The following is a 112,601-nucleotide window of genomic DNA, read 5'->3' on the forward strand; positions in this document are numbered from 1 at the left end:
CCCCATGGCCTGAACGGCTTGGGGGGACCCCCATGGCGGGACGCGTCGTAAGAGGGAACCCGGTGGGAATCCGGGACTGCCCCGCAGCGGTGAGTGGGAACGACCGCCGTCATACGCACTGGGACCGGAACCGGTCCTGGGAAGCGACGGCCAGTAGGTGCCGCCTCGTGAAGAGGTCGGTGTGCCCGCGAGTCCGAAGACCTGCCCGTTGCCCGTGCGCGAACGACCGCGCACGGTTTCCCGGTGACCTCGTGGGCGGGTCGGCGTGCACATCGGGCGGATCTCCCGTCGCGTACCCAGGCGTACGCGATCCGGCGGTCCGCCCGTTCCGGCACCCCTTCGCGCCCTCGGCCCTCACCGGGTCCATGGAGACACGCTCGCGAAGGAGAGTTCCGTGACAGACAAGTCCGCAGCCGCGGCAGTACAGCCCACCGTGTACGGCTACCCGCGGCAGGGGCAGAACCGCGAACTGAAGAAGGCCGTCGAGGGCTACTGGAAGGGCCGCGTCACCGCCGAGGCCCTCCACCGCACCGCCGGACCTGCGCCGCTCGAACTGGCGCCAGCTCGCCGAGGCCGGCATCACGGAGGTGCCGACCGGCGACTTCTCGTACTACGACCACGTACTGGACACCAGCGTGATGGTCGGCGCCGTCCCCGCCCGACACCGGGCGGCGCTCGCCTCCGACGCCCTCGACGGCTACTTCGCGATGGCCCGCGGCACCCAGGACGTGGCTCCGCTGGAGATGACCAAGTGGTTCGACACCAACTACCACTATCTGGTCCCCGAACTCGGCCCCGACACCGCCTTCACCGCCGACTCCGCCAAGCAGGTCGCGGAGCTGCGCGAGGCCCTGGCCCTCGGGCTGACCGCCCGGCCCGTGCTCGTCGGCCCGATCACCTACCTGCTGCTGGCCAAGCCGGCCCCGGGCGTCGCCCCCGGCTTCCAGCCGCTGACCCTGCTCGACCGGCTGCTGCCCGTCTACGCGCGGGTCCTCTCCGACCTGCGGGCCGCCGGCGCCGAGTGGGTGCAACTGGACGAGCCCGCCCTCGTCCAGGACCGGACCCCGGCCGACCTGGGCGCCGCGGCCCGCGCCTACCGCGAGCTCGGCGCGCTCACCGACCGGCCCAAGCTGCTGGTCGCCTCCTACTTCGACCGGCTGGGCGAGGCCCTGCCGGTGCTCGCCAAGGCGCCCGTCGAGGGCCTGGCCCTGGACTTCACCGAGCGGGCCGCCGGCAACCTCGCCGATCTCGCAGCCGCGGGCGGCCTGCCCGGCAAGCGCCTGGTCGCGGGCGTGGTCAACGGCCGCAACATCTGGATCAACGATTACGCGAAGTCCCTCGCCACGCTGGGCACGCTGCTGGGCCTCGCCGACCGGGTCGACGTGGCCGCGTCCTGCTCCCTGCTGCACGTCCCACTGGACGCCGCCGCCGAACGCGACATCGACCCGCAGGTCCGCCGCTGGCTGGCCTTCGCCCGGCAGAAGACCGCCGAGATCACCACGCTGGCCCGCGGCCTGGCCCAGGGCACCGACGCCATCGCGGCCGAACTCGCCGCCAACCGGGCCGACCTGGCCTCCCGCGCCAGCTCGGCGATCACCCGCGATCCCGCCGTACGGGCCCGCGCCGACGCGACCACCGCGGCCGATGCCCGCCGTCCGCAGCCCTACGCCGACCGGGCCACCGCCCAGCGGGCCCATCTGCGCCTGCCTCCGCTGCCCACCACCACGATCGGCTCCTTCCCGCAGACCCCGGACCTGCGCACCGCCCGCGCCGACCTGCGCGCCGGCCGCATCGACAGGGACGGCTACGAGGAGCGCATCAAGGCTGAGATCCGCGAGGTCCTCGCCTTCCAGGAGAAGGCCGGCATCGACGTCCTCGTGCACGGGGAGCCCGAACGCAACGACATGGTCCAGTACTTCGCCGAGCAGCTCACCGGCTACCTGGCGACCCAGCACGGCTGGGTCCAGTCGTACGGGACGCGCTACGTCCGCCCGCCGGTCCTCGCCGGCGACATCTCCCGGCCCGACCCGATGACCGTCCGCTGGACCTCGTACGCCCAGGCGCAGACGGGCCGTCCCGTCAAGGGGATGCTGACCGGCCCGGTCACCATGCTCGCCTGGTCCTTCGTACGCGACGACCAGCCGCTCGGCGACACCGCGCGCCAGATCGCGCTGGCCCTGCGGGACGAGGTGAACGACCTGGAAGCGGCGGGGACTTCGGTGATCCAGGTGGACGAGCCCGCCCTGCGCGAGACGCTGCCGCTGCGGGCCGACGGGCACACGGAGTACCTGGCCTGGGCCACCGAGTCGTTCCGGCTCACCACGAGCGGGGTCCGGCCGGAGACCCAGATCCACACCCACATGTGCTACGCCGAGTTCGGCGACATCCTGCGGGCCATCGACGACCTCGACGCCGACGTCATCAGCCTGGAGGCCGCCCGCTCCCACATGCAGGTGGCGGACGAACTCGCGGGCGCGGGCTACCCGCGCGAGGTCGGCCCCGGCGTATGGGACATCCACTCGCCGCGCGTCCCCTCGGCCGACGAGGCGGCGGCCCTGCTGCGCAAGGGGCTTGAGGCGATCCCGGCCGAGCGGCTGTGGGTCAATCCCGACTGCGGCCTGAAGACCCGCGGCTGGCCCGAGACCCGGGCCTCCCTGGAGCACCTGGTCGCCGCGGCCCACACGGTCCGGTCGGAGCTGACCTCCGGCTGAACCGGCCCCCGCGGAGGCGGCCGAGCCCTCGGTGTACGCCCGCCGGCCGGGCCACCGCTCCGCGCGGGACCGGCGGGGTCCGGGAGCCGCCGGCGGGCGGGAGCACGTCCGCGGCACCGAAGCCGATCGGTTCCCGGCCCCGTGTGTGCGTCCTGTGCGCCACACGGGGCCTGCGATCCAGGAGGGACGCACGGCCGGCTCCCGAGCGGGCACCGGCCTCCACGCCGCGCCTCGGGCATCGGCCATGCCCAGCCCCCGGCCAGGGCGGTTACGGATTCCCGGCCGCGCGGCGGCCCATGGCACTGCTCGGCTGACCCGGGCAGAACGACACGGGAGGGACTGACACTTGACCTGCCGTCAGCCCCCTTCCCCCTATGCTGCGGGGATGATCAAGCCGATTGAACTCGTGATATTCGACTGCGACGGCGTGCTGGTCGACAGCGAACGCATCGCCGTGCGCGTCCAGGTCGCCCTGGGCGCCGAGTTGGGGTGGCCGCTCACGGAGGAGGAGGTGATCGACCGCTTCATCGGGCGATCGAGCACCTCCATCCGCGAGCAGGTGTCCGCCCGGCTCGGCGACGAAACCTCCGCCCTGTGGTGGGACCGGTTCGAACAGCTCCACGCCGAAGCCGTGGACGCCGGCTTGGCCCCCGTCGAGGGACTGCCCGAGGCGCTCGACGCGATCACCCTGCCGACCTGCGTCGCCTCCAGCGGCTCCCACGAGAAGATGCGCCACACCCTCGGCCGCACCGGCCTCTACGCACGTTTCGCGGGCCGCATCCACAGCGCCGCCGAAGTCGCCCGCGGCAAGCCGGCCCCGGACCTCTTCCTGCACGCCGCACGGCGGATGGGCGTCGACCCGGCCGCCTGTGCGGTGGTCGAGGACAGCCGGCCCGGCGTCGAGGCCGCCCGCGCCGCGGGCATGCGGGCCTTCGGCTACGCCGGCGGGCTGACCCCGGCCGAGCGCCTCGAAGGCGCCGGCACCGTCGTCTTCCACGACATGCGCGAGCTGCCGCCCCTCCTCGCCGCGGCCGCCTGACCGGAAGGACCGGCCTAGCCCCGGTACGTCTCCAGCAGGCGCAGCCAGATCTCGCTGATCGTGGGGAAGGCGGGGACCGCGTGCCACAGCCGGTCGATCGGGACCTCCGCCGCGACCGCGATCGTCGCCGAGTGCAGCAGCTCGGCGGCGCCCGGGCCGACGAAGGTGGCGCCGAGGAGGACCTCGCGGTCCAGGTCGACGACCATCCGGGCACTGCCCCGGTAGCCGTCGGCGTACAGGCCGGCGCCCGACACCTTGGACAGGTCGTAGTCGACCGCGCGCACCCGGTGGCCCGCCCGTTCGGCCTCGGCCAGGCTCAGGCCGACGGCCGCGGCCTCGGGGTCGGTGAAGACCACCTGCGGGAGGGCCAGGGTGTCGGCGGTCGCCGCGTGCGCGCCCCAGCGTCCGGTGCCGGCCCCGGTGCCGGCCTCGGTGTCCGCCGAGGCTCCGGCGGCCGCGCGGGCGGCGATGGCGGCGCCCGCGATCCGGGCCTGATACTTCCCCTGATGGGTGAGGAGCGCGCGGTGGTTGACGTCCCCGACGGCGTACAGCCAGTCGTGTCCGGGCACCCGGCAGCTCTCGTCGACCCCGATCCACTCGCCCGGGGCCAGCCCCACCGTGTCCAGCCCGATGTCATCGGTCCGCGGCGACCGGCCCGTCGCCATCAGCAGCTCGTCGCCCACCAGGGTCTCGCCGCCCTCCAGCACCACCGTGACGGGCCCGGTCGAACCGTCCCGTACGACCGCCTCGACGGTGACGCCCGTACGGACCACCGCGCCCGCCTCGCGGAGCGCGTCGGCGACCAGCTCTCCCGCGAAGGGCTCCATGCGGGGCAGCAGCCGGGGGCCGCGGACGAGGACGGTGACCTGCGATCCGAGGCCCTGCCAGGCGGTGGCCATCTCGGCGGCCACCACCGAACCGCCCACGATCAGCAGCCTGCCGGGGACCTCCTGGGCGGAGGTCGCCTCCCGGCTGGTCCAGGGTCGGGCCCCGGCGATGCCGGGCAGGTCGGGGACCACGGCACGGGAGCCGGTGGCGACCACCACCGCGTGCCGGGCCGACAGCACGTGGTGCTCGCCCTCGGGGCTGGTGACGGCGACCTTCCGGATCCCGTAGAGCCGCCCGTGGCCGCGGTACAGGTGGGCGCCGATCGAGTCCAGCCAGTCGATCTGGCCGTCGTCCTTCCAGCTGCCGGTCCAGTAGTCGCGGTGCGCGAACACCGCCGCCGTGTCCAGCGGCCCCCGGGCGGCGTCCGCCAGGCCCGGCGCCCGGCGCGCATCGGCCCTGGCCAGTACGGGGCGCAAGAGGGCCTTGCTGGGGACGCAGGCCCAGTACGAGCACTCCCCGCCCACGAGTTCGCTCTCCACCAGGGCCGTACTCAGCCCGGCGGCGCGGGTCCGGTCGACGATGTTCTCGCCGGCCGGTCCCCCACCGAGCACCACGACGTCGTACTCCACGGCTTCGGTCATACGGGCCAGTGTCACCGCCCGCCCGCGGCCGCGTCACGCACTCAGGCCTCCGGCGTGCCGGACCCCGTACCGGACTCGGCGGCGATCTTCGCGCGCACCTCGTCCATGTCGAGGGCCCGGGCCTGGCCGATGAGGTCGGTCAGCGCCGCCTCCGGCAGCGCGCCGGGCTGGGCGAAGATGGCCACCCGGTCCCGGACGATCATCAGGGTCGGGATCGAGGTGATCTGGAAGGCCCCGGCCAGCTCCTGCTGCGCCTCGGTGTCGACCTTCGCGAAGACCAGGTCAGGGTGGGCCTCCGAGGCCTTCTCGAAGACCGGGGCGAACTGCAGGCACGGTCGGCACCAGCCCGCCCAGAAGTCGATCAGCACGAACGGGTTCTCGCTGACCGTCTGGTCGAAGTTTTCCTTGGTGAGCTCGACTGTAGCCACGGTGTCCAGACCTCCTGATTGAGCCGTCTGCTCCTTGAACGAACGACCGGCCCGCATCATTCCGCGGGCTAGAACGGGTGGCCGGCGGGGGTGGTGCGGGCCGTGGTCCAGCGCAGCTCCGTGAAGGCGTCCAGGTTCGCCTCGCCGCCGAAGCGGGCGCCCGTGCCGGAGGCGCCGACCCCGCCGAAGGGGGCGACGGCCTCGTCGTTGACCGTCTGGTCGTTGACGTGCGCGATCCCGGTCGGGATCCGCGCGGCCAGTTCCAGCCCGCGCCCCGCGTCCCTGGTCACGATCCCGAGGGAGAGGCCGTACGGACCCGCCGAAGCCAGCTCCACCGCCTCGTCCTCCGTCGCGAAGGACCGTACGGGCGCCACCGGACCGAAGACCTCCTCGGCGTAGGCAGGGGTGTCGTCGGCGACTCCCGCCAGCACGGTGGGACGGTAGAAGAGGTGCTCATGAGTACCGCCCGCGACGAGTTTGGCGCCCTGCTCGGTGCTCGCCTCCACCAGGGCGTGTACGCGCTCCAGCTGGCCGCGGTCGATCAGCGGGCCCAGGTGGACCTGCTCGCGGTACGGGTCCCCCACCGCCAGGGCCTCGGCCCGCGCGGCGAGCCGCTCCACGTACTCGTCGTACAGCGAGGCGTGCACGAGGTGGCGACCGGCGGTCATGCAGATCTGGCCCTGGTGGAAGAAGGACCCCCAGGAGGCCTGGGCGACGGCGGCCTCGACATCGGCGTCACGGAGCACGACGAGGGCGGAATTTCCGCCCAACTCCAGGTGCGCACGCGTAAGGTGACGGCCAGCCAGCTCACCAACGACCCGGCCGGTGGCGGTGGATCCCGTGAAGGACACCACCCGGACCCGGGGGTCGGCGACCACCGCGGCACCCGTCTCGGCGCCCCCCGGCAGGACGTGCAGCAGCCCGCTCGGCAGGCCCGCGGCGGCGAAGACCGCGGCGAGGGCGAGGCCGCCGCAGACGGCGGTCCGGCGGTCCGGCTTGAGCAGTACCGCGTTGCCGAGCGCCAGCGCCGGCGCGACCGAGCGGATCGACAGGATCAGCGGGGCGTTGAAGGGGGCGACGACCCCGACCACCCCGGCCGGCACCCGGCGCGTGAACGACAGCCTGGGCGCCTCGCTGGGCAGCACCTGACCGGTCGGGCGCGAGGCCAGCGCGGCCGCCTCGTAGCACTCCTGCGCGGCGACGTGCAGCTCGAAGCCGGCCTTCCCGGGTATCGACCCGGACTCCCGGACCAGCCATTCACCGAGCTCCTCGGCGTGCGTGGCGAACAGGTCACCGGCACGGCGCAGCACCGCCGCCCGCTCCAGGTGGGTGACGCCCGCCCAGTCACGCTGAGCAGCCTGGGCCCGTACGGCGGCCTCCGCCACGTCGGCGGGCGCGGCGAGGTCGATGGTGGCGAGGGTACGGCCGGTGGCAGGTTCGACGACCGGGGCGGCGCCGCCGGTGAGGGTGGGTCCGTCCTGCCAGAGCGTCGGATCGAGGAGCGGCATGGCGCGGGGCCTCCGGGTGGGGATGGGCGGGGCGGGGGGCGGCAGCACGCGCCATCGTGCCAGACCGAGGCCTCCACTTCTGTTCAGTTATTGGGCAGTTGAAAGCAAAGCTGACCGGAAACGATCGACGCCCCCACCCCCCCAGGAACCCGCCGTCGGGGCCGGGGGCGGGGTGGGGTGTCGGCCGGGACTAAAACGAGATGAATTCGGCGCACGCCACCGCCCGGCAGAACAGACCCCGAACAGGCGCCGAACATCGAAGCCCGTCCCGGGCGACACCCCCCCCCGCCCCCGGCCCCGACCCACCCGCCCCGGGGGGGTCAGCGCTCCAGCACGAGCGCGATCCCCTGCCCCACCCCGATGCACAGCGCCGCCACACCGGTACCCGAACCCGCCGCGGCCAACTGGTGCGCCACCGCCCCGGCCAGCCGCGCCCCGGAGGCGCCCAGCGGGTGCCCGATCGCGATGGCGCCGCCGCGCGGGTTGACCACGGCCGGGTCGAGCTCCGGCCAGGCACCCAGACAGCCCAACGCCTGTGCGGCGAAAGCCTCGTTGAGCTCGAAGGCGCCCACATCACCAAACGACCGCCCTGCCTTCGCCAGCGCCCGCTGGACCGCGTCCACCGGCCCCAGACCGAAGAGCTGCGGCTCGATGCCGGTGACGGCCGAGGCGCTGATCCGGGCGAGCGGCTCCCGCCCGGTGGCCGCCAGCCCCTCCTCGTCGGTCAACAACAACGCCGCGGCACCGTCGTTGAGCGGCGAGGCGTTGCCCGCCGTCACCGTGCCACTGCCGTCCGTCCGGAAGGCGGGCTTGAGGCGCGCCAGGGCCTCGGACGTGGATTCGCGGATGCACTCGTCACGCCCCAGGTCCACCCCGGGGTACGCCACGACCTCGCCGTCGTACAGTCCGGCGGTCCAGGCGGCGGCCGCCTTGCGGTGGCTCTCCAACGCGAAAGCGTCCTGCGCCTCCCGCGTGATCCCGTGCTTCTCGGCGATGAGTTCGGCGCCCTCGCCGAGCGAGCCGGTCCACTCCGCGGGCATCCGCGGGTTGGTCATCCGCCAGCCCAGGGTGGTGGACCACATCTGCTGATGGCCCGCGGGGAAGGCCCGTTCGGGCTTCTGCACCACCCACGGGGCGCGGCTCATCGACTCGACGCCGCCCGCGATGGCCACGGAGGCGTCGCCGAGGGCGATGGCGCGGGCCGCCTGGATCACGGCTTCCAGGCCGGAGCCGCAGAGCCGGTTGACGGTGGCGCCCGGGACGCTCACCGGAAGCCCGGCCAGCAGCACGGCCATCCGCGCGACGTCGCGGTTGTCCTCGCCGGCGCCGTTCGCGTCGCCGAAGACGACGTCGTCGATCCGCGCCGGGTCCAGGTCGGGCGTACGGTCCACCAGTGCGCGCACCACGTGCGCGGCGAGGTCGTCCGGCCGTACTCCGGCGAAGGCACCGCCGAACTTGCCGATCGGGGTGCGGACGGCGTCGACGACGTAGACGTCGCGGACGGTGCGGATGCTCATGGGGTCTCTCCTGGGCGGATCCGTACGGGCGGTGGCGCATCGGTGCCGGTGTGTGCACCGGGAGACGCCGCCGGGCGCGCCCGGTGGGGCGCGCCCGCAGTCTCCGTCCGCACGTCACCGCCTGTCAACGGCCCACGGGCGGCGACGGCCGGGGATCCGGTCAGGTCGACTCGCGCCGGATGGCCCGGGCCGCCATCAGGTCGTGCCGCTCCGCGACCTCGGAGGGCTCGCGCACCGCGTGGTCCACCAGCGAGGCGAGGTGTTCGCCGGTCGGCAGCTCGATCTGCACCGTGCTCAGGCGGGGCCGCAGCAGCCGTCCGAGGAGCAGGTCGTCGGCGCCGATGACGGCCACGTCCTCGGGAATCCGCAGCCCCTCCTCCTGGAAGGCCCGCATCAGCAGCATCGCGTACTCGTCGTTGTACGCGAAGGCCGCGTCCAGCCCGAGCCCGCGCCAGCGGGCCGCGAGCGCCCCGGCCGACTCCTCGGAGAAGGCCATCGGGAGGGCCTCGACCTCGGCTCCGGCCACCGAGCGGGCACCCGCCAGCCGGGGCGCGGAGAACAGCTCCAGCCCCTCCTCCTCGGGGACGACCACCCCGATCCGCCGCCGACCGCGCTCCACCAGATGGGCGGCGGCCCGTACGCCGACCTCCTCCTGGTTCATGACCAGCGCGTGGGCGCCCGGCACGCCGACCGGGCCCATCGTGATCACCGCGCGGGCCCCGGCCCGCTTGAGGGTGGCGACGTTCTGCGCGGAGAGGGTGACCCAGCCGAGGGAGATCACCGCCACCGGGCGCAGCTCCGCCCAGGCGCGGGCGGCCTCGTCACCGGTGAGGCCGAGGCTCCCGTACTGGACCACCGTGTAGTCGAGGCGGCGCAGGGCGCGTTCGAGTTCGTTGAGGAAGGTGCCGTACAGCGGCCCGATCGGCACGTGCGAGGTGGGCAGCAGCACGATCCGGGTGTGCCCGGCGCGCAGGCTGCGGGCGGCCGCGTGCGGGACGTACCCGAGCTCCTCGGCGGCTTCGCGGACCTTGCGGCGGGTCGGCTCGCTGATGCGGACGGCTTCCGCGTTGTTCAGCACGTACGAGACCGTGGCGCGCGAAACGCCCGCGAGCCGGGCCACGTCGGCGCTGGTGGGCACCGGGGGCGGCGGCTGCGGTGGCTGCGGGGATTTCGATGACTGGGACATTGCCGTGGCATCTTTCCAGACCGGTTGCGCCCGGGGGCTAGCGGATGGCCGGAAACGAATGCTACACAGTGGTTACACGATTCATTGACACGTGTAACCACTGGTGTCACATCCCCCGCACCGGGTGTGTCTCCGCACGTGTCCCGCCGTGCCGTCGCCCTGTCGCGCTCCGTCGCACCCCCGCCGTCGCGACAGGGCGGCGCGCACTCCTCCACCCCTCCGCCACTCCCCCTGCGACCCCGTAGGCACCCCTCATCCGCACGCACCTGCCCAGGAGGGCACCGTGGCCCTTTCCTCCCCCGGCACCGGCAACGCCACCGCCGCCACCTCCGACGCCTTCGCGCCCTCCGGCCCCGGACGCGGGCTGCTCCCGCTGCTGCTGGTCGGAAATTCCGCGATGTACGCCCTGTACGTGGGCGTGGCGGGCGTCCTGCTCGCGCTCCAGGTGGAAGACATCGACCCGGCGAACAAGGTCTCGAACTTCGGCCTGATCGCAGGGGTCTCGGCGATCTTCGCGACCGTCTTCAACCCCGTCGCGGGCGCCCTGTCCGACCGCAGCGGACGGCGCAACCCCTGGATCCTCGGCGGCGGCCTCGCGGCCGTCCCGGCGATGTTCCTGCTCGGCTTCGCCGACACGATCCTGCTGATCACGATCGCCTGGTGCCTCGGCCAGGCCGTCATGAACGTCTACCAGGCCGCCATCACCTCCGTGGTCCCCGACCGGGTGCCGATGGGCGCCCGCGGCAAGGCCTCCGCGGCCGTGGGCCTCGGCCTGCCGTTCGGCTCCACCCTCGGCGCGCTGGTCGGCGCGGCCTTCTCCGAGGACTACCGGACCGGCTACCTCGTCTTCGGCGCCCTCGTGGCCGCAGCCGCGGTCCTCTTCACCGCCTGCACCCGCGAGCAGCGGCTCCCGGCCCGCGCGCCCCTGCCGGCCAGGGCCCAGCTCGCCGCCTTCGCGAGCGCGCTGCGCAACCACGACTTCCGCTGGGCCTTCATCGGGCGGGCGCTGCTGATCCTCGGCTACTTCGCCGTGACCGGCTACCAGCTGTACATCCTCCAGGACCACACCGTGCTGCCCGACGGCATGGAGCCGGAGGCCGCGGTCGCGGTGATGATGCCGCTGAACAGCGTGGCGATGGTCGTCTCCACCGTCGTGGGCGGCTACCTCTCCGACCGGTTCGACCGCCGCAAGCTCTTCGTCGGCGCCTCCGCCCTGCTGTCCGCGGTCGCGCTGGTGATCCCGGCCGTGTCGACGAGCTGGAGCGCGATGCTGGCCTTCTCGGTCGTCAACGGGCTCGCGTTCGGCTGCTACATGGCCGTGGACACGGCGCTCGTGACGATGGTGCTCCCCAAGGCCGAGGACGCGGCCCGGGACATGGGCGTGCTCAACATCGCCAACGCGGGCCCCCAGATCATCGCGCCGTTCATCGCCTCGGTCATCGTCTCGCTCAGCGGCGGGTACACGGCCCTGTTCGTCGTCGCGGCCGTACTGGCGGTGGCGGGGGCACTGGCCGTGAAGCCGATCCGCAGCGTGCGGTGACGCGCGCCCCATCAATCCCCACACATCCGTAGAACGCAGAACGTAAAACAGGAAGGGCACCACCGTGCAGCTGCACACCCACACCTGGGGCGAGGGCGACCGCATCGCCCTCCTCGTGCACGGCATCATGGCCGACCACCGGACCTGGCGCCGGGTCGGCCCCGCCCTCGCCGACCGCGGCTACCGCGTCATCGCCGTGGACCTGCGGGGCCACGGGGCGAGCGGCCGCGGCGAGTACAGCCCGGAGCTCTACGCCGACGACGTGGTGGAGACGCTGCCCGCCGGGGCCGAACTCGCCATCGGCCACTCCCTGGGCGGTCTGACGCTGTCGCTCGCGGTGGACCGGCTGAAGCCGAAGCGGGCGGTGTTCTCCGACCCGGGCTGGTACCTGGCCGCTCCCGTCGAGGGCTTCGGGCCGGAGATGCTGGCGCAGTTCAAGTCGGCGCCCAAGGAGCAGGTCCGGGCGATGAACCCGCGCTGGGAGGAGGCCGACGTCGACATCGAACTGGAGACCCTGGCGGTGTGGGACGAGGCCACCGCGCTGAGCCTCGGCCCGCTGATGGGCGCGGACCTGATGCCGGCCGCGCCGGTGGTCCCCTCGCTCGTACAGCTCGCCGATCCGAGCCACCTGATCTCGGAGGAGCGGGCGGAGATCCTCAAGAGCCGCGGCTTCGAGGTGCGTTCGGTCACCGGGGCCGGACACACCATCCACCGCGACGACTTCGACGGGTTCATGTCCTCTCTGGAGGGCTGGATCTAGTCACCGCGGCCACTCCCCCTACGGTCGCCACGCCGAGGCGGACGTGGCCGACCGCCTACGGTGAACCCGCAATCCGTGGAACCCCGCCGACTCCGCCGCCGCGGATCGGCGTGGGGGCCGGGCTGGGGGGCGCCGGCCTTGGATCGAGCGGTGATCGCCGCCTGCCCGTACGGACTACCCCTGGGCGCCCGGCTGTTGGGCCCGGCCGAGCCGGAGCCGACGCTGCCGGCGCCGGTCCGCGGGCGTCGCCACCGCCGACTACGCCGACTCATCGGCCGATCATGCGTACCGGGTCCCCGAGCCCGACCCGGCCCGGACGGCGCGCGCGACCCCGCCGAACCAGTCGTCCTCCACGAACGGCCACGCCCGGCACGGCGGCACGGCGGCACGGACCCAGTCGAGGGTGGCGGTGGTGAGCAGGCTCAGCGGTAGCTGGTCGAAGTGCGAGACCGTGCCCTCGCGGGCCACCTCGACGTCCTCGCGCCCCAGGTGGCACCGCAGGCAGGCGGTGGGATCCGGCACCGGCACGTCGTCCGGCCCAGCAGCTCGGGCCCCTCCCCTGCCCCCGGGTATCGGGAGGGGTACCGGGAAGCCGGCCGCAGCAGCCCCGGCATCCGGCGGAACCGGCGGGTGTTCTTCCCCGACCCGAGCCTGCCCTCGGCGTCGCGCACCGCGTAGAGCCGGTCGCCGACGAGACCCCGGGCGTCGACGTCCGCCGTGGCCAGCCGCTCCCCGCCCGTGGACTTGATGAGGTACCGCCAGATCCGCTCGACGGTGCCCAGCACCGGCACGGCGCCCATGTCCGTCAGTCCGTGACGAGGGCCATGACGAGGCCGTCGTATCCCTTGCTGCCCACGGTCTGCAGGGCGGTGGCGGTCAGGCGGGGGTGTTCGGCGATCAGCTCGGTGAAGCGGCGGACGCCCTGCACCCGGGGGTCGGGGCTGGCGCCGTCGACCACGGCGCCGTCGCGGACGACGTTGTCGCCGATGATGACGCTGCCGGGCCGGGTGAGCTTGAGGGCCCACTCCAGGTACTCGGGATTGGACGGCTTGTCCGCGTCGATGAAGACGACGTCGAACGGAGCGGTGTCCGTGAGCTGCGGCAGGACGTCGACGGCGCGGCCGCGGCGGATGTCGACGGCCCGGTCCAGCCCGGCGCGGGCGATGTTGGCGGCGGCGACGTCCGCGCACCGGTCGTCGACCTCCAGCGTGACCAGCCGCCCGCCCTCGGGCAGCGCCCGGGCGAGCCAGATCGTGCTGTAGCCGCCCAGCGTCCCGACCTCCAGGATGCGGCGGGCCCCGCGGATGCGTGCCAAGAGGTGCAGCAGCTTGCCCTGGTTCGGGGCGACCTGATGGGGCGGCAGGCCGGCGGCCTCGCTGTCCCGCGCGGCGGCCGTCAAGGCCTCGTCCTCCTCGACGAGCAGCCCGTCGAAGTACGCGTCGACGGCCGTCCAGGTCTGCTGACCCATGAGTGGTCCCCTCCCACTGGCTAAGTTTTCAAAAGGAACTTACAACAGATCGCGCCACTCCGGCAGACCACCCCGCGCCCACCGGGCCGGGATCCCGCCCGGCCGGGTCCCGAGCCAGTAACCTCACGCGGATGACGGCACTTTCCCACCACAGCAACGGCCACCTCGACCAGCCCGGCCGCGACGGGGCCACCGCCACCACCGAGGCCGATCCGCGCGCCATCGGACCGGTACGGACCGAGTACGCCCCCGATCCCGACGGGGATCCCGACCCCGGGGAGATCGTCTGGACCTGGGTCCCGTACGAGGAGAACGACGGCCGCGGCAAGGACCGCCCGGTCCTGGTGGTGGCGCGGGAGGCCGGCGGGAGCACGCTGCTCGCCGTCCAGCTGTCGAGCAAGCGCCACGACGCCGACCGGGAGTGGGTGCCGATCGGCTCCGGCCCCTGGGACTCGGCGGGACGGGAGTCCTGGGTGGACGTGGACCGGGTGCTGCGCGTGCACGAGTCGGGCATGCGCCGCGAGGCGTGCGCGCTGGACCGCGCCCGCTTCCGCCTGGTGACGGACCGCCTCCGGGAGCGCTACGGCTGGCACTGACCCGCCCGCACCGCCGGGGACGGGGCACCGCGGTCAGCCGGATGCGACCGAGCCGGGTCGCCGCACCGGGACGCGACCGGGCCGGATCGCCGGGCCGGGGTCGGCCGGGGTCGGCCGGGGTCGGCCGGGGTCGGCCGGGGTCGGCCGGGCCCGGTGGTCGGGGGTTAGGACGGGAAGGCGCGGTCGAAGGGCTCGCGGGTACGCGGGTCGCGGTCCAGGATGCCGAAAACGACCCGCTCGAAGACCCCGGCGAAGCGGCCCGCGAGCAGCGCGCGGAAGGCCTCCGCCACCTCGGCCGGGTCGTTCATGAACACCCCGCACCCCCAGGCGCCCAGCACCAGCCGCTCGTACCCGCCCAGCGCCGCCACCTCCAGGACGAGCTCGGCGCGCCGCGCCAGCGCCCCCGGGATCTCGGCCACCCGCTCCGGCTCCTGCCGCCGGATCGTGCCCGCGTTCGGCGCCGGGGAGGTGAGGAAGCCCGCCCGGAAGGGGGTCTCCAGCAGCTCGCCCCGGTCGTCCCGGAAAACGGGGACCGCAGGCGAGTGAATCACCCGGTCGGTGTAGAAGGTGCTGCGCTCCGCGCGGTGGACCTCGTAGTACTCCGGAGCCTCCAGCAGGGTCTCGTACAGGGCCGAGGCGCGGCACAGGGCCTCCTCCTGGGCCTTGGCCCCGCGGACGTAGCCGCCCCCGGGATTCCGGGCCGACGCGAAGTTCAGCACCGCCACCCGGGCCGTCCCCGCCGGCTGCTCCAGGCCCTCGGCCGCGAGCCTGCGCGCGGCGACCGTGCTGCTCTCCCCCGTGACCTCGACGACCGTCCGGGCGTGTGCATGCACGATTTTCTCGTCTGGAATGACCCGGTTTGGTCCATATATTCTGGTTCCTGCCTTGGCCTCCGCCAGGGCGGCGGCCAGGGACACCTGCCGCCCCGACCGCGTCCGGTAGCCCCCGGCCGCCAGGATGTCCGCATTCTCCCGCGCGATCTCGCGCAATCTGCTGCTCACGCCGCCATCCTCCACAGTCCGATCCCCCGGCGGCAAAGGCATTGTTGCCCGAGAGACGGGTAGGCACGGTTGATGTCATGGCCGACGACGGGAGACGAGGACCCGCTCATGTCACAGGCACAGGACCCACCCGAACACTCCATCACCGAGACCCAGGCCGAGGATCTGATCCACGGCATCTGTTTCAAGACCGGCCCGCCCCGCTTCCTCGGAGCGGAGCTCGAATGGCTGGTCGTCGACGCCGAACGACCCGGGGAACCCCTCTCCCCCGAGCGGCTGCGCGCCGCGCACGCCGCCGCCCGCGCCCTGCCCCTGACCTCCCGGGTGACGGTGGAGCCCGGCGGCCAGCTGGAACTCAGCTCGGCCCCCGCCGGCTCCCTCACCGACTGCGTGGACGGGCTCCGGGCCGATCTCACCGCCGTACGGGCCGCCCTCGCCGACCAGGGCCTGGTCCTGCGCGGCGACGCCCAGGATCCGCGCCGCCCGTACCGCCGGCTGCTGGCCAGCCCGCGCTACGACGCGATGGAGGCCTACTTCGACCGCACCGGCCCTGCCGGGCGCGCCATGATGTGCGGTTCCGCCTCCGTGCAGGTGTGCGTGGACGCCGGGCACGAGGAGCCCGGGGCGCTCGGCCACGGCCGGCGCTGGCGGCTGGCGCACCTGGTGGGGGCTGTTCTGGTCGCCGCCTTCGCCAACTCCCCCGCCCGCGGGGGCCCTTACGCCGGCTGGCGCAGTGCCCGCCAGGGGAACTGGGCCGACATCGACAGCCGGCGGGCGCTCGCGCCGCCGCTGGACGCTCCGCCGCGCGACGCCTGGACCAGGCAGGCGCTGGACACCGAGGTGATGTGCGTACGGTCGTACGACGGCGGGCCGTGGGCGACCCCCCGGGGGATGACCTTCCGCGACTGGCTGCGCGCGAACGACACGAACGACGCGAACGCTGTGGGCCGGCTTCGGCCCCCCACCGCCGGGGACCTCGACTACCACCTGACCACGCTGTTCCCGCCGGTCCGGCCGCGCGGCCACCTGGAGCTCCGGATGATCGACGCGCAGCCCGGCGACGACGGCTGGCTGGTCCCGGTCGCCGTCGTGCACGCGCTGTTCGACGATCCGGAGGCCGCCGAGACCGCCTACCGCGTCGCCAAGGCGCTGGCCGACACCTACGGGACCCGGCCCGCGCCCCGCAATCCGCTCTGGCGGTCGGCGGCCCGCGACGGCCTGGCCGATCCGGAGCTGCGGGCGGCCGCGACGGCCTGCTTCCGGGCCGCGGGCGAGGCGCTGCCCCGGCTCGGCGCGAGCGCGCACGTCCGGGACACGGTCGGCGCCTTCACCGAGCGGTTCGTCCTGCGCGGCCGCTGCCCGGCCGACGACCCGCCCGACCCCCGGCCCGATCGGCGGCCCGGCCAACGCCCCGACCAGCGCCCCGATCGCCGCGCCCGCCACCGCTCCCACCGCCCCGCCACCGGGAAGGAGGCCCGCCCGTGACCACCGAATCCCACCCCGGCCTGCGGGAACGGGCGGCCGCCGCCCTGACCGCAGCGCGCGCCCGCACCGCCGCGCTCACCGACCCCGTGACCGACGAGGACCTCACCGCACAGCACTCCCCCCTCATGTCCCCGCTGGTCTGGGACCTCGCGCACATCGGGAACCAGGAGGAGCTCTGGCTGCTGAGCCGCGTCGCCGGACGCGCCTTCCTGCACCCGGAGATCAACTCCCTCTACGACGCCTTCCAGCACCCCCGCTCCGAACGGCCGAAGCTGCCGCTGCTCGGGCCCGCCGAGGCCCGCCGGTACGCGGCCGAGGTGCGCGGCCGGGTCTTCGACCTGCTGGAGCGCACCCCGCTGGAGGGCAGTGCCCTGCTCGACGGCGGTTTCGCCTTCGGCATGATCGCCCAGCACGAACAGCAGCACGACGAGACCATGTTGATCACCCATCAGCTGCGGCGGGGCGCTGCCGTACTGGACGCCCCCGACCCGGACGCCCCGTACGACCCGCCGCTCGCGGCCGAAGTCCTGGTCCCCGGCGGCCCGTTCACGATGGGCACCTCGGCCGAGCCGTGGTCCCTGGACAACGAGCGGCCGGCCCACACCCGGAAGACCGCGCCCTTCTGGATCGACACCGTGCCGGTGACGAACGCCGCGTACCAGGCCTTCATCGCCGACGGCGGCTACCGCGACGTGCGCTGGTGGGCGCCGGCCGGCTGGGACCAGATCCGCGAACACGGCATCGAGGCACCGCTGTTCTGGCACCGGGAGGCCGGCCAGTGGCTGCGCCGCCGCTTCGGGGTGACCGAGCCGGTGCCCGCTGAGGAACCGGTTCTGCACGTCAGCTGGTACGAGGCCGACGCCTACGCCCGCTGGGCGGGACGCCGGCTGCCCACGGAGGCGGAGTGGGAGAAGGCGGCCCGGCACGATCCGGCGAGCGGCCGCTCCACCCGCTACCCGTGGGGCGACGCCGACCCGACCCCCGCGCACGCCAATCTGGGCCAGCGCCACCTGCGTCCGGCCCGCGCGGGCAGCTATCCGGCCGGGGCCTCCCCGCTGGGCGTGCGCCAGCTCATCGGGGACGTGTGGGAGTGGACTGCCTCCGACTTCCTGCCGTACCCGGGGTTCCGGGCCTTCCCGTACCGCGAGTACTCGGAGGTGTTCTTCGGTCCGGAGCACAAGGTGCTGCGCGGCGGTTCGTTCGCGGTGGACCCGGTGGCCTGCCGGGGCACCTTCCGTAACTGGGACCTGCCGGTCCGGCGGCAGATCTTCTCCGGCTTCCGGACCGCGAGGGACGTCTGATGTGCCGTCATCTCGCCTATCTGGGGCCGGTGATACCCCTGGGGCGGCTGCTGAGCGAGCCCGAGCACTCGCTGGTGCGCCAGTCCTGGGAGCCGCGCCGCCAGCGCAGCGGCACGGTCAACGCCGACGGCTTCGGGGTCGGCTGGTACGCGGAGGGGGACCCGGTCCCGGCGCGCTACCGCCGGTCCGGGCCGGTCTGGTCGGACCTGACCTTCGCCGATCTCGCCCGCGTGGTGCGCAGCGGGGCCGCGCTGGCCGCCGTACGCGATGCCACGCGCCCGGGAGCCGACGGGGAGGCCGCGGCGGCTCCGTTCGCGGACGGGCCCTGGCTGTTCAGCCACAACGGCTCGATACGGGACTGGCCGGACGCGGCGGCTCCGCTCGCGCTCGGCCTGCCGCCCGAGGAACTGCTCCAGCTGGCCGCGCGCACGGATTCGGCGCTGGTCTGGGCGCTGGTCCTGCACCGGCTGCGCACCGGGGACGACCTCGGCACGGCGCTCGCCGAGGCGGTCCGGGAGGTGGCCGAGGCCTCCCCCGGCTCCCGGCTGAACCTGCTGCTGACGGACGGGGTCACGATCGCCGCGACGGCCTGGGGCGATTCGCTCTGGTACCTGGCCGACGCCGGCGCGCAGCGCGTGGTGGTGGCTTCCGAGCCCTACGACGAGGACCCCCGCTGGTTCGAAGTACCCGACCTGACCCTGCTGACCGCCACCCGTGCCCGGGTCGACCTGACCCCGCTCAAGGAGACCCCGCCGATGGAGAAGGAGCGCCCGTGAACGACTTCCAGTTGACCCGGACCCTCGACGAGCACGCCGCCGAGGCCGCGCTGCGCGCGGACGTGCTGCACGGGATGACGCACACCCCGAAGGTGCTGCCCCCGAAGTGGTTCTACGACGCGCGGGGCAGTGAACTCTTCGAGGAGATCACCCGGTTGCCCGAGTACTACCCCACGCGCGCGGAGCGGGAGATCCTGCTGGAGCGGGCGCGGGAGATCGCCGCGGCGAGCGGGGCGCGGACCCTGGTGGAGCTGGGGTCCGGTTCCTCGGAGAAGACCCGGCACCTGATCGAGGCGCTGCCCGCGTTGGACACGTACATTCCGGTGGACGTCAGCGAGAGCGCCCTGCGCGGTGCGGCGCAGACCCTGCTGGAGGCGCATCCGGGGCTGCGGGTGCACGCGCTGCTGGCCGATTTCACGGGGGCCCTGCACCTCCCGGAGTCCCCGGGGCCCCGGCTGGTGGTGTTCCTGGGCGGCACGATCGGGAACCTGCTCCCGCCGGAGCGGGCGGTGTTCCTGGCGTCCGTACGGGCGATGCTGTCGCCCGGGGACGCGCTGCTGATCGGGACGGACCTGGTCAAGGACGAGGCCGTGCTGGTCGCGGCGTACGACGACGCCCAGGGCGTGACGGCCGAGTTCAACAAGAACGTGCTGGCCGTCATCGACCGCGAACTGGGCGCGGACTTCCACACCGCCGACTTCACGCACGTGGCGGTGTGGAACCGGGAGCAGGAGTGGATCGAGATGCGGCTGCGAGCCCGGTCGGAGGTGCTGGTGAAGATCCGGGCGCTGGATCTGGTGGTGCCGTTCGAGGCGGGTGAGGAGATCTTGACGGAGGTCTCCGCGAAGTTCCGTCAGGAGGGCTTGCGCAGGGAACTGGCCGCCGCGGGGCTCGATTTGACCCAGTGGTGGACTGACGCGGCGGGCCGCTTCGCCCTGTCGCTCTCGGTCGCCGACGGGGACGCCGAGACCGGGGCCGACTTGGTGCTTTGAGCGGGGATACCGGGCAGCGGCGGTGAGGTGACGGCGCCAGCCACCGCCTCCTGGGCCGCGGCCGCGAGGTCCCGCCGGTTCGCGTACCGGCCCGGCGGGATCCGCGGCAGCAGCCTGACCTCGGCCCGCACGCCGCGGGCCCGGGCGATCCGCCACAGTGAGGCCGTCAGCGGGTCGTCCCCGACGAAGGCGGGCTCGCCGGCGGTGTCCCCCTCGCCGCGCAGGTAGGTGAGGCGCACGGGCTGTACGGGCACCCGCGCGTCCAGGGCCGACTGGAAGGCGGCCCTGCGGAAGGGGCCCTGGGCGCGCCCGCACCATGTGGAGCCCTCGGGGAAGACGGTGACCCGGTCGCCGGCCCGCAGTGCGCGGGTGACGGTCGCGACGGTGTCGGGCAGGGCCCGGATCCGGTCGCGTTCGATGAACAGGGTCCCGGCCTGTCCGGCGAGCCGGCCGAGGACCGGCCAGGCCCGGATGTCGCTCTTGGCCAGCATCCGGCAGGGCAGGACGGCGGCGACGAGCGGGATGTCCAGCCAGGAGATGTGGTTGGGGACGACGAGGCGGCCGCCGTCGGGGCCGGGGCTTCCGTGCACGGTGATCCGTATCCCGAAGGCCCGCACCAGCGCGGCCGACCAGGCCCGTACCACCGCGTGGCGGGGGCGGGCCGGCAGCAGCCGGACCGGTGGGGCGCCCAGGATGCCCACGAGGATCAGGGCGACGGCGGCGGTGATCCGGAGTACCGCGTGCGGGACGCTCGCGGTGCCCCCCTCGTGGCCGGCGCAGGCCTCGGGGGTGCAGGGCGAGGTGGGCAGCCAGACGCTCATGCGCCCGGGGCGAGCGAGAGGAAGTGCTTGAGGTAGCGCGGGTTCGTGCGGCGCAGGGAGAGCAGCACGTACAGGTCGGCGCAGCCGAACTCGGCGTCGAGGGCGGGCTCGCCGCAGACCCAGGCGCCCAGGCGCAGGTAGCCGCGCAGCAGCGGCGGCAGCTCCATGCGGGCGGGGAAGGCGATGCCCTCGGGATCCCAGGGCAGGAGCGGGGTGACCCGGTACTCCTGCGGGGCGAGGGCGCGGCGCAGTGCGGCCTCGCGGGTGGCGGCGGCCACCACGCCGCCGTCGGCGAGCGGTATCGAGCAGCAGCCGGCGAGCCAGTTGTGCCCGGAGCGGTCCATGTAGCGGGCGAGGCCGGCCCAGATCAGGGCGATGACGGCGCCGTTGCGGTGGTCGGGGTGGACGCAGGAGCGGCCGACCTCGACGAGGTCGGGGCGGATGGGGGCGAGGGCGGAGAGGTCGAACTCGCCCTCGGAGTAGAGGCGTCCGGCGACGGCGGCGCGCTCGGGGGGCAGCAGCCGGTAGGTGCCGACGACCTGCTCGGTCTCCTCCTCGACGACGAGGAGGTGGTCGCAGTACGCGTCGAAGGCGTCGATGTCGAGGCCCGGCTCGGGGCTGTGCAGGCGGGCGCCGAGCTCGCCGGCGAAGACCTGGTGGCGCAGGCGCTGCGCGGCGCGCACCTCGGCCTCGTCGCGGGCGAGGCGGACGGCGTAGCGGGGGCCCTCGGCGGGGACGGGGGCCGCGGCCGGGGTGACGACCGGGGCGGTGGGGGGAAGGGGGGAGGGGGACAGGGGTGCGATGGTCATGGCGGCTCCTGAACCGGGCACGGTGGGCCAGGCCGGCAGGTGTGTGGCCTGGCTCCTTTACTTCTTCCGTGACCGGCTGGATTCGACATGACCGCTCAGCGGCCCTCGGATGTGCGGACGCTGAACAAGACGCCCCCGCCGTCCCGCCGGGTCAGCGGTCGGAGCTGAGCACCTTGCTGATCGTCTCGGAGGCCGCGCGGGCCGCCTGCTTGGGGTCCTGGCCCGTGAGGACGGCCGTCATGTAGGGCTTGATCGGGTTCTTGGCCTCGATCTCGGCCCAGCGGGCGGAATTCGGGGTGGCCCGGCCCTGCGCGGCTCCGGGGGCCATGGCGGCGGCGCCCTCGTTGCCCACGACGACGTGGGCGAGGCTGGTCTTGTTCGGTACGTAGCTCATCGTGCGGGCGAGTTCGGTCTGCCACTTCTCGCTGACCAGGGCGGTGATCACGTCGACCGCGTGCTTACGCTGCTTCGTGCGCTCGGGGATGATCAGGTCGGAGCCGCCGGTCAGCACGGAACCGACCTTGTCGGCGGTCTTGCCGGGGATCGGGAAGAAGCCGAGCTTGCCCTTGAGGGCGGGGTTGGCCTCCTCGATCGCGGCGGCCTGGCCGGGCGGGGCGATGATCTGGGCGACCTGGCCGCGGGCGAAGACCTCGGACTGCGGGGGCGTCTCCTCGTCGGCGTCCTTGGGGCCGTCGCCCAGGGCCTGGAGCTGTCTGTAGAAGTCCATGCCGGCCAGGGCCTTCTCGTCGTCGAGGGTGCCGAGCCACTGGCCGCTGGTCTCCAGGGCGAGTTCGCCGCCCTCGTCCCAGACGAAGCCGGCGAGGACGTACCAGTTCTGGCCGGCGAGGTAGATGCCCTGCTGGTCGCCCTTGTCGAGCTTCTGGGTGGCCTGGATCCACTCGGCGCGGTTCTTGGGCGGGGACTTGATCCCGGCGTTCGCGAAGAGGTCCTTGTTGTAGATCACGACCCGGTTGGCGGCGTACCAGGGCACGCCGTACTGGGCGCCGTTGACGCTTCCCGGATCGGCGAGGCCCTTGAGCCAGTCCTTGCTGCCCCACGTGCGCAGGCCTTCGAGGGTGACTTCGGAGAGGCCGCCGGTCTCGATGTACTGGGCGACCTGGGTGTTGCCCACCTCGATGACGTCGGCGCTCTCCTTGCCGGTGCCCTTGAGGACCGCGTTCACCTTGTCGCCGATGCCCGTCCACTCCTGGATCCTGACGTCCAGGTCGACGCCGGGGTGTTCCTTCTCGAAGGTCGCGGTGAACCGGTCGATGAAGTCCTCCGAGGCGCTGCCCTTCATGAGCCAGAGGGTCACCTTCTGCGTGCCTCCGGCCGAGTCGGCCAACTGGCTGCATCCCGTCAGGGCGGTCGCGGCCGCGAGGGCGGTGCACACGGCGAGGAAGCGCGTTTTCATGGCTTGAAATTGGCATAGACCAATGGGTGGGTCAAGGGACTTTCACCCCGGATTGTTCACTCAAAGTTCGCGGAGCCGGACTTACTGGGGCACCGTAGAACCAGGCCATAGCCACCCACCGTCGGGAGACCCCCATGTCCAATCACACGTACCGGGTGACCGAGATCGTCGGCACCTCCCACGAGGGCATCGATCAGGCCATCCGCAACGGGATCGCCCGGGCGGGACAGACCGTGCGGAACCTGGACTGGTTCGAGGTCACGCAGGTGCGCGGGCACATCGAGAACGGCGCCATCGCCCACTACCAGGTGGGGCTCAAGGTCGGCTTCCGCCTCGAGGGCGAGGACTGACCCGCAGGGCCCTGCTCAGGTGCGGCCCTCACCCTCCTGGGCGTCCTTGAGCTCGGGTGCCTCCGCCGCCCAGTCCGCGAGGACCACCCGGAAGCCCGCCGCGCGCGCCGCCTGGACGACCAGTTCGTCGTCGTCCACGAGCACGCGCACGTCCTGGCCCCGGGCGATCCGCTGGAGCGTCTCCAGCTTGGTCGTCCGGGCCGGCCGCCGGTCCTGGTTCCCGCGCATCCACACGCGGCCCTCGGGCAGGCCATGCCGGGCGAGCCAGTCCACCGTGTCCGCGCGGCACCGCTCCGGGCGGCCGGTCAGGTACGCCACCTCGCAGTCGGCCGCGCTCTCCACCGCCAGCGCCACTCCTCGCCCGAGCGGCGGATCGGCGGGGGCCGCGCCGAAGAATCCGGCCCAGTCGCGGGGGCGGCGTTCCAGGAAGTGCTGGCGGTGACCGGTGTCCGCGAGGGTGTTGTCGATGTCGAAGACGGCCAGCGGCCGGTGCGTGTTCTCGCTCATCGGGCCACCTTAGGCGCGGGCCCGGGAATCCTGACGGGCCCCGGACGTTGAGACCTGTGTGATCCGTACACTCTCGATACTCGACCGGTCCCGCACCCGCGAGGGGTACGAGGCCGCGCAGGCCCTGCGCGACACCGTGGAGCTGGCCCACGCGGCCGAGGAGCTCGGCTACCACCGGTTCTGGGTGTCGGAGCACCACAGCGTGCCCGGGGTCGCCGGCTCGGCGCCGACCGTGCTCGCCGCCGCCGTCGCGGGCGCGACCCGGCGGATCCGGGTCGGCACGGGCGGGGTCATGCTGCCCAACCACCAGCCGCTGGTGGTCGCGGAGCAGTTCGGGGTCCTGGAGGCGCTGTTCCCCGGCCGGATCGACATGGGGCTCGGCCGTTCGGTCGGTTTCACCAACGGGATCCGGCGGGCGCTCGGCCGCGACACGGTGGACGCGGACCGGTTCGAGGAGCAGCTGGCCGAGCTGCTGGGCTGGCTCGACGGGACCCAGCAGGCCCATCCGGAGGTGCACGCCCGGCCCGCCGAAGGGCTGCGGATACCGGCCTACGTGCTGGCCACCGGCGAAGGGGCCGGGATCGCCGCCCGGGCCGGGCTGCCGCTGGTGGTGGGGGACCTGCGGGCCCGCGGCAAGGTCACCGAGGTCGTCGGGGCCTACCGCAAGGAGTTCCGGCCCTCGGCGTGGGGCGCGGAGCCGTACGTCGTGGTCTCCGGGACGGTGGCGGTCGCGGCCACCCCGGAGGAGGCCCGGCGGATCCTGGTGCCGGAGGCCTGGTCCCTCGCCCAGGCGCGCACCCGCGGCAGCTTCCCGCCGCTGCGCCCGGCGGAGCAGGTCGAGGCGCTGGCCATGACCCCGAAGGAGCGGGAGCTGTACGAGGGCGCGCTGGCCGGGCACGTCCACGGCACCGAGGAGCAGGTCGCGGCCGAGCTGACCGAGGTCGCGGGCCTCACCGGCGCGGACGAGCTGCTCGTCACCACCTCCACCCACGACCGGACGGCTCTGCTGGACTCCTACCGCAGGCTGGCGCGGATCACCGGCCTCTAAACTGGGACGAATGCACCACTCCCCCGAACGCCACGATGACGCCTCCTCCCCCGCCCACGACCCGTACGTACGGGTCCGGGGCGCCCGGGAGCACAACCTGCGCGGGGTCGACGTGGACATCCCGCGCGACGCGCTGACCGTGTTCACCGGCGTCTCCGGCTCCGGGAAGAGCTCGCTCGCCTTCGGAACGCTCTACGCCGAGGCCCAGCGCCGGTACTTCGAGTCCGTGGCCCCGTACGCCCGCCGCCTCATCCACCAGATCGGCGCGCCGAAGGTGGACTCCGTGACCGGACTGCCGCCGGCGGTCTCGCTGGAGCAGCGCCGCTCCTCCCCCGGCTCGCGCTCCTCCGTCGGCACGGTGACCCTGCTGTCCAACTCCCTGCGCATGCTGTACTCCCGGGCCGGCACCTACCCTCCCGGCGCGGAGCGGCTCGACTCAGACGCCTTCTCCCCCAACACCGCGGCCGGGGCCTGCCCTTCCTGCCACGGACTGGGCCGGATCCACCGCACCAGCGAGGAACTCCTCGTACCGGACCCCGCGCTGTCGATCCGTCAGGGAGCCATCGCCGCCTGGCCGGGGGCCTGGCAGGGCAAGAACCTGCGGGACATCCTGGAGGCGCTGGGCCATGACGTGGACCGGCCGTGGCGGGAGCTGCCGGCGGAGGACCGCGCGTGGATCCTGTTCACCGAGGAGCAGCCGGTGGTCACCGTGCACCCGGTGCGGGAGGCCGAGCGGATCCAACGGCCGTACCAGGGCACGTACATGAGCGCCCACCGCTATGTCATGCGGACCTTCGCGGACAGCAAGAGCGCCACCCTGCGGGCCCGCGCCGAGAAGTTCCTGGCCGATTCGCCGTGTCCGGCGTGCGAGGGGCGGCGGCTGCGGCCCGAGGCGCTGGCCGTGACCTTCGCTGGGCGCGGCATCGCCGAGCTGGCGGCGCTGGCGCTGACCGACCTGGACGGCGTACTGGCCTCCGCGCACGCGGAGGGGGAGGCCGCCCGGGTGCTCGCCGAGGACCTGCGCTCCCGGATCGGGCCCGTCGCCGAGCTCGGGCTCGGCTACCTGAGCCTGGACCGGACCGCGCCCACCCTGTCCGCGGGCGAGCTCCAGCGGCTGCGGCTGGCCACGCAGTTGCGGTCGGGGCTGTTCGGGGTGGTGTACGTCCTGGACGAGCCGTCGGCGGGGCTGCACCCGGCCGACACCGAGGCGCTGCTCGGCGTACTGGACCGGTTGAAGGCAGCCGGGAACACGGTCTTCGTGGTGGAACACCACCTGGACGTGGTGCGGCACGCGGACTGGCTGGTGGACGTGGGGCCGCGGGCCGGGGAGCACGGCGGGCGGGTGCTGTACAGCGGGCCGCCGCGGGAGCTGGCCGGCGTACCGGAGTCGGCGACGGCGCGGCACCTCTTCGGGGCGGGCGGGGCGCTGCCGCATGAGCGGGCGGTGCGGAAGGCGTCCGGCGAGGTGCGGCTGAGCGGTGTCGACCGGCACAACCTGCGGAAGGTGGACGCCGAGTTCCCGCTCGGGGTGTTCACGGCGGTGACCGGGGTGTCGGGGTCGGGGAAGTCGACGCTGGTGGGGCAGGTGCTGGCGCGGGAGGTCGGCTCGCGGCTCGCGGAGCCGGACTTTCCCGTACGGCGGCTGGTGGAGGTGGACCAGAAGCCAATCGGCCGGACCCCGCGGTCCAATCTGGCCACGTACACGGGGCTGTTCGACGTCGTCCGCAGGCTCTTCACGGCGGCGCCGGAGTCGAAGGCCCGCGGCTGGAAGGCGGGCCGGTTCTCCTTCAACGTGGCGGGCGGCCGGTGCGAGACCTGCCAGGGCGAGGGCTTCGTCTCGGTGGAGCTGCTCTTCCTGCCCAGTACGTACGCCCCGTGCCCGGAGTGCGGGGGTGCCCGCTACAACGCCGAGACCCTGGAGGTCCGGTACGCGGGGCTGAACATCGCGGAGGTGCTGGGCCTGACGGTGGAGTCCGCGGCCGGCTTCTTCGCGGAGGTCCCGGCGGCGGCGCGGAGCCTGCGGGCGCTGGAGGAGATCGGACTGGGCTATCTGCGGCTGGGCCAGCCGGCGACCGAGCTGTCGGGCGGCGAGGCGCAGCGGATCAAGCTGGCCACGGAGCTCCAGCGGCTGCGCCGGGACCACACGCTGTACGTACTGGACGAGCCGACGACCGGGTTGCACCCCGCCGATGTGCGGGTGCTGCTCCGGCAGTTGCACGGACTGGTGGACGCCGGGCACTCGGTGGTGGTCGTGGAGCACGACATGGAGGTGGTGGCGGGCGCGGACTGGGTCCTGGACCTGGGGCCGGGCGGCGGCACCGAGGGCGGCCGGATCGTCGCGGAGGGCACCCCCGTGGAGGTGGCCCGCACCCCGGGCAGCCGCACGGCCCCGTATCTGGCCCGGGCGCTCGGAGGGGGCGTCGCGGTGGCCGGGTAGGCCCGTACGGGCGCCCGGGCGGCGGATCGGGCAGCCGGTCGGCCCAGGAGGCAGCGGGGCCGGGGGGCGCCCGTACGGGGGTTCGGGTGGCGGGTCCGGGCGGGGGTCAGCCCTTGCGGACCGCCCGGAGCCACTCCTTGTTCATGGCGGCTATGGACGGGAGTGGGATCCCCTTGGGGCAGGCCGTGGCGCATTCGCCGGTCAGGGTGCAGCCGCCGAAGCCCTCCTCGTCCATCCGGGCCACCATGTCCAGGACGCGGGTCTCGCGCTCCGGCGAGCCCTGCGGCAGGACGTTGAGGTGGTTGATCTTGGCGGAGGTGAAGAGCATCGCCGAGCCGTTGGGGCAGGCCGCCACGCACGCGCCGCAGCCGATGCACTCGGCGTGCTCGAAGGCGTGGTCCGCGTCGGCCTTGGGCACGGCGGTGGCGTGCGCCTCGGGCGCCGAGCCGGTCGGCGCGGTGATGTAGCCGCCGGCCTGGATGATGCGGTCGAAGGCGCCGCGGTCGACGACGAGGTCCTTGACCACCGGGAAGGCCGAGGCACGCCACGGCTCGACGTCGATGGTGTCGCCGTCGGCGAAGGACCGCATGTGGAGCTGGCAGGTGGTGGTGCGCTCCGGGCCGTGGGCGTCGCCGTTGATGACGAGGCTGCACGCGCCGCAGATGCCTTCGCGGCAGTCGTGATCGAAGGCGACCGGGTCCTCGCCGCGCAGGATGAGGTCCTCGTTGAGGGTGTCGAGCATCTCCAGGAAGGACATGTCCTTCGAGATTCCGTCGACCTCGTAGGTGGCCATGGCGCCGGGGGCGTCGGGGTTCTGCTGGCGCCAGACGCGCAGGGTGAGCTTCATGCGTAGCTCCGCTGGGTGGGGTGGACGTACTCGAAGACGAGGTCTTCCTTGTGCAGGACGGGGGCGGCGCCGGTGCCGCCGAACTCCCAGGCCGCGGCGTACGAGAACTCCTCGTCGCGCCGCTCGGCCTCGCCGTCCGGGGTCTGGGACTCCTCGCGGAAGTGGCCGCCGCAGGACTCGGCGCGGGCTAGCGCGTCGAGGCACATCAGCTCGGCGAGTTCCAGGTAGTCGACGATGCGGTTGGCCTTCTCCAGCGACTGGTTGAACTCCTCGCCGCTGCCCGGGACCTTGATGCGGCGCCAGAACTCCTCGCGGATCTGCGGGATCCGGTCGAGCGCCTTGCGCAGGCCCTCCTCCGTGCGGGCCATCCCGCAGTACTCCCACATGAGTTCGCCGATCTCGCGGTGGAAGGAGTCCGGGGTGCGGTCGCCGTCGACGGCGAGCAGCTTCGCGAGCCGCTCGCGGGTCTCGCGTACGGCGGCCACGGCCTCGGGGTGGCTGTCGTCCACGTCGGCGTGGTGCGGGTGGCGGGCCAGGTAGTCGTTGATCGTGGACGGGAGGACGAAGTACCCGTCGGCGAGGCCCTGCATCAGCGCGGAGGCGCCGAGGCGGTTGGCCCCGTGGTCGGAGAAGTTGGCCTCGCCGATCGCGAACAGGCCGGGGACGGTGGTCTGGAGGTCGTAGTCGACCCACAGGCCGCCCATCGTGTAGTGCACGGCGGGGTAGATCCGCATGGGGACCTCGTACGGGTTCTCCGCGGTGATCCGCTCGTACATCTCGAAGAGGTTGCCGTACTTCTCGGCGACCTTGTCCCGGCCCATGCGGCGGATGGCGTCGGCGAAGTCGAGGTACACGCCCTGGCCGCCGGGGCCGACGCCGCGGCCCTCGTCGCAGACGTTCTTGGCGGCGCGGGAGGCGATGTCGCGGGGCACGAGGTTGCCGAAGGAGGGGTAGATCCGCTCCAGGTAGTAGTCGCGCTCCGCCTCGGGGATCTCGGCCGCGGGGCGGTTGTCGCCCTTGGCCTTGGGGACCCAGATGCGGCCGTCGTTGCGCAGGGACTCGCTCATCAGGGTGAGCTTGGACTGGTGGTCGCCGGTGCGCGGGATGCAGGTGGGGTGGATCTGGGTGAAGCAGGGGTTGGCGAAGTACGCGCCGCGCCGGTGCGCCCGCCAGACGGCGGTCGCGTTGGAGTTCATGGCGTTGGTGGAGAGGTAGAAGACGTTGCCGTAGCCGCCGCTCGCCAGCACCACCGCGTCGGCGTAGTGGGTGGAGATCTCGCCGCTGATCAGGTCGCGGGCCACGATGCCGCGGGCCACTCCGTCGACCACGATCAGGTCGAGCATCTCGGTGCGGGCGTGCATCTCCACGTTGCCGGCGGCGATCTGCCGGGACAGGGCCTGGTAGGCACCGAGCAGCAGCTGCTGGCCCGTCTGGCCGCGGGCGTAGAAGGTGCGGGAGACCTGGACCCCGCCGAAGGAGCGGGTGTCGAGGAGGCCGCCGTACTCGCGGGCGAAGGGGACGCCCTGGGCCACGCACTGGTCGATGATCTCGACGGAGATCTGGGCGAGGCGGTGGACGTTGGACTCGCGGGCGCGGAAGTCTCCGCCCTTGACGGTGTCGTAGAAGAGGCGGTGTACCGAGTCTCCGTCGTTGCGGTAGTTCTTGGCGGCGTTGATGCCGCCCTGGGCGGCGATGGAGTGGGCGCGGCGCGGCGAATCGCTGAAGCAGAACTGGACCACGTGGTAGCCCTGCTCGGCGAGGGTCGCGCCGGCGGCACCGCCCGCCAGGCCGGTGCCGACGACGATGATGGTGTGCTTCCGGCGGTTGGCCGGATTCACGAGCTTGGCCTCGAAGCGGCGGCGGTCCCAGCGGTCCGCGATCGGTCCTTCGGGGGCCTTGGTGTCGGCGACGGGCTCGCCGGTGGCGTAGTTCGCGTAGTCGCTCATGGTCAGTTCACCACTCCGGTCATCACGGCGACGGGGACGGACACGAAGCCCGCGAAGAGGACGAGAGCGAGGGCGTTGGCCAGGAACTTCAGCGTGCGCTCGCGCCGGGCGCTGCCTGCGCCGAGGGTCTGGGCGGCGCTCCAGAAGCCGTGCCGGATGTGCAGGCCGAGGGCGGCCATCGCCACGATGTAGATGGTGTTCCCGTACCAGGTGGAGAAGGTGGCGAGGACGTTCTCGTACGGGTGGCCCGCCCAGGCGCGCTCGTTGACGGTGAGCGTGGTGAGGTCGAGCAGGTGCCAGACGATGAAGAGGGCGAGGATGATGCCGCCCCAGCGCATGGTGCGGGTGGCGTAGCTCGCGCGACGGCGCTTGTGGGCGTACTTGACCGGGCGGGCGAGCCGGCCGCGGCGGCTGAGCTGGTACGCGGACACGGCGTGGGCGACGACCGCGGCGAGGAGCACGACGCGGACGATCCACAGGGCCCACTCGTGGTGGAGGAAGGGCGAGCCGAGGGTGCGCAGCCAGTGGGCGTAGCCGTTGAACTCGTCCGCCCCGAAGAAGATCTTCAGGTTGCCGAGCATGTGCACGACGAGGTAGCCGAGCATGATCAGGCCGGAGACGGCCATCACGGACTTCTTGCCGACGGAGGAGTCCCAGAGCGTGCGCGTGGTGGACGGCCGTCGACCCGTCCGCGTTGCCAAAGCCATGACATCGACGGTAGGGACCAACGTCCCGAAAGGTCCAAGACATGATGGAGCTGATCTCGATAGGGCATGTCTATGAAGGCATATCCTGGGCGGATGCAGTTCCAACAACTCCTGTACTTCGTGGCGGTCGCCGAGACCCGGCACTTCACCCGGGCCGCGGAGCGGGTGCACGTGGCCCAGCCCTCGCTCTCCCAGCAGATCAAGGCGCTCGAGCGGGAGCTGGGAGCCGAGCTCTTCAGCCGGGCACGGGGCAACATCGCGCTGACGGACGCGGGCGAGGCCCTGCTTCCGCTGGCCCGGCGGATCCTGGCGGACGCGGACACGGCGCGGCTGGAGGTGCAGGAGCTGGCGCAGCTGCGGCGCGGGCGGGTCCGGCTGGGGGCCACGCCGAGCGTGTGCACGGGCCTGCTGCCGGACGCGCTGCGGGCCTTCCACGCCGCGCACCCGGGGATCGAGCTGCTGATCGAGGAGAGCGGTTCGCTCGACCTCGTACGGGAGTTGGCGCGCGGGGCGCTGGACCTGGCCCTGATCGCGCTGCCGCTGCCGCCCTCGGCTCCGGCGCTGACCACGGTGGAGCTGCTGACGGAAGACCTGGTGGTGGTCTCCTCGGCGGACCGGCCGGCGCCCGGCGGGGGCGGTGAGCTGACCATCTCCGGGCTGCGCGACGAGCCGATGGTGATGTTCCGGCACGGATACGACCTGCGGGAGCTGACCGTGACGGCCTGCCGCGCGGAGGGCTTCGAGCCGGTGTTCACGGTGGAGGGCGGCGAGATGGACGCGGTCCTCGGCTTCGTCCGGGCGGGGCTGGGTGTCGCGGTGGTCCCGGCGATGGTGGTCGACCGGGCCGGACCCGGCCTGCGGGCCACCCCGCTCGCCGGCTCCCCGCTGCGCCGCACGATCGCCCTGGCCCACCGTACGGACGTCGCTCCCCCGCGCGCGGCGCGCGAGCTGAAGCGGATGCTGGTGGGCTGACCGGGCCGGCGGGGCCGGGCCGGTCGGGTCAGGCGGCCGCGCGTATGGGCAACCCCCGGTCGAGCCCGCCCGCGAGCATCCCGAACGCGGTGTCCGCGTCGGCCACGGCCCCCGGGTGGACCTCGTCGGCGCTCCGGCCGGAATCGATCCGGCGGTAGTTCTCCCGGCCGAGCTCATGGCGGACGGTCACCAGGTGCAGCGCCGCGAGGCGTGCGGTGAGCGGCGGCACCGACTCGGCCTCCAGCGCGGCGGCGAGCAGTTCCACCTCGCGGGCGGTGTAGCGGGCGAGGCGGCTCTCCAGGCTGGCGGTGGAGTAGAGCAGCCGCTGGAAGGCGAGGACATCGGGGTGGTCGCAGAGCCCGGTGATCGGGTCCCGCCGGCCGAGGGCCTCCACGAAGTGCTCGTGCACGGCGCCGACCGGGCCCTGCCCCTCGGGCCGGTCCCGCACGATCCGCGCCGCTTCGTCCTGATGGTCGGCGAAGCGGTCCAGCACCAGGTCCTCCTTGCTGGGGAAGTACCGGAACAGCGTGGGTTTGGAGACCTCGGCCGCGGCGGCGACGTCCGCCACCGACACGGCGTCGAAGCCTCGTTCCAGGAAGAGTTCCAGCGCCGTGGCCGCCAGCAGGCGACGCGTACGGAGCTTCTTGTTCTCGCGCAGACCCGTCGTGTTGTCCATGCCTCACACCCTACCACAGATTCGTGACCGAGTTATTTTTTTAACCGAGTTGCTTTTTCTTGGCGGAGCCGCTTTCCTTGAGCGAGGGCCGGGCCTTCCTCGCCGGGGACGCGGCGCACGTCCACCCCATCGCCGGCGGGCTGGGCATGAACACCGGGATCCGGGACGCGGCAGCCCTCGGCCGGACCCTGGCCGCGGCCCTCTCCGGACCCGCGGGGGAGGACGCACTCGACGCGTACGGGGCGGAGCGCCTGCCGGTGGCCTCCGAGCTGCTGGCCGACACCTCCCGGCGGATGGAGCGGGTCATGGCGGCCGTCCGCGAGCCGGGCGTCGGGACGGAGGCCGGGCTGGAGTGAGCGGCGGGCCGCCCGCCGCCTGTGCGGCGACCGCGGGCGGCGGGCGGGCGGTGGTCGGGGTCCGCCCTCAGGAGGCGGTGGGAACCGCGTCCGAGAGGGAGAGGGTGTGGATCCGGTCGGGGGCGCCGGGGCGGGCGTAGTACCAGCCCTGGGCGGTGTCGCAGCCGAGGTCGCGCAGCTGGGCGGCCTGGGCGCCGGTCTCCACGCCTTCGACGGTGACGGCGAGTTCGAGGCTGTGGGCCAGGGCCACGATCCCCTCCACGATCTTGACGTCGACCGGGTCGGCCGGGCTCTGCTGCATGCCCTGCGTGAAGGAGCGGTCCAGCTTCAGGACGCTGACCGGAAGGCGGCGCAGGTTGGCCAGGTTCGAGTAGCCGGTGCCGAAGTCGTCGAGCGCGATGTCCACGCCCAGGGCGGCGAGCCTGCGCAGCGGTTCGAGGAGCTCGTCGTCGGCGCCTATCAAGGCCGATTCGGTGACCTCCAGGCACAGGGCGCCCGGGGCGAGGCCCGACTTCTCCAGCACGGCGACCGTGTCGGCGACCAGGCCGGGGTGGTGCAGCTGGGTCGGCGAGAGGTTGACGTTGATCCGGAGGGAGGAACCACCGTGCTGGCGCTGCCAGTTGCGGGCCTGGCGGACCGCCTCCTCCAGGACCCAGCGGCCGAGCGGCACGATCAGCCCGGTGCGCTCCGCGAGCGGAATGAAACGGTCCGGTCCGAGGACCCCGTACTGCGGGTGCGACCAGCGCACCAGCGCCTCGGCGCCGTGCACGCTGCCGTCGTGCATGTGGACCAGCGGCTGGTATTCGATGAAGAACTCGCCGCGCTCCAGCGCCGCCGGCAGGGCGTTGGTCAGTCCGTGCCGGGTGATGGCCCGGGCGTCGGCCTCGGCGTCGGCGAATTCGAAGCGGTTGCCGCCGGCCGCCTTGGCCCGGTACATGGTGATGTCGGCACTTCGGAGCACCTCCGCCGGGGTGCGTTCGCGGGCCGGGCCCTCGACGATGCCGATGCTGCCCCGGACCGAGAGCTCGCGGCCCTCCAGCCGGATCGGCGTGGACAGGGCGGACAGGATGCGGACCGCGAGGTCGGCCGCCTTCTGCTCGGTGTCGGGGCCGGTGGTCAGGGCGACGAACTCGTCGCCGCCGAGCCGGGCGACCACCTCGCCGGGGCCGGTCGCGCAGCTCTGCAGCCGGTCGGCGACCTCCACCAGCAGCCGGTCCCCCGCCGAGTGGCCGAGGCTGTCGTTGACCGTCTTGAAGCCGTCGAGGTCCAGGTAGCACAGGCCGAAGCGGCTGCCCCCGGCCCCGCTCAGGGCCTTCTCCAGCCGTTCGAAGAAGAGCGTCCGGTTGGGCAGTCCGGTCAGCGCGTCGTGGGTGGCCTCGTAGCGCAGGCGCAGGTTCAGCAGCCGGCGTTCGGTGGTGTCCTCCATCAGGGCCAGCTGGTACTGCGGCTTGCCCTCGGCGTCGCGCAGCAGCGACACCGTCAGGTTGGTCCACAGCACGGTGCCGTCGTGGCGGTAGTACGGCTTCTCCACGCGGTAGCTCTCCCGCTCGCCGCGCACCAGTTCGCCGTACATGCGCCAGACGTGCGGGGTGTCGTCGGGGTGCCCCCACTCGCTGACCTTGCGGCCGCGGACGTGCCCCTCCAGCCCGCCGAACATCTGCAGCAGCGCGTCGTTGACCTCCAGGATGTTGCCTTCGAGGTCGGCGATGCCGATGCCGACGGCCGCCCCCTCGAAGACCGCCCGGAAGCGCTCCTCGCTCGCGTGCAGGGCCTGCTGGGCGTCGCTGCGGGCGGTGAGCGTGGAGCGGGCGATGGCCTCCTGCTCGCTGAGGGTGCGCTCGCGCAGGGCCCGGGCGAACCCCGCGGCGATCCCGTGCTGGAGCCGGGCGCAGCGGGCCCGGTACTCCTCGGTGCCCTGCGCGCCGGAGCCGCAGTAGAGCACCAGGTACGACTCGATCACGCCGAGGGTGCCCGCCAGGGCCTCGGGGTCGGTGCAGTGCACGGCGACGAGCTCGGCGCCGACCTGCTGGCCGACGGCGGCGTCGAACGGCCGGGCGTGGAGGGCCTCGGCGAGGGTCCGGGTGAGCGGCACCAGGTGCCGCTCGAACTCGGTCCGCGTCAGCGAGGTCGCCGTGAAGGGGAAGATCGCCCGCCCCCAGATGGTCGCGAACCTGGCGATCCGGTCCTCCAGCCCGCCCTGCGGGGCCGCCGCGGGATCGGCTGCCGACGGCCCGCACGGAGCCGCCGCCGATTCGGGTTCGGGCGCGTCGGAGGGGGCCTCGGCGGCGTCCGGGGCGCCCGCCGTCTGTGCCGGGAGTCTCACGCCTTGCGTCCCACTCCCCCGAAGCCCGAGAAGGCGTACGGGTCCTCCTGCGCCTCGGCGTCCTCCGCGCCCTCGGCAAGGTCCGGGCGCCAGTCGGGCATGGACACGAGCCCGGGCTCCACCATCTCGAACCCGTCGAAGAAGCCGCGGATCTGCTCCCCGGTCCGCATGACGAGCGGGTTGCGGATGTCCCGGTAGACGCCGACGGCCCCGCCCGCGACCTCCTCCGAGAGCGGAATTCCCTCGTACGAGGCGTGCGTGAGGATCAGCAGGCTGCCGGGGGCCAGCGCATCGCGCAGCTCGGCCACGGCGGCGTACGGCTGGTCCGTGTCCTCCAGGAAGTGCAGGACGGCGACGAGCAGCAGCGCGACCGGGCGGTCGAAGTCGAGCAGCCGGCCGATCTCGGGCGCGGTCAGGATGTCCTTCGGCTTGCGCAGGTCGGCGGCGACGACGCCGGTGCGATCGCCGTCCGCGAGGACGGCCCGGCTGTGCGCGACGGCCACCGGGTCGTGGTCGACGTAGACCACGCGCGCCTCGGGGCTGGCGGCCTGGGCGACCTCGTGGACGTTGCCGAAGGTGGGGATGCCGGAGCCGATGTCCAGGAACTGGGTGACGCCCTCGGCGACGGCGTGCCGGACGGTGCGGCGCATGAATGCCCGGTTGGCCTGCATGATCTTGGGCAGGCCCGGCATGAATTCCATGGCACGGCGGGCCGCCTGGCGGTCGACCTCGAAATTGTGGGAGCCGCCCAGGTAGTAATCGTAGATGCGGGACACGCTCGGCACCGATATGTCGATACCTGGCGGGGCCCAGGCGGGGCGCTCCATCGAGGTCTCCAAGCCTTGATCCTACGGTGGTCCGTGCGGGGTCGGACTCCTGTCCGAGCCGAATGTACTGATCATTGCCCAACGGGGCGAGCAAAAGCGGAAATTGCCGATCCGTTCTTCGTCACACACCAAACGCGCCGGGCCCGCCCGCCAGGGCGATTGATCGATACCGACAAATCCCTTTTGGGAATTGCCCGGTGAGCGATCGGAGTCGTCGCACGACCGACCCTCGACTGGCTCAAACCTCCTGGGTTGGCACTCCACCCGTTCAGGCGAACCACGGCCGTCCCTCGCGTGCGCGGGCGCACGCGAGCCCATGATCCCCGGGTGAACAAAGCCTGTGCCAGGCGCCTGATGGTGCTTCCGGTCCTCTTGTGGGCAGCCCTGTCCGCCACCCCGGCCGTGGCTGATAGCTGCGCCTACGCGACGACCGGCTCCGGCGACGGCGCGGCCGCCGCCGCAGCGGTCGCGGTGGCCGGCGGCGGGGGCCGCGGAGGCGGTCCGGGTGGCGGACATCACGGCGACGACCACGCCGGCGGCCACGGAAGAGGGCACGGAGGAGGGCACGGAGGGGGCCGTCACGGCGGCCACCACTGCCCGCCCCCGCCTCCCCCGCCGTGCCCGCCGAAGCCGAAGCCGACCCCACCCCCGAAGCCCACGCCACCACCGCCGAAGCCCACCCCACCGCCCAAGCCCACCCCGCCACCACCGCCGCCACCCGAGCCGGCTCCGAAACCCGCACCGAAGCCCGTCCCCAAGCCCGCCCCGCCCGCTCCGGCCCCGCCGAAGCCGGCGCCCGCGCCGCCCCGGGTGTTCGAGGCACCCGCACCACCACCCGCGCCCGCCCCCGCGGCGGCGGCGCCGAAACCGGTGGCACGTCCGGCGTACCACGCCCCGGCCCGCAAGCCGGTCGAGCACCACGTCTCACCGGTGACCTTCACCCTGCTCACCGCGGCTCCGGCGGTGCTCGCGATCGTCGCGCTGCGCCCCCGCTAGTTCTTCGCTGGTTCTTCCGCCCCACCTGTGACCGATTTGGGAGTCATCTTGTCGGAATGGCTCGTCCTGTCCCTCGCGATGGCCGCGGCCTGTGCCGTGGTGCTGTCCATCGCCTTCTTCAACCACCGCAGGATCGGCGAGGACGACGATCCGAACGAAACCCCGGACGTCATCGAGTACATGACGATGATGATCGGCGTGATCTACGCGATCGTGCTGGGCCTGGCGATCGCCGGCGTCTGGGAGGGCCGCGGCGCGGCCCAGGAGTACGTGCGCCAGGAAGCGCAGGCCCTGCACGAGATCAGCACCCGCTCCGAGGTCTACCCGGTCGAGGTGCGCCGGAAGATCCGGTCCGATGTCGACGCGTACGTGACGTACGTGGTGGACACGGAGTGGAGGGTGATGGCCGACCACGGCGACCTGACGGACCGCAGCGGAGAGTTGCTGGAACGTATCCGCCGGGACGTCACCGACTACGTGCCGCAGACCGACCACGAGGGCCAGGCCTACCAGCCGCTGGTCGACCAGGTCGCGGCGGTCGACGACGCCCGCAGTGCGCGCGGCGAGAGCGCCGGGGCCACCATGCCCGGGGTGGTGTGGTTCGGGCTGATCACCGGCGCCCTGGTGACGGTGGGCCTGATCTTCACCCTCCAGATCCGGCGGTCGTTCCGGGAGATGCTGCTGGCGGGACTGTTCAGCGCGCTGATCGCCTTCCTGCTGTTCCTCATCTGGGACTTCGACGCGCCCTTCGGGCGCGGGATCGCGGCCACCGCGGAACCCTTCTTCGCCCAGTTCCCGCATCTGGGCCTGGACGACTGACGGCGCGGCCGTGCAGCCGGCCGGACCGGGCAAACCGGGGGCGGGCCTCCCGTCCCCGGTTCGGCCTACGGCCATGCCCCATTCGCCCGGTCCTGATCGCGGGTCGCCCCACCCGCACCTAGCGTGTCGGACATCGAGGCGCACGACCCCCCACGTGCGGAAACCGTTCCGCGGCTGCTCCTCGGGGATCCGGAGAATCAACCATGGGTGCGATACGTTCCTCCGCCACGGCCCTGCTGGGCGCCGGCGCCACGGGCGCCGTCCTCGCGCTCGGCGTCCTCGCCGCGCCCGCCGCGACCGCCGCCGAGGCCCAGGTCACCTCGTTCGGTTTCACCGTCACCCCGTCGACGGTCGCTCCCGGCGGCCAGACGGTGCTGTCCGTCACCGGCTGCAACGCGGCCTACGCCACCGCCTCCTCCGGGGTCTTCGACACCGTGAGCATCGCCCGCGGCCAGAGCGTACGGGTCACCATCGACCGGGACGCCCGGCGCGGGGCGGTGTACTCCGTCTCCTTCACCTGCAACGGGGAGACCGGCTCGGCCGACCTGACGATCGCCGGCGGCACGACCCGGCCGACCACGAGTTCCACCCGGGGGGCCACCGCTCCCCCGCGGAGCACCCCCACCAACGCCACTGCCCGGGGCGTCCAGGGCGGCCTCGGGGGCAGTGTGGCGGGAACGAACCCCGTCCAACTCGGTGCGGGCGCGGTCCTCCTCCTCACGGCCGTGGGCAGTACGGCGTACGTGGTGTGCCGCCGCGGAAGCGGCCGCCGTGGCCATTGAGCCGCCGTCCCGTCCCCCCACCCGACCACCTCGCCTTCCCCCCTCCCCAACCGCCGGGGGGGGGGGGGGGGGGCGGGGCGGCGGGGGGGGGGGCGCGGGGGGCGGGGGGGGGGGGCCGGCCCCCCCGCGGCCGCGGACCGGACGGCGGCGGCGCATCACGTGGGCGCCCGCGCCGAGGGCGGCGGCGCCGACGAGGCCGGCGCCGAGGGCGGTCTCGGTGGTGGACGGGCCGAAGGAACCGCCGATTCCACCCTGTGCGGGGTTGCCCTCCAGGATCGTGAAACGGTGCGTGGCGACCAGGCTGTTGTCGTTGCACTTGACCGACAGCGTGTGGTGACCGGGCGAGGCGTGGTTGAAGATCCGGACGGTGGCGAAACCGATCGACCCGGCGGAGAGATTGGCCGGCGGAAAGTTGCCCGGCGAGGTGACGGTACCGCCGTGCCCACAGCCCGACGCGCTCACCTGCATCACGGCTCCCTGGTGCACGGCGTACGGGTTGACCGAGATGTTGCTGGGACCGCCGCCCCCGCCCAACGGGGCGTTCGCGGAGGCGAAGGGGACACTGAGGCCGATCGCGGCGCAGGCTGCCGCCGTCACGGTAAGAGCGCGGAAAACACGCATGGTGGAACCTCCAGCGGGAAGCGCCCCGGAGCGTCGGCCCCGGATGATCGACGAGAACGCCTCCCACGTCGAACCCTCGGGTCGGCCCGCAAGCTCCGCATTTCCGCCTTTGGGCCGCCCGGTTGAGCGACACGCCGAAGCGCGGAACGCTGGGCTGACGGATCCGCAGGTCACGACCCGTCAGGCATTTATGTGACGATTACCTGGATGGGCGCACCTCTTCCGGCCCCTTCCGGGCCCCGCCACCCGTTCGCCCCTCCCCTCTCGCCGTCCTGCCGACGCAGCCTTAGCGTGCGTGAAGTAGGGCGTACAGGGGTGGGATGGAACGCGGGTCGGGACCCCCGCGTCGGGAAGGGAGAACGATGGGCGAGGACGAGACAGGGCAGTCGCGCAAACGCTCACCGTGGGGCGTACTCGCCCTGGTCATGCTCACGGGCCTCGCTATGGTGCGGAACGGTGTGGACATCGACGGCGGGCCGCCCCAGCCCACCGCGGCCTCGCGCGTCGCGGTGACGGCCGACCAGCTGCCGGCGGATCCGCCTACGCCGGCCGCGGACATGGACGTGCTGGAGCACTCGTCGGTGCAGCGCATCCGGATTCCCAACATCAACGTGGACGCGCCGGTGATGACGGTCGGGCTGGACGCGGAGGGCTGGATCGACGCCCCGCCGCCGCAGGACCGCAATCTGGCCGGCTGGTACCTCAACGGCATCTCGCCGGGCCAGCGCGGCTCGGCGGTGATCGTGGGCCACGTGGACAACGCGCAGGGCCCGGCGGTCTTCTACGGCCTGGGCTCGGTGAAGCCGGGCAATCACATCGAGGTGGAGCGGTACGACGGGCGCACAGCGGTGTTCGAGGTGTACGGCGTGGAGGTGTTCGCCAAGGACGCCTTCCCCGGAGCCCGGGTGTACGGGGACACCGGGCACGCCGAACTCCGGGTGATCACGTGCGGCGGCGGCTACTCGAAGGCCCGGGGCTACGACGGCAACGTGGTGGTCTTCGCCCGGATGGTGGAGACCCGCTGACGCTAGGGCATGTCCACGTGGTCGGCGGCGGAGTAGATCCAGGGTGTGGCGTCGGTTCCGTTGTGGGCCAGCCACCAGATGCCGTCCGCGCGGGGCGGGGTGGTGGTCGCGACGGTGCCGCCGCGGCCGGTGGTGAGGTCGGCGACGTACTCGTACCGGCTGCTGTCGTCGGCCTTGTGGACCAGTTGCAGCGGCAGCCCGGCGGGCGCGCCGGTGTAGCCGCCGTTGTCCCAGTCGGCGAGGGTCAGCCGGCCGACGATGCCCAACGGGTGGCCGGGGCGGGGTGGTTCGGGGAAGGCGTCGAAGGTGAGCTGGGCCTTGCGCTTGATCCGGATCCGGTCCAGGTCGAAGCGGGTGGTGATGCCTTCCCCGGTCTCGACGTTCCAGTCGTTCCCGGCGACCAGGGCCCACAACTTGTAGAGCCCGGCACGGCTGTTGGTGAGGCCCCCCGGGGCGGTCCGGACGGTGAAGGTGAACCGGCAGGTGGAGCGGTTCGGGTTCGCGGTGTGCGGCGTGCAGACGGTGGTGCCGGGCGGCGGGTCCACGTCGTCCAGCTGGGGTCCGGACTCGGGGACCAGGATCACCTCGGCGTCGGTGCGGCTGATGCCGGAGTCGTCCTCGGCGTCGAAGGTGACGAAGAAGGTACGGCTGTCGTCCGGGCCGAGGACGAGGTCGGAGGCGTGGATGGTGCCGCTCAGGATCCGCGGCGGGCTGGCGATGTCGGCCCGGGCGGCGGCCGCCGGGCCGAGGAGCAGGGCGAGGGTGGCGAGGACGGTGGCTGTGGCGACGGGCTTGCGCATGGGCCCTCCTGGCGGGTCCGGGTGCTGCGTTCCGGGACGTGGCACACCGTAGGGGTCCCCGGCCGAGCTGGGCAGGGGCCTGACCGGCGCCGGTGCGGAGTCCTGACGTTCGCAGCGGAATCGTTACGCCGCACCTACGACGCCCGGCACACCGGCGCCCCCGCGGACCGCGCTCAGCGCGGCGGCAGGATCATCCGGTAGCCCCGCGCGAGCAGTTGGGGCAGGTAGGAGGAGATCGCCTGGACACTCTGCGACCGGTTGCCGCCCGCGTCGTGCGACAGCACGATCACGCCCGACCCGGCGCCCTCCAGGACCCGGGAGACGATCGTGCCGGTCCCCGGCTCCTTCCAGTCCAGGGTGTCCACGGTCCAGGCGAGCGGCTCCATGCCCAGCTCCGCCCCGATCTCGAAGGCGGCCCGGTTCCAGGCCCCGTACGGCGCCCGGAACCACTCCGGCGCCTCCCCCACGGTCTGCTGTACGACCTCGCTCGTGCGGCCGATCTCGGAGGCGAGGCCGGGCCGGCTGAGCGTGGGGATCAGCGGATGGGTCCAGGTGTGGTTGCCGATGACGTGGCCCTCGGCGACCATCCGGCGCAGCAGGTCGCGGTTCTCGGAGGCCATCTCCCCGCAGACGAAGAACATGGCGCGCACCCCGTAGCGGGCGAGGGTGTCGAGGATCCCGGGGGTGTAGCGGGGGTCGGGGCCGTCGTCGAAGGTCAGGACCATGGCGCCGGCCGCGGACCCGTCGGCCGGGAGTTCCAGGATGGGGCGGGTCCGCACGGCCGGCTTCGCGGCACGCTGTCGGCCGGGGGCCTCGGCGGTCATCGGCCGTAGCCGGTACGACTTCTCGGCGGCCAACTCGTGGATCCTGCCGGGCGGTCCCGCCGCGGGGTTCGGGCCGGGAGCGCCGCCGGGGGCGCCCGGCGCGCCGGGGCGGCCCGCCACCCCGCCCTCGTCGCCCGCGTTGATCAGTCCGGCGGCGGCCGCGACCCCGAGGAAGACGGCGGCACGCAGGAGCACGCGTCGCCCTACTGTCGGCTCGTCATTTTTCATTATTACTACGTATCAACGACATCGCCGGAGATGTCGAGAGGCGCGGACGCGCCTCCTGCCCGTCACCCGCTCGGACCAGCCACGGAACGGATCAGCCGCGTCGCACCAGGGGGAACGGGAGCGTCTCGCGGATCGTCAGGCCCGTGAGGAACATGACGAGGCGGTCCACGCCGATGCCCAGGCCGCCCGTCGGCGGCATCGCGTACTCCAGCGCGTCCAGGAAGTCGTTGTCGAGTTCCATCGCCTCCGGGTCGCCGCCCGCCGCGAGCAGCGACTGCGCGGTCAGCCGGCGCCGCTGCTCGACCGGGTCGGTCAGCTCCGAGTAGGCGGTGCCCAGTTCGGTGCCGAAGGCGACCAGGTCCCAGCGCTCGGCGAGCCGCGGGTCCTCGCGGTGCTGCCGGGTGAGCGGGGAGACGTCGGTCGGGAAGTCCTTGTAGAAGGTGGGCAGCTTGGTGCGCTCCTCGACGAGGCGCTCGTACATCTCCAGGACCACGTCGCCGCGGGTGTCCTCGGGGGCGTGCGGGACCGAGGCCCGGTCGCACAGCCGCCGCAGCACGTGCTCCTCGGTGTCGGCGTCGACCTCCTCGCCGAGGGCCTCGCTGATCGCCCCGTACAGCGTCTTGACCGGCCAGGGCCCGGAGATGTCGTGGACGACGAGCTTCCCGTCCGGGCCCGCCTTGTGCGCGATCGGCGTGCCGAAGGCGGCCGTCGCCGCGCCCTGGATCAGCTCGCGGGTGAGGTCGAGCATCACGTCGTAGTCGGCGAAGGCCTGGTAGGCCTCCAGCATCGTGAACTCGGGGTTGTGCTTGTAGGAGACGCCCTCGTTGCGGAAGGTGCGGCCCATCTCGAAGACCTTCTCCATGCCGCCGACGCACAGCCGCTTGAGGTACAGCTCGGGCGCGATGCGCAGGTACAGGTCGAGGTCGTAGGCGTTGATGTGGGTGCGGAACGGCCGGGCGTTGGCGCCGCCGTGGATCTGCTGGAGCATCGGGGTCTCGACCTCCAGGTAGCCGCGGTCCAGCAGCCCCTGGCGCAGGGCCTGCACCGCGCTGGAGCGGGCCCGTACGACCTCCCGGGCCTCGGGGCTCGCGACGAGGTCGAGGTAGCGGCGCCGGACGCGGGCCTCCGGGTCAGCGAGACCCTTGCGCTTGTCGGGGAGGGGGCGCAGGCATTTGCCGGTGAGCTGCCAGTCCCGTACGACCAGGGACAGCTCGCCGCTCTTGCTGGCGCCGACCTCCCCGCTCGCGACGACGTGGTCGCCGAAGTCGACCTGGGAGGTGAAGGAGTCCATGACCGCGGCGCCGGTCTCGTCGCGGGTGAGCATCAGCTGTATGTCCCCGGACCAGTCGCGCAGGACGGCGAAGAGCACGCCGCCGAGGTCGCGCACGAGCATCACGCGCCCGGCCAGGGTGGCCTCCTCGCCGGAGCGGGAGCCGGCCGGGTGGTCGGGGTGCGCGGCCTTCAGCCGGGCCACGGTGTGGGTGCGCTGCCGGATGCCGACCGGGTACGGGTCGGTGCCGCCGGCCCGGATGCGGTCCAGCTTGTCGTGGCGGACGCGGACCTGTTCGGGCAGCCGTTCGGCCCGGGAGACGGCCTCGGCCTCCTCGCCGACGGCGTCCAGGCCCAGGGAGTCGATGGAGGGCAGTCCCTCGGTGGTGGCGGGAGCGGTGAGGCCCTTGGGGTGGCCGTTGCCCCACAGGGTGCGCAGGCTGGGTACGGAGACGAAGCCCTCGGCGATGCCGGAGGCGAGGCTGACCCGGGCGAGCGAGCCGGCGTCCTGGTAGCAGAGGAACCTCGGGTACCACTCGGGGCCGTACTTGACGTTCGAGCGGTACAGCGCCTCCAGCTGCCACCAGCGGGAGAAGAAGAGCAGCAGCTTGCGCCACAGCTTGAGGACGGGGCCGGCGCCGATCCGGCCGCCCTCCTCGAAGGCGGAGCGGAACACGGCGAAGTTGAGGGAGATCCGGCGGACGCCCAGCCCCGGGGAGGCGGCGCACAGCTGGGCGACCATGAACTCCATGACCCCGTTGGGGGCGGCGCGGTCGCGGCGCATCAGGTCGAGGGAGATGCCGTCCTTGCCCCAGGGGACGAAGGAGAGCAGGGCGATCAGCTCGCCCCGGTCGTCGAAGGCCTCGACGAGCAGGCAGTCCCCGTCGGCGCGGTCGCCGAGCCGGTCCAGGGCCATGGAGAAGCCGCGTTCGGTCTCGGTGTCGCGCCACCTGTCGGCCCGGTCCACGATCATCTGCATCTCGTCCTCGGAGAGGGCGGAGTGGCGGCGGATGACGGTGGTGGCTCCGGTGCGCTTGACCCGGTTGACGGCCTGGCGGGTGACGCGCATGTCGCGGCCGTCGAGGTCGAAGTGGGCCACGTGCAGGATGGCCTCGTCGCCGAGTTGGAGGGCGCTGAGTCCGGAGCGGGCGTAGGCGGTGGCGCCCTCCTCGGAGGCGCCCATGACGGCGGGCTGCCAGCCGTAGCGGCGGGCGACGGTCAGCCAGGCGTCGATGGCGGGGGTCCAGGCGGCGGGGTCGCCGACCGGGTCGCCGCTGGCGAGGCAGACGCCGGCTTCGACGCGGTAGGTGACGGCCGCCTTGCCGTTGGGGGCGAAGATGACGGCCTTGTCGCGGCGGGTGGCGAAGTAGCCGAGGGAGTCGTTGCGTCCGTAGGCGCCGAGGAGGGCCCGGATGCGGGGCTCCTCGTCCCCGTGCAGGGCGGCGGTCAGGCGCTGGGAGCGGAAGAGGGTGGCGGCGGCGTTCAGCAGGGCAAGGGCGCCGAAGAGGCCGAGCAGGAAGTACAGGAAGCGGGGCGGGCGGCCGTCGAACTGCCGGGCGGAGAAGAGGCCGCCGAACACCTGCTTGGCGGCCCAGTCCAGCCACTGGCCCCTGGGCAGGGTGCCGGGGAAGAGCGCGACGAGGCCCCAGCCGAGGAGGACGGCCGCGAGCAGGCCGGTGCCTAGCACGATCATGGCCCGCCAGAGGGCGCCGGGCCGGGAGGCCGCGTAGAACTCCGTGCGGGCGGCGATCAGTACGGCCATGGCGGCGACGGCGACGGCCATGGAGGGGACGCCGACCCAGTAGTCGCCGTCGGCCATGGTCAGGACGTCGACGAGGATCAGCAGGGCCAAATAGGTGACGACGATCCACCAGGCGACCTTCTTGCGGGTGCCGAGGGCGGCGGCGAGGAGGAAGAGGAAGACGGCGTAGGCGAGGTTGGCGCTGACCGGGACGACGATGAGGTCCAGGAAGCGCACGACGGGCCGCAACAGCCTGCGCAGGGTCGGGGAGAGCGCCAGCAGAGCGCAGAGCAGGCCGAGCGTTCCGAAGAACGCGCCGAATCCGTCGGGAACCCGGTTCAGGAAGCGGTTACGGGTTCCGCGCGTCTCCTCCACGGTGGCACTCATGGTTCGCACTGTAGGGAGGGCGGCGACCGTCCGCGCGCCGAGCGGGATAGCCTCGGAAGGGTGACGGAGCACGTGAACACGGGATTCGAACGCGGTACCGACGGCCCGAAGGTGATCCTGGCCGGAGTGGACGGATCGGAGTCCTCGCTACGGGCCGCGGCCTACGCGGCGGGGCTGGCCCGGCGGCAGAACGCGCTGCTGGCGCTGGTGTACGTCCAGCCGGTGATGCCAGCCGGGGCCTCGCTGGGCGCGCCGGTGGCCGACACCACCGGGGAGATCGCGGAGGGGCTGGTGGCCGAGATCCGCGAGTCGGCGGAGCGGCTCAAGGGCATCTACGAGGTCCGCTGGCAGTTCCACACCTTCCGCGGCGACCCGTACGCGGGCCTGGTGAGCGCGGCGGAGGAACTGACGGCGGACGCCGTGGTCGTCGGCGCCTCCGAACAGGCCGGACACCGCATCGTGGGCTCGGTGGCGATCCGTCTGGTCAAGGCGGGCCGCTGGCCGGTCACCGTCGTGCCGTAGGCAGCCGGCAGGCCGGCGCGGGGTTCATTCCCGGAGGATGCCGCGCACCAGGGTGTGCAGGGCTTCGGCGTCGGTGCGGGCGAGGTCCGCGATCAGAGCCGCGTCGAACGACAGGGCCAGCGCTTCCACGAGGAAGCCGCTGCTGCCGGTGGCACGGGATATCCCCGCGAGGGCGCGTGCCCGGTGCCCGGGGTCGGCGAGGGTGCGGGCGAGGTCGACGGCCCGGGCCGGGTCGCCCGACGCGGCGAGTGCCACGGCGACGGCGCCGCGTGCCGCCTGCCGCTGCTTTGGGGCGAGGATTTCGGCGAGTTCGAGCGCGGCGTCGTGGTTCCCGGCCCGCGCCGCGGCCGCGGCGATGACCGCGAGCGCCTCGGCCCGGTAGTCGTCGTCGGCGATGGTGCCGGCCAGCTCCAGCGATGCGCCGTGTTCTCCGGCCCCGGCCAGCACGCCGGCGATGCCCGCGAGGGCCTCGGCCATCAGCTCGGCGGAGGGGATGGTCCCGGCGAGCTCGACCGCCGCGTCGAGGTCCCCGGCTTCCGCCATGGCCCGGGCGATGTCCCCGAGCGTCCGCGCCTGGAGGACCGGGAAGGTGAGGTTCCGGGCGTACGTGATCGCCGTGTCGTGGTCGCCTCTCTCCGCGAGCGCCACGGCGATGCCCGCGGCCGCCTCCTGCTGCTGCACGGGAGGGGCGAGCCTGTCGGCGAGTGCGAGCGCCCCGTCATGGTTCCCGGCCCGCGCCGTCTCGGCTGCGATGCGGGCGATGGTGCGGCCCTGCCACGAGGGGATGGTGATCAGGCGGGCGAGTTCGACGGCCGCGGGCTGCTTCCCGGCCTCGGCCAGGGACCGGGCGATGTCCTCGAACGCCCAGTCCCGGGGGTCCGGATGGGTGATCGCGCGGGCGAGCCCGATCGCCGCGTCGTGCCCTCCGGCTTCCGCCAGCGCCCTGGCGATCTCCGAGAGGGCCCAGGCCCGTTCCTCCTCGTGCGCGATGGTACGGGCCAGGGCGGCGGCGGAGGCGACCAGTTCGGCGGCATCCAGCGCCACGTCCGCCGCCGCGGCCGCAGTGATGGCGACCGACAGGACGTGCAGCTGGTGGGCGGCGGCGCTGCTGTGGGCGAGGCGGGCGGTGGTTTCGGCGAGGTGTTCGGCGTCCGCCGCGTTTCCCGCTTCGGCGATCGTCTCGGCGAGGCTTCCGAGCACGTCGAGGTCGGTGATCTCGCGGGCGAGCCGGACGGCCGGACCGGGGTGGCCCGCTCGCGCCGTGGCCATGGCGACCTGGGCGAACGCCCGGGCCCGCTCGTCGGCGTCCGTGAGGGTGCGGGCGAGTTCCGTCGCCCCTTCGTGGTCCCCGGCTTCCGCCATCGCCCTGGCGATCGCGGTGAGGGCCCGGCCCTGCTGTTCGCGGTGGCCGATGGCACGGGCGAGCTCCACCGCCCCGCCGAAGTCCCCGGTGCCCGCCATGGCCCGGGCGATGTCCGCGTACGCCCAGGCCTGCTGCTCGGGAGGGCCGATCGTACGGGCGAGCCCGACCGCCGCGTCGAAATCCCCCGCCGCCGCCAGCGCCCAGACGATGTCCGCGAGCGCCCAGGCCTGCTGCTCGGGAGGGCCGATCGTACGGGCGAGCCCGACCGCCCCGTCGAAATGGCCCGCCCCCGCCAGCGCCGCGGCGATGCCGGTGAGGGCCTGCGCCTGCTGATCGGGAGGGGTGAGGGTACGGGCGAGCGCGACGGCCGCGCCGTGATCCCCGGCTTCCGCCATGGCCACGGCGATGCCGCCGAGCGCCCGGGCCTGCTGCCCGGGGTCGATGACGGTGCGGGCCAGGTCGACCGCCCCGCCGTGGTCCCCCTCCCCCGCCATGGTCCAGGCGATACCGGTGAGTGCCACGGCCTGCTGTCCGGGATCGCTGACGGTGCGGGCCAGCGTGACCGCGCCGCCGCAATCCCCGCCCGCCGCCATCGCGTTGGCGATGCTCGTGAGCGCCCGGGCCTGCTGCTCGGGATCGGCGACGCTCCCGGCGACCTCGACGGCGGCGGCGTACTCCCCTGCCGCCCCCATGGCCACGGCGATGCCGGTGAGGGCCTGCGCCCGCTGCTCGGCATCGGTGAGGGAGTGGGCGATCCGGTTCGCGTGGGCCCATTGGGAATCGGCGGCCAGCGCCTGGGCGATCTCCGCCAGCGCCCTCGACCGCCGTTCGGGGGCGGTGAGGGCATGGGCCGCGTCGATGACCAACCCGGTGGCCTCGGCCGTGGTTCCGGCCGCGGTCAGCAGGGAGCCGAGCAGGGTCTGCCCCGGTGTCTGCGGCGGGTGACTGCGCTGGGTGGCGGCGATGACGGCCCGGCGCAGGTGCCCCAGGCGGGCCCAGGTGGTGATGACGCCGGTGGGAAGGACGTCGGCGGTGTGCTGCAGGCTGTCGCGGCGGTAGGCGAGCTGGGCGCAGCGGGTGAGGTCCGGGTCGGGTGTGGCGAGGTGCAGGCGGAAGGCGTCGGCGATCTCGATGAAGGCCTGGCTGTCGGTGCCGGTCGTCTGCCACAGGCGTTCGTGGCGGGTGCGGTCGGTGGCCAGTTCGGTGAGGCGTGCGGTGTCCGCGAGCTCGCCCAGCATCTGGGGGTAGCCGGTCAGGAGGTACTCGGCGGTGTCCGGCGGCCAGTCGCTGCGGCGGGCACGGTCGGCCCAGGCGTGCAGGCGGGCCCGGTATCCGTCCAGCTCGGCGGGGTCGAGCAGGCTGCGCGCGCCGGTGAGGAGGTCCTGGTGGGCGAAGGAGTAGAGGGTGTGCGGCCTGCCGTCGGTGTCGGCGGCCCATTGGGCGGGACGGTGCTGGAAGGCCCGTCCGGTGCTGCCGCCGAGGACGAGTTCGATGCGGCGCCGGGCCGTGGCGCTGAGGTGGGCGAGGTCGGCGGGGCTGAGGCCGCCGCCGGCGGCGGCGGTCAGGCCGACGAGTTCGAGACTGAGTCCGCCCGAGGCGATGAGGGCTTCGAGGTTGCGTTCGGCGTCGGCGCGCACCGCCTGGGCCGCGGGTGAGACGGCGAGGGGGTGGTCGATGGCGGTCGTCAGCAGCGGGCCGGCCAGGACGTCGGCGGGGACGGGCGGGTGGGGGCGGCCGGCGACGATGATCCGCAGGCCGGCGGGTGGCGTGTGGGGCAGGCAGGCGGCGATGCTGTGGCCGCCGACGGCGGTGGGGATGCCCGTGTCCTCGTCCATGCCGTCCACGACGAGCACGAGGCGGCGCCCGGCCGCGCGGGATTGGGCGGCGGCCCGTTCGAGGGCGTCGAGGAATCCGCCGGGGGCGGTGCAGTCGACGTCGTCGTCCTGGAGGCAGGCGCGGAGCTGCCCTTCCAGGGTGGTGAGGAAGGCGGTGCGGTCGGCGCGGCCGGCCATGCGGGCGGTGATGAAGAAGGCGAGGACGTCGACGCCGTCGGGCGGGTGCAGGACGAACTGGGCCATCAGCGCGGTCTTCCCAGCCCAGGCGGGCCCGAGCCACCGCCAGTACCCACCGTGGCCGCCATGGCCGCTGTGCCCATCGTGCCCGCCTTGACCGCCGTCACCGCCGTCACCGCCGTCACCGCCGTCACCGCCGTGGCCATCGTGCCCGCCATGGCCGCTGTGCCCATCGTGCCCGCCATGGCCGCCGTGCCCGCCTTGACCGCCGTCACCGCCGTGGCCATCGTGCCCGCCTTGACCGCCGTCGCCGCAATGGCCGCCATGGCCGCCATGGCCGCCATGGCCGCCGTGCTCGCCATGCCCGCCGTGCTCGCCATGGCCGCCGTCGCCGCCGCGACCGCCGTCGCCGCCGTGGCCATCGTGGCCGCCGTGGCCGCCGTGGCCGCCGTGGCCGCCGTGGCCATCGTGCCCGCCATGCCCGCCATGCCCGCCGTGCCCATCGTGCCCGCCATGGCCGCCGTGGCCACCGTGCCCGCCATGCCCGCCGTCGCCGCCGTCGCCGCCGTGGCCGCCGTGCCCGCCATGCCCGCCATGCCCGCCATGCCCGCCATGGCCTGTATACCCGTCGGGCTCGGCACACCCGCCGGGCTCGGCATGCCCGCCGGGCTCGGCATGCCCGCCGGGCTCGGCGCACCCGTCAGGCTCGGTACACCCGTAGGGTTCGGTATCGGGGGCCGTCGCGAAGGCGGCCATGGCGGCCAGTTCCTCCTCGCGGCCCTCGAAGCGGGACGTGGCCGCGAGGTGGCGGACTTCCCGCCAGTAGGCCGACCGCGGGGGCCGGGCCGGGCGGCCGAGGACGACATCGCCGTCGATGCGGATGCGGTTGCCGTCGCCGCTGACGCCCAGTGCGATCGAGCCGCCGGCCGCGATCGAGTGTTCGCCGCCGGCCAAGGGCGTGGGCGTGGCCGTGGGCCCCTCCGGCGGGAGCGGGGGCTTCTGCGGGCCGCGCGGCTCCGGCGGGAATGCGCCGGGCCACCACCTGCGGGGCGACCACCGGGTCACCGCTGTTCGTTCCCGTCGCCGGTGACCGCCTCACCGATCCCCCCGGCCGCCGCCACGCCCCGCTCACCCGGTACGGGCGGGGCGGGCGCCGGGGAGGGCGCGGGAGCGGGCACCGCGGGGGCCGGCCCGTGGAGGCGGTTGTTGTCGCCGGTGACGGCGCGCCCGATGCCCTGACCGGCCTGCACGGAACGGTCCCCCGCGGCCGGCGCGGGGCGGGTCAGGCCGTGCACCGCCAGGGCCACGCCGCCCACGCCCGCCACCGCGCCCACCACACTGGCCACGCGGTTCCCGGTGTCCAGGTCCACCAGGACGGATACGAGCACCAGGGCGACGGCCACGGCCGCCGACAGCAGCAGGACCGCCCGCCAGACCCACCGTCCGCCTTCCGAACCCGCCATCCCCCTGCACCCCTCCCGGCACACCCTCACCAGCCCAACCCGCTGAGCGTCCAGGCTACTTGGCCTACTTGACCTACTTGGCCATGGTGAGGCCGTCCTTGGCGGCGCCGCGGCCGAGGACCGCCTCGCTGATGGCGTCCTGGGCGCTCTCGTAGTCGCTCCGGTCGGGGTTCTTCGCGAGGGTGTCGGGGAGGTTGACGACCCTGCCGATGGACAGGTCCATCATCTGGGGGACGAACTCGGCCTTGGTGACCTGCCAGCGCTGCCCGGGCGCGGTCGGCGGGGCGAAGGTGAAGCGGCCGATCGAGCCGTAGTTGCCGCGCATGTCCCGCGCGCCCGTGTAGTTGAACATCTCGCCGGCCACCTGGTCGCCCATGCCGTAGATGATCCAGGTCCCGTTGACCTTCTCGTAGGGCTGGGGGATGTGCGCGTGCGTGCCCAGGATCATGTCGATGTCGGGGCGTCCGCCGGTCTGGGAGGCGGTCAGGGCCCTACCGAGGGAGAGCTGCGTCTCGTCCGGCTCGGTCTGCCACTCCGTGCCCCAGTGCACGCTGACCAGGACCACGTCCGCGCCCGCCTTCCGGGCGGCCCGGGCATCCGCGATGATCTTGTCCTGCTTCATCAGGTTGACCGCCCACGGCTGGCCCTCGGGCAGCGGATAGCCGTTGGTGTCGTAGGTGTAGGCGAGGTGCGCGACCTTGGCGGTGCCCGCCGTGTAGGTGGCCACCGTGGCCGCCTCGGCCGCCGTGCGTGCCGAACCGGCGTGCTTCAGGCCGACCTTGTCGAACCGGTCGAGCGTGCGGCGCAGGCCCGCGGCTCCGTCGTCGAGGGTGTGGTTCGAGGCGGTGGAGCAGCCGTCGTATCCGGCGTCCTTGAGCCCCTCGGCCACCTCCGGCGGGGACTTGAAGGCCGGGTAGCCGGAGAAGGGTCCGCCCTCCTCCCCGTAGATGGTCTCCATGTGGCAGATGGCCAGGTCGGCGGCGGAGACCAGGGGTTTGACACCGGAGAACATCGGCTTGAAGTCGTACCCGTCGCCGCCCGCGTCGTCCGCCGCCCGCTGGATGACCGAGGTGTGCGGAAGGACGTCGCCGCTCGCGACCAGGGTGAATCCCCTGGCCGCCGGGGAGCCCGCGGCGCTGGTGGGGGTGGGCTTGCCGGATTCGGCGAGGCGCGCCGGGGCCGGTCCCGCTCCCGAGCTCCCCGCGGCCGAACAGCCGGCGGCTGCCGACAGCAGGAGGGCCGAGAGGAGGGTGACGGCCTGTCGGGTGCGCTTGGTCATCTGTCCCGGCTCTCATTAGTACGACTATCAGATCACCTGCAATCCACAGAAAGAGACGCCCCAAGTCAAGGAACGGATCCGGCCACGGGTCACCGGTTCACCCGGACGGCAGCAGCCGGGGCCGCCCCGCGGTCACCACCGGAACCACGGCCGGAACCGGTGCCGTTCGCCGCGCCGTTCGACCGTTCACCGTCCGGCCCGGCCGCCCACCGGATGACCCGGGTGCTTGGGCGCACCACCCGGACCGGACGGTTCCCGGGCGGCTCCGTGCAGGTCAGGGTTGATCCGTCGCCCTCGGTCACGGACCCCCACGCACCCCGGAAGGAGCCCCTCGTGCCGCTCTCCCCCACCCTCACCCGTACGGATCCGCAGGCGCTGGCCGAACTCCAGCGCGACCACGGGCGGGCCCTGTTCGGCTTCCTGGTCGGGCTCACCGCCGGGGACGCGCAGCGCGCGGAGGACCTCGTACAGGAGACCCTCGTACGGGTCTGGCAGCACCCGGAAGTCCTGTCGAGCGGTCACGAGTCCATGCGGCCCTGGCTGTTCACCGTGGCCCGACGCCTCGCGATCGACGCGCGGCGGGCGCGCATGTCCCGGCCGCAGGAGGTGGACCCGGAGGGGCTGGAGCAGGCGCCGGCCCCCGAGGACGCGGTGGCCGGCTCGGTCACGGCGATCGACGTCCGGCGGGCCGTGGGCTCCCTGGGGCCGGAGCACCGCGAGGTGCTGATGCAGGTCTACTTCCAGGACCGCTCGGTGGCCGAGGCCGCCGCCGAGCTCGGGATACCCGCCGGGACCGTCAAATCCCGTACGTACTATGCTCTGCGTGCCCTGAAGAAGGGCCTCCAGGGGTACGGGTACGGCCTCGGCGCCTGAGCCCCGGCTCACGGCAAGGGGTCGAAGAACGCCTCGAACGCATGCGGACCGGACACAAACCGCATGGAATGAGGCATCAGACCGTTCAAGTTGAGTAAACATCCCCCGCTCCGCGAGCCGGTCGGTGAAGGCTCGTGGCTGACGACGGGACGCTTGACGCGCGGGAGAAGGTGGAACGGTGCAGCCCGAGGGTACGAACGGCACCAGTGACGGCGGGCTCGCGGTGCCCATGGCCTGGCTCTACGCCGAGTACATCGCAGACGAACTGCTGCGCACGGGCCGGCTGATCCCGGTCAGCACCCTGGAGTTCCGGGCCGGGCGCGACACGCTCGCGCTGACGATCTACCTCTCGGACGCGGCCGGGGAGCTCTCCGGGATCCGGGTGGTCTCCCAGCTCGACGAGTGGCTCTCGTTGACGGCGTACGGGCACCCCTGGCGCGACTGGGTGCACACCCGGTTCCTCGCGCTGGGCGAGGAGGCCCGCGAGCGCGGCCCCGCCGAGGAGCCGGACCTGGAGCTGGCCCGGGCGGCATGGCGCTGGCTGGACCGCACCGAGCTGTTCGCCACCAACCTCGACCCCGGCCGGCACGGCCACGCCGACACCCCGCCGGGGCTGGACGAGAACGCGCGGGTGTGGACACCGGCCTGGCAACTCGGCCTGCCGCTCGGCCATTTGGCGATGCACCTCTTCTGAGAGCGGCGTTCCTACGCGGGGCGGCGGGGACCCGGGCCCGGCGCCTCGGCCGGGTCCATCACCAGGCCGGTGAAATCGGCCTCGTTGCGCTCGGCCCGGGTGACGTACCAGCGGGCGATCAGCCACATCACCGGATACACCAGCACGCCCAGCGCCACCCACACCAGCGGCCCCGACCCGGTGCGCGGCAGCACCAACACCAGCGGCAGCGTCCCGACCAGCAGCGCGAGCACGGCCAGCGCCCCGAGCGCGGCGCGCAGTTGGCTGCGCATGAGGGCCCGTACGTAGGTGGCGCCGAGGGTGGTCTGTTCGGAGATCTCGGAGCGTGCCGGGGTGTGCGCGGGCGGCCGGCGGCGGGCGCCTCGAGGGACCCCGGTGACGACCTCGCGCCGGGGCGGCGACTGCTGCTGCTCCTCGGCCATGGTGCCGGAGTCTATGCGGCGCCCCGCTACTTGAGGAGGCGGGAGAGCCGCCGGTCGGCGAGCGGCTTGCCCCCGGTCTGGCAGGTGGGGCAGTACTCCAGGGAGGAGTCGGCGAAGGAGACCGAGCGGACGGTGTCCCCGCACACCGGGCACGGCTCCCCGGCCCGGCCGTGCACCCGCAGGCCGCTCTTCTTCTGGGCCTTGAGCTCCCCAGCGGCCACCCCGTGCGCCCGCTCGACGGCCTCGCGCAGGGTGTCGCGGACGGCCTCGTGGAGCCGGGTGGTCTGCTCCTCGTCGAAGGATGCGGCCAGTTTGAAGGGGGAGACCTTGGCCCGGTGCAGGATCTCGTCGCTGTACGCGTTGCCGATCCCGGCGATGACGCTCTGGTCGCGCAGGACGCCCTTGATCTGGCGCCGCTCCCCCGCGAGCAGCGCCGCGAAGGCGTCCCGGTCGAAGCCCTCGGCCAGCGGGTCGGGGCCGAGGCGGGCGATGCCGGGCACCTCCGCCGGGTCGTGGACCACGTAGACGGCGAGGCGCTTCTGGGTCCCGGCCTCGGTGAGGTCGAAGCCGCCGCCGCCTTCGAGTACGACGCGCAGGGCGAGCGGGCCCTTGCCGGGTCGCGGCGGCTGCGCGGGCAGGGTCTCCTGCCAGCGCAGCCAGCCCGCCCGGGCCAGGTGGGTGACGAGGTGGAGCTCGCCGATCCGCAGGGCCAGGAATTTCCCGTACCGGGTGGTGGTCCCGGCGGTCCGCCCCTCCAGCGCGGTCAGCGGCGGATCGTAGGTCTTGAGCACGCTGACGGCCAGCGGGAGGACGCGCTCGACCACCCGCCCGGTGAGGTGGGCGTCGAGGTACTCCCGCAGGGCCTCGACCTCGGGCAGCTCCGGCATGGTCCCAGCCTGCCGCCGCCCCGCGCGAAGCGCGAGCCGGCGCCGGTCAGAGCACTGGTCAGAGCACTAGGTCATCACGAACTCGCACCACACGCACTTGCCGCCGCCCCGCGACTCCACGCCCCACACGTCCGCCAGCCGGTCCACCAGCATCAGGCCCCGCCCCGAGACCCCCGACTCGCCCGCCTCGCGGCGCCGCGGGAGCGCGCTGGAGCGGTCCTCGACCTCCACGCGGAGGCGGCGTTCGGGGCCGGACAGGACCCGCAGGGTGACGATCGCCGGGCCGTCCGTGTGCATCAGGGCGTTCACGATCAGCTCGTCGGCGACCAGCTCGATCTCGTCGGCCCGGTCGCGCGCGCCCCACGCGCGCACCGCCGCCCCGATCATGTGGCGGGCCGCCACCAGGGCCTCCGGGTCGCCCGGCGCCACGTGCTGCTGGAGCCGGCCACCGCCCTGGGGCGCGGCCTGGACCTGGCGGCGCAGCAGGAGCAGCGCCATGTCGTCGTCCCCGCCGCGCTCGTCGACGACGCCGCAGAGGCGGTCCGCCAGGTCCTGGAGGTCGGCCGGTCCGCTGCGGATCAGCGAGGTGAGGATCCCGATGCCGTCGTCGAGGTCGGCGCCGGGCTGTTCGACGAGGCCGTCCGTGCACAGCAGGACCGTTTCCCCCGGGTCCAGTTCCACCGTGGTCACCGGGTATTCGAGGCGGCCGAACTCCGCGGAGAGGCCCAGGGGCATCCCGCCCGCCACCGGGATCCTGCGGCAGTTCCCGTCTCTGGTGCGCAGCAGCGGGTCGATGTGGCCCGCGCGGACCAGCTGGAGCACCCCCGTCGTCAGGTCGGCCTCCACGTAGGTGCAAGTCGCGAAGCGGTCGGTGTCCAGCTCGTGCAGGAACACCGAGGCGCGGGCCATGACGGTGCCCGGCGAGTGGCCCTCGGCGGCGTAGGCGCGCAGCACGATCCGCAGCTGGCCCATGACCGCCGCCGCGTGGGTGTCGTGGCCCTGGACGTCGCCGATGACCGCGCCGACCCGGCCGCCGGGCAGCGGGATGACGTCGTACCAGTCGCCGCCGATGTCCTGGCCCATCCGGGCGGAGCGGTACCGTACGGCGATCTCCGCCCCGGGCACGGACGGGATCCGCCGCGGCAGCATCGCCTGCTGGAGGCCCTCCGCGAGATCGTGCTCCTGCTCCAGCAGCATGGCCCGCTGGAGGCTCTGGGCGATGCTGCTGCCGAGTGCGACGAGGAGGTTGCGCTCGTCCTGGGTGAAGCCGTCCTTGTCCTGGTAGAGCAGGCCGATCGCGCCGATGGGGCGGGCCTGTGCGATCAGCGGCAGGTAGGCGGCCGCCGAGATCTTCATGTACGAGATCTTCGCCCAGAGCCCGGGATAGTCCGCGGCGAACTCCTGGGCCGAGTCCAGGAAACGCGGCTGGAGCGAGCGGACGACCTCGCTCATGGGGTACTGCTCGTCGATGCGCGTGTAGCGGGTGCCGGGGACGAAGCTGCCCTCGGGTCCCTCGGCGACGAGGTGGATCCGGCCGGCCTCGACGAGGCCCATCACCATGCCCATGGAGCCGAGCCGCTCCAGCCCGTGGGCGTCGCCGAGCGCGTCGATGACGTCCTGCACGGTCCGGGCGTGCGCGAGGGCCGCGGTCGTGCTCTCGACCACCGAGGTCTGGCGGCGCCGTTCCTCGTCGAGGCCGAGACGCTCCGCCGAGTGGCTGAGCTCCTCGGTCGCGTCGCGGACGATGCCGATGATCCTGTACGGGCGCCCGTCCGGGCCGCGCATGACGCGGCCCTGGGTGTGGGTCCAGCGCAGCCTTCCGTCGTGGCAGCGGATGCGGAAGTAGGCGCCGTAGCTGTCCTCGCGGCTCTTGAGGGCGCTGGAGACGAGGGCGTCGAGCCGGGCGCCCTCGGCGGGCGGGACCCTCGGGGCGAGGGATTCCGGCCGCCCGTCGTATTCGTCGGGGGTGGTGTCGAAGACGTCGAGGGCCGCCGAGTCCATGTGCATGAGACCGGTGACCAGGTCCCAGTCGAAACTGCCCATGCGGTTCAGCGCGAGCGACCGGTCCGGGTGCGCGGGCCAGTCGTCCGGCAGCGATACGGCGGTCGGCACCGATCCACCATGACACACGGGCCGGTCAGGCGCTCTCCAGTGAGTAGCCCGGATCGGAGGGGTCGGTCAGCTGGTCCGGCACGGCGTACGGGTTGTTGGGGTCGTTCGGGTCGGAGGGGCCGTACGGGTCGTTGGGGTCCAGGGGGATCCCCGGGCCGCTCGGGTACGGCGACGGCAGGTCGGACGGAATGTCGGAGGGCAGATCGGTCGGGAAGTCGGTGGGGAGGTCGGACGACGGCGGCCGCTGGGGCGGTGTGGCGGGATTCGGGGGCACGCCGGGGCTCTGCTGCGTGGTGGAATCCGGCGGGGCCGGCGTGGCCCGCGCATCCTGCGGGCAGTCCGTCACGCCGGGGGCCGGGGTGGTCGGGGCGACCTCGGCGCCCGGGGTGGCGGAGGCGCCCGGGGTGGCGGAGGCGCCCGGGGTGGCGGAGGCGCCCGGGCCGGTGCCGGAGGGTGCGGGCGTGGGCGGCGCGGTGCGGGCCAGGCTGTTGCTCTCGGGGGTCGGGCAGGGCTCCCCGGGGGTGGTCCCGGGCGGGGTGGCGGGGCCGTTGGGGATACCGTCGGCCGGGTCGTAGGGGGGCGGCACCTGCGGGGTCCGGTCCTGGGCGCCGTCGTCGCCCCGCTTGCGCTCGATCCAGGTGTTGTCCGCGATGTTGACGATCACCAGGTTGTTGATCACCTGGGTGGTGGGTTCGATGACGACGACCTGGTTGGGCTGGTAGCCGTTCCACGGGTCGCCCTTGGTCACCGGGGAGCCCTTGGGCGCGCGCGGGGAGAGCAGCGGGTTGCCGCACGCACAGCGGACCCGGGGCATCCCGTGTTCGTCGACGAGGACGGCGGTACCCGCCTGGAGTACGGCCTGGAAGCTGTCGGCGGCGCCGTCGCGGAAGCCGTGGCTGGTGACGCGGGTGTCGGCGCGGAGCACCACGGGCGTCAGGCCGCGCAGGAATTCGGGGATCTTCGCCTGTTCGATGTCGGAGGCCTCGGCGAAGGCGCGGGCCTTGGCGTCGTCGGTGGTCAGGAAGCGGACCTGCTGTTCCACGTCGCAGCTGCCGAGCCGCTGGGTTCCGCCGTAGAGGCCGGGGGTGGCCGCGTTGACGGTACGGATGCCCTGGCCGGTCGGGTTGGGCAGCGGGGGCTGTACGGGGGCGGACTCGGCGGTGGCCGAGGAGGCGGTGAAGGGGTCGGGGCCCGCGGTGGCCACGGGCTGGAGGTAGACCTCCTGGCTCTCGGCTCCCGCGGTGCCCCGGGGTTCCTCGGAGCCGCCGCAGGCCGCGGCGAACAGGCCGAGGACGGCGAAGAGGGCGGCGCCGGCCGGTGCATGACGGCGCGGCGCCTGACGAGGTGTCGGAGGTGTCGGTCCGTGCACGTGGATCTCCCTTTTCGCCCCGGTTGCTCCCTCCTGTCTGCCCCATCCGCGCGCAGGCCGCAACCGGAACACTTCTTGAACATGTTCAAGGAACCTCGTAGAGTCGCCACCGTGAGTTGAACGCGTTCAAAGCGTTCGGCCGCGACGTGGAGGGGAGTCCGCCGTGACGGTACTGGTGAACGTGATCGTCACCCTGGGCATGCTCTGGGTGGTCCCCGCCGGCCTGCGCCTGATCGACCCCGCCGGGCTCCGCCGGGCCGCCCGCCTCTGGCCGCTGCCCGCCGCCCTCGGGGCGGTCTGCCTGTGGCTGCCGCGCGGCCCCCTCGCCACCACGCTCGCCGCACTCTACGCGGCCGCCTGCCTGGCCCTCGCGGCGCGGGCCCCCGCCGTACTGCTCCGGGGCCGCCCGCCCGGTCCCGCCGACATCGCGGTCGCCACCGCGCTGGTCGCGCCGTCGATCGCCGGGACGGCCCTGGTCGCCGAGCGCGCCGGATACCGGCTCTTCGGCTTCGACCTCGACATCCTGGCGCTCACGGTGCCCCACTTCCACTTCGCCGGATTCACCGCCGCCCTGGTCGCCGGGCTGGTGTGCCGGGCCGCCGCGCCCGGACCCGGAGCGCGCCTGGCCGCGTACAGCGTCCCCGCGGGCACCCTGCTCGTACTCCTCGGCTACTTCGTCGGCGACTGGGCCGAGCTGGTGGGCGCGGTGGTCCTGACCGGCGGGATGTGGGCGGTGGCCCTGACGACCTGGCGCGAGATCCGGCCGGCCGGCCGCGACCGCACCACGCGGGCGCTGCTCGCCGGCTCGGCGGCGGTCCTGGTCGCCACCATGCTGCTCGCCCTGTGGTGGGCGGCCGGCGAGGCCACCGGGATCGTCCACCCGACCCTGACCTGGATGGCCGCGACCCACGGCCTCGGCAACGCCCTCGGATTCGCCCTGTGCTCGGTGCTGGCCTGGCGCCGACTGACCGCTGACGCCCCCGGCACCGCTGCCGCCGCCCGACAGGAGATCACGCCATGACCCGCCTCATCAGCACCGGCCGGGACACCCTCAGCTACCGCGACCGGGGCGCGACGGCCCGGCAGCCGCTGCCCGCCGGCTACAACCACCTGCGCCACCGCACCCGGATCGGCCGGGGCCGGGAGGTCTTCGAAGCCGCCGGGGTCGCGGTGACCACCTTCCACGCCCACCGCGCCTCGGGGATGCGCGTACGGGCCGGTTCCGGGGCCGTACGCGCCGGCGACCGCGTCGAGGTGGGCATCGGCTTGGGCCCGCTGCGGATCACCGCTCCCTGCCGGATCATCTGGACGGCGTACGAGCCCACCCGCGTCGGCTTCGCGTACGGGACGCTGACCGGCCACCCCGAATCGGGGGAGGAGTCCTTCCTCGTGGACCTGGACCCGGACGGCACCGTGTGGTTCACGGTGACCGCCTTCAGCCGTCCGGCGAGCTGGTACACCCGGCTCGCGGGCCCGGTGGTCCCCTTCCTCCAGCTGAACTACGCCCGCCTGCTGGGCCGCCGCCTGCGCAGGCTGGCCGTCGCCGCCTGACCGGTCCGATACTGGAGTCGATGGACTGGTTCACGGCGCCCGGCTACTGGCTGGCCCGACTGGTCTTCCAGCGGGCCCTCGCCGGTGTCTACCTGTTCGCCTTCGTCGGGGCCGCCCTGCAGTTCCGGGCCCTGATCGGGGCGAACGGCATGCTGCCCGTGCCGCGCTACGTGCGGTACGTGCCCTTCCGACGCGCCCCGAGCCTGTTCCAACTGCACTACTCCGACCGGCTCTTCGCCGGGTGCGCCTGGGCCGGCGCGGCCCTGGCCGCCGCACTGGCCGCCGGGGCCGGGGACGTGGTGCCGCTGGGCGCCGCCATGGGGATGTGGGCGCTGTTGTGGCTGCTCTACCTCTCCATCGTGAACGTCGGGCAGACCTGGTACTCCTTCGGCTGGGAGTCCCTGCTGCTGGAGATCGGCTTCCTGGCCGTCTTCCTCGGCAACGCGCGGGCCGGGCCGCCGGTGCTGGTGCTGTGGCTGCTGCGCTGGGTGCTCTTCCGCGTGGAGTTCGGGGCCGGGCTGATCAAGATCCGCGGGGACTCCTGCTGGCGCGAGCTCACCTGCCTCTACTACCACCACGAGACCCAGCCGATGCCCGGGCCGCTGAGCTGGTTCTTCCACCATCTGCCCAAGCCGCTGCACCGGGTGGAGTGCGCCGCCAACCACGTGACGCAACTGGGCGTGCCCGTCCTGCTGTTCACTCCGCAGCCGGTGGCCTCGTACGCCGCGGGGATCATCGTGGCCACGCAGCTGTGGCTGGTGCTGTCGGGGAACTTCGCCTGGCTGAACTGGGTGACGATCACGGTGGCCCTGTCGTCGGTGGACTTCACCGGGCTCGCGGGCGCTCCCCCGGCCGCCGCCTCGAGGGCGTCGCCGGTGTGGTTCGTGGTCCTGGTCTGCGCGGTGACCGTGCTGGTGCTGGTGCTGAGCCGGCATCCGGTACGGAACATGATCTCGCGGCGCCAGGTGATGAACCGCTCCTTCGACTCGCTGCACCTGGTCAACACTTACGGGGCGTTCGGCTCGGTGGGCCGGATCCGCGACGAGGTGGTGGTGGAGGGGACCTCCGATCCGCGACCGCACGCCGACGGGGACTGGCGGGAGTACGGCTTCAAGGGAAAGCCCGGTGAACCGCGCCGGATCCCGCGCCAGTTCGCCCCGTACCATCTGCGGCTGGACTGGCTGATGTGGTTCGCCGCGCTCTCCCCCGGCTACGCGCGGGACTGGTTCGGCCCGTTCGTGGAGCGGCTGCTGGCGGGCGACCGGGACACGCTGCGGCTGATCCGCCACAACCCCTTCCCGGACGCCCCGCCCCGCTACGTCCGCGCCCGGCTGTACCGCTACCGGTTCACCACCTGGCGGGAGCTGCGCGAGACGGGCGCCTGGTGGCACCGCAGGCTGGTCGGCGAGTACCTCCCGCCCACCCGCCTCGCGGAGGCCGCCTGGTCAGAGCCCGAGTAGGGCGGCCTCCCGCTCCGGGGAGAGGCCCTTGGCCGAGCGGTCCGGGCGCAGCGGGGCGGTTCCGCCGAGGGAGCGGAGCCAGGCCCAGGTGTCGGCCACGGTCTCGTCGACGGGACGGCACTTCAGTCCCGCCGCCAGGGCCTTGGACACGTTGCCGCCGTGCATGTAGTCGTGCGCCTCGCCCGCGGGGATCCAGACCGGGAGCTCGGTCCAGGGCTCGATCCCGGCCTCCTCGATCACGGCCGCGTCGGTCCAGCGCAGGTCGGCGCCGCCGCCGGTGACCGCGGCGCAGGCCTCCAGCAGGCTGCCCATGGTGGCGTGCCCGGCCGCGGAGACCACGTCGTACGCTCCGGCCCGCCCGGCCTCGGCCGCGTCCAGGGTCCAGTGCGCCAGGTCGCGTACGTCGATGTACTGGATCGGGAGGTCGCGCGGGCCGGGGGCGAGCACCGGGCCGCCGCGGGCGGTGCGGTTCAGCCACCAAGGGAGCCGGCCGGTGTTCTCGTACGGTCCGATGATCAGCCCGGCGCGCACCAGCAGGGCGCGGTCGCCGAAGGCGTCGAGTGCGGCGAGTTCGGCGCCCCGCTTGTCCTCGGCGTAGGCGACGGGTCCGGCGTCGGGAGAGCCCTCCACCACGGGGGTGTCCTCCCCGCGGCCAGGCGGGGCGGGGTAGGCGTACACCGAGCGGCTGGAGATGTAGACGTAGCGCCCGGCGCGGGCGCTCAGCAGGCGGGCCGTGTCGCGCACGGCCGTGGGGGCGGCGCTCCAGGTGTCGACGACGAGGTCCCACTCCCCCTCGGCGAGGGCGTCCAGTCCGCCAGGGGCGGTGCGGTCCCCGTGCAGGGCCGTGGTGCCCGGCGGCGGCGCGTGGTGGCCGCGGTGGAAGACGGTCACCTCCCAGCCCCGGTCGAGGGCGTCCTCGGTGATCGCGCGTCCGACGAATTCGGTTCCACCCAGCATCAGCAGCTTCATGCGGGTCAGCCTGCCCGGGAGGAGGGGGCTCCGGAACCCGTGATCGCCGACAGCGATGACGCTCAGGGCGTAGGCGGGGCGGGAACTTCGTGTCCGCCCGCAAGGGCCAGGCCCGGGCGGTCATGCCGGCGCCCCCGGTGCGTTCGGCACGTGGGGGCGCTCTGCACCACTCTGTCCGCTGGTTGATCAGTCGATTCCGGGCAGGATGTGGGACTCCGCCAGGTCTTCCTCGTACCCGGCCAGCCGGATCGGGGCGGATCGGGCCCAGACTTCGAGGCTGCCGAGCTCGTCGGTCCGCGGCTTGGACCGCGATCCCGGTCGCTCCAGCAACGTCGGTTCGGGCTGCGTCTTTTCAGTCACCGCGCACTCCTTTGTGTCGCGTAACCCGGCAGGCGGACCGCGCGCCGGGCAGGGATGTAAAGGGTTTCCGGACGCGGTGGCGCCTTGGTGGAGCGAGGCCCGGATGGGGCCGTCTGATGCCCCAGAGTACACATATGAGCGGGCCTCCGCTCGATAGAAAGGCAAAATCCACGTCGCCCTCTTCTTTTCGCCGCGAGTTCAGGAAGTCGTCGGCCCGCGGGTGCGACAAGCATGGTCCGCTCGACGCCGAATGCGCGCGGGGACGACGGAGGGAGCGGCGGTGGCGAGGTCCGGGATTCCGGGGTCCGAAGTGCCGTACATCTCAAGCGTTTCGGAGCTGATGGATCTGCTCCACGCCTGCCGCGAAGGCTGCGGATTGCAGGCAGCGGCCCTGTTGCGCCGCTCGCGGCCCTTCGATAAAGAGCTCCAGATCGCCGGTCTGGTGCAGGACCTCGGCGAGCTGCTCCGTCCGGGTGACGCGGCGGAGGCGGTGCGTCCGCTGCTGGGCGAGCGGGTGTCCCGGCTGCTACGGATGCACGCGCGGGCCGGGGACGAGGCCGGGCTCCGCGCCCTCGCCGCGGCCGGCCCCGACGGGGAGGCGGCGGCAGCGCTGCGGCAGGCGCACGACGCGGCGGGGGCGGCCGGCCTGGACGCGGGTGTGCTGGAGGACTGGCGGCCGCTGCTGGAACTGGTCGCGGTGGCCGTCGGCCGGGCTGCTCGTGCCCGGAACGGGAACGACCCCCTCGGGTCGCCGAGGGGGTCGATCGCGGGGATCCCGTAGGGCCCAGGAGCCCCGTGTCCTACCAGTTCGCGGGGGCGTAGTCCTTGAGGAAGACCCCGAACAGGTCCTCGCCCGCCTCGCCGCGCACGATCGGGTCGTAGACGCGGGCCGCGCCGTCGACCAGGTCGAGCGGGGCGTGGAAGCCCTCCTCGGCCAGGCGCAGCTTGTCGAAGTGCGGGCGCTCGTCGGTGATCCAGCCGGTGTCGATCGAGGTCATGAGGATGCGGTCCGTCTCGAACATCTCCTGGCCGCTGGTCCGCGTCACCATGTTCATGGCGGCCTTGGCGGCGTTGGTGTTCGGGTGCCCGGCGCCCTTGTAGCCGCGGCTGAAGACGCCCTCCATCGCCGAGACGTTCACGACGTACGCACGCCCGCTGGACGCCTTCCGGGCGGCCTCGGCCATGGCCGGCCGGAGCGCGCTGATCAGGATGAACGGCGACGTGTAGTTGCACAGCTGGGTCTCGAGCAGCTCCACCGGGGAGATCTGGTCGATGGTCTGCACCCAGGTGTTGGACTCGACGACGTCGGGCAGCAGGCCGCCCGCGTCGATGGCGGTTCCGGCGAGGTGCCGCTCCAGGCTGGCGTTGCCCGCGACCAGGGCGAGGTCTGCGACCTTCTGCGCCTCCAGCCCGCTCACGCCGACGGGCAGCGCCGCCAGCCCGTCGACCGCACCGGAGTTGAAGGCGCCGATGACGTGGTGGGCGGGGAGCTCGCCGGCGGGGAGCGGGGCGCTCTCTCCCTCGACGAGTGCGGCGTACGCGGTGGGCAGGCGGCGCACGGTCTGCGTCGCGTTGTTGATCAGGATGTCCAGCGGGCCGGCCTCGGACACCTGGTCGGCGAGCGCCACGGCCTGGGCCGGGTCGCGCAGGTCGATGCCGACGACCTCCAGGCGGTGCATCCAGTCCGCCGAGTCCTCCATCGCCTTGAAGCGGCGGATGGCGTCCTTGGGGAAGCGGGTGGTGATCGTGGTGTGGGCGCCGTCGCGCAGCAGCCGCAGCGCGATGTACATGCCGATCTTGGCCCGGCCGCCGGTGAGCAGCGCGCGCTTGCCGGCGAGGTCGGCGCGGGCCTCGCGCTTGGCGCGGTTCTCGCCGGCGCAGTCCGGGCAGAGCTGGTGGTAGAAGTAGTCGACCTCGACGTACCGCGTCTTGCAGACGTAGCAGGAACGCGGGCGCTGGAGTATCCCGGCGATCCGGCCGACCTCGGTGACGGAGGAGGGCAGGATGCCCTCGGTCTCGTCGTCGATGCGCTCGGCGGACCCGGTCGCGGTCGCCTCGGTGACGGCCTTGTCGTTGGCGGTCTTGGCGGCGCGGCGCTCCTGGCGGCGGCGCTGCTTGACCGTGCGGTAGATACCGGCGGTGGCGCGTCGTACGGTGACGGCGTCGGGGTGGTCGACGTCGAGCTGGTCCAGCTCGTCGAGCACGCTGAGGCAGACGGCCATGCGCTCGGGGTCGATGCCCGGCCCGTATGCCTGGTTGTCTTCGGTCTCGGTCGCCGTCATGGCCGCTGCCGTTCCTTGATCAATCGTCCGCATCCGCCTGCTGCGGAAGTCCCCAAAAGGGAAACTGTACGGATCCGACGCGCCGGGAACCAAACCCGTGGCCGGGGCCCTCACGGACCGGGAGCGTCCGGTCACGGTGCGCTCGCAGTCGCGCGCCGGTCGCGTACCCGTCCTGTACTCCCGTACTACGCCCGGAGTATGAGGCGTGACCCCCTGTGGGCGGAGGAATAGCGTAGATCGTTCGGGCATTGTGGACTTCATGAGTGCACTGGCGCTGTCGGTCCTGCTCTGTCTGGCGTCCGCCGTGGCGTACGCGGGCGGCGCGATCATCCAGGAACGGGTCGCGGCGAGCACGCCGGACCGGCCCTACGCCCCGCTGCGCCGGGGCGGCTGGTGGGTCGCGGTCGGGCTGAACGGCCTGGGCGCGCTGCTGCACGTACTGGCCCTCGCGTACGGGCCGCTCAGCCTGGTCCAGCCGCTCGGCGCCCTCACCATCGTCTTCGCCCTGCCGATGGCGGCCGTGTTCGTGGGCCGCCGGGCGGGCGCGGCGGCCTGGCGCGGGGCGCTGCTGGCCACGGTGGGTCTGGCGGGGCTGCTGGCCCTGGCCGGCGGTGACGGGCGGGCCGCGCAGTCCCTGGCGGGCGGTGAGCGCGGCCTGCTGCTGACGGCGACCGGGGCCGGGGTGGCGGTGCTGTTCGTGGCGGCGCACCGGATGCGCCGGGCGGTGCTGCGCAGCGTGCTGCTGGCCGCAGCGGCCGGTACGGCCTTCGGCATGGCCTCGGTGTTCACCAAGTCGGTGGCCGAGAGCTTCTCCCCGGGCGCTCTGGCCGGGCTGTGGCCCGACCTCGTGGCGATCGCGGTCCTGGCGGCCTGCGGGCTGCTGCTCTCGCAGGCCGCCTACCGGGGCGCGGGGCTGACCGCGCCGCTGGCCACGGTGACCGTGGTCAATCCCGTGGTCGCGGCGGCGGTCGGCATCTCGCTGTTCGACGAGGGCTTCCGGTACGGGACGGCGGGCACGGCGGCGGCGCTGGTCAGCGCGGTGCTGGCGGCGACCGGCCTGGTCCTGCTCATGGCCGTGCCGTCGCACGTGCGCGGGTCAGATGCCCACGCCGTGGGCCCGGAGGTACTTCAGCGGGTCGATGTCGGAGCCGTAGCCGGGTCCCGTACGGATCTCGAAGTGCAGGTGCGGACCGGTGGTGTTGCCGGTCGAACCGGAGCGGCCGATGCGCTGGCCGCCGGAGACCTGCTGGCCGGCCTTGACGGAGAGCGCCGACAGGTGGGCGTACTGGGAGTACCGGCCGTCGGTGTGCCGGATGACGACCTGGTATCCGTACGCACCGGCCCAGCCCGCCGAGACCACTGAACCGGGGCCGACGGACTTGACGGAGGTCCCGGTGGCCACCGGGAAGTCGACGCCCGTGTGGTAGCCGCTGGACCAGGAGGAACCGGCGACGTGGTAGGCGGTGCCGAGGCGGGCGTCGACGGGGGCGGTGTACCCGCCCGCGGCCGGCTCCTCCTGCGCCGAGGCGGACTGCGCCGCGGGCTTCTCGGCGGGCTTCTCGGCGGGCTTTTCGGCCGGCTTCTCGGCCGGTTCCGGTGCCGGTTTGTCGGCGGCCTTCTCGGCGGGCTTCTCCGCCGCCGGTTCCACGGGTTTCACCGGCTCCGCCGTCCGCGGCGGCTTCTCGGGGTTCTGCGCGGGCGGCGCGGCCGTGACGCGTAAGGTGAGCCGCTGCCCGGGGAAGATCAGGTTCGGATTGGCGCCCACGGTGGCCCGGTTGGTCTCGTACAGCGCCTGCCAGCCGCCCTCGACGTGCTGCTCGGTGGCTATCGCCGAGAGCGAGTCGCCGGGTGCGACCACGTAGGGGTTCGGCAGGACGGTCGTCCCGGTCGGGCGGGGCGTGGTGCCCTGCTGCCCGGTGGCGGCGGGGGTGGTGGCGGCTTTGGTCTGCTGCGCCGTCGGCGTGACGGCGGGGGTCGCGGCGGCGCGGCTGAGTCCGGCCTGCTTGCCGCAGTTCGGCCAGGCCTGCGGTCCCTGGCCCTTCAGTACCTTCTCCGCGACCGCGATCTGCTGGTCCTTGGTGGCCAGGTCGGCGCGGGCGGCGTAGGCGGTGCCGCCGAAGGCCCGCCAGGTGCTCTGGCTGAACTGGAGCCCGCCGTAATAGCCGTTGCCGGTGTTGATGTGCCAGTTGTTCGTCGACTCGCAGGCTGCGACCTTGTTCCAGGTGTCCACGGAGGCGGCGTGCGCGGTTCCGGCTCCCATGAGCGGGAGCGCGATCCCGGCGCCACCGGCGGTGACGGCGAGCGAGGCCCGGTTGATGCTGCTCGGCTGATACCGGCGGTGCCGGCCCCGTACACCCATGGGAGCCCCCATCGAAGACATCAGGAACCGCAAACCTAATCGTCTCGACCGGGACACGACAAGGGGCGCAACGGGGCGCTCTCCAGCGGAACTTGACATTCTATCGACAGGGCCGGGATCCGAGGGCGCGGCGTCCGATGTAGCGTCGGTGTTCCCGCACACCGAAGCACGCAGGAGCGCACGCATGAGCACCAGCACAGCCCAGATCGGCGTCACCGGGCTCGCGGTGATGGGCAGCAACCTCGCCCGGAACTTCGCCCGCAACGGTTTCTCCGTGGCCGTCCACAACCGCACCGCCGCCAAGACCGAGGCGCTCGTCGCGGAGTTCGGACACGAGGGTGCCTTCGTGGCGGCCACGTCCGCCAAGGAGTTCGTGGATGCGCTGGAGCGCCCCCGGCGCCTCGTCATCATGGTGAAGGCCGGGGAGCCGACCGATGCCGTGATCCGCGAGTTCGCCCCGCTGCTGGAAGAGGGCGACGTCATCATCGACGGCGGCAACGCGCACTTCGAGGACACCCGGCGCCGCGAGAAGGAACTGCGGGCGCAGGGCATCCACTTCGTGGGCGTGGGCATCTCGGGCGGCGAGGAGGGCGCGCTGCTCGGCCCGAGCATCATGCCCGGCGGCTCGAAGGAGTCGTACGAGTCCCTCGGCCCGCTGCTGGAGAAGATCTCCGCGAAGGCCTCCGACGGCACGCCGTGCACCTCGCACATGGGCCCGGACGGCGCCGGGCACTTCGTCAAGATGGTGCACAACGGCATCGAGTACGCCGACATGCAGCTCATCGCGGAGGCCTACCACCTGCTGCGCGAGGTCGCCGGCTACTCCCCCTCGAAGATCGCGGAGACCTTCCGGACCTGGAACCGGGGGCGCCTGGACTCGTACCTCATCGAGATCACGGCGGAGGTGCTCGCGCACACGGACGCCGCGACCGGGCGTCCGTACGTGGACATCGTGACCGACGCCGCCGAGCAGAAGGGCACCGGGCGCTGGACCGTGCAGATCGCCCTGGACCTGGGCGTTCCGGTGTCGGGCATCGCGGAGGCGGTCTTCGCCCGCGCGGTGTCGGGCCACGGGGACCTGCGGGCGGCCTCGCGCGGGCTCGCGGGCCCCACGGCCTCGCCGCTCGCCCCGGAGCAGGCGGACGCGTTTGCCGCGCAGGTGGAGCAGGCGCTGTACGCCTCGAAGATCGTCTCGTACACGCAGGGCTTCCACCAGATCCGGGCCGGCAGCGAGGAGTACGGCTGGGGCGTGGACCTGGGCGCGGTGGCCTCGCTGTGGCGCGGCGGCTGCATCATCCGGGCGGCGTTCCTGGACCGGATCCGGGCGGCGTACGACGCACAGCCCGGGCTGCCCAGCCTGCTGGCGGACGCCGGGTTCGCGGGTGAGATCGGCGCGGCCCAGGAGGACTGGCGGGCCGTTCTGGTGGCGGCGGTGGGGCACGGCATCCCGGTGCCCGCCTTCTCCGCCTCACTGGCGTACTACGACGCGCTGCGCGCGGAGCGGCTCCCCGCCGCCCTCACGCAGGGGCAGCGGGACTTCTTCGGGGCGCACACCTACCGGCGCACCGACCGCGAGGGTTCGTTCCACACCCTCTGGAGCGGCGACCGCTCCGAGGTCCGGACGGGCTGACCGGCGGGTCGGCGGGCCCGGGTGTCGCTGCCCGGGCCCTGCCGGTGCCGGGCTCAGGTCAGCGGGCCGGGCGGCGGGAGCGGCGGCGGCAGGGGCTCGGGCGTCGGTGGCACGGGCCGCGGAATGGGCTCCGGGTCGGGGAACGGGTTGGGCCCGGGGGTCGGCCCGGGTCCGGGAGTGGGCGGCGGCTCGGGGACGGGCGGCACGGTCGGCTCTGCTTTTCGTACCATGACTCCCATTTTGCCGCGCTCAGCCCTCGCTGTGCAGTCTCAGTCCGGCGGCCAGGCCCCGGGCCGGGCTGGACAGTACCGGGATCCCGCTCGCGGTCAGCTCCGCGGCGCCGGCCATGGAGACCTGGGCCAGCAGGATGACGTCCGCTTCGGTGACGGCGTCAGCTGCCGTGGCCACCAGGTCGCGGCAGCCGGCGCCGTCCCCCGCCTCGAAGCGCTCCCAGGCCCCTGCGACCAGGTGCGGGGTGATCGACACCGGCCGCTCGCCGGCCTCCTCGGCCAGCAGCTCGCAGGTCGGGAGGAGCGTGGACTCCACGGTGGCCAGCACGGCGATCCGAGGGCCGGCGGCCACGGCGGCGGCCGCCATCGGCCGGTCCACGCGCAGCACCGGCAGCCCGAGCGCCGGCGCCAGGGACTCCGCGGTCCCGCCGATCGTCGAGCAGGTGACCAGCACGGGCCCGCCGGATCCCCGCAGGAGTTCCCGCAGCGCCGGAGCGACCGCCTCCGGCCCTTCGGCGCGGGCCCGGGCCAGCAGTTCCGGAACGACCAGGTGCCGCAGCGCGGCCCCCGGGTGGTTCCGGTCCCGCAGCGCGTCGAAAACCGCGACGTGCACGTCCGAGGTGTGGAGCAGGGTCAGCGGCGTCACCACAGCGCGGGGTCACCGTCCAGCTGCGCCTTGGCCGCGGCGACGACCTCGGCCGGGGCCTCGGGCGCCTGGTCGGGATGTTTGGCGGCCCAGCTCGCGGCGTACGGGCAGAGCGGTACCACGGGCACGCCCTCGCCGGCGGCGATCCCGTAGAAGGTCTTCACCAGCGCCCCGGCGATGCCCCGGCCCTCGTGCCCCGGCTCGACGACCGTGTGCACGGCCACCAGGGCGTGGGGCTCGGCGGCGAGCACGAAGTACGCGATGAACCCGACCACCGCCCCGCCTTCGACGGCCAGCAGCCGCCCACGCTCACGCGCGTCCTCGAACTCGACCGCCATGCTCCCCCACTCCCCTCAGACAGCCACGGCGTGCGGGCTGCGCTCCTGGTCCGTCCCCGGCACCGGCGCGGAGGGGTCCGCGCCCAGTTCGACGATCCGGTTGTCCCCGTCGACGTGCACGACGCGCGGCCTCAGCACCCGGGCCTCGGCGTCCTCGACCTGCGCGTAGCTGATGAGGATGACCAGGTCCCCGGGGTGCACCAGATGTGCGGCGGCCCCGTTGATCCCGATGACCCCCGACCCCCGCTCCCCCTCGATGACGTAGGTCTCCAGCCGCGCCCCGTTGGTGATGTCCACGATGTGGACCAACTCCCCGGGCAGCAGATCGGCCGCGTCGAGCAGATCCGCGTCGATGGTCACGGACCCGACGTAGTGCAGATCGGCCTGCGTGACGGTGGCCCGGTGGATCTTGGACTTGAACATGGTGCGAAGCATGTGAAAACTCCCGGTGTGTCTGCTCCCTGCCCGCTTCTCGCAGGTCAAGGGCGTTCCGCCGGAGCCTACAACGATTCGCGTGTCCGGTCAGCTTTCAGCACGGGTTCTCACCGCACCAGGAAAGTGATCCGCAGCGGCGTCAGGCCCGGCCGGCCGGGGACGTGCAGCACCGCCTTCCCTGGTCCGGCGGCGTGGACGTCCCAGGCACGGAATCCCGGGTCGGTCTCGAAGTCGACCGGGACGAGGACGATCGCCGTGCCGTCGACGGTCGGGGTGGCTTCCTGCCAACGGCCGGAGAGGCGCAGCTGGGTGGCTGCGCCGAGGGGGAGGACGACTGTGCGGCCGTTGTCGGCCTGGGTGAGGACCGCCGGGGCGGGCGGGACGGGTACGGCACTCGTCGCCGCCGGCGTGGGCGGGACAGGTACGGCAGTCGTCGCCGCCGGGGTGGGTGTGGTGGTACGGGCGGGCGGGTCCGGGCGGGGCGGCGGGGGGTGGTCGGTGCAGGCGGCCGCCGCCGCCCCGAGGAGCAGGGCGGCGGCGGCGCGCGGCAGGAGCCTCATCCGTGTCATACGAGCGGGATGTTGACGCAGGTGAGGATGGCCGCCTGGGCGGAGAGCTGCTGCTTGGTCGCGTTGGGGTCGAGGCGTACCCTCTCGGCGTTCTGCAGGGCCTGCAGGAAGGGGGTGTCCGCCTTCAGGTCGCTGTCGGTGTCGACGAGTTCGTTCGGCTCGAAGGCGCCGTTGGCGAAGTTGAGCCAGGCTGCGAGCAGTTGGCGGTCGAGGGAGCGCTTCGGGTCCAGGAGGAGGTTGAGGAAGAGGACGTCCGCCGCCTTGCCCTGGGTGGATACGTCCACCTTCTCGGAGAACACCGCGCTCGCGTGCTGGACGATCTTCAGATAGCAGTCCAGCGTCTCCTTGCCGAGCCGGGTGAGGTCACCGGTCAGGTATTTGACGTACCAGACGTCGGCGAGCAGCGACAGCGGGGCATTGCCCTGGACTATGACCGGCATGCCGTCGGTCCGCGTCCCCCCGTCGTCGTCGCGGGCCGTGAAGGACAGGTCGTACAGGCAGGGCTTGGTGTAGGTGTGGGCCTGGGCGTCCGTCAGGTCGCGCGGCTGGACGCTGGGGCTGCGGGCGGGATCGGGGTCCGGCGGGTTGACGAGCGAGGTGGTCGTGGTGGCCGGGGTCCGGTCACCCCACGCCCAGGTCAGGGTCTCGTCGTCGCTTCCGGGGTCGGTGACCCGGGCGGTGTACCGCTTCTCCTCGCCCGCGTGGACGACGAGTGTCCGCCCACCCGCGAGGGTCACGGCCGAGGTCTTGTCGATGGCGGCGGCCGGGTCGACGTTGGCGACGGTGATCTCGGCCTCCCGGCAGGTGGTGGTGTCGTCGTCGCCGCCGCAGACCTTCACGGTGAAGGTGCCGTTGTCGCCGAAGACGAGCTCGCGGCTGAAGGTGAGGGTGGCGTCGGGGCGGTTGTTCTCCAGCTGCCCGGGCAGGGGGACGGGCTCGCCGTCGCCGGGGTCGATGGTGGCGGTGAGCGGGTCGAGCCAGCCCGGGTCGGTGACCGTACCGGTGACGGTGAGCTTGCCGCCCTCTTCACGCGGGCCCTGGACGGTGAAGGCCACCGCGGGCGCCACGTTGGTGACGGTCACGGTCGCCGTGTCGGTGGCGGCCCCGGCGGCGTTGCCGACGCGCAGGCCCACGGTGTACGTGCCGTCCTGGCCTACGCGGTCGAAGAGCGGGCTGACGCCGGTCGCGTCGTCGTAGGCGCCGTCGCCGTCGAAGTCCCAGCTGTAGCTGCCGCCGCCACCGGGGACGGTGGAGCCGCTCGCGTCGAGCCGTACGTCGGTGCCCTCCTTGGTGGTGTACGGCCCGCCCGCGTCGGCGGTAGGCCGGCAGCTCGCGGGGTAGTCGGTCGCCGGGTTGGCCTGGCTCTGGCTCGGCGAGGTGGCGCTCGCGCCCATGCCGCGACGGGCGAACACCCCCCACAGCAGGCACTGGTTGGCGCCGCCGTTGTCGGCGCGGTCGGCGGCGAGGATGCCGTCGCGGGCGTCCAGGAAGTCGGGCGAGGACGGGGTCAGTTTCATGCCGTCGACCATCAGCTGCTCGTGCCGCTGCTTTCCGGTGGCGTTGCCGTACACGCCGACGAGGGCGGTGCGCATGTCCCACATGGCGGTGGCCCAGATCTCGCCGTCGTCGTGCACCTCGCAGCTGCCGCCGTCGCAGAGGTCGGCGTAGGTGAGTCGGCTGTTGTTGTACGCGACCCGGCGTACGCCGGTGGCTGAGCCGTTGTTGTACTCGCCGTACACCGGGTCGTTCCACATCGAGGTGGCGATCGCGTCGCCCCAGCCCTCGCCGAGCGCGCCGGTCTGCTCACCGTTGCCCAGGTCGCCGCCGCCGACGAGCCGGTGGGACAGGCCGTGGCTGTACTCATGGGCGATGGTGTCGCCGTTCATGGCCCGGTGCACGTTGTGGTTGCCGCAGGAGGTGCGCCCGACGAAGAGCCGCATGGTCGGGTTCTGGCCGTCGGCGGGGGTGCCGAAGTTGGCGTTGCAAGCGGAGTCCCCGCCGGCGTCGAAGTCGACGTAGACCTGGACGCGGTCGCTGCCCGCGCCGCCGTTGCCGAGGTTGTCCTCCTGGAAGTTGCCCGACGCCTCGTCGAAGCCGAGCCCGTAGAGGTGGTCGTGCATGTGGTTGGTGTAGTAGAAGGCCTGGGTGACGACCGCGTCCCGGTCGGTGGTGAGGTCGGTGCCGCCGCTGGTGCGGAAGGCGTCCGTGAAGGTGTAGTTGAAGTGCTGGTACGCCGGGTCTCCGGCGGCCGGGGTCTGCGGCTGGTGGCCGAGCGTCTCTTTGCCGTCGACGTCCTGGGAGACCTCGCCGTTGTTGCCGGTGGTGACCCGGCCGGTGACCCAGGAACGGCCGAGGCCGCTGAAGGGGACGGTCGTCGCGCTGCCGAGGGTGGGGTTCTGGTCGGTGAAGACCCGGCCCTCCGGGCCCTCGTTGCTGGTGAGGTCGGTGCGCAGGAGGACGGTGCCGTTCCCCGCGTCCACGACTGTGTCGTACAGGTGGTGGTTGTCGGCGGTGAGCGTGGTCCGCCAGGCCGGGCGGGCAGTGCCGTCGGCGAGCGGGAAGGCGACCCTCGTGGCGGTGGCGGCGGCGGGCGGGGCGTGTGTGCCGACGGAGGCCGCGGCCCGGTCCAGCGCGGCGCCCTTGTCGAGGGCGGCCGTCCCGGTGGCGCGGGCGTTCGGGACGAGGCTGCCCGCGACGGTGAGGATGCGGCCGGCCGCGTCGACGGCGACCGAGAGACCGGCGCCGTGGACAGGGACTCCCTGGTCGCTCTGGCCGATGAAGACGTGCTGTAACCCGTTGTGCGCTGTGTTGTACGACTTGACGACGACGAGGGAGTCAAGTCCGTTGGCGGAGAGGCCGTAGAGGGCCGCGTGTCCGCGTATGTGGTCCAGCGCGAGGGTGCGCGGGTCGGTAGTGCTGGGGGCGGTGAGGGCGCCCCGGCCCTGCGGGGTGAGCAGCCTCGGCGTGCCGAACCGGCTCCAGCGGATCGCCGTGCCGTCGAGTTCCTGTGCGGCGTGCAACTGTGCGGCCGTGGGCGGGACGCGCTTGTCACCGCGTACGTCGATGTTCGGGTACGGCAGATCCGGCTTCTCCCCGGCCGTTCCCTGCCGCACCCCGGGATGTTCGCCGGCAGCGGCTGAGGGCGTGACCGTGACCGCCGGCAGTGTGAGCAGGACCGCTCCGATGAGCAGTAATCGGGCGCGTGTCGATGAGCGTGTCGATAAGCGGATGCGTGGCATCCCTCTCCCCCGTCCGTTGACTCCCTGACTGCGGACGGGGGACACCGTATGCGCGCATGACAAGCCGGCGAAAGGGCGCGTGGCCGGGCGGCGTTCCGGTCACACGGCCTCTCCGCACGGTCTCCGCACGACCTCCCCACGGCAGCGACCCCGCCGGTCGCGGTCCGGTCGACGAATCCCGGCGGGGCGCGGAGTCGGCTCGGGCGGAGGCCGTGCAGGACGGGATTCAGGTCGTACTTGTCCGGCCCCCGTTCTCAATCCGTCCGAGTCCTCGCGCGTGTTGGCCCCACCGAGTTCCGGCACGATGTCGGTGAGGTCGATGCGCACGGCGTCGTCCAGGGCGCGGCCGGCCGCGTGGCCCAGTGCGGCTGTGATCAACCAGGAGCCGGTGTTCAGGGCGAGCGGTATGCCGTGGGGCACGTGGAGCGCGGGCACCCCGTAGCGGATGCCGCCTCTCTCATTCCCTTCGCCGGCCGCATGCGGAAGGTGAACGTCGACGCCGTCGTGCGGGTGTGCGCATCGACCGCGTGGAGATCAAGGACGTACAGCTCCCGGAGTCGCCGAAGCGCTCGATGTCCCGCCAGGCCGAGGCCGAGCGGGAGCGGGTCCCCTCCCGGGCCGAGTCCGACCCGCGCGCCTGAGGCGACGGGCGAGACCCGTGATCATTTATCCCAGATGTCCATCAGTTGATCGGCGGCGTGGAAATTGTCGGGCGAGTCCGCGTTGCACGCGACGGTGACGGCCGTGTCGCGGTCCGGGCTCACCTTGAAGGTGCTGTGGAATCCCTCCCGGTCACCCCGGTGCACCAGGCTCTCGTCGGGCAGGAGGAGGATTCCGGCCCCGTACCGCCCTTGTTCGACACCGCGCTTGCGCAAGACGTCGCCCACGTCCACCACTCCCTCCGTGACTCCCGTGAGGAGTTCCGTCCCGCCTATGCGACCGGTGCGGTAGTTGTCCGCCCAGCGGACGAATTCTCCCGTGGCGACGTGCGCCAGGAGGACGTAGTTGGAGTTGGAGTAGGAGAAGCGCTTGCCCGGCGGATCCTCCGGCCGCGAGGCGAGGATGGCCTCGATCGCCCCCTTCTGGCCCGCCGGATCCGTCAGCTCGACGCCCTTGGCCTCCAGCAAGTCCTGGTAGTCGGTGATGCCGCTGGTGTGACGCATCAGGTCGCCCAGCGTGACGTCCCTCGTCCAGACGGGCGGATCGTCGAGGAATTCGGACAGGGGGTCGTCCAGCGCCAGTCGGTGCCGGCCGGCCAGCAGCAGGACGGCGTCCGCGGTGAACTGCTTGGAGTTGGAGGCCATGTCGAAGACCGTCTTCGAGGTGATGGCGTGCCCAGTGGCCAGGTCCGCCTTCACGGACTCCACCTCCCTTCTCTCCTCAAGGGGCGATCTCGAACTCCGGGGGCTTGACGTCCTTGAGACAGCCGGTGTCCGGGGCCGCGGGGTCGTCGAAGAAGGAACGTGCGATGGACTGGGCGCACTTCGACGTGGCGAAGACCACGTGGGGTACGTAGGGGACCGTGACGACGGTGGCACGCGGCAGCGTGCGGGCCACGTACGCGCCGCTCTCGGCGCCGGTCTGGGAGTCGAATCCGCCCGACATGACGAGGGTGGGAATGTCACTGCGGGTGACGTCGCGGATCGAGCGCGGGAGGGCGGGAACGTCCCAGACCGCGCAGTCCGGGCGTACGAAGGTCAGCTGCGGGGCCTGGGCCAGTACCGAGGGGGGCAGCTTGGGGAAGGCCTCCCGCGCACCCTTCATGGCTTCCGCCTCGGTCTCGTACGGCACCCACTCGCCGCAGAAGACGCCGTATTCCAGGCCGTGGGAGATCCGGCCGAAGAGCTCCGGGGTGACCCTGCTGGCCGCCCACTGTTCGGCGATCCGCTGCGGTTTGCCGTGGGCCAGCTCGTCCAGGGACCGGGGGACGCCGGGGGCTACGTGGGTGGCGGTGGTCATCCAGTTCATCAGGGCCCCGCCGTCCAGGACGACCTTGACCGGGTCCGCACTGCCGGGGGTCCTGACGGTGGTGGTGACCGGCTCGGCGTCGAGCTGACGGACCAGTCTCTCGAAGGTGCCGGGCAGGTTCGGGTAGCGCCGGTCGCATTCCGGCTGGTCCGCGCAGGCCTTGAACAGGCTGTCGATGCCCTGCCGGGCGCTGCTCCAGGCCAGCGCGTATCCCGTCTTGGACGGTGGCAGGACGCCGTCGAGGCCGACCGAGCGGATCCCCTCCGGGTGGTCGCGCATGTAGATGAGCGCCAGGTGGGTGCCGTAGGAGAGCCCGTACACGTTCCATTGCGGGATGTCCAGTGCGCGGCGCAGGTCGGCGTAGTCGGCGGAGCTCTGGGCGTCGTTGTAGGCGCCGAGGTCGACGCCGCGGGCGGCGAGTTGGTCGCGACAGCTCCGTATCGCCGCGAGGTGCTCGCTCTCGGTGGACGGGGCGTTGTAGACGAGGCCGACCGCGCGTGCCTCGAACTCGTCGATGGTGCGGCAGGTGAGCTCCGGGTCGGCCGAGTAGGTACCTCGCTGGGACATCAGGATCACGTCCCGGTCGCGGTTCAGGCCGCCGTCGACGGCCATCTTCGCCTGACTGACGGCGTCGTTGCCGGGCCCGCCGACGAACAGCACGATCGGGTCCGGCTTCGGCTCACCCGCGACCGCCGGCACGATCGCGACACCCAGGGTGATCTTTCGGCTGTCCGCCTTGGCGCGGTTCTCGGGCACGGTGAGCGTTCCGCAGCGGGCCCCCTCCAGTTCGGGGACCGGCTCCGGGGTCTTCGGGCAGGCGCCCGGCTCGTAGCGGGCGTCGCCCACGGTGCGGGCGACCGTGCCGGTCGCCGGTCCGGGCGTCTCCCCCTGTGCGCCCGCGGGCGCCGCGAGCAGGCCGGCCGCGAGGATTCCGGCCGCCGCCGCGGCCGGCCGGGAGCGCAGCCGTCGTACGTGTGGGCGTGACATCTGCTCCGCCCTCCCGGTCGCTCGGGGCGGTCACTTCGGGGTGATCGTGAACGGTTCCCACCCGAGGTCCGCCACGCAGCCGGTGTCGGGTGCGGTCGGACGGGCGAGGAAGGACGCCAGCACCTTCTGGGCGCAGGGCGACTGCGGGACCACCCAGTGGCCGATGCCGGGGATCTGGACGGTGGTCGCGTGGGGCAGGTCACGGGCCGCCTTCTGCGCGAAGCTCGCCCCGGACTTCATGTCACCGGTCCCGTTGATGAAGAGCACCGGCACCGAGCCGGCCGCGGGCACCCGCACCGTGGCGGTGCGGTCCGGGACGTTCCAGACCCGGCACACCTGCTCCTGGAAGGCCAGTTGGGGCGCCTGGGCCAGGACCTGCTCCGGCCAGTCGGGGAAGGCCTCGCGGCCCGCCTTCAGCACGTCGGCCGCCGTGTGGTCCGGCAGCCACTCGGCGCACGACACCGAATTCGTCAGTCCGTGGGCGCTCTGGCCGACGACCTGGGCCGAACCGGCGGCGCGGGCCCGGGCGAAGCGCTCCGGATTGCCGCGGCCGAGTTCGTCGATCGCCGCCGGGACGTCTTTGAGCGGGATCGCCTTGGCGACCAGCAGGTTCACCAGTGCGCCGCCGTCGAGGACCACCGTCACCGGGTCTCCGCCCTGCGGCGGCTTGACGTCCAGCGTCAGCGGCCGGGCCTGCAGCTTGCGCACCTGCTCGTTCAGGGTGCGCTCGATGTCCGGGTAGCGGCTCTTGCAGGCGGGTTCCGCCGCGCAGGCCTTGTAGAGGTATTCGAGGCCCTCCCCGGCGCCGGCCCACGCGAAGGGCAGGGACACGTACTGCGAGGGGGCGATCGAGTCGACCGCCACCGCGCGGATGCCCTGGGGGTGCAGGCGCAGGTAGTTCAGGGCCAGGTTGCTGCCGTAGGAGTGGCCGTACACATTCCACTGCCCGATGCCGAGCGCCGTGCGCAGGTCGGCGAAGTCCGCGGCGTTCTCCACGCTGTTGTAGGCGCCCAGGTCGGCTCCGTCGGACACCAGGCGATCACGGCACTGCTTCACCGCGTCGAGCATGAGCCGCTGCGTCTGCGGTGCGTACGAGGGGAGCCCCACGGACCTTTCGTTGAAGCGGTCGACCTCCGGGCAGGCGAGGTTGGGTTCGTCGTAGAGGTTGCCGCGCTGGGCCATGACGATCAGGTCGCGGTCCCGGTTCAGGCCGGAGGAGACCAGGAACGGGATGTCGTCGAAGACCTCGCCACCGGGGCCGCCCGCCATGAACACGACGGGGTCCTGGGCGGGTTTCGCCGAGGCGGGCGGGATCACCGCGACGGCCAGCCGGATGGTCCGCCCGCCGGGACGGGTGCGGTTCTCCGGGACCTCCAGGAATCCGCACCGGGCGGTGTCCAGCGCTTCGATCGGCTCGGGCGTCGTCTTCGGGCAGGGACCCGGCACGAAGCGTGACCCGGCGGCCACGCCGGGCTGCCCGGCGCTCTCGGCGGTACCGCTGTGGGGTGGTGCGGCGCCCGCCGCACTCGGGGCGGGCTGCGCTGTCAGGAGCCCCAGAGCGGCCGCGGCAGCTGCCGCCCCGATACGGAAGCCGTGCTCTGCCATATGATCCCGTTCCTCTACCGTTCAACGGCTGCCCCGCGGGGCGACGCCTCGGCGATACGGGCGGAACTCACGTAATCGACGCTAGCAGGCGGCCCGGCGACCCGCACACCGGCGGACGGCGGCAACCGGTGCGAGCGCGATGGAGCCTGACCTGCCAAGTCGCCTGACCCCTATCGGAAGTGGCTGCCGACCAGTTGTAATGGCCGTAGACGACTTCGGCCGTGATACAGCCGCCGACGGCGACCAACGAATCCGGGCCGCAGTCGGCGAGGCAGTCCTCGACCGTGAGCGAGCCGGTGACCACGAACGGGGCCGCCAGGTCCAGGTCGCCGACCACCACCAGGTCGCCGTGGTGGAGGAACGGCGCGTTCACTTGGTGACCGCCGGCCAGGGCCCGCGTCGTGCCGGTCTCCCCCAGCACCTCGACGCACAGCTGCGGCAGTAGCGGCAACCGGTCGGGATCGCAGCCGTCGCCCGCCACGGCCCAGCCGGCCGGCGTGACGCCGTTGCGGTCCGCGCCGTCGGCGACGAGGGCGGACCATGGCGGTCAACCTGATGGGCTGTTATGACATTCCGTCAGACACAGGGGCAGACGCACTCAAACCGTGCGGCTCCCGGCAGATCTGGTCGCCTCGCGCCAGGCATCGACCCGGCAAGGGGCAGGACGGTGACGGATGGGGATGACACCCGTTCCAGCCCGGGCGTCAGCAGGATGGGGTACGTTCACGATCACGTCGTGCCTGCACCCGTCCGTAAGGGACCTCGCCAAGGTGGACGCACGTGGAGCGAGCCTGTCACGGGCGGGCTCCGGTCGTGGCTGTGTCGAGGGCCTGGTGTACATCGGCCAGGAGGTCGGCGGTGTCCTCGGCGCCGGCCGAGAACCTGATGAAACCTTCCGAGACGGCGTCCCCGCCCCAGCGGGCCCGGCGTTCGGCGGTGGAGCGGACCCCGCCGAAGCTGGTGGCCTCCTCCACCCGGCGCAGGGCGGCGAGGAAGCGTTCGGCGTGGGCGCGATCGGGAAGTTCGAACGAGACCACACAGCCGAAGCGCCGCATCTGCGTACGGGCGAGCTCGTGCGCCGGGTCGTCGGGCAGACCGGGGTGACGGACGCCGGTGACCTCGGGGCGGCCTGCCAGGAACTCGGCCAGGGCGAGGGCGTTGGCGGACTGCTGCGTCAGCCGCGGGACGAGGGTGGCGAGGGAGCGGTGGCCGAGCCAGGCCTCCATGGGGCCGGGGATGGCGCCGGCGGCCTTGCGCCAAGTGCGTACGGCGGCTGCGAGTTCGGGGCTGCGGCAGCTGACGTGGCCGAGGAGGAGGTCGGCGTGGCCGGTGAGCTGCTTGCTGCCGCTGGAGACGGAGAAGTCAGCGCCGAGTTCGAGGGGACGCTGGCCGAGCGGGGTGGCGAGGGAGTTGTCGACCGCGACGAGGGCGCCGGCCGCGTGCGCGGCCTCCGTCAGGCGGCGGATGTCACAGACGTCGAGACCGGGGTTGGACGGGCTCTCGATCCACAGCAGGCGGGCACCGTCGAGGAGTTCGCGCTGGGCGTCGCCCGCAGTGGGGGCGCGGCGGACCTCGACGCCGAAGGCGGCCAGGCGCTCGGCCAGCAGGGACAGGCCGTGGTAGCCGTCGTCCGGAAGCACCACCGCTTCGCCCGCGCCGAGCTGGGAGAACAGCACGCCCGAGCAGGCGGCCATGCCGGAGGAGAAAAGGATGGTCTCGACGGCTTCGCCGGGCAGTTCGAGCTCGCCCAGGGCTGCCTCCAGAAGGGTCCAGGTGGGGTTGCCGTCCCGGCCGTACGTATAGGGGGAGGCAGTCGGCTCGCCGGGGACCCTGTAGTGCGCGGCGAAGACCGGTCCGGGGAGGGCCGGTTCGCCCGCCGTGGGGCGGGGCAGCCCGGCATGGATGGCGTGGGTGCGCTCGCCGGTCTTCGTCAGGTGGTTGGTGTGGGTGGTGGTGCTCATCATGCCTTCCGGACCGTCCGCGATGCCGGTGGACACCGGCCGTCCCAGCATGGCCGACATACGCACCTCCGGCTCAGAGCCAATCGACGGCAAGCGGCCTGGCCGGCCACCCGGCAGTCCACATCCTGGACTTCGGCCCCTCTTGGATCAGGGCGGGGGGGTAATTCCAAGCCAACCCGGCGACCGGGACCGCCTCGCTCTCCCCGCCGATGCCACCGTCCCGGACGCGGCGGGGTGCAGTCGGCTGCGTCCCTCACCTGCGACTCGGGTGCGGGAAAGGGCCGTTCAAACTCGGCTGGGCGCCGACACACGGGCACGTCCGCCGTCGCCACGATGCTGAACATGTCCACGAGCCTGGGCTACGGGAAGGCGTCGAAGCGGGGCCTGGCGGGCTGCGAACTCGGCTGCGGACTCGGCCACGGAAGGAACGCCAAGGCTCTCCACGCAGGGCCGAGGTCTTCACGCGGCTGGAGCAGCAGAAGATCCATTGGCCGGTGGCGAGCAAACGGCGGGCTGTCGATCTGGTCAGGCGCGACGGAAAGGCGAGTCGGTAACACGGACCATTCCCGCCCCGCATGGGCGTGGCTCCGCCCGCGATCCTCGCAGGTGCGGCACCGACCAGCTCTCCCTCAGCTCCGCAGGAGCCGGGAGGTCTGCGCCCACAGCCCGTCCAATACGGAGGGGTCGTTTGCCAGCTTCGCGAACATGACCATGCCCTCCAACTGGGCGAGTACCGCGCGGGCGGTGGTGCGGGTCGCGACAGTGGCGGGGATGGTGCCCTGTTCCGCCGCATCCGTCAGCGTGGCGTGAACCAGGTCGATCTGCTCGTCGAAGATCTCTGCCAGCCGGGCCTGGACGACCGCGTCCTGGGTGCTCATCTCCAGCGCCAGATTGCCGAACAGACACCCGTCGACCGCACCACCCTCCGCCTTCGCCGCGCGCTGGGCTGAGGCCTGGTCGAGGAAGAGCCGCTCCAGCCGGTCCTCAGCCAGCCCGTCGCCGCGCAAGGTCGCCACCCAGCCGGGCCGCTGGGCCGCCCAGTGCGTGTTGATCGCCTCGACGGCCAGCGCCTGCTTCGACTCGAAGAAGTGGTAGAAGCTGCCCTTCTTCACGTCCGCGCGGGCACAGATGTCGGCGACGCCGATCATGCCGTAGCCGCGGCTCAGCAGCAGGCCGCAGGCCGCGTCCAGCAGTCGTTCCCGCGCCGTGCTCGTCCGTCCCATGGCGATGAGTATACGCCCGGTCAACTACCGGAGTGGGCTTTTAGTTGACCGGTCGCCTACTGTCTCGTCGGGCGGTGGGAAAACTGCCCGCCGACTATCCGACCTGCGAGGACTTCACCATGCCCGAAAACATCACCGTCGCCGTTGCCTTCCACAGCGGCTACGGACACACCGCCCGCCAGGCTCGCGCGGTCGCCGCCGGAGCCGGGTCGCTGGCCGGAGCGCAGGCCGAGCTGTGCGACGTGGGCGTCCTGGACGACCGGCTGTGGGAGACGCTGGCCGCCGCCGATGCGATCGTCTTCGGTACACCGACCTACATGGGCAGCCAGTCCGCCGCCTTCCAGGCTTTCGCCGAGGCCAGCGCCCCGGTCTGGATGAAGCAGGGCTGGGCCGGAAAGCTCGCCGCCGGCTTCACCAACTCCGCCGGCGTCAACGGCGACAAAATGAACGTCCTGGTCTCCCTCGCGGTCTTCGCCGCGCAGCACGGCATGAACTGGGTCTCGCTGGGCCTGCTGCCAGGCGGTGAGTACTCCACGACCGGAACCCCGGAGGACCTGAACCGCCTCGGCGGCTTCCTCGGCGCGATGGCCCAGTCGCCGTCCGACCTCGGCCCGGACGACGCCCCGTCCGGGGCGGACCTGCGGACTGCCGAGCACCTCGGACGCCGGGTGGCCGAGACCGCCCTCCGGCAGGTGGCCGGCCGCACGGCGCTCGCCCTCGCGCGGTGAACCCCCTCGCCCCCGGACCTCCCTCAACCCCCTCAACCCCAAGGACGACTGTCGTGATCAACGAAAGGCTCTCCTGGACCCGCGGCCGCTTCGCCGAGCTGATGGGCCTGGAAGTCCCCATCGTGCAGGGCCCGTTCGGCGGCGGACTGTCGTCCGTGGCGCTGGCCTCCGCCGTATCCGAGGGCGGCGGGCTCGGCTCGTACGGAGCGCACATCCTCACCCCGGACGGGATCGGCGAGCTCGTGAGTGAGCTGCGAAGCGCCACCGCCCGGCCCTTCGCCGTCAATCTATGGGTCCCGCACCCCGACGAAGCCGCGGTACCTTCCGGCCGTGACCGGACGGCCCGCTACGCCGAGTTGCTGCGCCCGTGGTTCGAGGAACTCGATCTGTCGACGAGCCAGTTGGAGGAGCCGCCGCCCGCGCCCGGTTACGAGGAACAGATCGACGCGCTGCTCGCGGCGGAGCCGCCCGTGATCAGCTTCGTGATGGGCATCCCCGAACCCCGGGTGCTCGACGAAGCACGGCGCCGCGGCATCCGGACCATCGGCACCGCGACCACCGTCGAGGAGGCCCTCGCAATCGAGGCGGCGGGCATGGACGCCGTCGTCGCCTCGGGCAGCGACGCGGGAGGGCACCGCGGCTCCTTCCTGCGCCCCGTCAACGAGTCCCTCGTCGGCACCTTCTCCCTCGTCCCTCAGGTCGCGCAGGCCGTGTCGATCCCTGTCGTGGCCGCCGGCGGCATCGCCGACGGCCGGGGAATCGCCGCCGCGCTGACGCTCGGGGCGGACGGAGTGCAGATCGGCACCGGTTTCCTGGCCACCGAGGAATCCGGCGCGAGCGCCCTGCACCGGGCCGCACTGCACGGCCCCGACGCGCGAACGACCGTACTGACCCGCGCCTTCTCGGGGCGGCTCGCGCGAGCCATCCCCAACCGCTTCACCCGTGAGGCCCTGGCGTACGAGAACGAACTGGCGCCCTACCCGCTCCAATACACACTCACCCGCCCGCTCCGTACAGCGGCTACGGAACGAGGCCTGGCCGATTTCGTCAACCTCTGGTCCGGCCAAGCGGCAGCACTCACCCAGCCGCGCGACGCCAAGGCCTATCTCGACGAGCTCATCGCCGACGCAGATGCGGCACTGCGCCGCCCGGCGCCCGGGCAGGTCTGAAACGTGCCGCGAAGGCTGCGGCAGGCAGGTCCTTGATACCGCTCTGCGCCAACCGAACCAGCCCGATGGAGAGCGGTCGGGACGGTGCGGGCTCGAGAACGGCTCATTCTTGGAAGTTCCGCGACGGCGACTGCGGACGGCCCGGCCGTCGGTCACGAGGTGTACGGCATGCCGCCCCTGACACACGGCAGCGCATACCAGGAGTTCGCCGTCCTGCCCGCATCGGCGGTGGCCCCCAAGCCCGCCGGCCCGTCGTTCGCCCAGGCCGCGGCCGTTCCGCTGGCGGACCTGACCGCCTGGCGGCCGCTCGATGCCGCACACGTGGCCGCAGGGCAACGGGTTCTGGTGCACGCCGGAGCGGGCGGGGTCGGCCACTTCGCCGTACAGCTCGCCAAAGCCCGCGGGGCACATGTCGCCGCCACCGCCTCACCGCGTGATGTCGACTTCCAAAGCGGCCGAAGCGCACCGGACCAGCAAGACCGGCCACGTCCGCGGCAAACTCCTGCTCACCCTGTGACGGATCTGGTCCCAACCATCGCTTGTGAGTCACCTGCCAGTTGACAAGACATTGAGCGCGCCCACCCCGGGCCCGGAGGTCGATGTGAGTTCCGCGCAGTCCCTTCCAGAAAGCCGCCCGGTCTCCGTGGCGCACCTGTTCCTCTCCAGGGTCGAGGCCACACCCGACCGGGAGGCCTACCGCTATCCCGCGCCGGCCGACGACGGCGCGTCCGGCACCGAGCAGTGGCGCTCGCTGACATGGGCGCAGACCGCCGAGCGCGTCCGGGCGATCACGGCCGGCCTGCTTGCCCTCGGGCTGCAGCCCGAGGAGCGCGTGGCGATCTCCTCCTCCACCCGAGTGGAGTGGATCCTGGCCGACCTGGGGGCGATGTGCGCGGGTGCCGCCACCACCGCCGTGTACCCCAGCACCAATGGCGAGGAGACGGCGTACATCCTCTCCGACTCCGGCAGCCGGGCGATCTTCGTCGAGAACGTCGCCCAGCTGGCCAAGGCCGTCGCCCACACCGAACGCCTGCCCGAGCTCGCCCACGCGATCGTCTTCGACCCTCAGGAGGACATCCCCCAGGTGGAGGGGGTGGAGGTGTTGTCCATCGCCGAGCTGGAGAAGCGCGGCCTGGCGTACCTGGAAGAGCACCCGGACGCGGTCGAGAAGACGGTCCGGGCCATTGGGCGGGAGCAGCTCGCCACCCTGATCTACACCTCCGGCACGACCGGCCGTCCGAAGGGCGTGCGCCTGGTCCACGACTGCTGGTCGTACCAGGCCGTGGCACAGGAGGCCGCCGGGCTGCTGCGCTCCGACGATGTGCAGTTTCTGTGGCTGCCGCTGTCCCACGTCTTCGGCAAGGCTCTGATATCCGGTCAGATCAAGACCGGCCATGTGATGGCGGTGGACGGGCGGGTCGACCGCATCATCACCAACCTGCGCACGGTCCGCCCCACCCTGATGGCAGCCGCTCCCCGGATCTTCGAGAAGGTCTACAACGGCATCGCGGGCAGAGCGCGAGCCGAGGGTGGCGCCAGATACAGGATCTTCCTGTGGGCGGCGAAGGTCGCCCGCGACTACGCCAGGACCGGACAGGAGAGCGCGGCGGCAACCGGGAGACGCCGGGTGCCCCTGTCGCTTGCCGCGCAACATGCCGTCGCCGACAGGCTGGTGTACGGCAAGATCCGCGCGGCGTTCGGCGGCAATCTGCGCGGCAGCGTGTCGGGCAGCGCCGCCCTCGCCCCGGACATCGGCTATTTCTTCTCCGGCGCGGGCGTGCACGTCCTCGAAGGCTACGGCTTGACCGAGACCAGCGCGGGCTGCATCGTCAACCCGGCCGAGGACTACCGGGTCGGCACGGTCGGCAAACCACTGCCCGGCACCGAAGTCCGCATCGCCGAGGACGGCGAGATCCTGTTGCGGGGCCCCGGCGTCATGCGCGGCTATCACAACCTCCCGGACAAGACCGCGGAGGTTCTGGAGGGCGACGGCTGGTTGCACACCGGCGACATCGGCGAGGTGGACGACGACGGGTTCGTCCGGATCACCGACCGCAAGAAGGACGTGTTCAAGACCTCGGGCGGCAAGTACGTGGCACCCACCGAGATCGAAGGCCGTTTCAAGGCCATCTGCCCGTTCGTCAGCACCATCCTGGTCATCGGTGACGGCCGCAACTTCTGCTCCGCCTTGATCACCCTGGACGAGACCGTGATCATGCCCTGGGCGGCATCTCACGGCCTCGGCGGCCGCAGCTACGCCGAGGTCGTCTCCTCGCCACAGGTCCACGAGCTGATCGACGGCTTCGTCCAGCGGGTCAACAGCGGCCTGCAGCGGTGGCACACCATCAAGAAGTTCTCGGTGCTTTCACGCGACCTCGACGTCGAGCACGGTGAACTCACCCCGAGCCTCAAGGTCAAGCGGCCGGTCGTCGAACGCGAGCACGCCGAGGTCATCGAGGGGATGTACGAGGGTTCCCGCGAGGCCTGATCTCATCCGCGCGGCCGTCCGGTGCGGCACCTCCCACAGCCGTACCGGACCGTCTGCCGGGCCGCGGCAGGCCCGTGGGCACCGTCTCGGCATCCGCCGCCTCCACCGCGAGGGTCGGGTCGTGACGATCCTCCGTAGGCCGACCCCGGCACAGCCTGAAACACTGTCACCATGGTGATCGAAATTCGCCGCGCCCGGAGCGGGGACCTGGAGGCGCTGCTGCCTCTGGTGCGTGCATTCTGCACGGCTGACGGACATCCGAACGACGAGTCCCGGATCACGCGCGGCCTTCGACCGCTGCTCGTTGACGACTCCCTCGGCCAGGTCTGGCTCGCCGAGGATGAAGGCGTACCGGTCGGCTACGCGGTGGTGACCTGGGGTTGGTCATTGGAGGCCGGTGGCCGTGAAGGTCTGCTGGACGAGATCTTCGTCCGTGTGCAGGGCAAGGGATGGGGCACTTCGCTGCTGGCCCACGCCACGGAGCGGGCCCGTGCCGCCGGCTGTACGACGATGTTCCTCGAAACCGAGGCCCACAACTCCCGTGCCCGAGGGTTCTACGCCCGTCACGGCTTCGCCCAGGAAGACTCCGTATGGATGAGCGCCAAGCTGCCGGAGGCTTGAGAGGGCGAGACCGACTCCTGGCGTCGACCTCGTCGACGCCGGCACCTGGCCGACCCTGGCCGCGAGCACACTCGTAGCCGTTCAGCCTCTGCCTCGGCCTGCGGGCTGACGGTGGCGTGCATTCAGGCTTCGACGCCCCTTTGCGCGGAATGAGCCGGCCCACGCACCGAGACGCGACAATCACGCGAGCGTGGGGGCACGTTTGGCAAGGCCCCTCCGGCCTCGGAATCGGCCATCCTGCCGCCGGCATGCGGCGGGTGTGCTCCCGTTGGTGCTCGGGTTGAGGCATCGGGCCTGAGACCCAGACCTGGTCGAACTCCTCGATCACCTGTTTCACCCTTTGGGCAGGTACTGGCGCAGAGCGCGAGGCAGATGATAGCCAGAGTCAGGAATGGTTACACGTGTAACAGCCTTCCTGTGCCGTTCCAGGAACTCCGGAGCGTAGATGCCCACCCCACCCGAGCCGATGCCTCTGCCCTTCTCCTGGGCCGACCAGGAACAACACCTCGTCAGCCACCTTTCGGCGCTGATCCGCCTGGACACCTCGAACCCGCCGGGCAATGAAGTCGCCGTCGCACGCCATCTCTCCCGTGAACTGTCCCGCTCCGGTATCGCACACACCGTCCTTGAGTCCGAGCCCGGACGGGCCAACCTCGTCGCCCGGCTCTCCGGGTCGGGACGGAAGCCGCCGCTCATGCTGCTGAGCCACGCCGACGTGGTCGGCGCGGGGCCCGACGGGTGGAGTCATCCGCCCTTCTCGGGCGTGGTGGCCGATGGGCGCGTATGGGGCCGCGGAGCGCTCGACATGAAGAGCCAGGTCGCCGCGAGCCTGCTGGTGATGCAACTCCTGGCCGCGCACCGGATCCGGCTGACCCGCGATGTGCTGATGGTGGTCACCGCCGACGAAGAAGCCGGCAGCCGGCTGGGGGCGTACTGGCTCTGGGAGAACCACCGCGGTCTCGTCGAGGCGGAGCTGGCGCTCAACGAGGGCGGCGGCCAGCGTTTCATGACTCCCGGCGGCCCTGTGTACACCGTGCAGGTGGCCGAGAAGGGCAGCGCCCGGATGCGGGTCACCGCTCGCGGGCCGGGGGGCCATGCCTCCGTCCCGCGGGCGGAGTCCGCGGTCTTCGCGCTGGCCGAGGCCCTACTCCGGTTGCGCGCGTTCGCTCCGGAGTCGGTGCTGCAGCCGGCCTCGCGCCGCATGCTGAGCATCTTGGCGGATCTGCACCCGGGTGCGGGCGCGGCGGCTGTCGAGCGGCTGCTGGAGGATCCGACCTGGGCGCGCGCGAACAGCCTGCCCATCGATCCTGTCCTGCGGGAGTTCGTCGTCGCCGGGCTGCACAACACCGCCACTCCCACCATGCTGTCCGCGGGGCAACGGCAGAACGTGGTGCCCGTCGAGGCGAGTGTGGTGCTGGACGGCCGCCTCCTGCCCGGTGAGCTGCCCGATCGGTGGGCCGAGGAGGTTCAGCGCGCTGCCGGAGACCGTGTCGAAGTCTCGCTGCTGCACGGCAGAGCGAGCCACGCCGTCCACGACGACCCGGAGGTCCTGCAGGTTCTGGGCGATACGGTCGCGGCCCACGAACCGGGTGCGCGGGTCCTGCCGTACATCAATCCGGCGTCCACGGACGCCCGCGCCTTCCCCGGCACGAAGGTGATCGGATTCTTTCCCTCCGCGAGTGACGCGGACGTCATGCGACTCATCCACGCGCCCGACGAGCATGCCCGGATCACCGACCTGATGTTCGGCGGGAAATGCCTGCTCGACGCGGTCCTCAGACTCTCGACATGAAAGGAGCTGCCCCATGGGCGTTGTCATCCAGACCCTGACCGGCAAGATCGAAGGCACAACGGAGAACGGACTGTCCGTCTTCAAGGGCATCCCCTACGCCCTCCCACCGGCCGGACCTCTGAGGTTCCAGGCGCCGGCCCCGGTCCCCGCGTGGGACGGCATCCGCCCGGCCACGTCTTTCAGTACCGCACCCCCACAGTTGCCGCTGCGTCCCGGCATGCCCACGGTCTGGCGACCGGAAGACGGCCTGGACTGTCTCAGCGTGAACGTATGGACCCCAGGGGGCACGGGTGACCGGCTGCCGGTCATGGTGTGGATCTACGGCGGGGGGTGGAAGACCGGCTGCTCCGCGGATCCCGGCTACGACGGCGAGGTACTCGCCCAGGGTGGCGTGGTCATGGTGACGTTCAACTACCGCGTCGGCTTCGAAGGGTTCGGATTCGTACCGGGGGCGCCCGCCAACCGGGGCTTCCTCGACCAGGCCGCGGCACTCACGTGGGTACGCGAGAACATCGCGGCCTTCGGCGGCGACCCGGACAACGTGACGATCTTCGGCGAGTCCGGCGGAGGTGCGTCCGTCGCCGCCCTCCTGTCCGCGCCCGCCGCGCGCGGTCTGTTCCGCCGCGCCATCGTCCAGAGCATGGCCGGGCGCTTCCTGCCCGAGGAGGAGGCCCGGCGGATCGCCGTGATGATGGGGGAAGCGGTCGGCGTGGGCCTCGACGGTCTGGCTTCCGTGCCACCTGAGGCGTTGCTCGCGGTGCAGGACGTGGCCCTGCCCGCGATGCGAGCGGAGCCGGCGAACTGGACGACTCCCGAGGCGATCACCGCGTTCTCGCCCGTCATCGACGGCATCACCGTGGTCGACGAGCCGTGGCTGGCCCTACGCTCCGGGTGCGCACGTGATGTGGACCTCATCTCCGGATACACGCATGACGAGTTCACCCTGTTCGCCATGGAGCGCGGCCTCGTCAAGATCAAACTCGGTGCGATGGTCAGGGCCGTGCCCATGATGCTCGCAGCGGCACGCGCGGGATTCCGCGAGCGGGCGTCGGACAAGCCGGCGCAGCCTTCGGCGAAGATTCGCAACCTCGACCTCGAAGCCGTCACCGAGGGGTTGAAGCTCGGTCGTCAGGCCGCGGCCGACTACCGCGCCGCCCACCCGGACCTGACCGACTCCCAGCTGTACGTCACCATGTTCTCGGACGCCTTGTTCCGGATGCCCTCGACCTGGCTGGCCGAGGCACACGCAGCGGCGGGCGGACGAGCGTGGCTGTACGACTTCACGTGGAGCAGTCCGGCCTTCGGCGGGGCCCTCGGCGCCTGTCACACCGTGGACATCCCCGCGACCTTCGGCCACACACGGGGGCCTCTGTCGGGCTTCCTGTTCGGGGGTAAAGCCCCGTCCCCGGACTTCACGCACCTGTCGGAACAGCTCCGTGCCTCCTGGATCTCCTTCGCCGCTTCGGGGGATCCCGGCTGGGCTCCCTTCACGCCGCAGCAGCCGACGACTCGCCTCTGGGACGTCGAACCGTCGGTCGTCGAGGACCCGCTCTCGGCATCCCGCCGAATCTGGCACAAGGAGTCCGGTCTCTGACGACGCGCGGAGCGAGCCCGGGCCGGACCACGGCGGCAGAACACGGTCGGCCCTGTTCTGCCGCCGCCTGCCGGAGACGCACCCGGTCAGCCGCTCCCGACCTCGCGGACCCCGACGGCCGGACCATCGAGATCCACGCAACCTGACCGGCAACGGCCCCGCCTTCGGCTGCTTCATGCCCGTCGACACCGCGCTCGTCACCCTGGTCCTCCCGCGGGCCGAGGATGCCGCCCGCGACATGGGCGTCCTCAGCATGGCCAATGCCGGACCGCAGATCATCGCCCCGCTTGCCCCGGGCCGCTTCCCGCCCGGCGGTGGGCCTGCCTCTGCTCCGGCGGGCGTACGACGAGGGCCGCATACCCGCCGGTTCCTCCGTCCGAGCGCCCTGTTCGCCGGGCTGCGCCCCTGACACGGAGAGCGCGCATGAGGGCGGCGCCTGCCCGCGGTGCCCGTCGGTAGACCACCGTCATCCCGCCGGACGGACGACACTACGGAGTGACGCGATGACCGCCGACCTGCTGCGCCGCAAGTTCGAGCACCGCTTCGACCTCCTTGACCCCGACCGCAACGGCTACATCTCCCAGGCCGACTTCACCGCACTGGCCGACCGGCTCGTCGACGGCATCGGGGAGCCTGCCGAATCCCCCAAGAGCCGCGCGGTCCGCGAGTCGAAAGCACTACTGAACGTCGCTCACCGGGCTGATCGGTGCCGACGGCAGCGGACTCGTCTCCCGCGAGGAGTTCGCCACCGGACTCGCCCGGTCCCAGGAGGTCTCACGGATCTCCGCCATGGTCCGCCCGTCCGTCGAGGCCGACCTCGCGCTCGCCGACCGCGACGGCGACGGGATCGTGGACATGGGCGAGTTCACGAACCTGTACCACACCATCGGGGTGTCCTCCGCCGAGGCGGAGGAGATCTTCCTCACCCTCGACGAATGGCTGGCCGCCGCCATGGAGTTCTTCACCTCCACCGACCCGGCGGCCCCGGGGAACAGGATCCTGGGCCAGGTCTGAACGGGAAACAGGAACGGACCGCGATCTCCCCTCCCGGCCTCCCGCCGGGTGCCAGGGGGCCGGCATGGGGCCGTGGCCGAGCAGCGCCGCGCACGCCGCCGCCGCGCGCTCGGCGGCGCGGCCGTCTCCGTACGGGTTGCCCGGTGGCACAGCGGGGCGTGGTGTGGTCAGCAGACGTGTGGCCTCTTCGACGATGCGGTGGGTGTGGGTGCCGACCAGGTGCGCGCATCCGGCACGGAGTCCTTCGACGCGTTCCGTGGTCTCACGGATGACGAGGACCGGGGTGGCGAAGGCGGGGGCCTCTTCCTGGAGTCCGCCGGAATCGGTGATGACGAGGGCGGCGCGCGGCAGGAGGTGGGCCATGCCTGCATAGGGGAGCGGGCCGGTCAGGTGGAGATTGGCCAGGGTCGGCAGGCCGGCGGCCCAGCGGCGGTGCAGAGCCGGGTTGGGATGGGCGCAGACCAGCACGTTCGCCTCCGGGTGCCGCCGGGCGATGCCGCCGATGGCGGTGATGATGCGGTCCAGGGGCGCTCCCCAGGATTCACGGCGGTGCGCGCTCGCCAGCAGGAGCGGGCCAGGCCTCGTCAGGAACGTCTCCAGGGTGGGAGCGAAGGCGGGACGCGGCGCACTCGCGGTCCGCAGGACGGCGTCGACGGCGGTGTTCCCGATGACCAGGATCCTGTCCCCGGGGATTCCTTCGGCCCTCAGGTTGCGCGCCGCGGCCGCGGTGGGAGCCAGGTGAAGGGCAGCGATGTCGGCGATCAGAGCCCGGTTGGCCTCTTCCGGGAACGGAGCGGACAGATCACCGGTGCGCAATCCCGCTTCCAGATGAACGACCGGAACGCGGCCGAGGAAAGCGGTCAGCGCTCCGGCCAGCGCGGAGAGCGTGTCGCCCTGCACGACGACGGTGTCAACGGCCGCACGGGTCAGCACCGGTGCCAGTGCGGCCGTGAACGCGGCCAGACGCGAGGCCAGCGGCTCCGGCTCATGCGGCGCCGGAGGCACGAGAGCGACATCGGGTGTGATCCCGAAGGCCTTCAGGCATTCCACCGCGGCGTCGTGGTGCTGGCCCGTGCTGATGGCCAGCGGGTGGGTGTGCGGGTTCGTGTGCAGGGCCCGGATGAAGGGTGCGGTCTTGACCGCCTCCGCACGGGTGCCCACCACGACCCCCACTCGGCATCGCGCCACCCTCGTCCTCCCGTAGTCGTTCCCGTACCTAGTCCGCGCGCAGTGCCAACTCGTCGACCACATCGGCGAGCTCGCCCCGCCGCGCGAGCACCGCGCGCTGGCGGAACGCGCCGCACCCGACGGCCCGCTGCCGGGCCCACAACTCCCGTACCAGGTCGAGCTCGCCGGCTGCCGCCAGGGCCGGGGCGGCCTTCGCGAGGAGGTCTTCGACCAGCTCCGCCGCCGGGCGCGGCTCCCCGCTGAGCGGGTCCAGGCCGTGCCCCGACAAGCCGTCGCGCGCCGACCGCCAGTGGGCGGCGCGCAGCAACGGATCGCTGACCTCCGGCGCCCGGACCCCCCGGCGGACCTCGGTCAGCAGCGCGGCCGCCAGCCCGCGCAGCAGTCCGGCCAGCAGCAGGACGGTGTCGATCTCCGCGCACACGTCGGCGACCCGGACTTCCAGGGTCGGGCAGTGCTCGTTGGGGCGGCAGTGCCAGTAGACCATCCGCCGGTCGATCAGCATGCCGGAGCCGACCAGCCGGTCCACCAGCAGGTCGTACTCCGCGGCGTCGGCCAGCAGGGGGGCCGGACCCGCTCCCGGCAGCTGGGCCCAGCGCATGAACCGCCAGCTCGCGTAGCCGCTGTCCCGGCCGCAGTGGAACGGCGAGTTGGCGGCCAGCGACTGCAGCGCGGGCAGCCAGGGGCGCAACTGGTTGCCGAGCCGTACCGCCTCCTCGCGGTCCGCCACCTCCAGGTGCACGTGGCAGCCGCACACCCCGATCCCGCTCACGGCGGTCACCAGCGGGCCGTAGCGCTCGGCGATCCGGCGGTACCGCGCCCCGTCGGTGAGCTCCTGGCCGCCGCGCGGGGCCAGCGGGGCGGTGCCGGACGCCAGCGCCAGGCAGCCCGCTTCCGCGGCGGCCGCGGCCACCCCCGCGCGCAGCTCGGCCAGTTCCGCGCGCAGGCCGAGCAGATCGCCGACCGGCCGCGTGCGGGTCTCCACCATGTCGGTGAGGATCTCCGGCCCGACCCGGTCGGCCAGCCGTTCACGGGCGCGCTTGACCACCGCGGCCGCGGCACCGAACGAGGTCCGGCTGGTCCGGTCGACGAGCAGGAACTCCTCCTCCACCCCGATCCTGGGCAGGGCGGCGCGGTCGGTGGCCTGGGCTCCAAGGCTGGTCACGGGCCGAGCGTATCGGCCGACGGCCGGTCAGCTCCGCTACGTCAAGGCCTTCCGCGCGCCACGGTCCCGAAGTCAGGCCTTTGGGTGGGACAGGCCGTTCAGGAGGGTACGTTCAGCCGAGGTGAACTGAGGACGATCGAGCTCAGGGTGCAAGGGGCCGATGCGGCCAGGAGCACGCCGGGGCGGACGAGGGATACGGGCTGGGCCTGGAGGGCCAGGACGTCCGTCAGGGCGGTGGCGGCACGGAACGATCCCGTTGCCGTGCGGGACAGGCGGCTGACGTAGCGACGCAGGAGTCGATCGGCGAGGCTCGGGCGCTTCCCCTCGGTGGTGCCGCGAGCATGCCGGCGATGCTGCCCGCGACGATGACGACGCGCTCGGGGCCCCGGCTCGTGGCTTCACTCATGACGGGCCTTCCGGTTGTTGGGGGTGCGTCCGCTGCCGCTCACGAGCGGCCAGGATCATCGTCGCATCCGCATGAACGCGGTCTTGAGCTTGGCCGTTCGGGGTGGCCTGATGGCCCGGGAGCCGTGGTGGTCACGGCCGGTCCGAAGACTTGGGGGCCTGGATGGAGCAGGGTGCGGACGTGCTGGTGGTGGGGGCCGGTGTGCTGGGCCGGTCGGCGGCGTTCGCGCTGGCCGTGGCCGCGCCGGGGGCCCGGGTCGTGCTGGCGGGTGATCCCGTCCGGGCGGGCGCTTCGCGGGCGGCCGGGGCGATGCTCGGCGTCCTGGGAGAGGTGACGCCCGCGTCGCTACGGACCCCGCACGGCAGGCTTCGGCTGGCCATGGCCGTCGAGGCGGCACGGATGTGGCCCGCCTGGCGTGAGCGGGTACGGGAGGCGGCAGGAGCGGCGGCGGCCGCGGACGGCTGGGGAGCAGGTACCTACATGCTCCTCAACGCCGTGTCCTCGCGCCTCGACGACGCGGCGTTCAGCACGATCAGCGCCGCCGCGGACGCATACGGACTCGCCTGCCACGACACCGATCCCGACGCGATCCCCGGCCACCGGCCGCTGGACAACGACCGGGCACTGCGCGCCCTGTACCTGCCCGGCGAGCGGTTCCTGGACGCGCGGGCCTGGCTGGGCACCCTCGACGCCGCCCTCGGTACCTTCCCCCACCTCGTCCGCACCGGCACCGGCACCCTCGGCACCGCCCCGGCCGGCCGCTACCGACTGCACACTCCGGAAGGGGACTTCACCGCGCCGCGCGTGCTCGTCTGCGCCGGGGCATGGACCACGCGCCTGCTGGACGGCCTGGATCCGGAGCTGCCCGTCGTCCCCGTCCTGGCCGCGGCCGGCACCGCCCTCACCATCGCCGCCCCGGAGCCCCTGCCCGCCGTGATCCGCACACCCACCCGGGCCTACGCCTGCGGCCTGCACGCCGTCCCCCAGGCAGACGGCGCCTGGTACGTCGGCGCCACCGCCCACCCCGCCCTGGCACCCGCGGCAGCGTCCACGACCGGAGCCCTGCGCTCACTCCTCGACGCCGCCCTCGGGCAACTCCACCACGGCCTGACGACGATGCCGCTGGTCGGGTTGCACCACGGCAACCGGCCCGTGGGCCTCGACGGGCACCCCGTCATCGGCCCCACGTCCCGCGAGGGACTGTGGGTGGCCGGCGGCACGCACCGCGACGGGCTGCACGCCTCCCCGCTCATCGCCACCGCCCTCGCCCAAGGCCTCCTCGCCCCGCCCCTGACCGGTGGGGCACTTCCGGAAACGCTGCGGCCGTGGAATCCCGGCCGACCCCTGATCACCGACCTCACCCGCGAGCAAGCGGCCCTGGAAGCAGCCGCCCACCACGCGGCGCTCGCCGCGGAATCCCGCATGCGCCCGCCCCTGACCGGCGATTGGCCCGGCACCCTCGCCGAGGGCTACCTCCGCATGATGGAACAGGCCTACGCCGCCATGCCGGAAGGCTACGTACCCCCACCGGACCTGGCCCCGCTGGCGTACGAGGACACCGGACCGGCCCTGGCCAAACTCGCCACCGTCCACCTCGACCGCCGTCACCGCAGCACCCGCTGAACCCGTCCGCGATGCGCGGCTTTCAGGAGTTGGTCAGCGGCAGGCCGAGCGGGTTCACCTCCGAGGTGGTGACGGCTTCGTCGGACAGGTTCCAGGCGGCCAGCAGCTTGCGGTACTGGCCGTTGTCGATCAGGTGGTTGATCGCGGCCGCGACCGGTTTGGCGAGGCCGCTGTTCTTCCTGGCGGTCGCCGCGATCAGGCCTTGGAGCGACTCGCCGGCGCCCGAGTGGGTGCCCGCGAACTCGTACTTCTTCTTGCGTTCCTCGGTGACCGTGACGTTGGTGAACGCCACGTCGACCTTGCCGCTGTCGATGCCGACGTACGCCAGCGGCGGGTAGCCGGCGGGCAGCGCACCGACCCCGATCACCAGCTCGCCGCGTTCGCGGACGGCCGCGGGCAGCTGCGCCCTCAGGGCCTCCACGGCGGGGACGGTCAGCTCGGTCTGCCGGGCGGCGCCGTTGGACACGGCGCCGACGGTGACCACGTCCCCGCCCGCCCCGGTGGCCCGGGCATCGCCCCCGCACGCGGTCAGGCCGGAGGCGAGCGCCACGGTCGCGGTGACGGCACCGAGGCCACGGACGAGTCCGGTGCGCAGGGAGCGGCGGCGGCGTTGCATGGTGTTCCCTTTCAGGTCGGGAAGGCTGTGGTGCGGGGCGCCGCTCGACGGCGAGGGCCGCGCGTATCCGCTCCAGCGGCTCGCTACTGGTGGTCGGGCACGTACTTGTAGCCGACGCGGCGCACGGTGGAGATGCGGTCCCGGTGGGCGGGGCCGAGCTTGCGGCGCAACCGGGCCACGTGGACATCGACCGTACGGCCGTCGCCGATGTGTCCGTATCCCCAGATGCCCGAGATGAGGGCATCACGCGTGTGCACCGTGTGCGGGTGGGCCACGAGGTGGGCCAGTAGGTCGAACTCCAGGTAGGTAAGGTCGAGTTCGCGCCCGTCGACCTCGGCCAGCCGACGTGTCCGGTCGATCCGGATGGTGTCGGGGCGGACGGCTTCGGGGACCTCCCGGCGTATGCCGTGCGCCGCCATCAGCGCCACCGGGTCGACGTCCGCCAGCAGGAACACGAGGTATCCGACGCGACCGCCCTCGGCCCCGTCGGCGGGGCCGCCGGGTGGGCGGGCGCCGACCAGGTGGAGGCGTGGGCCGGGGTCACGAGGGGTGGCGGGTACGGGAATTGCGGTGGTCACGATGGGCCCCTTCGGCTGCTCGGAGTGCGGTACGGATGCCGGGTGTTCGGCCACGGCAGGGCAGGGGTCTCCATGACGGCTCCGACGGGGGAAGCCGGCGCGTCGCACGCCGAGCGGACCCGTACGGCTCAGAGGGCCGGGGTCACGAGAGAGGAGCGACACACAGAGAGAGGCGGCAACCAGAACGCCGGCGCGCGTCGAGGAAATGCCCTGGCGCAGAAGGCCTAGACGGGTCGGCAGACCGCGCTGGCGACGAGACGGAAGTCAACGTGCCTGCGGCGTACGAGCATCGGCTGCGACGGGGACATGGTCACATCGTGGGGTGCGCGGCAGGCCCGCGTCAACACTTCCCTACTGACTTCATAGGAAATGGCTCATCGTCTTTCATTCCGAGATCGAACTGTCCATCATCCGGTCGCACTCTTGTCGGAAGCCCTCTTCGGGGCGATATCCCTATCAATCCGATGGGAAAGGTGGGATTTGATGAAGCGCGGCCGGCCAACGACCAACGCCATCCCCCATGGCACCGCCGGCCCCCGATCGGCCGACGAGCGGCGCCGCGCGCTCCTGCGCACCGCCCGCGACGTGGCGGACGACCTCGCGGCGGACGCCATCGTCCGCGACCAGGCGGGCAAGCCGCCGACCGACGAGACGGCCAGGCTGCGCGAGGCCGGCCTGCCGGCGGCCCTCACCCCGCCCGGGCCCGGCCGCGGGACGGACTGGCGTACCGGATGTGCCGTCATACGGGAGATCGCCGCGGCGGACAGCTCCGTCGGCGACGTACTCGCCCGGCATTACGTACACGCGTGGAGCGGACGCTTCTACGCGAGTCAGGACGACGCGACGGCCCTCGAAGAGGCCTCGGCGCGCGAGCAGTGGCTGTGGACCGGCGCGGTCCACGCGCCCGCACCCGACGGCGACTCCGATGGACCGGACCTCACCCTGAGGCCGCGCGGCACCGGCTACGTACTGAACGGGCGCCGGTCCGTGGACACGGCGGTGGCCGCCGCCGACCAGATCCTGCTGGACGCCCTCTGCGCCACGACCGGTGACGTCCTCGTCGTACGGATCCCGGCCGGCGCACGGGGCGTGACCGTCGAACCCGCCCACGACCGCCTCGGGCAGCGCCTCGCCGGCGCGGGCGAGGTCGTCCTCGACCGGGTCGCGGTCACGCCCGGGCAGGTGCTGGGCCGCCGGCCGCACGACGAGGAGTCGACCGCGCCCTTCACCGCGCTCGCGGAGCCGGCGCTCCGGCTCGCCCTGTGCCACGTCGGCCTCGGCATCGCCGAGGGCGCCCTCACCGAAGCGCGCGACCTCAGCAGGGGCGGCCGCGCGCACCGGCTGCCCGGTGAGGACCCGGACCTGCTGCTGACGTACGGGGAACTCGCCTCCGCCGCCCAGACGGCCGCCGCCGTGGTGGACCGGGCCACCGAGGTGATGGCGCAGGCCCTCACCACGGGTGCGCAGCTCGATGCCGAAGAACCGGCGGGGGTCGCCGCCCTGGTCGCCACGGCCGAGGCCGTGACGTCGAAGGCCACCCTGCACATCACGGCCCGGGTGCTGGAGCTCGCCGACGCCCCCGGCCTGGACCGGTTCTGGCGCAACGCCCGGGTGCTGACGGCCCACCGCCCGGTCTCGCACCGCCTGCGCTCCGTCGGCGCGCACTACCTCAACGGCTCCCACCGCGCGATGGCGGCCTTCCGCTGAGTCGAGGGCCGCACGGGGTGCGGGTCCGCGACCAGCCGAAACCGTACGGGATAATGTCCCCATGCGGATCTCAGCCAGGGCGGACTACGCGGTACGTGCCGCACTCCAGCTCGCCGCGTCACAGGATGACGGGCCACTGAAGGCCGAAGCCATCGCGGACGCCCAGGACATTCCGCACAAGTTCCTCGAAGGCATCCTGAACGACATGCGCCGGGGCGGCCTCGTGCTCAGCCAGCGCGGCGGCAACGGCGGCTACCGGCTGGCCAAGCCCGCCGAGTCCATCAGCATCGCGGATGTCATCCGCATCGTGGACGGACCGCTCGTCTCGGTGCGCGGGGTCCGCCCCCCGGATCTGTCCTACACCGGCCCCGCCCAGTCGCTCCTGCCCCTGTGGATCGCCCTGAGGGCCAACGTACGCGAGATCCTCGACGGGGTGTCGCTCGCCGACGTCGCGTCATCCGATCTGCCCGCCGACGTATCCGCGCTGACCCACGCCCCCGACGCCTGGACCAATCCCTGACCGCCTGACCCACCCGCCCGCTTCTCGCATACCGGGATACGGAAGTCCACGATATGGGCGACCCCTTGGGGTGGGCACCTCACCTCTGCAACTATGCCTACCAACCAGGTGGGAAAACTAGGAATAGGGGGAGCGCCGTGCGAGCGCTGCACCACGCAGGCCGGGCCCTGCCCCTGACCTCCCGCCGGCACATCGACCTGGTCCGCACCTCCAGCGCCATCTGTCAGTCCGCCTGACACGATCCAGAGGCCTGGCTCCACGCACGGTCCACTGCCGCGCGCCCTTGCCGCCCCGCCCTCCATCGGCCGGGCGCGCCCCTGCCGACCTCACCGCCCGCGCGTCCTCGAGCGCGGGTGTGCGCACCCATCCTCTTCTCCGCCCGCGCCCGCGTTCCCGCCACCGACGGCCCGGAGGGGGTGGCGTGTGCTGTTTCCGCGCCTCCCCGAACCCATCCCGTAAAAGGACACCTCCGTGTCTGCCGCAAGACCGCTCAGCACCCTGCGCGCCCTCGCCGTCACCGCAGCGCTCCCCCTGCTGCTCACCTCGTGCGGCTACGGCTCCCAGGCGAAGAAGGTGGACGACAAGGCCAACGTCGCGGCCACCGGCGGCAAACCGCTGTCGGCCTCCGAGGTCCGGATCGGGTACTTCCCGAACCTGACGCACGCCACCGCCCTGGTCGGCCTCCAAGAGGGCTTGATCCAGCAGGAATTGGGCGCCACCACGATCAAGCCGCAGTCCTTCAACGCCGGTCCGTCCGAGATCGAGGCCCTCAACGGCGGCTCTCTCGACATCGGCTTCATCGGCCCCTCGCCGTCGATCAACGGCTACGTGAAGTCCAAGGGCTCCAACCTGCGGATCATCTCCGGCTCCGCCTCCGGCGGCGTCAAGCTGGTCGTGAACCCGGACAAGATCAAGACCCTGGACGACCTCAAGGGCAAGAAGATCGCCACCCCGCAGAAGGGGAACACGCAGGACGTCGCGTTCCTCAACTGGATCTCGGAGAGGGGCTGGTCGGTCGACCCCGAGTCCGGCAAGGGTGACGTCTCCGTCGTCCGTACGGACAACAAGGTGACCCCGGACGCCTTCAAGCAGGGCTCCATCGACGGCGCCTGGGTGCCGGAGCCGACGGCCTCCAAGCTCGTCTCCGACGGCGGCAGCGTCCTCCTCGACGAGGCGAGCCTGTGGCCCGAGAACAAGTTCGTGATCACGAACATCGTCGTGTCGCAGAAGTTCCTCAAGGAGCACCCGGACGTGGTCGAGGCCGTACTCAGGGGCACGGTGAAGACCAACGGGTGGATCCGCGCCCACCAGGACAGGGCGAAGGTCTCCGCCAACACGAAGCTGGCGGCGGACACGGGCAAGGGGCTCGACGCGAAGGTCATCGACCCGGCGTGGCCGAGCATCCGGGTCACCGACGACCCGCTGGCCGCGACGCTGAAGAAGCAGTCGGACTGGGCGGTGAAGGCGAAGCTCATCGAGCAGCCCGACCTGACCGGCATCTACGACCTGAGGATCCTGAACAAGGTCCTGAGGGCCGCCGGCAAGCTCGAGGTCTCCGACGCCGGTCTCGGCGCCAAGTAGTCCCGCTTGAGTCTCCCGTGGGGGGAGAGATCAAGCTGGGGGCATGCACAGCGACACGCTCTATTCCATCGGGGAACTCGCCCGCCGGACGGGTCTGACGGTGAAGACGATCCGGTTCTACTCCGACACGGGCATCGTTCCGCCAACCGATCGGAGTCCGGCGGGCTACCGGCTCTACGACGTCGACGCACTGGCACGCCTGGAGCTGGCCCGAACCCTGCGGGATCTCGGGCTCGGCCTGGCAGCCGTACGCAAGGTGCTGGGTCGTGAGGCCTCCGTGGCGGAAGTCGCGGAAGCGCACGCCGACGCCCTGGACGTACAGATCCAGACCCTTCGCCTGCGGCGGTCGGTACTACGAGCAGTCGCCAGACGCGGCCCCACCACCATGGAGATGGACCTCATGCACCGACTCGCCCGACTCTCCGAGGACGAACGACACCGGCTGGTCACCGACTTCATCGACGACACCTTCAGCGGCCCGCACACCAATCCCGAGTTCGTCGCCCTGATGCGATCCACCCTGCCCGTCCTCCCCGACGATCCCGCGCCGGAACAGGTGGAGGCCTGGGTGGAACTCGCCGAACTCTGCCAGGACGCGGACTTCCGCGCCGCGGTCCGCCGCAGCGCCGAGCACCAGGCGGACGAACACTCCCCGGACGAGTCCACCGACCTGCACCACGAGCTCAACGAAGCGGTGCGCGAGCTCATCCACGAAGCGGTCTCCGCCGGCATCCTGCCGGCCTCCGCCGAAGCGACACCCCTGTCCGACTCCCTGGCCGCCCTGTACGCCCACGCGTTCGAGCATCCCGACGCCGGTGACGTCCGCCGCTGGCTCCTCGCCCGTCTGCGGATCACGTCCGACCCGCACGCCGAGCGCTACTGGCGGCTCCTGGCCGCGGTCAACGGATGGCGGGTGTCCCCCCGACTCGCTCCGGTCATCACCTGGTTCACCACGGCGCTGCGTCAAGAGCGGTGATCGTGCGGCCGGGCGTCAGTGGCCGGTGGCCGTCTTGACCACCGCGACCGCCGTGCCGATCGCCGCGTCGATCGCTCCGGCCAGCAGCGCGAACAGCGTCCCTCCGCCCATGCGGATCCCGCCGTAGCACCCCCATGCGAACAGGGTGGCGACGTTGACCCCGGCTGCCGTGAGGAGGGCCGTCTTCAGGCCCATCGCTCCCAGTGCGGAGACGCCGATCAGGATGAGCGGGCCCACCGCGGACAGCAGCAGCGGGCTGCTGACGAAGAGCATCGCGCGCAGTTCCCGTCCCCGTGCGAGGGCGCCGTGCGTCACACGATGGGCCTGCTGGTCGGCGACCAGCGCGGCCAGCCACAGGCCCACGGAGGCGGTCGCGACCGTCGCCGCGGCTCCGACGGCGTCCAGATGGGTGCCGCCCGCGAGCCCGATGACGACGGAGATCATGGTGATCGTCGCGTACAGCCGCTCCTTGAGCCGGGCCGCGGCCATCTCCGTGCCCATGGCCTGCGTCGCATGGTCCGTCACGAACCACACCATAAGGTGCGTTCGTGCCGGGCTCCGGGAACAACACCTGGCAGTGCGGGCTCAGGGCCGTTCGGCCGCCTAGGGGACCGGGGTCCCGTCCCCGGCGGGCTGGAGGCGTGAGGTGCGGCGGCTGTAGAGCACGTAGACGAGCAGGGCCAAGGTCAGCCAGCCGCCGAACAGGAGGTAGGTGTCGAGCGGCAGTTGGCTGATCAGGTAGCCGCAGGCGAGCAGGGACAGCAGGGGGACCACCGGGTGGCCGGGGACGCGGAAGCCGCGGTCGAGGTCCGGGGCCGTGCGGCGCAGGATCAGTACGCCGAGCGAGACGACGGTGAAGGCGGCGAGGGTGCCCATGCTGGTGAGGTCGGCGAGCAGGTCCAGGGGGAAGAACGCCGCGAGGGCCGCGACGAAGCCGCCGGTGAGGAGCGTGGTGAACACCGGTGTGCCGCTGCGCGGGCTGACGCGGTGGAAGGCCGGGGGGAGCAGGCCGTCGCGGCCCATGGTGTAGAGGATGCGGCTCTGTCCGTACAGCACGACCAGGGTGACGCTGATGATGGACAGCACCGCGCCCGCGGAGAGCAGTACGGCGGGCCAGCCGGCGCCCGTGATGTCGCCGAGGATGGCGGACAGCCCCGCCTCCTGGCCGTCGAAGGCCCGCCACGGCTGGGCGCCCACGCCCACCACGGCCACCAGGACGTAGACGGTGGTGACCACGACCAGCGACCCGACGATGGCCAGGGGCAGAGTGCGCCGCGGGTCGCGGACCTCCTCGCCGGCGGTGGACACCGCGTCCAGGCCGATGAAGGCGAAGAAGACGGTGGCGGCGGCGGTCCCGATGCCGGCCGCACCCAGCGGGGCGAAGGGGTGGAGGTTGCCGGAGTCGAAGCCGGTGGCGCCGATCACCACGAAGAGCGCCAGCACTCCGAGCTTGACCAGGACCATCACCGTGTTGACGAGGGCGGATTCCTTCGCTCCGCGGACCAGCAGCAGACAGCACAGGCCGACCAGCACGACTCCGGGCAGATTGACGATGCCGCCCGCGCCCGGCGGCGCCGAGATCGCCTCGGGCATCTGGAAGCCGAGGGTCCGTAGGGTGAGGTCGTTGAGGTACTGGCCCCAGCTCACGGCGATGGCGGCGCCGGACACCGCGTACTCCAGCAGCAGGCACCAGCCCACCGCCCAGGCCGCGAACTCGCCCAGGGTGGCGTACGCGTAGGAGTACGAGGAACCGGACACAGGCACCGCCGAGGCCAGCTCCGCGTAACAGAGGGCGGTGAGGGCCGCGGCGGCCGCCGCGATCGCGAAGGACACGATCACGGCGGGGCCCGCCTCGGGCACGGCCGAGCCGAGTACGAAGAAGATGCCGGTGCCGATGGTGGCGCCGATCCCGATCATCGTGAGCTGGAAGGGGCCGATGGTACGGCGCAGTCCGCCGCCTCCACCCGGTTCCTCTCCGAAGGTGTGCAAGGGCTTGCGTCTCAGAAGCTGCTGGCGCAGCTGCGGCCGGGAGGACATGGGGACTCCTGCGAGGTGAGGGGACGAGGTGAGGGGGCCGGCCGGGGCGGCTCAGGGCAGGTCGCGGTGGAGCAGGTCGGCGTACGTCTCCCGGCGCACCACGGGGCGGGCCTCGCCGTCGCGGCAGAAGACGACGGGCGGCCGGAGCGCGCCGTTGTAGTTGTTGCTCAGGGAGAAGCAGTACGCGCCGGTGACCGGGACCGCGATCAGGTCTCCGGGGCGCGGGTCGCGCAGGCGGACGTCCGCGCTCAGGACGTCGCCGGACTCGCAGTGCCTGCCCACCAGGTGGTGGGGTTCGCCGCCGCCCGGGCGGGTGGCGACGGTGGCCTCGAAGCGCTGGCCGTACAGCGCGACTTCGAGGTTGTCGCCCATGCCGCCGTCCACCGCGACGAAGGTCGGTTCGCCCCGCTTGACGGTGGCCACGCGGTAGAGGGTCACTCCCGCTTCGGCCACCATGGACCGGCCGGGTTCGAGGATGATCTGCGCGTCCGGCGGGAGTACCCTGCGGGCCGCTCCCACCACCGCGTCCAGGTACTCCTCGACGCTGGGCGGGTGGTCGTCGTAGGTGTAGCGGGCGCCGAGACCGCCGCCGAGGTCGTATACGGCGAACGTGCCGAGCTCCGCCACCGCCTCCACCGCCCGGGCGAACGGCTCGGTGTCGAGGATCTGGGAGCCGATGTGGACGTGTACGCCGTCCAGCCGGAGCCGGTCGCTCGCGCGCAGCCGCGAGATGGCCCGGCGGGCCCGGGGCAGGGTGAGTCCGAACTTCGAGCCCTCCTGGCCGGTGGCGACCGCGGCGTGGGTGTCGGGGCGGATGCCGGGGGTGACGCGGACGAGTACGGCCTGCTCGCCGGTGACGATCCGCTCCAGCCGGTCGATGTCGTCGGTGTTGTCGACGACGATCAGCCCGACCCCCGCCGCCACGGCCATCTCCACCTCGGCGTCCGTCTTCGCGTTGCCGTGCAGGACGATCCTGGCCGGGTCCACACCGGCGGCGAGCGCCAGGGCCAGCTCCCCGCCGCCCGCGACGTCGATGCTCAGACCTTCCTCGGCCAGCACCCGGTACACGGCGGTACAGGGGAAGGCCTTGGAGGCGAAGGCCACCCGCGAGTTCGGCCAGCGTGCGGCGAGCCCGGCCGCGTACCGGCGGGCGCGGTCCCGCAGGGCCCCCTCGTCGATGATCAGGGCCGGTGTGCCGAAGCGGTCGGCGAGCTCGGTCACCCGACAGCCGCCGATCACCAGCTGCCCGTCGTCCTCGGCGAGGCGCGTGCCGGCCGGGAACAGGCCGAGCAGTGCTTCGGGGGTGGGGGACGGCGCGGGCCGACGGGCGGCGGGTGGGACCGGGGTGGCCGGGACGGTCATGGGGCTTCCTCCGAACGAGCGGTACGCCAGGGGCCCGGGAGGGGGCCTGGTCGCACCATGCTCGGGGCTGCCTCCTGGCTCTCGCTTTGTCGAGGTCGCCTATCATCGGGGCATGGTTTCGTCGGAGGCGCCAAACAGCGGTCCGGGCGGCGACCGGAGCGGAGAGGAGCTCTTCGCCCTCGCGGACGCCATCGCGGCGGTGATCGGCGGGTCCGTGGCCATCGAAGACCTCGACGCCCGGGTACTCGCCCACTCCACCCTGCCGGGCCAGCGCATCGACGAGCTGCGCCGCCAGGGCATCCTCGGCCGCCGGGTCCCCGACCAGCCGGACGCGCAGGCCGAGCGGCAGCAGCGCCAGTACCGGCGGGTGCTGGCCGCCCCCGGCGTCGTACGGTTGCCCGCACTGGCCGAGGACGAGCTGCCGCGCGCCGCCGTCGCCATCCGCGCCGGGGACCTCCCGCTCGGCACGATCTGGGCGATCGAGGACCGCACCCCGCTCGACGCGGCCGGCGAACGGGCGCTGCTCGACGGCGCCGGGACCGCCGCCCTGCACATGCTGCGCCGCCGCAGCGCCGCCGCCCTGGAGCTGCACGCCCGTGAACAGGCCCTGCGGGCCGGCCTGGACGGCACGGCGGCGGCGCAGGACACCGCCTACCGGCTCGGCCTCCCCGCGCACACGCCCCTGGTCCTGCTGGGCTTCGCCCCGGCCGGCACACCGGCGGAGGCGGGGACACTGCTGGTCCGGATGGGCGCCGACCTCGGCCGGCACTTCGCCGCAGTACGTCCCGCGGCCGCCGTCGCCACCGGTCCGCGCGCCGTGTACGCCCTGCTGCCCGGCGACGACCCGGAATCGGGCCGGCGCCTGGCGGCACAGGCACTGGCCGCGATCGCCCGCCCCCGTACCCGGCCGATGAGCGCCGCCGTCAGCCGGACCGCCGCGGACACCGACGAACTGCCGGACCTGCGCTCGGAGGTCGACGACGTGCTCCGCGTGACCACCGCGGCCGCCGGGGCGCCACCGGTCGCGGCGCTGACCGACGTCCGCGCGCAGGTCCTCCTCGCGCACCTGGCCGACGAGCTCACGCACCGGCCACGGCTGCGCCACCCCGGGGTCGAGGCGATGCTCGAACACGACCGGCTCCAGGAGACCCACTACGCGGCTTCGGTGGCCGCCTGGCTGGAGGCGGTCGGCAACATCGGCGAGGCGGCACGCAACCTCACCGTCCACCCGAACACCCTGAAGTACCGGCTGCGGCGCGCCCGGGAGCAGTTCGGCCTCGATCTCGACGACCCGGACGACCGGCTGTCGTGCTGGCTGCAGCTGCGGATCAGCCGCTGACCACGTTGCCGAGCGAGGCGCCGGTGGCGCCCGTGCCGGGTTCGGCTGCGAACGCGCGCAGGAAGGTGTCCACGCCCGCGCTGACGATGTGCCGGACGTGCTCGGGGTCCAGCGGCCGTGTACCCAGCGCGCTCATGTCCGGCAGCTCCGCGTAGACGAGGGCGATGAACTGGTTGGCGGCCCGCTCGGGGTCCTCGATCCGCAGGTGGCCCGCGTTGGCGAGGCGGGCGAGGCGGCCTGCCAGGGCGTCGGTGAACTGGTTGGGTCCGCTGGCGCGCACCTCGTCGAAGAGGTCGGGGAAGCGGACCGCCTCCGCGTAGAGCAGGCGGCGCACGGACTCCGACTGCTCGTCGCAGTAGCAGTCGACCAGCTTGTGGGCCACGTCCTCCAGGCCTGGCCGCAAACCGTCCGGGTCGGTCGGGAAGTCCTCCAGCACGTCGAGGGTCTTGGCGTTGGAGCGCGCCGCCGTCTCGGTCATCACGTGCCGGAAGAGGTTCTCCTTCGACCCCAGGTGGTTGTAGATCGTGGGCTTCGCGACCCCCGCCTCGGTGGCGATGAGGTCGAGGCTCGCCTGGCTGTAGCCGACGCGCGCGAAGACCCGGAGGGCCGCATCCACGATGGCCCGCCGCTTGTCCATCCGGCCCCGGTCCGCCGGGGCCGCCTTCGTTTTCGGGGTCTCGCCAACGCTCATACGGCGATGCTACCGTCCCAACCATCAAATTTAACTACTCGGTTCAAATCAATAGGCGTATCAGACCAATGGAGTTGCCATGTCTGTAGCAAAGATGGCGGAGCAGAGCCCGGCCCGCCTCGATTCCGGGCTGCTCACGCTGCTCGGGGTGATGGTGCTCGGCGGGATGATGTCCTACCTGGACGCGACGATCGTCAACGTCGGGATCAGCAGCCTGGGCGGCGAGTTCAAGGCCTCGCTCGCCACCATCGAGTGGGTCACCACGGGCTATCTGCTCGCCGTCGCCCTGGCCATCCCGCTGGCCGGCTGGGCGCTCGTCCGGTTCGGCGCGAAGCGCATGTGGCTGCTGGGCCTCACGGTCTTCCTGATCGGCTCCGCGCTGTGCGCCTTCGCCTGGAACGCCGAGTCGCTGATCGCGTTCCGCGTCCTGCAGGGCCTGGGCGGCGGCATGATCGACCCGATCATGATGACCGTGGTCGCGGGCGCCGCCGGTCCCGAGCGGATCGGCCGGGTCATGGGCCTGATCTCCGTACCGATCACCCTCGGGCCGGTGGTGGGCCCGATCGTCGGCGGCCTGCTGCTGGACAACCTCGACTGGAAGTGGCTGTTCCTCGTCAACATCCCCTTCGCGCTCGCCGCCATGTGCTGGCGATCAAGGTGCTGCCGGCCGACCCGCCGCCCAGCGGTGACCCGGTCCCGCTCGACGTCCTCGGCGTGTTCCTGCTCTCCCCCGGCTTCGCCGCGCTCGTGTACGCGCTCTCGCAGGCCGGCGCGCACGGCTTCGGCAACACCCGCGTCCTCATCGGACTCGCCGTGGGCGTCGCGCTGTTCGCCGGATACGCCGTGCACGCCCTGCGGACCGACAAGACCCCGCTGCTCGACCTGAGGCTCTTCTCCAGCAAGGGCTTCACGGCCGGCGTCACCACGATGTTCCTGCTCGGCGGCGGTCTGTTCTCACTGCTGTTCCTGCTGCCGCTGTACTACCAGCAGGTGCACGGGCACAGCGTGCTGCAGTCGGGGCTGCTGCTCGCACCGCTCGGGCTCGGCACGCTGATCGGCATGCCGCTGGCCGGCAACCTGGCCGACAGGTTCGGGGCGCGCGTCCTGGTCCCGTCGGGCGCCCTGCTGATCGGTGCGGGCGCGCTGGTCTTCACCCAGTCCGGGCCCGACACCTCGCAGGTCCTGCTGACCGTCGCTCAGCTCGCCGCGGGCTTCGGGATGGGTCTGGTCGGCGCGCCGACCATGGGCTCGGTGTACCGGACCGTGCCGGGCGAGGCCGTCGCCGGGGCCACCGGCGCGGTGTTCATCCTGAACCAGATCGGCGCCTCGCTCGGCATCGCCGTGGTGGCGCTCATCCTGCAGGGCGGCGGCGAGCACGCCACGCCGACGGCCGGGAGCTTCGCCGACGCCTTCTGGTGGGCCGTGGCCGCCGCCGTGGTGGTCTTCCTCGCCGGACTGCTCCTGCCGGGCCGGCCGCAGCCCGCCCCCGAGGCCGCCCCGGACGCGGCCGCCGAGCCGGTACCCGACCACGCCTGACCCGGCCGGGCCGTCCGGCCCTTCCGCGCCGGCCGGGTGCCGTGGACCCCTGCCACGGCACCCGGCCGGTCACCCCGCCACCGCCGCCCTGCGACGCGGTGGCCCTCGCCCCGCGCCCAAGCGGGCTCAACCTTCACGGCACCTCCACAGAGCCGGTGTCACGAGCCTTGACCACGGGGCACGGGCCCTCCGATACTGACGGCCAAATCGATTTGGCCAAATCGATTTGGCCCCTCCGTCCAGGGCCGGATCGCGGCTGAAATCCGAGCGCGCAGCAACGCCCGAACGGAGACCGAACGTGTCAAGTCCCCGCCAGACCCTGCCCGGTGCGGAGCAGTCCGCGCCCACGCCCGCGCACACTCCCGCAACGCCCCACCCCGTAGACGAGTCCCGCCCCCACGGCCGGATACTCCTCTTCGGCATCCAGCACGTCCTCGTCATGGCCGCCACCCCCATCTCGGCGATCTTCCTGATGAGCGCGACCCTCCGCCTCGACCCCGGACTGACCGTCAACCTGCTCTCCGCGGCCTTCGTGCTCTCCGGAGTCGGGTCCCTGATCCAGTCGCTCGGCCCCTGGAAGTTCGGGCCGCGGCTGCCGTTCGTGATGCTGCCGGGGGGTGCGCCCCTGATCCTGTTCCTCGCCATCGCCGAACAGCACGGCCTGCCCACGGCCACCGGCGCGGTGCTCCTCACGGCCGCCTTCACCTTCGTCGTACTGCCCCTCTTCTCCCGGCTGCTGGCCTTCTTCCCGACCCTCGTCATCGGCACGATGATCGTCATCGTGGGCGTCAACCTGGTGAAGGTCGGTGCGGTCCTCGTCACCGGCCGCCCCGGACAGCCGGGCTTCGCCGACCCCGCCAAGCTCGGTCTCGGCCTGGCCACCATCGGCTTCACCGTCGCCTTCTACCTGCTCTTCAGCGGCATCCTGCGCCAACTCGCCGTCATGCTCGGGCTGCTCGCCGGGACCGCCCTCGCCGCGCTGCTCGGCGCCGTCGACCTCGGGCGCGCCGCCGACGGCGGTCTGCTGAGCGTGCCGCACCTGCTGCCGTTCGGGTCGCCCCAGTTCAACCTGCTCGCCGCGCTGCCGCTGATGCTCTACAGCCTCGCCTCCATGGCGGAGGCGACCGGCCAGACCGTCATCAACGCCGAGGCCGTCGGCAAGGAGATCGACACGCGCACCGCCGTCCCCCGGACCGTCCGCGGCGACGCACTCACCTCGCTGTTCGGCGGGTTCTTCGGGCTGCCGCTCCTGGTCACCAGCGGCGAGAACATCGGCATCGTCCGCGTCACCGGCGTGCGCAGCCGCTTCGTGACCGCCGCGGCCGGCCTCGTCCTGATCGCCATCGGCTTCCTCGCTCCCGTGACCCGGGCGATCAGCGTCATCCCCTCCGCGGTCGTCGGCGGCACCGCGATGGTCGTCTTCGCCGTGATCACCGTGCTCGGCGTGCAGATGCTGGGCCGTTCCGACCTCGACAAGCACACCAGCACCTTCATCTGCGCGGTCGCCCTCGCGCTCGGCCTGCTGCCGATCCTCGTTCCCGGTGTGTACGGCGGCTTCCCGCCGAACGTCCGCATCCTCCTCGAAAGCGGCGTCGCCGTCGGGGCGTTCGTCGCCGCGGTCCTCAACGTCCTGTTCCACCACGTCAGGCCGGGCATCGCCGCCCGCCTGGCCACCACCCGTACGGAAAGCACCCGATGAGCCGCCAGATCCGCCAACTGCTCGACAGTCCAGAGCCGTTCCTCCTCCTCCCGGACGCCGTCCTGCTGCCCGAAGGCCCCGCCGACGGCCACGCGGTCGTCGTCGCCGACGGTTCCTTCCGCGCCGTCGGACCCGCCGGGGAGCTGGTGCGCGAGCATCCGCACCTGGACCCCGTACGACTGCCCGGCCGACTCCTGATGCCCGGCTTCGTCGACTCCCACCACCACCTCACGCAGAGCTTCGGCTCGGCGCTCGCCTTCGGGGAGCCGTCGGAGATCTTCCGCAGGGTGTGGGAGCCGCTGGAGGGCGCGCTGGACGAGGAATCGGCCTACGTGGCGGCCAAGCTGGCCGCGCTCGAAGCCCTGCGCGGCGGTTTCACGACCGTCGCCGACGCCGGAACGCGCGCCGGCGTCGACGTCGAGGTGGTCGCGTCCGCCGCGCGCGACGCCGGAATCCGGTGCGTGCTGGGGCTGGTCTGCAACGACGCCGAGGACGGCGGCGGCGCCGTCCTGGACGACGCCGAGAAGCATCTCGCACGCTACGCGGACGACCCGCTGGTGCACCCCTCCCTGGCCGTCTCCATCCCCGAGGCGGCCACCGAGGAGACCCTGCGGGGCACGGCCCGCCTCGCCGCCGAGGCCGGGGCCGTCGTCCAGATCCACGTCAACGAGCACCTGGCCGGTGTCGAACGCTCCCTCGTACGCCATGGGATGCGCCCCCTGGAGCACCTGTACGCGATCGGCGCGCTCGGCCCCCAGTTGCTGGCCGCACACGCCACCCTCCTCACGCCGCGCGAGCTCACCCTGCTCGCCGACACCGGGACCTCGGTGAGCTACAACCCCGTGGCCAGCGCCTGGAAGGGCAATGCCGTCGCGCCCGCCACCGCCATGGCCGAACGCGGCGTCCGCTTCGGCCTCGGCACGGACGGCACCCGGGGCGACGGGTTCCGCCTGGCCGAGGCGGCCGAGTTCGCCCAGCGGATCGCCTACGGGCTGGCCACCGGCGACTCGTCCTGCGGCGCCGGCTGGACCTGGCTGGAGCACGCCACGCGGGGCGGCGCCGACGCCGTCGGCCTCGGTGCGCGGACCGGGGCCATCGCCCCGGGGCTGGCCGCCGACTTCCTGCTCGTCGACGTCACCAACCCGGAGCTCGCCCTGTCCTGGGACCTGCCCTGGGAGCTGGTCCGGCGCGGCAACCGCGACCAGATCACCGCCGTGTTCGTCGCGGGACGCATGCGGCTGTGGCGCGGCCGGCCCGTCGGCTGGGACGGAGCGGCGCTGGTGCGGCAGGCGGCCGGCCTGGCCCGCGCCACGGTGGAACGGGCCGCCATCACCCGCGTGCACCCCACCTCCACCCAGGCACGGGGACGGAGCGCGGCACGGTGAGCACGCTGACCCTGGTGGTGCTCGCCGTCACGGTGACCGCCGCCGCGTTCGTCCAGGGCAGCAGCGGACTCGGCTTCGCCCTGATCGTCGCCCCGGTGGCGGGCATCCTCGATCCCGGCCTGCTCCCGGTGTTCGTCCTGGCGGCGATGATCCCGCTCAACGTGTACGTCGCCTGGCGCGAACGGGCCTCACTCGACGTGCGCGGAGCGGGCTGGATCACCGCGGCGCGGCTCGCCGCCACGCCCGGCGGGCTGGCGCTGCTGTGGCTGATCCCCGACCGCAGTCTGGGCCTGTTCGTGGGCCTCGCCACCGTGTTGGCGGCCGTCGCGAGCCTGGTCGCGCCGGCGTTCACGCCCGGCCGCGCCGCCTATGTCGGCGCGGGCGTGGTGACCGGCCTGACGGAGACCGCCACGGGGGTGGGCGGACCGCCGCTGGCGCTGGTCTACCAGCACCGGCCGCCGGCCGAGCTGCGCTCCACCGTTGCCGCGTGCTTCCTCGTCGGCGAAGTCGCCTCGCTGCTGCTGCTGTTCGCGACGGGAAAGGGGGATCCCGCGGACCTCGGATGGGCGCTCGCGCTGGTGCCCGCGATCGCGGTGGGGGCGTGGCTGAGCCGGCTGGTGCACCACCGGCTGGACGCGCGGCGGATGCGGGTGTTCGTGCTGGTCTTCGCGC

95 protein-coding genes, 6 pseudogenes and 1 riboswitch (1 of these 102 only partly in view) are annotated in these 112,601 nt (G+C 72.8%); of the genes and pseudogenes, 47 read left to right on the plus strand and 54 right to left on the minus strand.

Annotated features, from left to right (window positions below):
• The first annotated feature begins 48 nt into the window (after window positions 1-48).
• Window positions 49-203: riboswitch (cobalamin riboswitch) on the plus strand.
• Between the two features lie 191 nt (window positions 204-394).
• Window positions 395-2,711: pseudogene (gene metE / locus ACGFYU_RS10855) on the plus strand (5-methyltetrahydropteroyltriglutamate--homocysteine S-methyltransferase).
• A gap of 385 nt (window positions 2,712-3,096) precedes the next feature.
• Window positions 3,097-3,750, plus strand: coding sequence for an HAD family hydrolase (locus ACGFYU_RS10860; protein WP_393826940.1), 654 nt, complete (start codon window positions 3,097-3,099; stop codon window positions 3,748-3,750).
• 14 nt (window positions 3,751-3,764) lie between these two features.
• On the opposite strand, the gene ACGFYU_RS10865 is transcribed toward ACGFYU_RS10860, so the two are convergent.
• The 5 genes from ACGFYU_RS10865 to ACGFYU_RS10885 all read right to left on the minus strand — a co-directional run bounded on the left by ACGFYU_RS10865 (window position 3,765) and on the right by ACGFYU_RS10885 (window position 9,858).
• A complete protein-coding gene (locus tag ACGFYU_RS10865; protein WP_393826941.1) occupies window positions 3,765-5,219 on the minus strand; it encodes a dihydrolipoyl dehydrogenase family protein in 1,455 nt (484 codons plus the stop codon).
• Window positions 5,220-5,260: 41 nt separating this feature from the next.
• On the minus strand, window positions 5,261-5,647 hold the full coding sequence (locus ACGFYU_RS10870; protein ID WP_393826942.1) for a thioredoxin family protein: 387 nt from the start codon (window positions 5,645-5,647) through the stop codon (window positions 5,261-5,263).
• 68 nt (window positions 5,648-5,715) lie between these two features.
• On the minus strand, window positions 5,716-7,155 hold the full coding sequence (locus tag ACGFYU_RS10875; protein WP_393826943.1) for an aldehyde dehydrogenase family protein: 1,440 nt from the start codon (window positions 7,153-7,155) through the stop codon (window positions 5,716-5,718).
• A 320-nt stretch (window positions 7,156-7,475) separates the two neighbouring features.
• Entirely contained in the window at window positions 7,476-8,672 is a 1,197-nt protein-coding gene (locus ACGFYU_RS10880; protein ID WP_393826944.1) for a thiolase family protein, read from the minus strand.
• A gap of 160 nt (window positions 8,673-8,832) precedes the next feature.
• Window positions 8,833-9,858: a LacI family DNA-binding transcriptional regulator gene (locus ACGFYU_RS10885; RefSeq protein ID WP_393826945.1), complete on the minus strand. Its 1,026-nt coding sequence runs from the start codon at window positions 9,856-9,858 to the stop codon at window positions 8,833-8,835.
• 283 nt (window positions 9,859-10,141) lie between these two features.
• On the opposite strand from ACGFYU_RS10885, the gene ACGFYU_RS10890 reads away from it, so the two are divergent.
• Together ACGFYU_RS10890 and ACGFYU_RS10895 are read left to right on the plus strand one after the other, a co-directional pair.
• Complete coding sequence (locus ACGFYU_RS10890; RefSeq protein ID WP_393826946.1) at window positions 10,142-11,398, plus strand: MFS transporter; 1,257 nt, start codon at window positions 10,142-10,144, stop codon at window positions 11,396-11,398.
• 64 nt (window positions 11,399-11,462) lie between these two features.
• A complete protein-coding gene (locus ACGFYU_RS10895) occupies window positions 11,463-12,158 on the plus strand; it encodes an alpha/beta fold hydrolase (protein WP_393826947.1) in 696 nt (231 codons plus the stop codon).
• A 279-nt stretch (window positions 12,159-12,437) separates the two neighbouring features.
• On the opposite strand, the gene ACGFYU_RS10900 is transcribed toward ACGFYU_RS10895, so the two are convergent.
• Genes ACGFYU_RS10900 through ACGFYU_RS10910 form a run of 3 tightly spaced genes read right to left on the minus strand, consistent with a single transcriptional unit; the run spans window position 12,438 to window position 13,626 of the window.
• A complete protein-coding gene (locus ACGFYU_RS10900) occupies window positions 12,438-12,680 on the minus strand; it encodes a hypothetical protein (protein ID WP_393827151.1) in 243 nt (80 codons plus the stop codon).
• On the minus strand, window positions 12,581-12,958 hold the full coding sequence (locus ACGFYU_RS10905) for an MOSC N-terminal beta barrel domain-containing protein (RefSeq protein WP_393826948.1): 378 nt from the start codon (window positions 12,956-12,958) through the stop codon (window positions 12,581-12,583). The genes ACGFYU_RS10900 and ACGFYU_RS10905 overlap by 100 nt, the downstream gene beginning before the upstream one ends.
• A 5-nt stretch (window positions 12,959-12,963) precedes the next feature.
• The gene (locus ACGFYU_RS10910) at window positions 12,964-13,626 is read right to left on the minus strand and encodes an O-methyltransferase (RefSeq protein WP_393826949.1); all 663 of its coding nucleotides are present in this window, start codon (window positions 13,624-13,626) and stop codon (window positions 12,964-12,966) included.
• 131 nt (window positions 13,627-13,757) lie between these two features.
• On the opposite strand from ACGFYU_RS10910, the gene ACGFYU_RS10915 reads away from it, so the two are divergent.
• Window positions 13,758-14,222 carry a type II toxin-antitoxin system PemK/MazF family toxin gene (locus ACGFYU_RS10915; RefSeq protein ID WP_393826950.1) on the plus strand — a complete coding sequence of 155 codons (465 nt, stop codon included), beginning with the start codon at window positions 13,758-13,760 and terminating at the stop codon, window positions 14,220-14,222.
• A 164-nt stretch (window positions 14,223-14,386) separates the two neighbouring features.
• Here ACGFYU_RS10915 and ACGFYU_RS10920 read toward each other — a convergent pair whose 3' ends face one another.
• Window positions 14,387-15,223, minus strand: a complete 837-nt coding sequence (locus tag ACGFYU_RS10920; protein WP_393826951.1) for a TIGR02452 family protein — start codon at window positions 15,221-15,223, stop codon at window positions 14,387-14,389.
• Between the two features lie 108 nt (window positions 15,224-15,331).
• Between ACGFYU_RS10920 and egtA the strand changes: the two genes are divergently transcribed.
• From egtA to egtD, 4 genes are read left to right on the plus strand one after another with little or no spacing between them, the layout of a single operon-like run.
• The gene (gene egtA, locus ACGFYU_RS10925; RefSeq protein WP_393826952.1) at window positions 15,332-16,708 is read left to right on the plus strand and encodes an ergothioneine biosynthesis glutamate--cysteine ligase EgtA; all 1,377 of its coding nucleotides are present in this window, start codon (window positions 15,332-15,334) and stop codon (window positions 16,706-16,708) included.
• The gene (gene egtB, locus ACGFYU_RS10930) at window positions 16,705-18,009 is read left to right on the plus strand and encodes an ergothioneine biosynthesis protein EgtB (protein ID WP_393826953.1); all 1,305 of its coding nucleotides are present in this window, start codon (window positions 16,705-16,707) and stop codon (window positions 18,007-18,009) included. Before egtA ends, egtB begins: the two co-directional genes overlap by 4 nt.
• Window positions 18,009-18,785: an ergothioneine biosynthesis protein EgtC gene (gene egtC, locus ACGFYU_RS10935; protein WP_393826954.1), complete on the plus strand. Its 777-nt coding sequence runs from the start codon at window positions 18,009-18,011 to the stop codon at window positions 18,783-18,785. Before egtB ends, egtC begins: the two co-directional genes overlap by 1 nt.
• On the plus strand, window positions 18,782-19,777 hold the full coding sequence (egtD, locus tag ACGFYU_RS10940; RefSeq protein WP_393826955.1) for an L-histidine N(alpha)-methyltransferase: 996 nt from the start codon (window positions 18,782-18,784) through the stop codon (window positions 19,775-19,777). The genes egtC and egtD overlap by 4 nt, the downstream gene beginning before the upstream one ends.
• A 290-nt stretch (window positions 19,778-20,067) precedes the next feature.
• Here egtD and ACGFYU_RS10945 read toward each other — a convergent pair.
• The 3 genes and pseudogenes from ACGFYU_RS10945 to ACGFYU_RS10955 form a co-directional block, all read right to left on the minus strand.
• Window positions 20,068-20,598: pseudogene (locus tag ACGFYU_RS10945) on the minus strand (lysophospholipid acyltransferase family protein); the annotation flags it as partial.
• Window positions 20,595-21,407 carry a GNAT family N-acetyltransferase gene (locus ACGFYU_RS10950; RefSeq protein WP_393826956.1) on the minus strand — a complete coding sequence of 271 codons (813 nt, stop codon included), beginning with the start codon at window positions 21,405-21,407 and terminating at the stop codon, window positions 20,595-20,597. The pseudogene ACGFYU_RS10945 and the gene ACGFYU_RS10950, both read right to left, overlap by 4 nt.
• A 151-nt stretch (window positions 21,408-21,558) precedes the next feature.
• Window positions 21,559-22,821, minus strand: a complete 1,263-nt coding sequence (locus ACGFYU_RS10955) for an extracellular solute-binding protein (protein ID WP_393826957.1) — start codon at window positions 22,819-22,821, stop codon at window positions 21,559-21,561.
• A gap of 134 nt (window positions 22,822-22,955) precedes the next feature.
• Here ACGFYU_RS10955 and ACGFYU_RS10960 point away from each other — a divergent pair, with 134 nt between their 5' ends.
• Complete coding sequence (locus ACGFYU_RS10960) at window positions 22,956-23,171, plus strand: dodecin (RefSeq protein ID WP_393826958.1); 216 nt, start codon at window positions 22,956-22,958, stop codon at window positions 23,169-23,171.
• Between the two features lie 15 nt (window positions 23,172-23,186).
• Here ACGFYU_RS10960 and ACGFYU_RS10965 read toward each other — a convergent pair whose 3' ends face one another.
• Window positions 23,187-23,678 (minus strand): hypothetical protein, encoded by a 492-nt coding sequence (locus ACGFYU_RS10965; protein ID WP_393826959.1) that lies wholly within the window; start codon window positions 23,676-23,678, stop codon window positions 23,187-23,189.
• Between the two features lie 58 nt (window positions 23,679-23,736).
• Here ACGFYU_RS10965 and ACGFYU_RS10970 point away from each other — a divergent pair, with 58 nt between their 5' ends.
• Window positions 23,737-24,726 (plus strand): LLM class flavin-dependent oxidoreductase, encoded by a 990-nt coding sequence (locus ACGFYU_RS10970; RefSeq protein ID WP_393826960.1) that lies wholly within the window; start codon window positions 23,737-23,739, stop codon window positions 24,724-24,726.
• Window positions 24,727-24,736: 10 nt separating this feature from the next.
• Complete coding sequence (locus ACGFYU_RS10975; protein WP_393826961.1) at window positions 24,737-27,163, plus strand: ABC transporter; 2,427 nt, start codon at window positions 24,737-24,739, stop codon at window positions 27,161-27,163.
• 106 nt (window positions 27,164-27,269) lie between these two features.
• Here the strand turns inward: ACGFYU_RS10975 and ACGFYU_RS10980 are convergent, their stop codons facing one another.
• The 3 genes from ACGFYU_RS10980 to ACGFYU_RS10990 are packed head-to-tail and all read right to left on the minus strand — an operon-like array spanning window position 27,270 to window position 30,663.
• Window positions 27,270-28,010: a succinate dehydrogenase/fumarate reductase iron-sulfur subunit gene (locus ACGFYU_RS10980; protein ID WP_393826962.1), complete on the minus strand. Its 741-nt coding sequence runs from the start codon at window positions 28,008-28,010 to the stop codon at window positions 27,270-27,272.
• Window positions 28,007-29,956, minus strand: coding sequence for a fumarate reductase/succinate dehydrogenase flavoprotein subunit (locus ACGFYU_RS10985; RefSeq protein ID WP_393826963.1), 1,950 nt, complete (start codon window positions 29,954-29,956; stop codon window positions 28,007-28,009). The genes ACGFYU_RS10980 and ACGFYU_RS10985 overlap by 4 nt, the downstream gene beginning before the upstream one ends.
• A gap of 2 nt (window positions 29,957-29,958) precedes the next feature.
• Window positions 29,959-30,663, minus strand: a complete 705-nt coding sequence (locus ACGFYU_RS10990; RefSeq protein ID WP_393826964.1) for a succinate dehydrogenase cytochrome b subunit — start codon at window positions 30,661-30,663, stop codon at window positions 29,959-29,961.
• Window positions 30,664-30,756: 93 nt separating this feature from the next.
• Between ACGFYU_RS10990 and ACGFYU_RS10995 the strand changes: the two genes are divergently transcribed.
• Window positions 30,757-31,635 (plus strand): LysR family transcriptional regulator, encoded by an 879-nt coding sequence (locus tag ACGFYU_RS10995; RefSeq protein ID WP_393826965.1) that lies wholly within the window; start codon window positions 30,757-30,759, stop codon window positions 31,633-31,635.
• Window positions 31,636-31,663: 28 nt separating this feature from the next.
• On the opposite strand, the gene ACGFYU_RS11000 is transcribed toward ACGFYU_RS10995, so the two are convergent.
• A complete protein-coding gene (locus ACGFYU_RS11000) occupies window positions 31,664-32,311 on the minus strand; it encodes a TetR/AcrR family transcriptional regulator (RefSeq protein ID WP_393826966.1) in 648 nt (215 codons plus the stop codon).
• A 77-nt stretch (window positions 32,312-32,388) separates the two neighbouring features.
• Between ACGFYU_RS11000 and ACGFYU_RS11005 the strand changes: the two genes are divergently transcribed.
• A complete protein-coding gene (locus ACGFYU_RS11005) occupies window positions 32,389-32,667 on the plus strand; it encodes an FAD-dependent monooxygenase (protein ID WP_393826967.1) in 279 nt (92 codons plus the stop codon).
• 67 nt (window positions 32,668-32,734) lie between these two features.
• On the opposite strand, the gene ACGFYU_RS11010 is transcribed toward ACGFYU_RS11005, so the two are convergent.
• Window positions 32,735-34,858 (minus strand): putative bifunctional diguanylate cyclase/phosphodiesterase, encoded by a 2,124-nt coding sequence (locus ACGFYU_RS11010; protein ID WP_393827141.1) that lies wholly within the window; start codon window positions 34,856-34,858, stop codon window positions 32,735-32,737.
• A gap of 128 nt (window positions 34,859-34,986) precedes the next feature.
• Complete coding sequence (locus tag ACGFYU_RS11015) at window positions 34,987-35,817, minus strand: SAM-dependent methyltransferase (RefSeq protein WP_393827142.1); 831 nt, start codon at window positions 35,815-35,817, stop codon at window positions 34,987-34,989.
• An 870-nt stretch (window positions 35,818-36,687) separates the two neighbouring features.
• Here ACGFYU_RS11015 and ACGFYU_RS11020 point away from each other — a divergent pair.
• From ACGFYU_RS11020 to ACGFYU_RS11030, 3 genes are all read left to right on the plus strand, one after another.
• Complete coding sequence (locus ACGFYU_RS11020) at window positions 36,688-36,813, plus strand: hypothetical protein (protein ID WP_393826968.1); 126 nt, start codon at window positions 36,688-36,690, stop codon at window positions 36,811-36,813.
• A 48-nt stretch (window positions 36,814-36,861) separates the two neighbouring features.
• Window positions 36,862-37,632 carry a hypothetical protein gene (locus ACGFYU_RS11025; RefSeq protein WP_393826969.1) on the plus strand — a complete coding sequence of 257 codons (771 nt, stop codon included), beginning with the start codon at window positions 36,862-36,864 and terminating at the stop codon, window positions 37,630-37,632.
• Between the two features lie 203 nt (window positions 37,633-37,835).
• Window positions 37,836-38,414 (plus strand): hypothetical protein, encoded by a 579-nt coding sequence (locus tag ACGFYU_RS11030; protein WP_393826970.1) that lies wholly within the window; start codon window positions 37,836-37,838, stop codon window positions 38,412-38,414.
• A gap of 141 nt (window positions 38,415-38,555) precedes the next feature.
• Here ACGFYU_RS11030 and ACGFYU_RS11035 read toward each other — a convergent pair.
• Window positions 38,556-39,035 (minus strand): annotated as a pseudogene (locus ACGFYU_RS11035) (hypothetical protein); the annotation flags it as partial.
• 362 nt (window positions 39,036-39,397) lie between these two features.
• On the opposite strand from ACGFYU_RS11035, the gene ACGFYU_RS11040 reads away from it, so the two are divergent.
• The gene (locus ACGFYU_RS11040; RefSeq protein WP_393826971.1) at window positions 39,398-40,060 is read left to right on the plus strand and encodes a class F sortase; all 663 of its coding nucleotides are present in this window, start codon (window positions 39,398-39,400) and stop codon (window positions 40,058-40,060) included.
• A gap of 2 nt (window positions 40,061-40,062) precedes the next feature.
• Here ACGFYU_RS11040 and ACGFYU_RS11045 read toward each other — a convergent pair whose 3' ends face one another.
• The 3 genes from ACGFYU_RS11045 to lysX form a co-directional block, all read right to left on the minus strand.
• On the minus strand, window positions 40,063-40,860 hold the full coding sequence (locus tag ACGFYU_RS11045; RefSeq protein ID WP_393826972.1) for a hypothetical protein: 798 nt from the start codon (window positions 40,858-40,860) through the stop codon (window positions 40,063-40,065).
• Between the two features lie 173 nt (window positions 40,861-41,033).
• The gene (locus ACGFYU_RS11050; protein WP_393826973.1) at window positions 41,034-41,912 is read right to left on the minus strand and encodes a polysaccharide deacetylase family protein; all 879 of its coding nucleotides are present in this window, start codon (window positions 41,910-41,912) and stop codon (window positions 41,034-41,036) included.
• 91 nt (window positions 41,913-42,003) lie between these two features.
• On the minus strand, window positions 42,004-45,309 hold the full coding sequence (lysX, locus tag ACGFYU_RS11055; protein WP_393826974.1) for a bifunctional lysylphosphatidylglycerol synthetase/lysine--tRNA ligase LysX: 3,306 nt from the start codon (window positions 45,307-45,309) through the stop codon (window positions 42,004-42,006).
• Between the two features lie 60 nt (window positions 45,310-45,369).
• Here lysX and ACGFYU_RS11060 point away from each other — a divergent pair, with 60 nt between their 5' ends.
• Window positions 45,370-45,831, plus strand: coding sequence for a universal stress protein (locus ACGFYU_RS11060; protein WP_393826975.1), 462 nt, complete (start codon window positions 45,370-45,372; stop codon window positions 45,829-45,831).
• A gap of 24 nt (window positions 45,832-45,855) precedes the next feature.
• Here ACGFYU_RS11060 and ACGFYU_RS11065 read toward each other — a convergent pair whose 3' ends face one another.
• The 4 genes from ACGFYU_RS11065 to ACGFYU_RS11080 all read right to left on the minus strand — a co-directional run bounded on the left by ACGFYU_RS11065 (window position 45,856) and on the right by ACGFYU_RS11080 (window position 51,948).
• Window positions 45,856-49,272: a hypothetical protein gene (locus ACGFYU_RS11065; RefSeq protein WP_393826976.1), complete on the minus strand. Its 3,417-nt coding sequence runs from the start codon at window positions 49,270-49,272 to the stop codon at window positions 45,856-45,858.
• Window positions 49,272-49,883, minus strand: a complete 612-nt coding sequence (locus tag ACGFYU_RS11070; RefSeq protein ID WP_393826977.1) for a hypothetical protein — start codon at window positions 49,881-49,883, stop codon at window positions 49,272-49,274. Before ACGFYU_RS11070 ends, ACGFYU_RS11065 begins: the two co-directional genes overlap by 1 nt.
• Before the next feature lie 384 nt (window positions 49,884-50,267).
• The gene (locus tag ACGFYU_RS11075) at window positions 50,268-50,669 is read right to left on the minus strand and encodes a hypothetical protein (protein ID WP_393826978.1); all 402 of its coding nucleotides are present in this window, start codon (window positions 50,667-50,669) and stop codon (window positions 50,268-50,270) included.
• Between the two features lie 73 nt (window positions 50,670-50,742).
• Window positions 50,743-51,948 (minus strand): CapA family protein, encoded by a 1,206-nt coding sequence (locus tag ACGFYU_RS11080; protein WP_393826979.1) that lies wholly within the window; start codon window positions 51,946-51,948, stop codon window positions 50,743-50,745.
• Between the two features lie 333 nt (window positions 51,949-52,281).
• Here ACGFYU_RS11080 and ACGFYU_RS11085 point away from each other — a divergent pair, with 333 nt between their 5' ends.
• Both ACGFYU_RS11085 and ACGFYU_RS11090 read left to right on the plus strand, forming a co-directional pair.
• Window positions 52,282-52,821: a sigma-70 family RNA polymerase sigma factor gene (locus ACGFYU_RS11085; protein WP_393826980.1), complete on the plus strand. Its 540-nt coding sequence runs from the start codon at window positions 52,282-52,284 to the stop codon at window positions 52,819-52,821.
• A 229-nt stretch (window positions 52,822-53,050) separates the two neighbouring features.
• Window positions 53,051-53,515, plus strand: a complete 465-nt coding sequence (locus tag ACGFYU_RS11090) for a hypothetical protein (RefSeq protein WP_393827143.1) — start codon at window positions 53,051-53,053, stop codon at window positions 53,513-53,515.
• An 11-nt stretch (window positions 53,516-53,526) separates the two neighbouring features.
• Here the strand turns inward: ACGFYU_RS11090 and ACGFYU_RS11095 are convergent, their stop codons facing one another.
• The 4 genes from ACGFYU_RS11095 to ACGFYU_RS11110 all read right to left on the minus strand — a co-directional run bounded on the left by ACGFYU_RS11095 (window position 53,527) and on the right by ACGFYU_RS11110 (window position 58,305).
• Window positions 53,527-53,937, minus strand: a complete 411-nt coding sequence (locus tag ACGFYU_RS11095; protein ID WP_393826981.1) for a hypothetical protein — start codon at window positions 53,935-53,937, stop codon at window positions 53,527-53,529.
• Window positions 53,938-53,963: 26 nt separating this feature from the next.
• Window positions 53,964-54,824 (minus strand): Fpg/Nei family DNA glycosylase, encoded by an 861-nt coding sequence (locus tag ACGFYU_RS11100; protein ID WP_393826982.1) that lies wholly within the window; start codon window positions 54,822-54,824, stop codon window positions 53,964-53,966.
• 66 nt (window positions 54,825-54,890) lie between these two features.
• Window positions 54,891-56,954, minus strand: a complete 2,064-nt coding sequence (locus ACGFYU_RS11105) for a SpoIIE family protein phosphatase (protein ID WP_393826983.1) — start codon at window positions 56,952-56,954, stop codon at window positions 54,891-54,893.
• Between the two features lie 7 nt (window positions 56,955-56,961).
• On the minus strand, window positions 56,962-58,305 hold the full coding sequence (locus ACGFYU_RS11110) for a DUF6777 domain-containing protein (RefSeq protein ID WP_393826984.1): 1,344 nt from the start codon (window positions 58,303-58,305) through the stop codon (window positions 56,962-56,964).
• Window positions 58,306-58,468: 163 nt separating this feature from the next.
• Here ACGFYU_RS11110 and ACGFYU_RS11115 point away from each other — a divergent pair, with 163 nt between their 5' ends.
• From ACGFYU_RS11115 to ACGFYU_RS11125, 3 genes are read left to right on the plus strand one after another with little or no spacing between them, the layout of a single operon-like run.
• Window positions 58,469-59,326 carry a YndJ family protein gene (locus ACGFYU_RS11115; RefSeq protein WP_393826985.1) on the plus strand — a complete coding sequence of 286 codons (858 nt, stop codon included), beginning with the start codon at window positions 58,469-58,471 and terminating at the stop codon, window positions 59,324-59,326.
• Window positions 59,323-59,856, plus strand: a complete 534-nt coding sequence (locus ACGFYU_RS11120; protein WP_393826986.1) for a DUF1990 family protein — start codon at window positions 59,323-59,325, stop codon at window positions 59,854-59,856. The genes ACGFYU_RS11115 and ACGFYU_RS11120 overlap by 4 nt, the downstream gene beginning before the upstream one ends.
• 20 nt (window positions 59,857-59,876) lie before the next feature.
• Entirely contained in the window at window positions 59,877-61,316 is a 1,440-nt protein-coding gene (locus ACGFYU_RS11125) for a lipase maturation factor family protein (RefSeq protein ID WP_393826987.1), read from the plus strand.
• Here ACGFYU_RS11125 and ACGFYU_RS11130 read toward each other — a convergent pair.
• Both ACGFYU_RS11130 and ACGFYU_RS11135 read right to left on the minus strand, forming a co-directional pair.
• Window positions 61,302-62,285: an NAD-dependent epimerase/dehydratase family protein gene (locus ACGFYU_RS11130; protein WP_393826988.1), complete on the minus strand. Its 984-nt coding sequence runs from the start codon at window positions 62,283-62,285 to the stop codon at window positions 61,302-61,304. The two genes, ACGFYU_RS11125 and ACGFYU_RS11130, sit on opposite strands and share 15 nt — an antisense overlap.
• A gap of 186 nt (window positions 62,286-62,471) precedes the next feature.
• A complete protein-coding gene (locus tag ACGFYU_RS11135) occupies window positions 62,472-62,645 on the minus strand; it encodes a hypothetical protein (protein WP_393826989.1) in 174 nt (57 codons plus the stop codon).
• Window positions 62,646-62,985: 340 nt separating this feature from the next.
• Between ACGFYU_RS11135 and ACGFYU_RS11140 the strand changes: the two genes are divergently transcribed.
• The gene (locus ACGFYU_RS11140; RefSeq protein WP_393826990.1) at window positions 62,986-63,426 is read left to right on the plus strand and encodes a hypothetical protein; all 441 of its coding nucleotides are present in this window, start codon (window positions 62,986-62,988) and stop codon (window positions 63,424-63,426) included.
• 19 nt (window positions 63,427-63,445) lie between these two features.
• Here the strand turns inward: ACGFYU_RS11140 and ACGFYU_RS11145 are convergent, their stop codons facing one another.
• Window positions 63,446-64,927 carry an SDR family NAD(P)-dependent oxidoreductase gene (locus tag ACGFYU_RS11145; protein WP_393826991.1) on the minus strand — a complete coding sequence of 494 codons (1,482 nt, stop codon included), beginning with the start codon at window positions 64,925-64,927 and terminating at the stop codon, window positions 63,446-63,448.
• A 259-nt stretch (window positions 64,928-65,186) separates the two neighbouring features.
• On the opposite strand from ACGFYU_RS11145, the pseudogene ACGFYU_RS11150 reads away from it, so the two are divergent.
• Window positions 65,187-65,996: pseudogene (locus tag ACGFYU_RS11150) on the plus strand (DMT family transporter); the annotation flags it as partial.
• A gap of 27 nt (window positions 65,997-66,023) precedes the next feature.
• Here the strand turns inward: ACGFYU_RS11150 and ACGFYU_RS11155 are convergent.
• Window positions 66,024-67,286 carry a transglycosylase family protein gene (locus tag ACGFYU_RS11155; protein ID WP_393826992.1) on the minus strand — a complete coding sequence of 421 codons (1,263 nt, stop codon included), beginning with the start codon at window positions 67,284-67,286 and terminating at the stop codon, window positions 66,024-66,026.
• A 184-nt stretch (window positions 67,287-67,470) separates the two neighbouring features.
• Here ACGFYU_RS11155 and gndA point away from each other — a divergent pair, with 184 nt between their 5' ends.
• Window positions 67,471-68,916: an NADP-dependent phosphogluconate dehydrogenase gene (gndA, locus tag ACGFYU_RS11160; protein ID WP_393826993.1), complete on the plus strand. Its 1,446-nt coding sequence runs from the start codon at window positions 67,471-67,473 to the stop codon at window positions 68,914-68,916.
• A 249-nt stretch (window positions 68,917-69,165) separates the two neighbouring features.
• Here the strand turns inward: gndA and ACGFYU_RS11165 are convergent, their stop codons facing one another.
• The 5 genes from ACGFYU_RS11165 to ACGFYU_RS11185 form a co-directional block, all read right to left on the minus strand.
• A complete protein-coding gene (locus ACGFYU_RS11165) occupies window positions 69,166-69,795 on the minus strand; it encodes an arylsulfatase (RefSeq protein ID WP_393826994.1) in 630 nt (209 codons plus the stop codon).
• Window positions 69,789-70,130, minus strand: coding sequence for a GNAT family N-acetyltransferase (locus ACGFYU_RS11170; protein ID WP_393826995.1), 342 nt, complete (start codon window positions 70,128-70,130; stop codon window positions 69,789-69,791). Before ACGFYU_RS11170 ends, ACGFYU_RS11165 begins: the two co-directional genes overlap by 7 nt.
• 15 nt (window positions 70,131-70,145) lie before the next feature.
• Window positions 70,146-70,565 (minus strand): aspartate 1-decarboxylase, encoded by a 420-nt coding sequence (gene panD, locus ACGFYU_RS11175; RefSeq protein ID WP_393826996.1) that lies wholly within the window; start codon window positions 70,563-70,565, stop codon window positions 70,146-70,148.
• A gap of 107 nt (window positions 70,566-70,672) precedes the next feature.
• A complete protein-coding gene (locus ACGFYU_RS11180; protein ID WP_393826997.1) occupies window positions 70,673-71,125 on the minus strand; it encodes a hypothetical protein in 453 nt (150 codons plus the stop codon).
• Between the two features lie 5 nt (window positions 71,126-71,130).
• Window positions 71,131-74,247 (minus strand): M36 family metallopeptidase, encoded by a 3,117-nt coding sequence (locus ACGFYU_RS11185; RefSeq protein ID WP_393826998.1) that lies wholly within the window; start codon window positions 74,245-74,247, stop codon window positions 71,131-71,133.
• 635 nt (window positions 74,248-74,882) lie between these two features.
• Here ACGFYU_RS11185 and ACGFYU_RS11190 point away from each other — a divergent pair.
• A pseudogene (locus tag ACGFYU_RS11190) lies at window positions 74,883-74,978 on the plus strand (slipin family protein); the annotation flags it as partial.
• Window positions 74,979-75,035: 57 nt separating this feature from the next.
• Here the strand turns inward: ACGFYU_RS11190 and ACGFYU_RS11195 are convergent.
• The 6 genes from ACGFYU_RS11195 to ACGFYU_RS11220 form a co-directional block, all read right to left on the minus strand.
• Window positions 75,036-75,740 (minus strand): serine hydrolase domain-containing protein, encoded by a 705-nt coding sequence (locus ACGFYU_RS11195; protein WP_393826999.1) that lies wholly within the window; start codon window positions 75,738-75,740, stop codon window positions 75,036-75,038.
• Window positions 75,741-75,753: 13 nt separating this feature from the next.
• Window positions 75,754-77,328: an alpha/beta fold hydrolase gene (locus ACGFYU_RS11200; protein WP_393827000.1), complete on the minus strand. Its 1,575-nt coding sequence runs from the start codon at window positions 77,326-77,328 to the stop codon at window positions 75,754-75,756.
• Between the two features lie 30 nt (window positions 77,329-77,358).
• Entirely contained in the window at window positions 77,359-78,933 is a 1,575-nt protein-coding gene (locus ACGFYU_RS11205; protein ID WP_393827001.1) for an alpha/beta fold hydrolase, read from the minus strand.
• Between the two features lie 67 nt (window positions 78,934-79,000).
• Window positions 79,001-79,414, minus strand: coding sequence for a hypothetical protein (locus ACGFYU_RS11210; protein ID WP_393827002.1), 414 nt, complete (start codon window positions 79,412-79,414; stop codon window positions 79,001-79,003).
• A gap of 313 nt (window positions 79,415-79,727) precedes the next feature.
• Window positions 79,728-80,894: a cystathionine gamma-lyase gene (locus tag ACGFYU_RS11215; RefSeq protein WP_393827144.1), complete on the minus strand. Its 1,167-nt coding sequence runs from the start codon at window positions 80,892-80,894 to the stop codon at window positions 79,728-79,730.
• Between the two features lie 629 nt (window positions 80,895-81,523).
• Entirely contained in the window at window positions 81,524-82,117 is a 594-nt protein-coding gene (locus ACGFYU_RS11220) for a TetR/AcrR family transcriptional regulator (protein ID WP_393827003.1), read from the minus strand.
• A gap of 119 nt (window positions 82,118-82,236) precedes the next feature.
• Between ACGFYU_RS11220 and ACGFYU_RS11225 the strand changes: the two genes are divergently transcribed.
• From ACGFYU_RS11225 to ACGFYU_RS11255, 7 genes are all read left to right on the plus strand, one after another.
• A complete protein-coding gene (locus tag ACGFYU_RS11225) occupies window positions 82,237-82,845 on the plus strand; it encodes a flavodoxin family protein (RefSeq protein ID WP_393827004.1) in 609 nt (202 codons plus the stop codon).
• Window positions 82,846-82,946: 101 nt separating this feature from the next.
• Entirely contained in the window at window positions 82,947-84,014 is a 1,068-nt protein-coding gene (locus ACGFYU_RS11230; protein ID WP_393827145.1) for an NAD(P)H-dependent flavin oxidoreductase, read from the plus strand.
• A gap of 601 nt (window positions 84,015-84,615) precedes the next feature.
• Entirely contained in the window at window positions 84,616-86,502 is a 1,887-nt protein-coding gene (locus ACGFYU_RS11235) for an AMP-dependent synthetase/ligase (RefSeq protein WP_393827005.1), read from the plus strand.
• Window positions 86,503-86,673: 171 nt separating this feature from the next.
• Window positions 86,674-87,123 carry a GNAT family N-acetyltransferase gene (locus ACGFYU_RS11240; RefSeq protein ID WP_393827006.1) on the plus strand — a complete coding sequence of 150 codons (450 nt, stop codon included), beginning with the start codon at window positions 86,674-86,676 and terminating at the stop codon, window positions 87,121-87,123.
• Window positions 87,124-87,568: 445 nt separating this feature from the next.
• Window positions 87,569-88,915, plus strand: a complete 1,347-nt coding sequence (locus tag ACGFYU_RS11245; RefSeq protein WP_393827007.1) for a M20/M25/M40 family metallo-hydrolase — start codon at window positions 87,569-87,571, stop codon at window positions 88,913-88,915.
• 13 nt (window positions 88,916-88,928) lie between these two features.
• The gene (locus ACGFYU_RS11250) at window positions 88,929-90,509 is read left to right on the plus strand and encodes a carboxylesterase/lipase family protein (protein ID WP_393827008.1); all 1,581 of its coding nucleotides are present in this window, start codon (window positions 88,929-88,931) and stop codon (window positions 90,507-90,509) included.
• Window positions 90,510-90,684: 175 nt separating this feature from the next.
• The gene (locus ACGFYU_RS11255) at window positions 90,685-90,918 is read left to right on the plus strand and encodes a hypothetical protein (protein ID WP_393827009.1); all 234 of its coding nucleotides are present in this window, start codon (window positions 90,685-90,687) and stop codon (window positions 90,916-90,918) included.
• Between the two features lie 365 nt (window positions 90,919-91,283).
• On the opposite strand, the gene wecB is transcribed toward ACGFYU_RS11255, so the two are convergent.
• Together wecB and ACGFYU_RS11265 are read right to left on the minus strand one after the other, a co-directional pair.
• A complete protein-coding gene (wecB, locus tag ACGFYU_RS11260; protein WP_393827010.1) occupies window positions 91,284-92,687 on the minus strand; it encodes a non-hydrolyzing UDP-N-acetylglucosamine 2-epimerase in 1,404 nt (467 codons plus the stop codon).
• Window positions 92,688-92,739: 52 nt separating this feature from the next.
• Entirely contained in the window at window positions 92,740-93,873 is a 1,134-nt protein-coding gene (locus ACGFYU_RS11265) for a glutamate--cysteine ligase (RefSeq protein ID WP_393827011.1), read from the minus strand.
• Window positions 93,874-94,441: 568 nt separating this feature from the next.
• On the opposite strand from ACGFYU_RS11265, the gene ACGFYU_RS11270 reads away from it, so the two are divergent.
• Complete coding sequence (locus ACGFYU_RS11270) at window positions 94,442-95,902, plus strand: NAD(P)/FAD-dependent oxidoreductase (RefSeq protein ID WP_393827012.1); 1,461 nt, start codon at window positions 94,442-94,444, stop codon at window positions 95,900-95,902.
• 22 nt (window positions 95,903-95,924) lie between these two features.
• Here the strand turns inward: ACGFYU_RS11270 and ACGFYU_RS11275 are convergent, their stop codons facing one another.
• Together ACGFYU_RS11275 and ACGFYU_RS11280 are read right to left on the minus strand one after the other, a co-directional pair.
• A complete protein-coding gene (locus ACGFYU_RS11275; RefSeq protein ID WP_393827013.1) occupies window positions 95,925-96,518 on the minus strand; it encodes a transporter substrate-binding domain-containing protein in 594 nt (197 codons plus the stop codon).
• A gap of 83 nt (window positions 96,519-96,601) precedes the next feature.
• A complete protein-coding gene (locus tag ACGFYU_RS11280; RefSeq protein WP_393827014.1) occupies window positions 96,602-97,096 on the minus strand; it encodes a winged helix-turn-helix domain-containing protein in 495 nt (164 codons plus the stop codon).
• A gap of 483 nt (window positions 97,097-97,579) precedes the next feature.
• Here ACGFYU_RS11280 and ACGFYU_RS11285 point away from each other — a divergent pair, with 483 nt between their 5' ends.
• The 5 genes from ACGFYU_RS11285 (at window position 97,580) to ACGFYU_RS11305 (ending at window position 101,880) form a co-directional block, all read left to right on the plus strand.
• The gene (locus tag ACGFYU_RS11285) at window positions 97,580-98,803 is read left to right on the plus strand and encodes an acyl-CoA dehydrogenase (RefSeq protein WP_393827015.1); all 1,224 of its coding nucleotides are present in this window, start codon (window positions 97,580-97,582) and stop codon (window positions 98,801-98,803) included.
• Window positions 98,804-98,864: 61 nt separating this feature from the next.
• Complete coding sequence (locus ACGFYU_RS11290; RefSeq protein WP_393827016.1) at window positions 98,865-99,323, plus strand: RrF2 family transcriptional regulator; 459 nt, start codon at window positions 98,865-98,867, stop codon at window positions 99,321-99,323.
• A 137-nt stretch (window positions 99,324-99,460) separates the two neighbouring features.
• Window positions 99,461-99,559 (plus strand): putative leader peptide, encoded by a 99-nt coding sequence (locus ACGFYU_RS11295; protein ID WP_393827017.1) that lies wholly within the window; start codon window positions 99,461-99,463, stop codon window positions 99,557-99,559.
• Window positions 99,560-99,794: 235 nt separating this feature from the next.
• Complete coding sequence (locus ACGFYU_RS11300; RefSeq protein ID WP_393827018.1) at window positions 99,795-100,904, plus strand: aliphatic sulfonate ABC transporter substrate-binding protein; 1,110 nt, start codon at window positions 99,795-99,797, stop codon at window positions 100,902-100,904.
• A gap of 43 nt (window positions 100,905-100,947) precedes the next feature.
• Window positions 100,948-101,880 (plus strand): MerR family transcriptional regulator, encoded by a 933-nt coding sequence (locus ACGFYU_RS11305; RefSeq protein WP_393827019.1) that lies wholly within the window; start codon window positions 100,948-100,950, stop codon window positions 101,878-101,880.
• Window positions 101,881-101,895: 15 nt separating this feature from the next.
• Here the strand turns inward: ACGFYU_RS11305 and ACGFYU_RS11310 are convergent, their stop codons facing one another.
• From ACGFYU_RS11310 to lysA, 3 genes are all read right to left on the minus strand, one after another.
• Complete coding sequence (locus tag ACGFYU_RS11310) at window positions 101,896-102,405, minus strand: hypothetical protein (protein WP_393827020.1); 510 nt, start codon at window positions 102,403-102,405, stop codon at window positions 101,896-101,898.
• A 78-nt stretch (window positions 102,406-102,483) separates the two neighbouring features.
• Window positions 102,484-103,917, minus strand: coding sequence for an APC family permease (locus ACGFYU_RS11315; protein WP_393827021.1), 1,434 nt, complete (start codon window positions 103,915-103,917; stop codon window positions 102,484-102,486).
• A 51-nt stretch (window positions 103,918-103,968) separates the two neighbouring features.
• Window positions 103,969-105,279 carry a diaminopimelate decarboxylase gene (gene lysA / locus ACGFYU_RS11320; RefSeq protein ID WP_393827022.1) on the minus strand — a complete coding sequence of 437 codons (1,311 nt, stop codon included), beginning with the start codon at window positions 105,277-105,279 and terminating at the stop codon, window positions 103,969-103,971.
• 112 nt (window positions 105,280-105,391) lie between these two features.
• Here lysA and ACGFYU_RS11325 point away from each other — a divergent pair, with 112 nt between their 5' ends.
• Entirely contained in the window at window positions 105,392-106,618 is a 1,227-nt protein-coding gene (locus ACGFYU_RS11325) for a PucR family transcriptional regulator (protein WP_393827023.1), read from the plus strand.
• Here the strand turns inward: ACGFYU_RS11325 and ACGFYU_RS11330 are convergent.
• A complete protein-coding gene (locus ACGFYU_RS11330; protein WP_393827024.1) occupies window positions 106,608-107,309 on the minus strand; it encodes a TetR/AcrR family transcriptional regulator in 702 nt (233 codons plus the stop codon). The genes ACGFYU_RS11325 and ACGFYU_RS11330 overlap by 11 nt on opposite strands.
• Window positions 107,310-107,478: 169 nt before the next feature.
• Between ACGFYU_RS11330 and ACGFYU_RS11335 the strand changes: the two are divergent.
• The 5 genes and pseudogenes from ACGFYU_RS11335 to ACGFYU_RS11355 all read left to right on the plus strand — a co-directional run.
• A pseudogene (locus ACGFYU_RS11335) lies at window positions 107,479-107,955 on the plus strand (MFS transporter); the annotation flags it as partial.
• Between the two features lie 68 nt (window positions 107,956-108,023).
• Window positions 108,024-108,845 (plus strand): MFS transporter, encoded by an 822-nt coding sequence (locus ACGFYU_RS11340; RefSeq protein WP_393827025.1) that lies wholly within the window; start codon window positions 108,024-108,026, stop codon window positions 108,843-108,845.
• 298 nt (window positions 108,846-109,143) lie between these two features.
• Window positions 109,144-110,544: a uracil-xanthine permease family protein gene (locus tag ACGFYU_RS11345; RefSeq protein ID WP_393827026.1), complete on the plus strand. Its 1,401-nt coding sequence runs from the start codon at window positions 109,144-109,146 to the stop codon at window positions 110,542-110,544.
• Window positions 110,541-111,929 carry an amidohydrolase family protein gene (locus ACGFYU_RS11350; protein WP_393827027.1) on the plus strand — a complete coding sequence of 463 codons (1,389 nt, stop codon included), beginning with the start codon at window positions 110,541-110,543 and terminating at the stop codon, window positions 111,927-111,929. The genes ACGFYU_RS11345 and ACGFYU_RS11350 overlap by 4 nt, the downstream gene beginning before the upstream one ends.
• Window positions 111,926-112,601, plus strand: the 5' portion of a protein-coding gene (locus ACGFYU_RS11355; protein ID WP_393827028.1) for a sulfite exporter TauE/SafE family protein. Its footprint extends 35 nt past the window's final position; the window shows 676 of its 711 coding nt (coding positions 1-676); its start codon is at window positions 111,926-111,928; its stop codon lies beyond the right edge, outside the window. The genes ACGFYU_RS11350 and ACGFYU_RS11355 overlap by 4 nt, the downstream gene beginning before the upstream one ends.

Source organism: Streptomyces sp. NPDC048337, from assembly GCF_043201175.1.
Taxonomy (GTDB): domain Bacteria; phylum Actinomycetota; class Actinomycetes; order Streptomycetales; family Streptomycetaceae; genus Streptomyces.

What these genes read in the sequence shown, in the direction of transcription:
- ACGFYU_RS10860 (WP_393826940.1), top strand. Translation starts at nt 3,097, where the DNA reads ATGATCAAGCCGATTGAACTCGTGATATTCGACTGCGACGGCGTGCTG.
- ACGFYU_RS10865 (WP_393826941.1), bottom strand. Translation starts at nt 5,219, where the DNA reads ATGACCGAAGCCGTGGAGTACGACGTCGTGGTGCTCGGTGGGGGACCG.
- ACGFYU_RS10875 (WP_393826943.1), bottom strand. Translation starts at nt 7,155, where the DNA reads ATGCCGCTCCTCGATCCGACGCTCTGGCAGGACGGACCCACCCTCACC.
- ACGFYU_RS10880 (WP_393826944.1), bottom strand. Translation starts at nt 8,672, where the DNA reads ATGAGCATCCGCACCGTCCGCGACGTCTACGTCGTCGACGCCGTCCGC.
- ACGFYU_RS10885 (WP_393826945.1), bottom strand. Translation starts at nt 9,858, where the DNA reads ATGTCCCAGTCATCGAAATCCCCGCAGCCACCGCAGCCGCCGCCCCCG.
- ACGFYU_RS10905 (WP_393826948.1), bottom strand. Translation starts at nt 12,958, where the DNA reads ATGGGCGCCGTGCCGGTGCTGGGCACCGTCGAGCGGATCTGGCGGTAC.
- ACGFYU_RS10910 (WP_393826949.1), bottom strand. Translation starts at nt 13,626, where the DNA reads ATGGGTCAGCAGACCTGGACGGCCGTCGACGCGTACTTCGACGGGCTG.
- ACGFYU_RS10915 (WP_393826950.1), top strand. Translation starts at nt 13,758, where the DNA reads ATGACGGCACTTTCCCACCACAGCAACGGCCACCTCGACCAGCCCGGC.
- egtA (WP_393826952.1), top strand. Translation starts at nt 15,332, where the DNA reads ATGTCACAGGCACAGGACCCACCCGAACACTCCATCACCGAGACCCAG.
- egtC (WP_393826954.1), top strand. Translation starts at nt 18,009, where the DNA reads ATGTGCCGTCATCTCGCCTATCTGGGGCCGGTGATACCCCTGGGGCGG.
- ACGFYU_RS10950 (WP_393826956.1), bottom strand. Translation starts at nt 21,407, where the DNA reads ATGACCATCGCACCCCTGTCCCCCTCCCCCCTTCCCCCCACCGCCCCG.
- ACGFYU_RS10955 (WP_393826957.1), bottom strand. Translation starts at nt 22,821, where the DNA reads ATGAAAACGCGCTTCCTCGCCGTGTGCACCGCCCTCGCGGCCGCGACC.
- ACGFYU_RS10960 (WP_393826958.1), top strand. Translation starts at nt 22,956, where the DNA reads ATGTCCAATCACACGTACCGGGTGACCGAGATCGTCGGCACCTCCCAC.
- ACGFYU_RS10965 (WP_393826959.1), bottom strand. Translation starts at nt 23,678, where the DNA reads ATGAGCGAGAACACGCACCGGCCGCTGGCCGTCTTCGACATCGACAAC.
- ACGFYU_RS10975 (WP_393826961.1), top strand. Translation starts at nt 24,737, where the DNA reads ATGCACCACTCCCCCGAACGCCACGATGACGCCTCCTCCCCCGCCCAC.
- ACGFYU_RS10980 (WP_393826962.1), bottom strand. Translation starts at nt 28,010, where the DNA reads ATGAAGCTCACCCTGCGCGTCTGGCGCCAGCAGAACCCCGACGCCCCC.
- ACGFYU_RS10985 (WP_393826963.1), bottom strand. Translation starts at nt 29,956, where the DNA reads ATGAGCGACTACGCGAACTACGCCACCGGCGAGCCCGTCGCCGACACC.
- ACGFYU_RS10990 (WP_393826964.1), bottom strand. Translation starts at nt 30,663, where the DNA reads ATGGCTTTGGCAACGCGGACGGGTCGACGGCCGTCCACCACGCGCACG.
- ACGFYU_RS10995 (WP_393826965.1), top strand. Translation starts at nt 30,757, where the DNA reads ATGCAGTTCCAACAACTCCTGTACTTCGTGGCGGTCGCCGAGACCCGG.
- ACGFYU_RS11000 (WP_393826966.1), bottom strand. Translation starts at nt 32,311, where the DNA reads ATGGACAACACGACGGGTCTGCGCGAGAACAAGAAGCTCCGTACGCGT.
- ACGFYU_RS11015 (WP_393827142.1), bottom strand. Translation starts at nt 35,817, where the DNA reads ATGGAGCGCCCCGCCTGGGCCCCGCCAGGTATCGACATATCGGTGCCG.
- ACGFYU_RS11030 (WP_393826970.1), top strand. Translation starts at nt 37,836, where the DNA reads ATGGGTGCGATACGTTCCTCCGCCACGGCCCTGCTGGGCGCCGGCGCC.
- ACGFYU_RS11040 (WP_393826971.1), top strand. Translation starts at nt 39,398, where the DNA reads ATGGGCGAGGACGAGACAGGGCAGTCGCGCAAACGCTCACCGTGGGGC.
- ACGFYU_RS11045 (WP_393826972.1), bottom strand. Translation starts at nt 40,860, where the DNA reads ATGCGCAAGCCCGTCGCCACAGCCACCGTCCTCGCCACCCTCGCCCTG.
- ACGFYU_RS11050 (WP_393826973.1), bottom strand. Translation starts at nt 41,912, where the DNA reads ATGAAAAATGACGAGCCGACAGTAGGGCGACGCGTGCTCCTGCGTGCC.
- lysX (WP_393826974.1), bottom strand. Translation starts at nt 45,309, where the DNA reads ATGAGTGCCACCGTGGAGGAGACGCGCGGAACCCGTAACCGCTTCCTG.
- ACGFYU_RS11065 (WP_393826976.1), bottom strand. Translation starts at nt 49,272, where the DNA reads ATGGCCCAGTTCGTCCTGCACCCGCCCGACGGCGTCGACGTCCTCGCC.
- ACGFYU_RS11070 (WP_393826977.1), bottom strand. Translation starts at nt 49,883, where the DNA reads ATGCCGAGCCCGGCGGGCATGCCGAGCCCGGCGGGTGTGCCGAGCCCG.
- ACGFYU_RS11075 (WP_393826978.1), bottom strand. Translation starts at nt 50,669, where the DNA reads ATGGCGGGTTCGGAAGGCGGACGGTGGGTCTGGCGGGCGGTCCTGCTG.
- ACGFYU_RS11080 (WP_393826979.1), bottom strand. Translation starts at nt 51,948, where the DNA reads ATGACCAAGCGCACCCGACAGGCCGTCACCCTCCTCTCGGCCCTCCTG.
- ACGFYU_RS11090 (WP_393827143.1), top strand. Translation starts at nt 53,051, where the DNA reads ATGGCCTGGCTCTACGCCGAGTACATCGCAGACGAACTGCTGCGCACG.
- ACGFYU_RS11095 (WP_393826981.1), bottom strand. Translation starts at nt 53,937, where the DNA reads ATGGCCGAGGAGCAGCAGCAGTCGCCGCCCCGGCGCGAGGTCGTCACC.
- ACGFYU_RS11100 (WP_393826982.1), bottom strand. Translation starts at nt 54,824, where the DNA reads ATGCCGGAGCTGCCCGAGGTCGAGGCCCTGCGGGAGTACCTCGACGCC.
- ACGFYU_RS11120 (WP_393826986.1), top strand. Translation starts at nt 59,323, where the DNA reads ATGACCCGCCTCATCAGCACCGGCCGGGACACCCTCAGCTACCGCGAC.
- ACGFYU_RS11125 (WP_393826987.1), top strand. Translation starts at nt 59,877, where the DNA reads ATGGACTGGTTCACGGCGCCCGGCTACTGGCTGGCCCGACTGGTCTTC.
- ACGFYU_RS11130 (WP_393826988.1), bottom strand. Translation starts at nt 62,285, where the DNA reads ATGAAGCTGCTGATGCTGGGTGGAACCGAATTCGTCGGACGCGCGATC.
- ACGFYU_RS11140 (WP_393826990.1), top strand. Translation starts at nt 62,986, where the DNA reads ATGGATCTGCTCCACGCCTGCCGCGAAGGCTGCGGATTGCAGGCAGCG.
- ACGFYU_RS11145 (WP_393826991.1), bottom strand. Translation starts at nt 64,927, where the DNA reads ATGACGGCGACCGAGACCGAAGACAACCAGGCATACGGGCCGGGCATC.
- ACGFYU_RS11155 (WP_393826992.1), bottom strand. Translation starts at nt 67,286, where the DNA reads ATGGGTGTACGGGGCCGGCACCGCCGGTATCAGCCGAGCAGCATCAAC.
- gndA (WP_393826993.1), top strand. Translation starts at nt 67,471, where the DNA reads ATGAGCACCAGCACAGCCCAGATCGGCGTCACCGGGCTCGCGGTGATG.
- ACGFYU_RS11170 (WP_393826995.1), bottom strand. Translation starts at nt 70,130, where the DNA reads ATGGCGGTCGAGTTCGAGGACGCGCGTGAGCGTGGGCGGCTGCTGGCC.
- panD (WP_393826996.1), bottom strand. Translation starts at nt 70,565, where the DNA reads ATGCTTCGCACCATGTTCAAGTCCAAGATCCACCGGGCCACCGTCACG.
- ACGFYU_RS11180 (WP_393826997.1), bottom strand. Translation starts at nt 71,125, where the DNA reads ATGAGGCTCCTGCCGCGCGCCGCCGCCGCCCTGCTCCTCGGGGCGGCG.
- ACGFYU_RS11200 (WP_393827000.1), bottom strand. Translation starts at nt 77,328, where the DNA reads ATGTCACGCCCACACGTACGACGGCTGCGCTCCCGGCCGGCCGCGGCG.
- ACGFYU_RS11205 (WP_393827001.1), bottom strand. Translation starts at nt 78,933, where the DNA reads ATGGCAGAGCACGGCTTCCGTATCGGGGCGGCAGCTGCCGCGGCCGCT.
- ACGFYU_RS11215 (WP_393827144.1), bottom strand. Translation starts at nt 80,894, where the DNA reads ATGAGCACCACCACCCACACCAACCACCTGACGAAGACCGGCGAGCGC.
- ACGFYU_RS11220 (WP_393827003.1), bottom strand. Translation starts at nt 82,117, where the DNA reads ATGGGACGGACGAGCACGGCGCGGGAACGACTGCTGGACGCGGCCTGC.
- ACGFYU_RS11225 (WP_393827004.1), top strand. Translation starts at nt 82,237, where the DNA reads ATGCCCGAAAACATCACCGTCGCCGTTGCCTTCCACAGCGGCTACGGA.
- ACGFYU_RS11230 (WP_393827145.1), top strand. Translation starts at nt 82,947, where the DNA reads ATGGGCCTGGAAGTCCCCATCGTGCAGGGCCCGTTCGGCGGCGGACTG.
- ACGFYU_RS11240 (WP_393827006.1), top strand. Translation starts at nt 86,674, where the DNA reads ATGGTGATCGAAATTCGCCGCGCCCGGAGCGGGGACCTGGAGGCGCTG.
- ACGFYU_RS11245 (WP_393827007.1), top strand. Translation starts at nt 87,569, where the DNA reads ATGCCCACCCCACCCGAGCCGATGCCTCTGCCCTTCTCCTGGGCCGAC.
- ACGFYU_RS11250 (WP_393827008.1), top strand. Translation starts at nt 88,929, where the DNA reads ATGGGCGTTGTCATCCAGACCCTGACCGGCAAGATCGAAGGCACAACG.
- ACGFYU_RS11255 (WP_393827009.1), top strand. Translation starts at nt 90,685, where the DNA reads ATGCCCGTCGACACCGCGCTCGTCACCCTGGTCCTCCCGCGGGCCGAG.
- ACGFYU_RS11270 (WP_393827012.1), top strand. Translation starts at nt 94,442, where the DNA reads ATGGAGCAGGGTGCGGACGTGCTGGTGGTGGGGGCCGGTGTGCTGGGC.
- ACGFYU_RS11275 (WP_393827013.1), bottom strand. Translation starts at nt 96,518, where the DNA reads ATGCAACGCCGCCGCCGCTCCCTGCGCACCGGACTCGTCCGTGGCCTC.
- ACGFYU_RS11285 (WP_393827015.1), top strand. Translation starts at nt 97,580, where the DNA reads ATGAAGCGCGGCCGGCCAACGACCAACGCCATCCCCCATGGCACCGCC.
- ACGFYU_RS11290 (WP_393827016.1), top strand. Translation starts at nt 98,865, where the DNA reads ATGCGGATCTCAGCCAGGGCGGACTACGCGGTACGTGCCGCACTCCAG.
- ACGFYU_RS11305 (WP_393827019.1), top strand. Translation starts at nt 100,948, where the DNA reads ATGCACAGCGACACGCTCTATTCCATCGGGGAACTCGCCCGCCGGACG.
- ACGFYU_RS11315 (WP_393827021.1), bottom strand. Translation starts at nt 103,917, where the DNA reads ATGTCCTCCCGGCCGCAGCTGCGCCAGCAGCTTCTGAGACGCAAGCCC.
- lysA (WP_393827022.1), bottom strand. Translation starts at nt 105,279, where the DNA reads ATGACCGTCCCGGCCACCCCGGTCCCACCCGCCGCCCGTCGGCCCGCG.
- ACGFYU_RS11325 (WP_393827023.1), top strand. Translation starts at nt 105,392, where the DNA reads ATGGTTTCGTCGGAGGCGCCAAACAGCGGTCCGGGCGGCGACCGGAGC.
- ACGFYU_RS11330 (WP_393827024.1), bottom strand. Translation starts at nt 107,309, where the DNA reads ATGAGCGTTGGCGAGACCCCGAAAACGAAGGCGGCCCCGGCGGACCGG.
- ACGFYU_RS11350 (WP_393827027.1), top strand. Translation starts at nt 110,541, where the DNA reads ATGAGCCGCCAGATCCGCCAACTGCTCGACAGTCCAGAGCCGTTCCTC.